This window comes from Paeniglutamicibacter gangotriensis Lz1y, from assembly GCF_000348945.1.
Taxonomy (GTDB): Bacteria; Actinomycetota; Actinomycetes; order Actinomycetales; family Micrococcaceae; genus Paeniglutamicibacter; species Paeniglutamicibacter gangotriensis.
Genome location: NZ_AOCK01000002.1, coordinates 113,743 through 229,085 on the forward strand (window position 1 = coordinate 113,743; position 115,343 = coordinate 229,085).

Below are 115,343 nucleotides of genomic sequence, written 5' to 3' on the forward strand. Positions count from 1 at the left end.
GAGCTCGAAGGCAAGAACGTTTCTCAGATGCATCTGAAACTGGTGGAGTTGCCGCTGGCCGAACGCCGGGCGTGGTTTGTTGAACCGGACACCGTGATCCTCAGCCAGGAGCTGATGCGCGATGAAACGCTCTTTCGCAGTTACCTGGCCCCGATCATCGATCTGCTGACCTAGGCTCCACCGAGGGTGATCACGACGTACCCGTCGGTGGTCGCTGCGGGCACCCAACCGGCATCGGACCGGTTCCACACCAGCCCGGCGTAGGAGACCGACTCGCTGCCGTGCTGGGCCGCGGTGGCCACTGCCCACTGGGCCACGGCCCAGCCCGCTTTTCCGCTCACCTTGATCCGCACCCGGTTGTCTTCCAGCACCTCCGCCTGCTGACCCGTGGTTGCGGTGAAATCGGCGGCCAGGGCCTTGGCTGACCCGGGTTTGTCGCTTTGCCGCAGGGTGCAATTCAGCGTCGAGGGGGAGGCACCGGTCAGCGGGGAGGCGAACGCGGCAGCCTTCTCCTCGTGCTTGGCGTAGGCCTGCGGGTAGGCGGAACGCTGGACCTTCTGGGCGGCATCGGTCAACGCCATGGACCCATAGTCGAAGGTCTCAAGTTCCTGGAAAAAGCGGTCCGCGGCGTAGTGTGCGTCCATCACCTGCTCCTGGGTTCCCCAACCCATGGACGGGCGCTGCTGGAAGAGCCCGCGCGAATCGGGTCCGGCGTTATCTCCGTAGTCGATATTGGTGAGCTTTGATTCCTGCATCGCGGTCGCGATCCCGATGGTGGCAGCGCGCGTGGGCTGCCCGCGCCGGGTAGCGGTTGCGGCGATTACCGCGGCGTTGGCGGCCTGGTCGGGGGACAGGGTGTGCAGCGTCCCACCCACCAGTGCCGTGCATTTTGGTGTCACCGTGACCTGGTTCAGCCCGATGACGTGGATGGCGGCATAGAGTCCGCCGCCCACCAGCCCCATGGCCAGCAGGATCGCCAACAGTGTCCGTCCCACGCGGCGCGGACGCCGATGCCGGTGGTGCCTTTGCCTGCCCTCGGCCGTGCCCATGGCGAGCACACGGTGGTGCGGGTCAATTGGCATGTAGGACACTATTCAGTTCGACGTGTTGTCCGGCGCGCGGCAGTGCCTCGACGGTGCCGGTGATCGAGTTGCGGCGGAAGAGCAGATTCGGGACCCCGGAGAGCTCCACGGCCTTGACCACTTCGGTCCCCAACTGGACCCGGGTCCCGGCCGTGACATACAGCCCGGCCTCCACCACGCAGTCGTCCCCGATGGAGATCCCCACCCCCGAGTTGGCGCCCAACAGCACCCGCTTGCCCACTCCGATCCGTTGCTTGCCGCCGCCCGAGAGCGTACCCATGATCGAGGCGCCGCCGCCGACGTCGGAGCCATCGTCCACCACGACCGAGGCAGAGATCCGTCCCTCGACCATCGAGGTGCCCAGGGTGCCGGCGTTGAAGTTCACAAATCCCTCGTGCATGACGGTGGTGCCCGGAGCCAGATGGGCGCCGAGGCGGACCCGTCCGCCCTCGGCGATCCGCACCCCTGAAGGCACGACGTAGTCAAGCATCCGGGGGAACTTGTCCACCCCGTACACCGTCAAGGTGCCGCGGGAGCGCAGGCGCATCCGGGTCTTCTCAAAGCCGGCCACGGCGCAGGGACCGAAGCTGGTCCAGACGACGTTTTCCAGGAGGCCGAAGGCCCCCTCGAGGTTGACGTTGTTGGGGGTGACCAGGCGGTGGGAGAGCAGGTGCAGGCGCAGCCAGACATCGGGGGCATCTGCAGGAGCCACATCCAAGTTGATTTCCAGGGCGATGACTTTTTGGCTGGTGCCGCGCGCCTCATCTTCGCTGGCGACAGCCCGGAGATCCCTGGCGACCTGCGCGGCATCTTCCAACACGCCCATGACGGGATCCGGGAACCAAACATCCAGCACGGTGCCGTCCGGCCCATAGGTGGCTAGGCCGTGTGCGGAGGCAATCCGCAGGTCGTCATGTGCGACCTGGGTCAGTCGGGTATCTACCGGAGTCATGAACCAATCCTAGCGCGGTGACGGGGACTAACCTTGAATGGTGTCCAACGAACCCAGCCCCGAATCCACCGCCGCCCCTCAGGCTCTCCACGATCTGGACCTCACCGGCGACGTCGCCGATCTGACGGCCGCCCTGATGGACATCGAATCCGTCTCCGGCCAGGAGAGGGCACTGGCCGATACCCTCGAGGTAGCCCTGCGCCGCCTGGGGCATCTTCAGGTGCACCGCGACGGTGATGCGCTGGTCGCCAGGACCCTGTTGGGCCGCCCGGAGCGGGTGGTGCTGGCCGGGCACCTGGACACCGTCCCGCTGCCCACCACACCCGGAGCCCGCGGCACCGTGCCGGCCACGTGGGATGGTGCAACGCTCTATGGGCGCGGCGCCACGGACATGAAGGGCGGGGTGGCGGTGCAGCTGGCGCTTGCCGCCACGCTGCCGGACCCCAACCGCGATGTGACCTTCATCTTCTATGACCACGAAGAAGTCGAGGGCTCCAAATCCGGGCTCGGACGGCTGGCGCGCAACAGCCCGGAGCTGCTGGAAGGCGACTTCGCGATCCTGTTGGAGCCCACCAACGGCACGGTGGAGGGCGGATGCAACGGCACCAGCCGCTACAAGGTGCGCACCCGCGGCGTCGCGGCGCACTCGGCCCGAGCCTGGATGGGGGTCAACGCCATCCACGCGGCAGCACCCATCCTGGCGATCTTGGCCGATTACACCCCGGCGAGCGTTGACGTGGACGGACTGTCCTACCGTGAATCGCTCAACGCGGTGCGCATCAACGGCGGCATCGCCGGAAACGTGATCCCCGATGACTGCGAGGTCGAGGTCAACTACCGCTTCGCCCCGGACAAGGACCTGGCCGCGGCCCAAGCCCACGTTTTTGAACTCTTCCAGGGGTTCGAGATCGAGCGCACCGACGGAGCACCGGGGGCCAGACCCGGCCTGCAGCACCCCGCCGCGGCCTCCTTCGTGGCGGCCGTCGGACGCACACCGATGCCGAAGTTCGGCTGGACCGATGTCTCGCGCTTCTCCGCACTGGGGATCCCGGCGGTGAACTTCGGTCCGGGCGATGCGCTGCTGGCCCACTCCGATGACGAGCACGTCACCCGCGCGGCCATCCACGACTGCCTGGCCGCGTTGCGCCGCTGGCTCGGCGGGGCTCCGCAGGACACCGCCGAGCCAGCCGGGCGCTGAGACCGGCACGGCCCCGGATCCACGAGCAGAAAAAATCCGGCCCGCAGCCGGCCTCGTGAGATACGAAGCCGGCTGCGAGCCGGAGGGCAGGCTGCTGGATGGAAATCCGCGCCGAGGAAGCACCCTACGTGGTGGAGCCTCCGGGCAGCTTGGTGTTCACATCAGCGACCATGACGGGCACCGCCGGGTCCTCCGGTTCGGCCGCGCTGATGCCCCTGCTGCTGAGTCGGCGGGAAACCACCTCGGCCAACTTCGAAAGCGCGAAGTTGATCAGGATGAAGATGACCGCCGCCACCACAATGGCCTGCAGGACGTTGGAGTTGCCGGTGCCAATAAGCTTGGCGTTGAAGAGCAACTCGTTGTAGTTGATGATGTAGCCCAGAGCGGAGTCCTTCAGGATGACCACGAACTGGCCGATCAAGGCCGGCAGCATCGCGATCAGTGCCTGCGGGATCTCAATGCTGCGCAACGACTGCCCGCGGGTCAGGCCGATGGCGGTGCCTGCCTCGCGCTGGCCCTTGGGAAGGCCGAAGACGCCCGAGCGGATCAGCTCGGCAACCACCGAACCGTTGTAGAGGGTCAAACCCACCACGACGGCCACGAAGGGGGAATCTGCGGGCGGCACCAGACCGCTGCGCGCCAGGATGATCCAGAGGAAGATCATCATCAACAGCACCGGAACGGCGCGGAAGAACTCGACCACGATCGAACTGATCCAGTTGATCACCTTGTTGGTCGACAGCCGACCGATGCCGAAGATGAAGCCGAAGAGCATCGAGGTGACGATGGCAACTGCTGCTGCCTTCAGCGTGTTGAGCAGGCCCGGGAGCAGGTAGTTCTCCCAGATCGAGCCCTTGCCGAAGACCACCCATTTCTCGGGAGCCAGCTGGCCAGCCTCGTTCATCACCGCGTACAGGTAATAGACCAGGGCCAAGGCCAGGATCACACCGATGATGTTGACGATCAGGACGTTGCGGCGGGCCTTGGGACCCGGAGCATCGAAGAGTACGGATTCCGAGACTTTCATCGTGCCACCGCCAACTTCTTGGAAAGGTAGGTCGTCAGCACGCCCACCGGGATCACAACGATCACGAAGAGCACGGCAATGGTGAAGAAGATCAGGATGCCGACGTCTGATCGGATCTCCAGCATTTCTTTCATCACACCGGAAATTTCAGTCACCGAACCGGCGACCGCGACCGTGGTGTTCTTGATCAAGGCGATCAAGACGTTGCCCAACGGGGCAATGGCGCCGCGGAAGGCCTGGGGCAGGATGACCAGCCATGCGGCCGGCAGGAAGCTCAAGCCGATGGCTCGTGCTGCCTCGGCTTGGCCCAGCGGAACGGTATTGACTCCCGAACGGATCGCTTCGCAAACGAAGGCCGCATGATAAATCGACAGCCCGAGGATGGCGATTTGGAAGAAGTTCAGGTCGAAGTCTGAATTGAACTGGACTTGGAACACTCCGAAGAGCACCAGTACGCCGAACGCCATGATGATGGTCAGCGGGGTATTGCGGAAGATGTTCACGTAGGCGGTCCCGAAAGCACGGAAGCTTGGCACCGGCGAAATGCGCATCAAAGCCAGGATCGTGCCCAGGACCAGCGACGCTAGGGCTGCCCAGAAGGTGAGTTGAAGGTTGCCCCAAAACGCGGACAACATCTTCTCGCCGTATTGGTCCCATAGTGAAAGGTAGCCTTGCACGGCTTACTCCTTTGGGGTGCGGTTGGAAAGGGACTCATCCGGTGCGGGTTGCACGCCGGATGAGTCCCGGAAAAAATCAGTCAACGACTATGCGCAGGGCGCAGGCGTCGGCGGGTTCAGCTTGGCATTCGGGGTGTAGCCGGTGCCTTCGGTGTTGGCCTTGAGGGACTTCTCCCACTCGCCGGAATCGATCATCTTGGTGATGGCCGTGTTCACGTCCTCGCAGGTGGTGTTTTCCTTGTTCAGACCGACGCCGTACAGCTCCTCGGTGAAGGTGTTGCCAACGACCTTGAACTTGCCCTTGTTGGCTTCGGTAGCTGCCAGACCGGCCAAGATGATGTCATCGGTGGTGACTGCGTCGATGCCACCGGTTTCAAGGAGACCGAGGCAGTCGGCGTAGCCGCCCTGCTCTACGAGGGCTACACCTGGGTAGGTGTCGGAGACCTTCTTGGCCGAGGTGGAACCGGTGACCGAGCAAAGCTTCTTGCCCTTGAGGGTGTCCGGGCCGGTGATCGAGGAGTCGTCGGTGCGGACCAACAGATCCTGGCCTGCGACAAAGTATGGCCCGGCAAAGGCCACACGCTCCTTGCGGCTGTCGGTGATCGAGTAGGTTGCCAGGATCATGTCGACCTGATTGGTTTCCAACAAGGTTTCGCGGTTAGCCGACGGGGCGGAAACCCACTCGATCTTGTCTTCCGCGAAACCAAGCTCGTTGGCAACGTACTTAGCAACATCAACATCGAAGCCGGTGAACTTGTCGCCGTCCTTGAAGCCAAGGCCGGGCTGATCGAACTTGATGCCGATCTTGACGGTGTCGCCAGCGCCGGCTTCGTCGCCGGAACCACCACAGCCGGTCAGTGCCAGCGCCGCGGCTGCTGCCATAGCGGCTACTGCTGAAATGCGGGACTTACGCATCGTTTCTCCTTGTTGTATCCGAGGACGAGAGCGAGTTTTCGCGTCCTTCGAGTCAAAATGATTCAGTTGTTGGTTGGTCAGTTCGTGATGAGCTTGCCGAGGAAATCCTTGGCACGAGCGCTCGTCGGGTTGGTGAAGAACTGCTCGGGGGTTGCTTCTTCGACGATCTGGCCGTCGGCCATGAAGATCACGCGGTCAGCAGCCTTGCGGGCGAAACCCATCTCGTGGGTCACCACGATCATGGTCATGCCTTCCTTGGCCAGGCCGATCATGGTGTCAAGGACCTCATTGATCATTTCCGGATCAAGTGCAGAGGTCGGCTCGTCAAAGAGCATCACCTTGGGGCGCATGGCCAGCGCGCGGGCAATGGCCACACGCTGCTGCTGTCCGCCGGAGAGCTGCGCAGGCAGCTTGTCCTTTTGGTTGGCAACTCCAACCCGTTCCAGCAAGGACATGGCGAGCTTGTCGGCTTCGGCCTTCTTCATGCCTTTGGCCTTGATCGGACCGAGGGTGACATTTTCCAAAATCGTCTTGTGTGCAAAAAGATTGAATGACTGGAAGACCATGCCGACATCGGCACGGAGCTTAGCCAAGGCCTTGCCTTCTTCGGGCAGGACCTTTCCATCGATCTCGATGGAACCGTCATCAATGGTTTCCAACCGGTTGATAGTCCGGCACAAGGTCGATTTGCCCGAGCCGGATGGGCCCAAGACAACAACAACCTCACCCTTGGTGACTTCAAGATTGATGTTCTGTAGAACATGCAAAGGGCCATAGTGCTTATTAACGGCAGAAAGCTTGACGATTGGAGTCAAGTCCGCCATAGCGCTAGTCGAGTGGGAATCAGTGCTCATGACATGAACCCTATCCGAAGTGACCCTCTTCACGCCCGTTATTAGGGGGGCGATGCCAAATCTTGTCCAAACTCGGTCGCGACAAGGGTCGTGTCGGTCAGGACAGCCGATACAGTGGTGGGCATGCAGCGCCAGAACCAGCAAGCGAAAAACTTCGATTCACTGCCCGACCCGGCACGCCGAAAGGGCTCGGTCGTCCTGCGACGCGGGCAGGCCCAAACGGAACAGTCGGACAGTTATCTGCTCGACACGCGGGAGGACCAGGACTTCACGCACACGGACCCGTGGCGGGTCCTGCGCATCCAGGCCGAATTTGTTGAGGGATTTGGGGCGCTGGCAGGCCTGGGTCCTGCAATCAGCGTGTTTGGATCTGCCCGGACCAGCCGCGGATCCGAACGCTATCTGCAAGCGGAGAAGATCGGCGAGCTGATTGCTTCAGCCGGTGTTGCCGTGATTACCGGTGGCGGGCCAGGAGCCATGGAAGCTGCGAACAAGGGAGCAGTTTCCGCCGGCGGGGTCTCCGTGGGCTTGGGCATTGAGCTTCCTTTTGAAACGGGGCTCAACGAATGGGTAGACCTCGGTATTAACTTCCGCTACTTCTTTGCCAGGAAGACGATGTTTGTAAAGTACTCGCAGGGTTTCATCGTGTTGCCCGGCGGATACGGAACATTGGATGAACTCTTTGAGGCATTAACGCTCGTGCAGACCGAAAAGGTCACGGGATTCCCCATTGTTTTGGTAGGCACAAGCTACTGGCTTCCGCTATTGGAATGGTTGAGAAACACCGTTGCCGAAGAAGGTGCCATTTCGGTTGCCGATCTCGACCTGATTCAACTCACCGATGATATCGAAGAAGCCGTGGATATCGTGGTCAATTCGGCCCGTCCAAATGGTTTTATTGTGGAGAAATAGGGTCCTCGCGTCCCCGTCCCTGCATCGAAGGAGTATCGATTGGTCTACATGTTATTGGTTATCGCCATCATCATATTGGGCACAGCGGTGTGTCTAGGTGTGGGTACCAGGCGTAACCGCGACGTGCAGGAAGGCCGCCGATTCGAGCCCTTCCGCGGGCCCATCCAGGGCCTGGTCGAACCCGTTGCCAGCCTGCCTCCGGTACTACTTCCCGAAGACCCCGGTGCCGCCGATATCGAGTCGGTTCAGTTTTCACTGGGCCTGAGGGGATACCGCTGCGACCAGGTCGATGAAGTTCTCGATGTCCTTTCGGCCGAGATTTCCAGGTTGCATGAGGTCATCGCGGCACACGGAAAAGAAGCTGTGATTAGCAACACGAGCGTTTCTTCGGAATAATAGAAGATAGCAAGTTGAAAGCGGAAACCCAATCGTGGGATCCGCGGATTAACTCACCATCGGGTGAAGGCCTACAGGTCCTTCATCTCAAATGAAAGGGAACAGCGCTCATGGCTGCGATGAAACCACGTACCGGGGACGGTCCCATGGAGGTCACCAAGGAAGGCCGTAGCCTAATCATGCGCGTACCGATTGACGGTGGCGGACGACTGGTTGTTGAGCTCAACGCGGACGAAGCCGCTGAGCTGCGTGAATGCTTGGTAGGTGCCACCGAGTAGCGCTCGTGCTCTAAATACTGAGGGGCGGGCACCTGGCCGGGTGCCCGCCCCTCAGTATGTCATGGGCCAGCGGATAACCGGCGAAACTAGCTCACCCGAGCAGCGAGATGCAGGCCGAGTCCGGTGGGCACAATGGTGCTGACAAAGCGTTCGTCATCGCGCAGCATCCTGTTGGCGTTTCGAGTGGCCACGGTGCTTGTCTGGCGCAGCGCCGGCTTGGGCACGCGGTGCTGGTCAAAAGCATCGTGCATGACCACCAGGCCGCCGATTCGCACTAGACGGATGGCCTGAGTGGTGTATTCCAGCAGATGCGCTTTATCGGCGTCGATGAAGACCAAATCGTAGGCCCCATCGGTCAGCCTCGGCAGCACCGTCTGGGCGCGGCCGGAAATGGCTCGGGTCCGCGAGGAATCAAAGCCAGCATCATGGAATGCTTCTCGGGCGGCCGCCAAGTGGTCGACATCGATGTCGATGGTTGTCAGAGCCGCATGTTTGCCGGCACCGCGCAGCAAGCAGGTTCCAGAGATGCCAACCCCGGTGCCGATTTCCACCAGGTTTCGTGCCCCGGAGATGGCGGCAAGCACGGTAAGGAAACCCCCTGTAGCTACCCCGACCGATTCGACGCCCAGCTCGCGGCCGCGTTCGCGGGCACGCTCGAGCACAGCATCCTCTGTGGCCTGAGCCTGTGCGTATGTCCAGCTGCTGAATATGTCCAGGTTCATGGGAGTGGGGCAGATCCTTTACGGTGTGAAGTGTCGTCGGTGCGGAAAATGCTCCGACGGTGCGGCGGGGCATGACCCTCGGCTGGGAAGCCGTTCGAATCATCTTATCCCCGCTCTGGACGCCGGCGGTTGGAAGCCAATCAAAGTCGCGGCACAGCCTGCTTTCAGCTTCCGCTCAGGAGGCTGCGCAAGACTTGTTGTCGTGAACGCATTGAAGATGTCTTTGACCAGCGAGGTACGCTCCCGCGAGGAGCCTGCCGAGCTGACGGTTCCCACGTGGGACGAAATCGTCAGGGACCATTCGCCACGGGTCTACCGTCTGGCCTACCGGCTGACCGGAAACCGTCAGGACGCCGAGGACTTGGCCCAGGAGACTTTCGTTCGGGTCTTCCGTTCGCTGCACACCTTCACCCCCGGAACCATCGGCGGCTGGCTGCATCGCATCACCACCAACCTCTTCTTGGATCAGGCCCGCCGGAAATCTAAGATTCGCTTTGACGGACTGACCGAAGACGCCGAAGCTAAGATCCCAGGAACCGCCCCGGGCCCGGAACGTAGCTTCGAATACAACAACCTCGATCTCGACGTGCAGGCCGCACTGGATGCGTTGGCCCCGGATTTCCGTGCCGCGGTGGTGCTGTGCGACCTCGAGGGGCTCTCTTACGAAGAAGTCGCCGAAGCACTGAACGTCAAGCTCGGAACCGTTCGCTCACGCATTCACCGCGGACGTGGGATGCTGCGTGAAAAGCTACCGCACCGCAATCCAGCTGTTCGAGCCCCGGCAACGATGTCGTTGCCGAAGATTCGGCGGACGATCCCAGGGGTGCGCTAAGGCATGGATCGTTATGGACGCTGGATCGATGACTACGCGGCGGGGCGTGTGCGCGGACGACGGGCGCGGGCCATTGCACGACATGTGGGGCACTGTGCCGAATGCTCGAGCGCATTAGCCCGGAAAATGCCCGAGACTTCCTCTGAACAGCTGGTCGCGCCACCGGTGCAGTTGAGCGCACAGACACTCTTGGGAGCCCGGTATTCGTTGCCTCCGGAGAACGAATCCAGTCGACGACACTCCATCGCCTTTGTGCCGATCACGGTCTTGGCCATGGTCTTCGCGCTGGTTGCCGCCATGGCCGCAACATCGTGGGTTCTTGGTGCCCCGGCGGCCCAGGGCGCCCCGGAGCAGGACCCCGCCGCGTCATGGAGCGCCGAGGCCCAAAGCCTTGATGCAGAGGCCATCACCCGCTTGCGTCAGGACGGCTGGACCTGCCCGGTCATCGAAACCGCGGGATTCACTCTGGCTTCTGCTTCCGGCGTGCTGGAAAGCGGCGAGGCAACAGCCACGCTGGTGCTCAGCGATGGCAAGCACCGTATCGAACTGGCTGAGACCCGGATGGTATCCGGAGCACCCACTCCGGCGATGCATAAATCCGTGGCCGCGCAGACGAGCACCGATCCGTCCTCGGGCATGCTCACCGAGCTGGGCCATCGGCTGGGTGCCAAGGCGGCAGCTGCTGTCAGTTATGGCGACGGCACCGCGACCCTGAACCTTGAAGAAGTGAAGTACGAAATCACCACGGACCTTTCCAAGTCCGATGTGGAGGGCATCCTGCAACGGCTCGTCGTCTCCGAGCACACTCGCGTCGGGTCCATGGACCAGCAGAGCACCGAGAACATTTCCGAACGTCTGCTGCGGGGCTTCTCCAGGCTCATGGTTTTGGACTTCAAGTAGGAACTGGCCTTGGCAAAGCACGAAAGCAGGTAGTCTACAAGAGTGTTTTTGGGAATCAATGGCAGTGAATTCATAGTGCTCGCGGTGCTGGCAGTGGTTATTCTGGGACCCGAAAAACTCCCCGAATACGCCGCACAGCTGGCGCGGCTGGTCAAGGAACTGCGACGCATGGCCACCGGCGCGAAGGAACAACTGCGCGAGGAAGTCGGAGACGATATCGCCGACATGGACTGGCGCAAACTCGACCCACGCCAATATGACCCGCGCAAGATCATCAAGGACGCGTTGCTCGACGACTTTGAGGACGCGGTATCCGCGGCGAAAGAAGCCCCCGCCATTTCGCACAAGCCGGTGGCGCTAGTCCGCACTGTGCCGCTGGCCGCACATGAGCCGGCACCGTTTGACAGCGAAGCGACCTAAAGAGCACCCCATTGATTTGCTTCTGGCTCCTGCAGGGCCAGCTGAGAAGGGCGGCATCCCCGATAGTCGAGGATGCCGCCCTTGCTCTGTCCTGTGGATCATGCCGTGGCGGGGTCCAGCGGGCCCGTGGGGCTCATCGCGCGCTATCGGGGGGTGACGCCCAGCTTCATCCCTGCCAGGCCGCGTGGGCGGTGCGTAAGCGCGCGGGCCATCGCAACGATTGAGGTGGCGGCGAGGGACGAGGGATGCGAGAGCACCAACGGCACCCCGGCATCTCCGCCGGAGCGCAACCACGGATCCAGGGGCACCTGCCCCAGCAACGGGACCTTGGTACCCAGCACCAGTTCCAGGCGCCCGGCCAGCTCGGCGCCACCGCCGGAACCGAAGACCTCCAGGGTGGAACCGTCAGGCATCACCATGGCGCTCATGTTCTCGATGACACCCACAACCTTTTGACCGGTCTGCACCGCGACGGACCCGGCACGCTCGGCGACCTGCGCCGCGGCGGCCTGCGGGGTCGTCACCACCACCAATTCGGAGCCGGGCAAAAGCTGCGAGACGGAGATGGCGATGTCGCCGGTGCCCGGGGGCAGGTCCAGCAGCAACACATCCAAGTCCCCGAAGTGCACATCGGTGAGGAACTGCTCCAAGGCCCGGTGCAGCATCGGTCCGCGCCAGATGACCGGCTTGTTGTCCGGAACGAACATGCCGATGGAAATGACCTTCACCCCGTGGGCCACCGGCGGCAGGATCATCTCATCCACGCGGGTGGGCCTGGCCTCGGGGATGCCCAGCAGCCCGGGGATCGAGAAGCCGTGCACATCGGCGTCGATGAGTCCCACGCGCAGCCCGTCGGCGGCCATCGCGCAGGCCAAGTTGGCGGTCAGCGTGGACTTGCCGACCCCGCCCTTGCCGGAAGCGATGGCGATGACACGGGTCAGTGAGGCCGGATCGGAGAACGGGATGCTTCGGGAGACCAAGGATTCGCGCAGTTCGGCCCGCTGTTCGGGACTCATCACGCCCAGGGTGAGGTCCACCTCGCGGACCCCGGGCAGCGTGGACAGTGCCGCGGTGACGTCGGCTTCGATGGTCGAGCGCATCGGGCAGGCGGCGATGGTCAGCAATACCTTCACTTGCGCGGTGCCGTCGGTGAGGAAGGCGGATTCGACCATCCCCAGCTCGGTGATGGGTCGGCGCAGTTCGGGGTCTTGGACGGTGGCTAGTGCTTCAAGGAGCCGAGGCTCGAGGGTCATGGTCTCTCATTCTTCTCGGCACGCGGTTCGCGGCGCCGTGCCGGTGGCAGTTGGGGGATCAGCCCGGTGTTGGTGTTGCTGCGGTCCTTGCGCTTCGGAGTCTTGGCACGCAGCCGCAGTTCCTCCCCGTCGGAGGTCTCCAACAGGTCTTCGAGGGCGGAGCGCAGTTCGGAGCGCACATAGTCGCGGGTTGCCACGTCGCGTAGGGCGATGCGCAGCGCGGCAAGTTCACGGGTGAGGTATTCGGTGTCGGAGAGGTTTCGCTCGGCCCGCCCGCGGTCTTCGGAAAGCGAGACCCTGTCCCTGTCATCTTGCCGGTTCTGGGCCAGCAGCAGTAGCGGAGCGGCGTAGGAGGCCTGCAGCGAGAGCATCAGGGTCAGCGCGGTGAAGCCCAGCGCGGCGGAGTCGAAGCGCCAGGCCTCCGGTGCGAAGATGTTCCAGATCAGCCAGAACACGCAAAAGATCGTCATGTAGAACAGGAACTGCGGGGTTCCCATGAAGCGGGCGAATTTCTCGGTGCTCGATCCGAACGCGTCGGGGTTCGGCGTGACTCGCGGGAAGAACCGGGCCCGAGCGGACATGGGGGTGTCAAGGCCGCTGGACGCTTGGCGCTTTTCAGCCATGGGATGCTCCCTTCGCTGGTGGTTTGGTGGTGTCGACGGGGCCCCAGGCGGTCACGGGCGGTTCGGCGGCGTGCCGTGGTTCGAGGTCCGGGGACTCGGGAGGATCATCGTGGGTGCGCCAGTCATCGGGCAACAAATGGTCCAGGACGTCATCGACGGTGACGGCTCCCACGAGCCGCCCGGCGTCGTTGACCACCGCCACCGAGGTGAGGTTGTAGCTGGCCAGCGTACGGGCCACCTCGGCAACCTGTGCCATGTCGTCGAGGGGCTCGACATCGGAGTCCAGGATATTGCCCAAGGGCTCTGGCGGCGGGGTGCGCAGCAGGGCCTGAATGTGCACTACTCCCAGGTAGCGTCCGGTGGGTGCTTCCAGCGGGGGACGGGTGACAAAGACGGTGGAGGCCAGTGCGGGGGACAATTCCTCGCGGCGCACCGCGGCCAAGGCCTCGGCGACGGTGGCTTCGGGGGAGAGGATCACCGGGACCGGGGTCATCATGGAGCCGGCGGTGCCCTCGGCGTATTCCAGCAAGCGACGCACATCGCGTGCATCCTCGGGCTCCATCAATTCCAGCAACGCATGCTTGGTGTCCTCGGAAAGCTCGGAGAGCAGGTCGGCCGCGTCATCCGGATCCATTTCTTCGAGCACGTCCGCGGCGCGTTCCATATCCAGGGCGGAGAGGATCTGCACCTGTTCGGCGTCGGGCATCTCCTGGAGGACGTCGGCCAGCCGGTCATCCTGCAGTTCGGAAGCAACCTCGACGCGGCGCTTGTGGTTCATCTCGTGCAGCGCGTCGGCGAAGTCGGCCGGCTTCATCTCGTCGTGGGCGGCGACGTAGGTGCTGGCGGCCTGCGGCTCGTGCAGCGCGGTGTGCACGATCGAGTCCCAGGACACCAGCAGGCGTTCTCCGCGGGCCCGGCGCAGCCCCAATAAACCGGCTGGTTCCCCGCGGCGGACGTAATAGTCGGAGATGATCCAGTCGCCGTTGCGTTCACGAGCCAGACCGATGTCCTCGACCACCGCGTTGCCGCTGCCATCGGCGAAGACCACACGCCTGTCGAAGAGCTCGGCCGCAACCAGGATCTCGGCGCCACGCTGGATGAACCGGCGCATGTTCACCAAGCCGGTGCAAATGATCTGTCCCGACTCCATGGCCTGGATCCGGGTCATCGGAACAAACACCCGACGCTTTCCGGGCACCTCGACGACCACGCCGACACATTGGGCGGGTTTGGTGGCCAGCCGGGAGATGACCACGACGTCGCGCAGCCGGCCCAGCCGGTCGCCCAGGGGATCAAAGACGTCCAGGCCCAGAAGCCGTGCGATGAAGACCTTCGTTGATTTGCTGCTCACGCTCTCTAGGCTACTGCCTGCACATGGGCTGAAGCTGGTTTCGACTATGTGTTGAGCGCTACGCTTTGTCACAGCAGAATGTGGGCAACGCGCTTTCACCTTCAGCGATCAAGCCCGTCTAACTCGACGCGCAGCGTGCACAATGGATATATGTCTTCCCCACTTGGTGCTTCCCCATCCAACCAGAACTCATTGGGCCTGCCGCGCGGTGAGCTTTTGGGCCGCTACGGTACCTACTTGGATGCCCAAAAAGTGGTGGATTACCTCGCGGACAATGACTTCCCCGTCTCCCACCTGACCATCGTGGGCAATGACCTCAAATCGGTGGAGCGTGTCACAGCAAAGCTGAGCTATCCGAAGGTCGCCGGTGCAGGCGCCGCACAGGGCGCGATGTTCGGTGTCTTCGTCGGCCTGGTGCTGACCATCTTCAGCCCCGGGACCAACCCGGTGGCGCAGATTCTGTCCTCGATCGGGATCGGCATGGCCATTTGGATGCTGGTCGGTGTGGTCAGCTACTCGTTCCGCCGAGGTAAGCGCGACTTCGCCTCGCAGTCCCAGGTACTGGCCACCAGCTACGACGTCGTGGTGGCGTTCTCCCACGCGCATGCAGCACGAGCGATGGCCGCAAAGCTGCCGATGAGCCAGCGGGCTGCGGATGCCGGAGTCGGCACCCACCACACTCACAACCAACCCCAGCCCCCGCCGCCGGCCCAACCACAGATCCCGGCTCAGTCGGATGCCCCTACCCCACCCGCAGCGGCATCCGCGCCGACCACGGGAAGCTACTCCGACCTGCCCGACGGACGCCCGCAATTCGGCATTCGGATCCAAGATACCCCGCCGGCGGCTGCCCCGGAGCCCGAGGCCTCAGCGGCTGCGGCCCCGACAGAAGGAACCGAAGCGGATCCTTCGACAACGCAAGAAGTCAGAGCCGCGGCTTCGGTGCCCGAGGCCCGCGCGGATGAAGATCCCATGCCTCAGTCGCCGGTATCGGGTGCCGACGCCCAAACAGGATCAGACGATCCCGGCAACGACAGCGCGCCGGAGCACAGCAGCCGCCCATAGCAACCGCAGGTTGGTGAGGCACCGACCCTGCGATGGCAACACAAAAGGCTGGCCCTCATCCCCACGGATGAAGGCCAGCCTTTTTGTGTTGCTCCCGCCGATCACCACGAGTGGTCGGCGGGTTGCTGCCGTGGACTAGGCCTTGCGAACCTCTGCCATCCACGCCTCGACGTGTTCGGGCTTGCGGGGCAGTGCGGCCGAGAGGTTCACGCAACCATCCGCGGTGACCAACACGTCGTCTTCGATGCGCACACCGATGCCGCGGTATTCCTCGGGCACTGCCAGATCCTCGTTCTTGAAGTAGAGGCCCGGTTCGATGGTGAACACCATGCCCTCTTCCAAGATGCCATCGAGGTACAGCTCGGCCTTGGCCTGTGCGCAGTCGTGCACGTCAAGGCCCAAGTGGTGGCTGGTGCCGTGCGGCATCCAGCGGCGGTGCTGCTGGCCCTCGGGGGACAAAGCCTCCTCCAGCGACACCGGCAGCAGACCCCAAGCATCCAGGTTTTCTGCCAGCACCGTGACCGCGGCGGTGTGCAAGTCGCGGAACTTGGACCCCGGCTTGGCGACGGCGAAGGCTGCATCGGCGGCATCGAGCACCGCCTGGTAGATCTTGCGCTGCACCTCGGTGTACGTGCCGTTCACCGGCAGGGTGCGGGTGATGTCGGCGGTGTACAGCGATTCGGCCTCGACGCCGGCATCAAGCAGCAGCAGGTCTCCGTCGTTGACCTTGCCGTTGTTGTTGATCCAGTGCAGCACCGTCGCATTGTTTCCCGAGGCGGCGATGGTGTCGTAGCCAAGGTCGTTGCCCTCTTCACGGGCACGGGCGAAGAATGCGCCTTCAACCACTCGCTCGCCGCGATCGTGGGTCAGGGCGCGATCGAGCGACTTGACCACGTCGTGGAATCCGTTGACGGTGGCAGCCACCGACTTTTTCATCTCCTCGATTTCCCAAGCGTCCTTGACCAGACGGATCTCGGACAGCGCCTCGGTCAGTTCCCCGTCCAAGGAGTCAGGTGCTTCCAGGTCCACGCCGGTGTTGATGCGCGAGGTGTCCACCAGTGCGTCGCAGTTCATGTCGACGTCGCGCAGCAGTCGGATGCGCATGCCGCCGAACTCCACCGCGCCCGCATCGGTGGTAATAGCGAATTCGAGACCGGTGAGGTCGGCCGTGACGAGGCCCAGCCGGGATTGCAACAGTGCGAGGGTCGGACGCGGGCCGATCCAGAACTCGCCGGAACGAGCGCTGGAGTAGAACTCTTCCGAATCTCGGCCGGCCATTGGGGCGAAGAACAAGGTTGAGTTGTGGTTCGAACCGTTCTCTCCGGTTCCTTCCGCCACGGGTTCCATGATCAACACGGCATCAGGTTCGTGGTCGAGTCCCAGCCCGGTGAGGTGAGAGAAGCCCGAGTGCGGCCGGAAGCGGTAGTCGGTGTCGTTGGAGCGGACCTTGTGTGGTCCGGCCGGGATGACGAGGCGCTCGCCGGGGAAACGGGTGGAGATCGCGGTGCGGCGCTTGGCCGCATACGGTGCGACGTCGTCCGCGCCCGGGAGCGTTGAAGTGTCGGGGGCCCACGAGGAGGCCATGAAGGATTTGAATGCCGCGGAGCTCGGTCGCTGTGAACGGTTGTTCACGCGCTCTTCGAGGGGCTGGTCGCTGCCTGTGGTGGTGGTTGCATCAGTGCTCATGGTCCAATCGTCTCAAAGCCCGGGCACATACACCAAGACGCCCTGGCTGCGGTGGTGCCCCGGCACCACCGGACTTCTGCAGACCGGGCTGTACAAAGATCACCAAGACTGGGCGTCATCCTGCCGACGTGCCGCAACTGGTCCGTTGGGCTCCAGTGGCACACGACACCGCGGCGGTGGCAGCTCATGCAAGGCGGAACGGGCTACGCTGAAGAATATGCGGATCGACCTTCATGCTCATTCACATGTTTCAGACGGGACGGAGCCTCCCGCAGTGCTGGTTGCCTCAGCCAAGGAAGCCGGTTTGGACGTTGTCGCTCTGACTGACCACGACCAAACTGCCGGCTGGCAGGATGCAGGCCGTGCTGCCCTTGAACTTGGCATCGGACTTGTCCCGGGGATGGAAATTTCCTGTCAGACCGACACGGGTATCAGCGTCCACTTGCTCAGTTATCTCCACGACCCAACGTATCCGGCGCTGGTGGATGAAATCGGCAAGGCCAGGGACGCCCGGATCACCCGTGCGCGACGCATGGTGGAGCTGTTGGCAGAGGACTATCCGGTGGACTGGGACATGATTTCCCGACACACCTCGCCCGGTGCAACCATCGGGCGTCCACACATTGCCGACGCCTTGGTGACAGCGGGGGTCGTGCGGACGCGAACAGAAGCATTCGCGCACGTATTGACGGCCCGCTCGCGCTACTACGTCGGCCACTATTCAATGGACCCGGTGACCGCCGTCAAACTCGTACGTGAGGCTGGCGGGGTCCCGGTCTTCGCCCACCCCGTGGCCTCGGCACGTGGCCGGGTAGTCACCGAGGAGACCTTTGAAGAAATGATCGGCGCCGGACTGCTGGGCTTGGAAATCAACCACCGGGATAATCCCGAGGACGGACGCGTCTACCTTCGTTCGTTGGCTCGAAAACACGACTTGATTGTCACAGGATCATCGGACTACCACGGTGCCGGCAAACCAAATCGACTGGGTGAAAACACCACCACGGTAGAAATGCTTCGGCGGATTCTGGACGCAGGTTCGGGGTCGGATCCTGTTGGGATGTCCGAGCATATATAGGCCACCAACCCACGTGCGCCGCCGACACCCCTGCAGGGGATGCCGGCGGCGTTTTTTTCTGAAGAACATGTATTGGGCAGCTCGGAGTGCAGTTGGGTGAAGGAACCTGGATCATTTACGCAAAGCTGGAGGCGTTGATACCAGCCTCAATTGAATGACTTAAAAATGTCGTTAAAAAATTTGCATAACGATAAATGGATCTACAATCCAGACGTGGATGACCGGCCGATAGACTGTTTATTCGGGTGCGGAATTTCGGGCGAAGGTACCGTGCTGATATCGCTGTGGCGGGTGGGAAGCTCTGGTACCTGCTACGATCGTTCTAGTTGCTTCGCTTTTAGAAATGTTTTTGTTGAGCTAAGTTCCAACTTTTCACGGAGCAACTCGCAGCAACGAAGGTATGATTTCCACCTTCGTTTCGGACGAAAATTGGTGACGTGCATTGGTGAGGATAACCTCCCTGCGGCCCTGGTTCGATGTGTAATCACCCCGGCAAAGCGTCCGGGTGCTTGTTGCGCGCTCAGAATGTGTCCACGCCGGATACCTGCTCGACTTCTGTATGAAGAGGTCGATTAATTGTGCCCACGATGGCCAGCGCGCACGTGTTTTAGGACTGTTGCCGGCGGCATTCCTTATGAAGAGAGGATGGATATGGATCTCGAAAACGGGGAATTTCAGCTTCTCGCAGGATCAGTTGTCCTGGGGTTGTTGGTTCTGTTTTACGGGGGGACATTTGTTATGTCTCTTTTTATTGGCAAAAAGAAAGAAAACGCTGACGGGTATATGACCGCCGGAAACAAAGTTGGTTTCGGTGTCTCCGCAGCAAGCATGACAGCAACATGGATCTGGGCATCTTCGATGTATGCCTCGGCGACGTCTGGCTACACCTATGGCATTTCCGGGCCGATTCACTACGGTCTTTGGGGTGCGTTGATGATTCTGTTCATCTACCCCTTCGGCCGTCGAATCCGTGCGGTTGCACCAAAGGCACACACCCTCGCCGAAGTTATGTATGCCCGTCATGGACGCTCCAGCCAGCTCATGCTGGCCGGTTCCAATATTCTCGGCAGCGTTATTTCACTGACCTCCAACTTCATCGCGGGTGGCGCTCTTATCGCTCTGCTCTCGCCATTCAGCTTCGGCCAAGGCATCGTCGCCGTGGCCGCAGGTACGCTGCTCTACACTTTGTGGTCCGGCTTCCGGGCCTCGGTGCTCACCGACTTTGCCCAAGTAGTGGCGATGCTCGGTGCCGTGGCAATCATCCTTCCGGTGGTCTTCGTTGCCGCCGGCGGACCGGGACTCTTTGAATCCGGCGCCTCCAACCTCACCCCGCAACAGAGCAACTTCTTCTCGTCCGAAGCGTTTATGAACCAGGGTGCCCCGTACATTGCTGCCGTCCTGGCCTACGCCATCGGCAACCAGACGATCGCCCAGCGACTCTTCGCCGTGCGTGAGGACCTGATCAAGCCGACGTTCATCACCGCGACCGTCGGCTACGGTGCCACGATCATCGGCATCGGCATGCTCGGGGTCATCGCCCTGTACGCAGGCATCACCCCGCTCGATGGAGACACCAACAACCTGATCCCGCAAATGGCTGCAACCTACCTGGGCCCGATCCTGTTGTGCCTGTTCTTCATCATGATCCTGGGTTCGCTGTCCTCCACTGCGGATTCGGACCTGTCGGCACTTTCATCGATCGCGATGGCCGACCTCTACGGCCAGTCGGTGGGCAAGGCGAACGCCAAGCCCAAGACAATGCTGCTGGTTGGTCGCATCAGCATGATCATCGCCACCGGCGCTGGGTTGTTCTTTGCCAGTGGGAAGATGAACATCCTGGACCTATTGGTCTTTGTCGGTGCGCTTTGGGGCGCGCTGGTGTTCCCGGTCATTGCAAGCTTCTACTGGAAGAAGGTCACGAATATGGCCTTCACCGTCTCGGTGTTGGTCGCATTGGCCATATTCATTCCGGTGCGATTCGAATGGATCTCGATGGGCGGCCTGACCGGCTACCTCGTGGATATCCTTTCCATCGTGGGCGTCGGCGTGGTCTTGGGCCTGATGACGTTTGGATTCTTCGGACTCAAGATTGCCCGGATCATCGGCATCGTGGCCATCGTTGCTGTGGCTCCGTTCGCTTTTGGCACGCTTCACGAATATGAAGTGCTCAGTGGCTCGCTGGTCGCCTACTCCGTCTCGACCGTGATCTGCTACTTCATGTCGGTGCGTTCGAAGCAGAACTTTGACTTCAGCACCATCAAGGATCGCGTCGGTGACTTCGACCCGGTTGAAAAGCTTACGCATGGTGGCGACGCCGTCGCCTCCAACAAGTAGAGACAACTACAGAGGAGACTGACATGGATATATTTTGGTTGACCGTATACGTTTTGGTCTGGCCAGTGCTCGTCGCCGGAACACTCTTTGTGATCGTGCGTGCGTTCTACCGTGAATGGCGCCAGGCGCGCGCCGAAGGCCGCGGAATGGTTTAGGCGCAGGGGTCTCCGGCCGCTCCAACGAGCGCTCCCGACGAGTCCCCATCGCCATAAGGCCCGGTGCCCACCAAGAAGTTTCTGGAGGGGCACCGGGCCTCTCCACGTCCCACGGCGTGTCCGTCCGTGTACTGCTTGCCTGAGACGGCGGGATCCGGAGCCAGCGCAGTCAGTGCACGCCCATCATTATTGCTTCGCACCGGTGCTACCGGTGCTGCGGCATGAAAACAAGCCCCGTCCCAGCTCGATTTTTCGAGGAGGGACGGGGCTTGTTTATGGACCGGTAGGAACTCCGGGGTGGGCTATGGGGCGTCCGGAGACACGAGGACGGTGGCTCCGGGGATGCGTTTGGACATCACCGAGATCGACTGGGGATTTTCATCCACACAGACGAAGCGGCGGCCCAGCGCACCGGCCACGGCACCGGTGGTCCCGGAACCTGCAAAGAAGTCCAACACCCAGTCGCCTTCACGGGAGCTGGCGTTGATGATCCGGCGCAAGATTCCCTCGGGCTTCTGCGTCGGATACCCCGTCTTCTCTTTGCCAGTGGGCGAAACGATGGTGTGCCACCAGACATCGGTGGGCAGTTTGCCGCGCGCACGCTTTTCGGCGGTGACCAGGCCGGGGGCCATATAGGGCTCACGATCCACTTCGGCATTGTCGAAGTGGTAGGTCTTGGGGTTCTTGACGTACACCAAGATGTTGTCGTGCTTGGCCGGCCAGCGGGACTTCGCCCGTGCTCCGTAGTCGTAAGCCCAAATGATCTCGTTCAGGAAGGACTCCCGGCCGAAGATCGCATCGAGCATCACCTTGGCGTAGTGCACCTCGCGGTAGTCCAAGTGCACATACAGGGTTCCGTCGTCGGCCAACAGGCGCCAAGCTTCGCGCAATCGCGGCTCCAGGAACGACCAGTAGTCATCGAAGGCGTCGTCGTAGCTGTGCAGGTCCCCGCGCAGGGTCGCATAGCTCCGGCCTTGGAACCCGATCCTGTCGCCCTCACCGGCAGCCGTGCGGACCGACGTCATGACCTGGCGCTTTTGCGTGCGCCCGGTATTGAACGGCGGATCCACGTAGATCAGGGTGAAAGACTCATCGGGCAGCGTTGGCAGGAAAGTGGCGTTCTCCGCATAGACAATCAAGTCCGGCCCGTCCAGTGCCCACGCGGTGACCGGGGGGCCGGCCACCGCGTGGGCAGCAGGATCAATGGTGGCGGCATCCTGGTCCCGGAGCGTTTCAGCGGGCGGGACGAGGAGTGGAGCCACTGAGGGATTGCTTTGGCTCACTTATTTACTCGGCGTCTTTAGGGGCGATGACTTCACCGTTGCGGCGACGGGTACGGCTGCGGTTGCGGTTGCGTGCAGCGCGTTCGGCGCGGTCGGCGGCGGGAGCGGTCTGCTCGCCGGTCTCGGCCGCGGGGGCCTCGGTCCGGGCAGGCTCGCGGCGGCGTTCACCTTCGCGAGCCGGGCGGTCCGAACGGCCGCGGGAATGACCGTGGCGTCCACCGCGCTCACCGCCACGCTCTGAGCCACGTTCGCCTCGGCGCCCACCGTCGGAGGAACGTGTAGCGGGCTTCTTGCCGGTCTCCCCAAGGTCCTCAAGCTTTTCGCCGGCCAAGCCTTCGAGCTTGCGCGCGTGGCGGGGCAGACGGCCCTTGGTACCGACCGGGATGTTGAGATCGGTGAAGAGGTGCGGCGAGGAAGAGTAAGTTTCCACCGGGTCGTTGACGTTCAGGCCCAGGGCCTTGTTGATCAAACCCCAGCGCGGGACGTCTTCCCAGTCCACGAAGGTCACGGCGGTGCCCTTGTTGCCGGCACGGCCGGTGCGACCCACGCGGTGCAAGTAGGTCTTCTCGTCTTCCGGGCACTGGAGGTTGATCACGTGGGTGACATCGTCCACGTCGATGCCGCGGGCCGCGACGTCGGTGGCGACCAGCACGTCGACCTTGTTGTTGCGGAAGGCGCGCAGCGCCTGCTCGCGGGCACCCTGGCCCAGGTCTCCGTGCATGGCGCCGGCGGCGAATCCGCGATCGATCAGCTCGTCGGTCAGTTTGGCTGCCGAACGCTTGGTCTTGGTGAAGATGATGGTGCGGCCGCGGCCTTCGGACTGCAGGATGCGGGCGACAACTTCGTCCTTATCCAGCTGGTGGGCGCGGTAGACGACCTGACGAATGTCCTTCTTGGTGATTGAATCGTCGTCCGGGTCAGCGGCGCGGATGTGCGTCGGCTTGGTCATGTAGCGACGGGCCATGGCGATGACCGGGCCTGGCATGGTGGCCGAAAAGAGCATGGTCTGGCGGATGGCGGGGGTCGCGGCAAGCAGCGTCTCGACGTCGGGCAGGAAGCCGAGGTCAAGCATCTCATCGGCCTCGTCGAGGATCACGATGCGTACGTTCTTCAGGTTCAGGTGGCGCTGGCGGTGCAGGTCGATCAGGCGCCCGGGGGTACCCACGACGATCTCGACACCGTTGTTCAGCTGCTCGATCTGCGGCTCATAGGCACGTCCGCCGTAGATGGTGGCGATGCGGGCGTTGCGCTTGGTGGCGGCCTTGGCGATGTCGGTGGCGACCTGAACTGCGAGTTCGCGGGTCGGGGCCACGATCAGTGCCTGCGGGGCGCCGGGGACCGGGAGCTTGTCGTAACCCTCGTCGGCGGGGCCGATCACGCGCTGCAGCGCGGGGATGCCGAAACCGAAGGTCTTGCCGGTGCCGGTCTTGGCCTGGCCGATGATGTCGTGCCCGCCCAGGGCGACCGGAAGGGTCATCGACTGGATCGGGAAGGGGTGGGTGATGCCGGCGTCCGTCAAGGATTCGACGATATCGGCGCGCACGCCGAAATCTGCGAAGGTCAGCTGCGGGAGCTCGTGCGGGGTTTCATCGGTGGACAGGAAATCTTCGATGTCCACTGCTTCAGACGCCGAATCGGCGGTGAGCTGGTGTTCTGCATTCAACACAGGGGGGTTCTCATTCGTTTAGGCACCAGGCCTGGGGTGCTCGACGACCGTCCCGTGAAAAAGGGAAAAAGGGTCGGAGGTCCACCACATTCGGGGTGCTTCCAGCGGAGCCGATCGCAGGCTTAGCTAGTGGTCAAGCGATCTGACCACCTGGGGGCGCGGAAGTCGCTGGGTAATCCCGCAGGAGATTCTTTTCAAGGTACGCGACCGGGCATCCTTGTATACCGTTCAAGCATATCGTGCCGGCAGGGATAACCGGGCATTTGCCGGGTATGGTATCCGGGCGCCGGAGGACGCGGGCAGCCCGGATGCCGCCGAGGCGTCAGGGTCCGACGATGCGGAAGAGCACCTTGCGGCTGGCCAGGTCGGCCTGGACCAATTCGACCTGAACGTGTTGGCCGGCCTCGGCGCTGCCCTCAAAGCGCGCCATGACCGCGGGGGATTCGACCTGCAAGGTGCCTCGGGGCTTGCCCTTGCCATTCTCCGACTCGGAAGCTGACAACGTGACAGCGCTGAAACGTTCGCCCACGCGGTGCGCCAATGACGCTGCCTCCACGGTGTCGATGGCCGCGCGTTCGATCTGGTTCACCAGGCGGTTTGACCCGTTCATCAGATCGGGCAGCGTGGGCAGAACCTGGCGCACCTCGACGGGTACCTCCTGACCGGCGCTGGCGTAGGAGCAGACCAGTAGCGCAAAGCGGTCCACCAGGCGGCGCAAGGGTGCGGTGGTGTGGGCATAGGGAGCGGCGATCGCGGCCTGGACCAGGTCCTCGGGCAGCTCGCCGTCGAAAGCCAGATACGTGGCCCCGCGAAACAGGCTGGTGGCTTGGTGCATCAGGGCCAGCTGGCGCGGGTCACTCAGCTCCAGCGAACGGAGGAACTCCCCGTAGGGCTGATCCGCAGACCAACTGGTGCCCAGCGCGAGAGCCTGGAGCCGGAAGACGTCGATGTCTTTTTGGGCCGGGGGCGGCATGGTGCGCAGCAGCCCGACCTTGGCCTGGATCATGATGTTCGCCGCCTCCATCCCGGTCATCAACGAGATCTGCGCGTTCCAGTCCTCGACGGGAAGCGGGGCATCGGCCACCAGCGTGTAGGTCCCTTCCACACATTCAACTTCCTGGGAGGGAATGCGCAGGGAGGCTCCGCCGCGGGCACGTTCGAGCTCGATGCGCTTGAGTCCGACCTCGCGCAGCAACAGCATCATCTCGGTGGCCGTCCCGGAATCCAAGGATTCTTGGACACCGACGTAGCTCAGCTTCTCCCTGCTCCGGACCATCGCACGCTCCAGGACGGTGTTGCTGACGGCGCCGGTGGCATCGAGCGTGAAAGAGAACAGGTAGGCGCTGCGATCCTGTCCGGGCAGCAGTGAACCGGCATCCTCGCTGATCGATTCGGGATGCAAGGAAATCCTGCGATGCGGCAGGTAAACGGTTTGACCACGTAGCTGGCTCTCGGCATCCAAGGAGCCACCCAAGGCCACGAACCCCGGGACATCGGCGATCGCGTAATGCACCAGATAGCCCTGTGCGGTGCGGGAGAGGTGGACCGCCTGGTCGAGGTCGGTGGAGGTGGCTGGGTCAATAGTGACAAGCTCGATGTCTCGCTTGTCGATGGGCGGAAGCTCAAATTCGGCGATGGCCCGCTCGGCCTCGGCCAAGACCTCCGGCGGGAATTCGATGCGCACTTCGAACTCGATCTCCAGCGCCTCGAGCGCTGCGGCCAGGGCGGTGCTATGGGCTTCGGGCGTCAAGGCGATGTTTTGGTGGCTCACCACGCCAGCATAACCACGATGCCACCGACCGACATCCGATGTGCCGCGCGTGTTGGGCCCCGAGTACGCTGAACTCATGACCAAAACACCTTTGACCTTTGGTTCGGCAGCAGCCGCCGAAGACGCGGAGCTCGCCCTGCTGGGCCTGATCGCCTATCAGGAACTGACGGCCTTCGAACATTTATCTTCCGATGCGCGGCTCTCTCCGACGCTAGTTGACCGTGAAACCCTAGGCAGGCTCGCCGTGACGGAATTCGCGCACTACGAGAAGGTCCGTGAGCTTATCGCAGATCGCGGGCTCGACGCCCAGGAAGTCATCGAGCCGTTCATGGCCGCGATCGATGAGATGCACAAGCGCACCAAGCCGGGGGACTGGTACGAATCGCTGACCAAGGCCTACGTGATCGACGGGGTGGCTGCCGACTTCTACGCGCTGATTGCCTCCGGTCTGGAACCGGGCGTGAGTGCGTTGGTGCGGGAGGTCAAGACCTCGGCATCGAACACCGACTGGTTGCGCGAGCGCTTGCAGCTGGCGATCTTCGACCATCCCGAGCGCGGCTCCCGTCTGGCCCTGTGGGGACGGCGGTTATTGGGCGAGGCGCTGACCCAGGCCAAGGACATCGGCGAGCGATACGACTATTGGGGTGCGTTGGAGACCGCGGAAGCAGATGATCGCGGCCAGGAAATGACGCGGCTCTTTGCCGTGCTGGTGGCGAACCATTCACGGCGTATGCGCCAGCTGGGCATGACCGCCTGAGCCCCTGGCCCGACAGCCTCGACCAGAATGCACAGCAACAGCACGGCACCACAATGTGTGGGTCCGTGCCCACAGAAACGAGAACCACCATGGCCCTTGAGAAAGACTCACCGAACCGCATCCTGACCGATTACGAGGTCGCCCGGGCGCTGAAGGAACTGCCCTCGTGGCGCGAACGCGACGGTGCGTTGGTCTGTGCCTGGGCCTTTGCCGACACCCGGGACGCCATCGACTTCCTGGCACTGGTTGCCGAGGCCGCCGAGCATCAGGGCCACCACCCCGATGTCGACTGGCGTGCCACCACCATCTTCCTGCGCAGCACCTCCCACGATGTAGGGGATGAAATCACGCTGCGCGATGTGGCCCTGGCGACGCTACTTGAATTTGCTGCCACCGACTCCGGGGCAGTCGCCGTGCCGAACCGCCACCAAGATCTGCGCCTGGGTTTTGAGACCGGCGACCCTGAACGGCTGAGCGAATTCTGGGCCGGCGCCATGGGATACAGCGTCGGTCGCGACGAAGACCTGGTGGACCCCGAGGGACGAAACCCGCGAATCAGGATCAGCTCTGCCGGAAATCCTCAGGAGCACGGCATCCACATCGAACGGCTCATAGCCCACAGCTCGCTCGAGGACGCCCGGCAGAAACTGGAGCAGGCGCAGACCTCGGGTGCACCGGTGCACGGACCCAGTGGAATCCGCTACACAGATGCCGACGGCAACCGGCTGTACCTGGACACTGAGTACCGCGAGGAAACTCCGGAGTTCCAGTAGAGAGTTCCTCTCCACCGAGGACCTATGACGAAGGGAAGGGTACGGACACCAAAGCGTCCGTACCCTTCCCCTTCTCCCGCGGGTGAAAAACCCTTTAGTGGGCAAACCCTACGCGGCGGGGTTCTTCGACGCCGATTTCGACATACGCGATGCCGGCGACGGGCACCAGCATGAGGCGGCCCTTGGAGTCGGTGAGGCGAAGCTCTCCGCCTGCAGCCAAGGCGTCGGAGACGCGCTTGGCCAACTCCTCGGCGTTCTCGGCGGATTCGATTACGATCTCGCGGGCAACATTCTGAATTCCAATGCGAACGTCCATGGTGGCCTTCCTGGTTTGTTGCAAGTGCCGGAGCCCGGTGGCGCCGACCAACATCTGCTTTGAATTTACGTCAGGATTCCTTGGGGAAACGACCGATTCCGCGCCAAGCTAAACGTGACACCAAATCACTGGCTTCCTCCAACGGCACCTCATCGGCAAAATCCACCCAATACCGGGCCGAGACCTGGGCCATCCCCGCCATCGCCCGACCCATCAATAGCGCCTGGGTGGGGGACAACTTCGTGTCCTCGGCGACCACGTCGGCAATGTATCCGGCGAACTTCGCATTAAACGCCTCGATCCGCGCGCCGATCTCCGGATCGTTGAGCAGATCGGACTCGAAGATCAGCCTGAAGGCCTGCGATTCCCTCGAGATGTACTCGTAGTAGGCGCGAATTGTGGCGCTGACGCGTCGCTTGTTGTCGGTGGTGGAATTGATCGCTTCCTGCAACAGATCACTGAATTCCTCCATGTGTGCATCAAGCAATGCTCCGTAAAGCTCCCGCTTGCCGGGGAAATGCTGGTAGAGCACCGGTTTGGACACCTCGGCGACCTCAGCGATCTCGTCCATCGAGGCACCATGGAAACCATGGGCGACAAACACCTGGTGGGCGGCGTTCAGCAGCTGGCGGCGGCGGGCCTCGCGCGGCATCCGCTGGGTACGGCCACCGCGGCTCGGAAGAATTGTCACATCGGCCCTTTCGCGGAAATCTTGACGCCCGCGCTCAAAGCGGAGGACATTTCGCATAAGTCTACTCTTCGGTAACGACAGTGGCCGGACCCGCACCGACGCGTCGCACAAGGACTATGGTGAATACATGGTTTCCAGCATCAGCCCCACGCCCCTGACGGGGACCTCCGACATCGGCCGCCTGGGCGCTCTGGTCCCGCCCGGGGACGAGCTGTTACCCGAGGAATTGCTGCGTTACTCGCGGCAGATCATCATCCCGGAGATCGGGGTGATCGGGCAGCGACGGCTGAAGAACGCGCGGGTGCTGGTCATCGGGGCCGGCGGATTGGGCGCCCCGGCACTGCTCTACCTCGCCGCTGCGGGGGTAGGGACGCTGGGGATCATCGACGACGACGTCGTGGACCTGGGGAACCTGCAACGCCAAGTCATCCACACCGTGAACACCGTGGGGCAGCTGAAGACCGAATCGGCCGCCGCACGCATCAAGGACCTGAACCCGCTGGTCACCGTGCGGCTGCACCATGAACGGTTGGATACGCACAACGCCGTCGAACTCTTCGGCGAATACGATCTCATCCTGGACGGCACCGACAACTTCGCCACCCGCTACCTGGTCAACGACGCCGCGGCGCTCGCATCCAAACCCTACGTGTGGGGTTCGATCCTGCGCTTCGACGGGCAGGTCACGGTCTTCTGGGACGCGCACGGGCCCAACTACCGCGACCTGTATCCCACTCCGCCGCCGCCGGGCACGGTTCCCTCCTGCGCCGAGGGAGGGGTCTTCGGGGTGCTGTGCTCGCAGATCGGATCGGTCATGGTGGCAGAGGCGATCAAACTGATCACCGGGGTAGGGCGCACACTGCTGGGCCGCCTGTTGATCCTTGACTCGCTGGAGATGACCTGGCGCGAGGTCTCGCTGCGTGAAGATCCCGCGGTGGCGCCGATTACCGCCCTGCTGCCCAGCTATGACGACTTTTGCTCGGCCCCTTCGCTGGATGCCGCCGGGATCTCGCTGATGGCCAGGCACAGCATCGACGCGCGGGAACTTGCGGCGCTGCTGATCCGGCGTGAGCAGGGCAGCGAGGATTTCCTCCTGATCGATGTCAGGGAGCCAGGGGAGGCCGAGATCGTCGCGATCCCCGGTTCCGTGCTGGCCCCGCGCGGTGCCATCCTGGGCGGCGAGATCGAATTGCCGCGGGACCGGGACCTGGTGCTGCATTGCAAATCCGGCGGACGCTCGGGCGAAGTGCTGCGCTACCTGTTGGAGCACGACTATGCGCGTGTGCACCATGTTTCCGGCGGGATCCTGGACTGGATCAGGGACGTGGACCCCACGCTGCCGGAGTACTAGAACCCGCAGCGCCACAGCAGCACCGCAGCGGCTGGATGCCCGTCGATGGTGCCCCTTCTTTCGTGGCGTCGTTGTGGTGCTGCGCTCAGGCGGAGCGGCTGACCGAATCGGTGCCAGCGCCCTGGGCGCCGGTAACCGGGCAGCTGGCCTGGTTCTTCATGGACGGAGCCACAGGAACCGCGACCTCCAGACCATAGAGAGTCTCGAGCGCCCCGATGTATTCATCGGCACGGCCCTCGGAGGCCAGCTCGCGGGCACGGACCGTGGGCACGTGCAACAGCTGGCGCATCATCCGGCGCATCGCGAACTCGACCTCTTCGGCCGCGGCGGTGCAACCGTGCTGGGCCCGGACCTTCTCGACCTCGGCCTCGAGCACCTGCTGGGTGTGTCGACGCAGGGCAACGATGGCGGCATCGGCGGCACGCTCGCGCTGTTCGGCCGCGAAAGCCTGCGTGGCGCCAAGGACGATGCCCCGGGCCTCGCGCAGCGACTGCGCTTGTTCGTCGGGGGCGGCCATGCGTACCGACTCCAGGTCGATCAAATCCACCCCTTCAAGGGCGCCAAGCGCCGGGTCGAAGTCGTGGGTCAGGGCCAAATCGACGGCGATCAGCGGGCGGCCGCCGCGATCAAGAGCGGCAATGTCGGCTGCCATCAGCCGGTGATCCGAGCCGCTGCAGCCGATGATGATGTCGGCGCTCTCCAACGCCGCCTCCAAAGTCGACTCATCCAGAGCGGCGCCGCCGCGACTGGCAACAAAGGCCTCGGAGCGTCCGGAGGCGGAAAAGACCGAAACGTTGTGGGCGGCGCGGTCGCGCAGCAGCGCCATGGTGGCCCCGGCGTAAGCGCCGGTGCCGAAGATGACGATGTTCTTGGTTTTCCAGTCCCGCTCGCGGCTGAGATCCGTGGCCAGGTCCAAGGCGACGGACACCACCGAGAGCCCGCGGGATCCCAGCGAGGTGCGCGAGCCGACGTCCTTGGCGGTGCGTGAGGCGGCCTGGAAGAGCCGGACCAGGGAACCTGTTGCGGTCCCGGCGGCCTGGGCTTCGTTCAGTGCTCGGCGCACTTGACCGGCGATTTCGCGTTCCCCGATCACCGCCGAGTCCAGTCCGGCACCGACGGAGAACAGGTGCTCGATGGCCTCGGTCTCGGACTTGGAGACCAGTGCGGTGGAGATGGTTGACTCGTCGAGCCCGGTGCTGTCGGCGATCTGGCTGATCACCTCCGAACGCGCTGCAGAGAGGTCCTCCAGTTGCGGGACCTCACAATAAATTTCATAGCGGTTGCAGGTGGCCAAAGTCACGGCACCGGCGATCGGGCTGGCCGAAGCGAGCACAACGGAAGCGACCTGGGAGGCGTCGGCACTGATCTTTGCCACGGTCTCGAGGTCGATGTCTGAATGAGAGGCAACGAGAGAAAGTAAAACCACAATGCTACCCATGGTAGCGCTTCTACCGACTGTAGAGCTTCAGGTGTGACCGGATCGGCAGAATACGGGGCTCGATGTGTTCGCCGGGGGCGTGAGGATTACGGTTCGGGCACAAATGTTGGCAGAATCAATGACATGACGTTGAGCCAGAACCACCCATTGATGGACGGTCGTACCGCCAATTCACCTCTGATTTCCGCTTACCGCGGCCAGCAGCCCACTCGCAGACCCGTATGGTTCATGCGCCAGGCCGGCCGGTCGCTGCCCGAATACCGCAAGTTGCGCGTCGGCACCGAGATGCTCGAATCGTGCCTGCGCCCCGAGATGGCCTCGGAAATCACCTTGCAGCCGGTACGCCGCCACGACGTGGATGCCGCAATTTTCTTCTCCGACATCGTGATCCCGCTGAAGCTCGCGGGCATCGATGTGGACATCGTTCCGGGGGTCGGCCCGGTGCTGGGCACCCCGGTGCGCACCGCCGCCGACGTGCGCGCACTGCCGAAGATGACCGATGCCGCACTGGATCCCATCCGTGAGGCCGTCGCGATGACCGTTGAGCAGCTGGGCAACACCCCGCTGATCGGCTTCGCCGGTGCCCCGTTCACGGTTGCCGCCTACATGGTGGAGGGACGCCCGTCCCGCGACCACATGGGCCCGCGCACCATGATGCACGCAGAACCGGGTGTCTGGGAGGAACTGGCCAATTGGGCCGCCGACGCCTCGGGCGAATTCCTGCGCGCGCAGATCGAGGCCGGAGCCTCCGCCGGACAGCTCTTCGACTCCTGGGCTGGCTCGCTCTCGCTGGCCGACTACACCAACCACGTCGCACCGGCCTCGGCTCGCGCCCTGGACCATGTGCGCGACACCGGCGTGCCGCTGGTCCACTTCGGTACCGGCACCTCGGAACTCCTGGGAGCCATGCGCAACGTGGGCGTCGATGTCATGGGCGTCGACTACCGACTGCCGTTGGATGAGGCGAACCGCCGTCTGGGCGGAGATATCCCGCTGCAGGGCAACATCGACCCGGCACTGCTTTCGGCCCCGTGGGAGGTGCTGGAGGCCCATGTGCGTGAGGTACTGGCCGCTGGCGACAGTGCGATCTCGCACGTGGTGAACCTGGGACATGGTGTCCCTCCGGAGACGGACCCCGAGGTCCTCACTCGCGTGGTTGAACTGATCCACTCGATCCCCGTCGCCGGGCGTTAAGCTAGATAGATAAGTTATGTGCGCCGGACGCGGTGTGCGCGGGGAGTCATTTTCCCCGCGGCACCTGCGCACCGCGTCCCGCGCAGCAACCTCAGATATTCGCTTTGACCCGAAAAGAGTTGATGGTGCCACACGTCGAAGAGCAGCCACGCCGCGGCCGAGCCCGCGAAACCGGCGAGGACCGGGCCGTGCCCGATTCCCAGGCTGCCTCAGACCCGAGGACCGGCGACGAACGCGCCTCGAGCTCGGCACCCGAGGTAACACCGGCTTCCGTGGCCGAAACATTGCAGGCCGAGGCCGGGGACCAGCCGGCCGAAGTGCCCGAGCCAGAGCAGGAAAAACCCGCAGCCAAGGCCCGGCGCAGCCCGGTGGCCTCCAACGCCGCCGCCCATGCCATGCGCCTGCTCAATCGCGCCCGCGGAACCGAAGCTGCAGCCCCGGTGGCTGCCCCTGAATCTTTGACCGACCACGTACCTGCACCCGAGCAGGAAGTGGCTCCCGAGGCCGCTTCGGCTGGCACGGAGTCCGGCCAGGAGCAATCGGGTGCAGCTAGCCCGGTAGCCGAAAAGACTGAAGCACAAAGGCCTGCTGCCAGGACCCGGCGCACACCCGTGGCCTCCAACGCCGCTGCCCACGCTATGCGCCTGCTCAACCTTGCCCGCGGCGCCGAGAGCACAGCACCGGATAAGGCACCGAGCGGACCGCTGGCCGTGGTGATCGGTGGCGGCATCTCCGGGCTCGTCGCAGCCCGCGAACTGGCCATCAGCGGGCACCGCGTGCAACTCCACGAGGCCTCGGCTACCTTCGGCGGCTGCGTGCAACTCCACGAGGTCGCCGGGCTCCGGCTCGATGCCGGTGCCGAATCCTTCGCCACACGCTCCACCGCGGTCGCCGACCTGCTCGGTGAACTGGGACTGGGCCAGGACATCATCACCCCGCAGCCCGGGGGAGCCTGGCTCTACCTCAAGCGCGGGACCGAACACGGTGCCCAACCTTTGCCGGCCACCGGGATCCTGGGTATCCCCGGGGATCCGTGGGCCGAAGAAGTCCGCAGTGCCGTGGGCCGTGCCGGGGCGCTGCGCGCCGCCGCCGACCTGATCACCCCGGTGTCCAAGAAGCTCGTGGAGGGGCAAATGTCCCTCGGTGCGCTGGTCCGTTCCCGCATGGGAAGCGCCGTGCTGCAAAACCTTGTCACCCCGGTGGTCTCCGGGGTGCACTCGGCTGACCCCGATACCTTGGACGTGGACGCCATCGCCCCGGGCCTGCGCGCCGCGGTGCTCAAGCACGGTTCACTGGCCCGCGCGGTCGCCTCCATGCGTGCCGCGGCCCCGGCAGGATCCGCCGTGGCCTCGGTGAAAGGCGGGATGAACAAGCTGGTCTCCGCACTGGTCGCGGATCTGCTCGAGGCCGGCGTCGAACTCTTCGCCAACAGCCTCGTGGCGGGGCTCGAACCTCACGAGGAAGCCACGGGTTTCCTCGTGAGGCTGGCCCCCGCCGAACCTACAGCCGAGGCGGAGCCCGAGCACGGCAGGAACGCGAAGGCGGACAAGGCTGCCAAGGCAGCAAAGCAACAGCTCGCGCCCGGCCCGCATGAAGTGCACGCCGACCGCGTGGTGCTGGCCACCGGCGGGGGACCAGCGATTGACCTGCTGGCCGGGATCGATGCTGCATTCGAACCGCACCGCCCGTCGAGCGGGGCCGGAATCGCCCTGGTCACGCTCGTGATCGATAAGCCCGAGCTCGATGATGCACCACGTGGCACCGGACTGCTGGTAGCGCCCAGCGTCGAGAATGTTGGTGCCAAGGCCCTGACCCATGCGACGGCCAAGTGGCAGTGGCTGGGCGATGCCTCGGGCCCCGGATCGCACGTGCTGCGGCTGTCCTACGGCAGGCTCAACGACGTCGCTTCCGCCCTGGTTAATGCCGACGATAACTCGCTGCGCAGTTCCGCCTTGAAGGACGCCTCGTTGCTGCTGGGCCTGGACATCACTTCCGGGGATGTGTTGGGCTTCGACGTGGTGCGCTACTCCGGCGCGCTGCCCTTCGCCACCACCGGGCACGCCAAACGCGTGGCGGAAATCCGCGCGTTGGCCGACACCCACCCGGGCCTTGACCTGGTCGGGGCATGGTTGGCCGGCACGGGACTTGCCGCGGTGATCGCCGATACCCGCAAACGGTTGCGCATCACCGCCAGCTAGGTTCGGACCACCGGGCAGCCTAGGGCCGGATCGGCCGGAGACGCCGCAGGGGGGTTCGTGACACAAATTTTTGAATACTTCAGCAACACACGCTTCGCCCACCGGCGCGGCACCGCAAAGAAAGCAGGAGATCAACCCCATGAGTGCAGTGGAATCCAACTCACCCGTCATCCGCGACCGCGAGGCGGCCGGTGCCGATGCAACGATGTTCTACACCCTGTGGACCGTCTTCAAGCGCGACTCCGATCTGGACCGCAGCGAGGGCGTCGAGGCATTCGACGCGCTCATCGCCGAGCTGGCCGCCGAGGGCGTGACGCTACGCGGCACCTACGACGTCTCCGCGATGCGTGAAGACGCCGACGTGATGACCTGGGTCCACGGGCCCACCGCCGAATCCCTGCAGGCCGCGGTGCGCAAGATCCGCCGCTCCTACCTCTTCGCCGAAACCACCATCGTGTACTCCACCATGGCCGTGCACCGCGAAGCCGAATTCTCCAAGGACCACTCCCCGGCCTTCGCCCGCGGCGTGGCCCCCAGCACCTGGATGACCGTCTACCCGTTTGTGCGCTCCACCGACTGGTACCTGCTGGACCCGGCAGAACGCGGCAAGATGCTGCGCGACCACGGCGTGCTGGGCCGCGACTTCCCCAACGTGCTGGCCAACACCGTGGCGGCCTTCGCCTTCGGTGACTACGAGTGGCAGATCTGCCTCGAGGCCCCCGCAATGATCGATTTGGTCGACATGATGCGCCACCTGCGTTACACCGAAGCCCGCAACCACGTGCGCGAAGAAATCCCGTTCTACACCGGACGGCGCATCTCCACCGCCGAGGTTGCCGAGGTCCTGCGATGAGCCAGAGCTTTGATCCTCGCACCGGCTACGACGAGAACGGCGTGATGGCCCCCAAGGCCTACGACGCGATCCTGCTGGCCTCCTTCGGTGGTCCGGAGGGCCAGGATGACGTCATCCCGTTCCTGCGTAACGTCACGAAGGGTCGCGGCATCCCGGACGAGCGCCTCGAAGAGGTTGCGACCCACTACCGGGCCAACGGCGGCATTTCCCCGATCAACGCGCAGAACCGCGCGTTGAAGGCGGCCCTCGAGGCCGAGCTTGCCGCCCGGGACATCAACGTGCCCCTCTACTGGGGCAACCGCAACTGGGCGCCCTACGTCGCGGAAACGATCACCGAGATCCACGCGGCGGGGCACCGCACGGTGCTGATGCTCTCCACCAGTGCATACTCCGGCTATTCCTCCTGCCGCCAGTACCGGGAGGACCTGGGCGTAGCCCTGCGCGAGACCGGTCTGGAGGGCAAGCTCGAGGTCGACAAGGTGCGTCAGTACTTTGACACCCCCGCGTTCGTGAACCCCTTTGTGGAGGGACTGCGCGATTCGCTGGCCAACGTCCGGGCGCAGCTGGCAGAGGCCGGCAACCCCGACGGAGAGATCAAGATCGTCTTCGTGACGCACTCGATCCCGACCTCGGACGCCGAGGCCGCAGGCCCGCGCGACCTGGTCGCGGAGCTCAAAACGGATCTCTACTCGACCCAGCACCTGGCCGTCGCCGACGCCATCCTGGCCGAGGTGCCCCAGGCCGCCGGCCTTGAACACTCCCTGGTCTTCCAGTCCCGCTCCGGCTCCCCGCACGTGCCGTGGCTGGAACCCGACATCAACGATGCCCTGGCCCAGTACAAGGCCGACGGCGTCGCCGGGGTCGTGGTGGTGCCCATCGGCTTCGTCTCGGACCACATGGAGGTCCTCTGGGACCTGGACACCGAAGCCAAGGACAGCTGCGCCGAGCTCGGCTTGGCCTTCCACCGCGTGCCGACCCCCGGCACACACACCGACTTTGTCTCCGGCATGGTCGATCTGCTGGCCGAACGCCTGGCCGGGTCCGACGGAAACGCGCTGAAGGCCGGCCGCGCCTCGGTGGCCGCGCTAGGGCCCTGGTTCGACGTGTGCCGACCGAATTGCTGTGCCAAGGTGATGCGCGACGGCACCGTCAAGCCCACCATCGCGGCCGTCGACTCCGAGGTCGGGGTGCCGGAGGCATGAGCGGCTCACGCTTTACCCTCGGCACCCGCGGCTCCGCCCTGGCCACCACCCAGACCGGGCACGTGGCCGCGGAGTTGAACCGGCTCTCCGGCGTCGAGTACGACACCGTGCTGGTGAAGACCGAGGGGGATGTGACCAGCGGTCCGCTCTCGCAACTCGGCGGCACCGGCGTGTTCGCCGCGGCCCTGCGTCAGGCGCTCTACGAGGGCACCTGCGACATGGCTGTGCACTCACTCAAGGACCTGCCCACCACGCAGCCCGAGGGATTGGTGATCGCCGCGACCCCGGTGCGCGCCGATGTGCGCGACGCCCTGTGCTCCCGCGACGGGCTCTTCCTGGCCGAACTGCCCGAGGGCGCCTCGGTGGGCACCGGCTCCCCGCGGCGTGCCGCGCAGTTGCTGGCCTTCCGGCCTGACCTTAGAATCGTGGATATCCGTGGCAACGTCGGCACCCGGCTGGGTCGGGTCAAGGGCTCCCCGGTGCAGAAGGACGACGGAGGAGTGGGACGCACCGCCCAGGGCGACCTGGACGCGGTGGTGCTGGCTGCCGCCGGCTTGGAACGCCTGGGCCTTGAATCGCACATCACCGAGTACCTGGACCCGGACATCATGCTTCCGGCGCCCGGCCAGGGATCGCTGGCCGTGGAGGTTCGGACCGGCGGCAGCGGCCACAGCGCTGTCGACGCGGCACTGGAGACGATGGATGACACCGACACGCGCCTGGCGATCACCGCCGAACGTGCGCTGCTGGCCCGCCTTGAGGCTGGCTGCGCGGCACCGGTGGGTGCGCTGGCACTGGTGCAAGGCGATGAGCTGGTGCTGGACTCGGTGGCCTGCAAACCCGACGGCTCCGACACCATGCGCCGCTCGGCGCGGACCTCGACGCTGACCATCGACGGGGCCTGGGCCCTGGGCGTCACGCTGGCCGAGCAATTGCTGGCCGAGGGCGCGGCCGAGCTGGCAGGGCTGTAGGAACCATGTCGAATCCCGGGGTGTTGGCGGGGCGCACCGCCCTGCTGCTGCGCAGTGCCGACCGTGCCGCGGCAACGGTGAGCGTGCTGGCAGCACGCGGCGCACGCACGGCGGTGTGCCGGCTCATCGATTTTGAGCTGCCCTCCGACACCACGGAGCTCGACGCGCACCTGGTACGGCTGCTCGACGGGGCTTATGACTGGTGCGTGTTCACCTCCGTGAACACGCTCACCGCGCTGTGCCTCCGGGCCGCGGCACTGGATGTCGAATTGCGCATCCCTTCCGGCACCCGGGTCGCGGTGGTCGGCGAGGCCACCGCCGATGCCGTGCGTGCCCTCGGGGCGCACATTGACTTCATGCCCGCCACCGACCACTCGGCCCGCGGCATGCTCGCCGACTGGCAGGATTTGCGCACCTCACAGGCCTCGGTGTTCGCCCCGCAGGCGGACATCGCCTCGGCCACACTGCGCGACGGATTCGCCGCCCACGGCTGGCAGGCGGACATCGTCATCGCCTACAACACCGTGACCGCCCCGGCGGATCGGGCACGTGCCCTGCATAATGCACCCGCCGGCGGCTCGGTGGCCCTGCCCGTCGGCGGATACCTGCTGGAAGTTCCGCAACTTTCAGAAGCCTTGGCCGGCATAGACGCGGTCATGTTCTCCTCGCCAAGCACCGTGGACACGTTTCTGGCGCTGCTCCCGGACCCCGCAACATTCCGGTCGGGGGACCAAGCGCTGATCGCCATTGGGGACAGCACCGCCAAGCGGCTGCGCCAGCACGGGCTGGAACCGGCGGGAATCGCCGCCCTGCCCACCCCCGAGGGCCTGGCCACGGCCTGGGAGGGTGCCATTGGCGCAACCTCCACGGCCCGCGCCGCGGCACCCACAACAACACCGCACCCCTAGCCATCAACTCCCAGCTCACAAGGAGCGAAGAATGACATTCCCCTCCCGCAGGCCACGTCGCCTGCGCACCACCCCCGCCATGCGTCGGCTCACCGCCGAGCTAGTATTGGCCCCCCAACAGCTGATCCTGCCCGCTTTTGTGCGCGAGGGACTCACCGAACCAAACCCGATCACCTCGATGCCCGGGGTCGTGCAACACACCATGGACAGCCTCAAGGCCGCCGCAGCACAGGCAGTCGAGCTGGGCCTGGGCGGCATCATGCTCTTCGGTATCCCCGAGACCCGCGACGCCACCGGCAGCGCCGGAGTCGACCCGGCCGGCATCCTGAACCTGGGCATCGAGGCGGTGCGCGCCGAGGTCGGCGACGAATTGGTGATCATGTCCGATGTCTGCCTCGATGAATTCACCGACCACGGCCACTGCGGCGTGCTCGATGCGGCTGGCAACGTGGACAACGACGCGACCCTGGAAATCTACGGTCGGCTCGCCGTGGCACAGGCCAACGCCGGAGCGCACCTCGTCGCCCCCTCGGGCATGATGGACGGCCAGGTTGCCGTCATCCGCCAGGCCCTGGACGAAGCAGGCCACCAAGAGGTCTCGATCCTGGCCTACGCCGCCAAGTACGCCTCCGCCTTCTACGGCCCGTTCCGCGAGGCGGTGGATTCCCAGCTCACCGGGGACCGCCGTACCTACCAAATGGATGCCGCCAATCGCCGCGAGGCGCTGATCGAGGTCGAGCTCGATCTGGCCGAAGGCGCCGACATGGTCATGGTCAAGCCGGCCATGAGCTACCTGGATGTGCTGGCAGACGTTGCGGCGATGTCCCCGGTCCCGGTCTCCGCCTACCAGATCTCCGGCGAGTACGCGATGATCGAGGCCGCTGCAGCCAACGGCTGGATCGATCGCCGTGCCGCCATCGAAGAATCCGTGCTGAGCATCCGCCGTGCCGGCGCAGACACCGTGTTGACCTACTGGGCGGCCGAAATCGGCCAGTGGATGAAAGAAGGAAAATCATGACCAGCTCCGCAGAACTCTTCGCCACCGCCCAGCAGCTCATGCCCGGCGGGGTGAACTCCCCGGTGCGGGCCTTCGGCTCGGTCGGAGGGGTGCCCCCGTTCATGGTCAGCGCCAAGGGTGCTTACCTGAGCGACGCCGATGGGAATGACTACGTTGACCTGGTCTGCTCCTGGGGCCCGGCGCTGTTGGGCCACGCCCACCCGGCCATCCAAGACGCGGTGCACTCTGCGGTTGACCGCGGCCTGTCCTTCGGTGCTTCCACCCCGGATGAGGGCAAGCTGGCCCGCCTGGTCATGGATCGCTTCGGCGGCGTGGAGCGCATGCGCATGGTCTCCACCGGCACCGAGGCCACCATGACCGCGGTGCGTCTGGCCCGCGGCTACACCGGCAGGGACCTGATCGTGAAGTTCGCCGGCTGCTACCACGGCCACCTCGATTCCCTGCTGGCCGCCGCCGGTTCGGGCCTGGCCACCCTGGCCTTGCCCGGTTCCGCAGGAGTCACCGCGGCCACCGCCGCAGAGACGCTGGTATTGGCCTACAACGACCGTGAGGCAATTACCGCAGCGTTCGCTGAACACGGGGACAAGATCGCCGCAGTCATCACCGAATCCGCTCCCTGCAACATGGGGGTCGTGACCCCTGAGGACGGCTTCAACAAGTTCCTGGCCGAGACCACTACCGCCAACGGCGCCCTGCTGATCCTCGACGAAGTTCTCACCGGGTTCCGTGCCTCCGATGCCGGCTACTGGGGCCTGACCGGCCGCACCGAGGGCTGGACCCCGGACCTGTACACATTCGGCAAGGTCATCGGCGGTGGCTTGCCCACTGCTGCCCTGGGTGGACGTGCCGAGGTCATGGACTACCTGTCGCCGCTGGGCCCGGTCTACCAGGCCGGTACGCTCTCGGGAAACCCTGTTGCCATGGCGGCTGGCATCGCCCAGCTGACCCATGCCACACCCGAGGTCTACGCGCACATCGACGCGAAGTCCCTGGAACTGCAAGGCGCACTCACCGAAGCCCTGACCGAAGCCGGCGTCGATCACTCGATTCAGCGTGCGGGTAACTTGTTCTCGGTTGCCTTCGGCACCTCGGAAACCGGCGTTCACAACTATGCCGAGGCGCAGGCCCAAGAGGCCTACCGCTACGCGCCGTTCTTCCACTCGATGCTCTCCTCGGGCATTTACCTGCCGCCGAGCGTCTTCGAGGCGTGGTTCCTCTCCTCGGCCCACGATGATGAAGCCATGAACAAGATCTTTGACGCGCTCCCGGCCGCGGCGAGCGCCGCGGCTTCGGCTGTTCCCGCCGTCTAGCTCGACAGGGTTGTAAAAGCCCCCGGAGGCTGTCTCATCAATCGCTTGATGCAGCAGCTTTCGGGGGTATTTTTATGTGTTTGGGCCGCTCGTGCTGCCGGAGAGATGAAATTGGGTGAGCTCTAGACCACTTTCTGCTCCGGTGCATCCGTCTGGCGCAGCCGCGTGGGGGAACACGACGTCGAAACGAATGGTGCCTGCAGAAGGCGATAAAAGGTCACGTCAGAGATTGATTGGTTGATGTTATTTGGTGTGGGGGGCAAGATCCCGGAGTCCGGCTGCTGGGATGCATCCGGGGACACGTGGTTCACCAAGGCGTATAAGCAACACGGCTAGGCTTGTTCGGTTAGTTTTCGCGTTTCATTGCCGCCGAGGAATTCAGTGAGCCTTTTTCGTACCAAACCCGTGGAGAGCTTCCTGGCTGACGCCGCGGAACCCGGCCGCCAGCTCAAGCGGACCCTGAACACCTGGGATCTGATGATCATGGGCGTCGCCGTATCGGTGGGCGCCGGAATCTTCTCCGTGGGGGCGCGGGCCGCAGCAAACTTCTCCGGACCGGCAGTCACGCTTTCATTTGTGATAGCCGCGCTGACCTGCGCGATGGCCATCATGTGCTACGCGGAATTCGCGACGGCGATCCCCGTCGCCGGCTCGGCCTATGTGTTTTCCTACGCCACCATGGGCGAGTTTGTTGCGTGGATCATTGGTTGGAACCTGATTCTCGAACTCTTCACCGCAGCAGCGGTGATCGCCAAGTATTGGGGTATTTACCTCACCGAAGTTTTCCAGCTCGTGGGAGTACACCTTTCACCCACCATTGACCTAGGCATCGTCACCATGAGCTGGGGACCATTGCTGATCGTTGCGCTGTTCACGCTGCTGCTCGTGATGGGCACCAAGCTGTCAGCCACGGTCGGGAATGTATTCACCATCATCAAGATCGCCGTGGTGCTCTTCGTGATCATCGCCGGCCTGTTCTACCTCAAGGCGGAGAACTTCACTCCGTTCATCCCCGAAGCGGTTCCGGCCTCGGGGGATGGCACCACCGAGGTGCTCAAACAGTCGCTCTTCGCCTTTGCCACCGGGGCTGCCCCGGCACAATACGGCATGATGGGCGTGCTGGCCGGCGCGGCCTTGGTGTTCTTCGCGTTCGTCGGCTTCGATGTGGTGGCAACAAGCGCCGAAGAGGTCAAGAACCCGAACAAGACGCTGCCCCGCGGCATTTTCGCCGGCCTTGCCCTGACCACTTTGCTCTACGTCGGTGTTTCCTTCGCGCTGACCGGCATGGTCTCCTACAAGGACCTGGCAGCCGTGGAAACCCCGACGCTGGCCACGGCGTTCTCGTTGGTGGGCAACGAAGGGGCAGCCTCGGTCATTGCCGTCGGCTCGCTCATCGGCCTGACCACCGTGGTTATGGTGCTGCTCATGGGGCTCTCACGCGTCGTGCTTGCCATCAGCCGTGACGGGCTGTTGCCCTACGGTCTGTCCAAGACCAGCGCCAAGCGCGGCACCCCGGTGCGCATCACCGTCATCTGCGGTTCGCTGGTGGCCCTGGTGGCCGGCTTCACCCGTGTGGATGTGCTCGAAGAAATGATCAACATCGGTACGCTGTCGGCCTTCGTGATGGTCAGCCTGGGCATCATCGTGCTGCGCCGCAAGCGCCCGGACCTCAAGCCCGCCTTCCGGGTTCCGTTCGGTCCGGTCATCCCGATCGTCTCGGCACTGCTGTGCACCTACCTGATGGTCAACCTTGCCGTCGAAACCTGGATCTACTTTGTTGTGTGGTTGGTTCTCGGCGTGGGCATCTACTTCGGGTACGGACGCAGCCACTCCCGCTTGAACCAGAAGTTTGCGCCACAGATGGCGGCGAGGCAGAAACCGGCCGAGGCCGAACGCCTCAACGTCACCTAACCCAGAGGCTCCGTTGCTGGAGCCGCACCGTGGGTTCAGTGTTGCTTCATCCGTGCGTAGGACTCCAGTGCCGCGGCACGCGAGATTTTTAGATCCACCACGGGCTCCGGAGATGGCATCGGGGCAAAGCGGGATACGTATGATCCGCGAGGGTCGAACTTCTTGGCTTGCAGCTCGGGGTTGAAGACCCTGAAAAACGGCGAAGCGTCTGCTCCGCATCCGGCGACCCATTGCCAATTGGCGGGGTTGGACGCGGCATCGGCATCCACCAACGTGTCCCAGAACCATTCCTCGCCGATCCGCCAATGGATTCCGAGGTTCTTGACCAGGAAGCTTGCGGTGACCATGCGCACCCGATTGTGCATCCAACCGGTCTGCCAAAGCTGCTGCATTCCCGCATCGACCATCCCGAAGCCGGTCTCGCCACCACGCCAAGCCGCTAGCTCCTGGACCAGGTGCTCTTCGGAAGCATCGTGATCGGGGGCTTGCACGGGCCATGCCCAGTCGAAGACGTCGAATTCGGGGCGAAGGTTCCGGGTCGGCAAAGCCGGGTGGTGGTAGAGCAGGTTCCAGCAGAAGTCCCGCCACACCAGCTGGCGCATCATCGCACGTGCTCCCTCGGCCTGCTCGGGATGGGCCGAGATGGTGGCACTGAGTGACTCCCAGACCTGCACCGGGCTCAAGTGGCCCCATCGCAGGGCGGGGGAAAGTCGAGAGGTTCCGTCTAGATCCGGGCGGTTGCGCCCCTCGCCGTAGTCCCCGGCGACCTCTTCCAAAACCCTCTGAAGACGCTCGTGAGCACCGCGCTCACCGGGTGTCCACGCCTGAGCCAGACCGCGGGACCAGTCTGGCTTGGACGGCAACAGCCTCCACTGGGCCAGGTTGTCCCCGGCATGCTGTTTTGCCGGGGGAGGGGGAGGGAGCTGTGCGGAGGGTTCTCCAAGTGCCGGACGCAGTTGAAGGCGTTGCACGGCGTTGTAGAAAGGGGTGAAGACCTTGAATGGCCTGCCGTCCTGGGTCTGCGGGACCCAGGGTTCGTGAAGCAGTGATCCGGAATGGCTGTGCGCAGTGGCTCCGGCCGCTTGCACCAGTTCCTTGACGGTGGTGTCCACCGTGCGTTCGGGCCCGCCATAGCGCCGGTTCCAGTGCACCTCCGAGGCCCCTTCGGCCTTCATCACCCCTGGCAGGATGATGGCCGCCGGACCGCGGTGCAGTTGCAGTGGGACGCCGATCGAATCCAGGTCCCGGGAGAGGGCTTCAAGGCCGTGGTGCAACCACCAGCGGGCTGCGCCTCCCAGCTGTCGTATACCCGTCGATTCCTCGTCGAGGATGAACAGTGCCGTGACCTGGCCACTCGCCATGGCGGCCTCCAGTGCGGGATTGTCGGCCAGACGAAGGTCGTCGCGGAACCACATCAAGGTGGTGGGCTGTTGGCTCACTGTCGTGCCTTTCGATGTACTGGTGGTTTGCTGTCCTAGCGGACGAACGCGTACCAAATCAGGATCATGGTGATGAAGAACCCGGTGACGTAGTTAAGCCAGAGAAACCTGACCCACCCGGTATGGGCACGTTCTGAATCGACGTCGTTGAGATTGGCGTAGGGCAGCACGTTGGCCACATAGGGCAGGGCCAGCAAACCGGCCAACGGGCCGGGCCACTCGGTGGCCAGCAACAGCACCCCGGCGGCCAGATATGCAAGCGCCGCGCCGCGCACCGTCCACTTGGCTCCCAGTACGGTCCCGATGGAACCCAGGGAAGCGGCACGGTCTGGAACGATGTCCTGCACGGCGCCGAAGGCGTGGGAGGCCATTCCCCAGAGGAAGAAGGCCAGAAGCAAGGCCAGCAGCGGTGCGTTGAATTGCGCCCCGGCCAGGACCATCCCATAGACGGCCGGGGAAACAAAGTGCGTGCTGGAGGTCAGCGAATCAACGAAGGGTCGTTCCTTGAATCGCAGTTTCGGAGCGCTGTAGGCCAAGACCGCGAGCATCGAGACCAGCAGCACCAGGTTGGCCTCCCACGAACCGGCGATGCCCAGCACCACGAGGAACGGGACGGTGGCCACGAGGCAGGCTATGAGGATCCCACGGTGCCGGCTGCGTTCAACCAGGGCTCCCTCGGCCCCGCCCTTGCGGGGGTTCAAGAGGTCGGATTCGTAGTCGAAGACATCGTTGATCCCGTACATCGCCAGATTGTAGGGGATCAGGAAGAAGATCGTTCCCACGATCCAGAGCCAATCGATGACACCGGTGGTCAGCAGGTATGCGGAGGCAAAGGGAAACGCGGTGTTGACCCATGAGATGGGCCGGCTGGTCATGAAGAGCTCATGGATCATTCTTGTTCCTCCAAGATCGGGGAGAGTCCCCCGCAAAGCCACCACAGGGCGGGAACGAAGAGCACTGCGGCAAGCGGATAGGTGAAGTCCTCGATTGGTGCCAAGCCCAGATGCACACCGAGCAGCGTTTCACTTTCGTAGTCAAAGAGTCCCGAATAGATCATCAGGTTATCGAACACGGCCGTCAGTCCGAACAAGATGGCCACGGAGACACCGAGGGCCGGCAGGACGGCGCGCAGCCGGATCCGGCGTAGGCGCACGGCCAGCAGGAAAAGGGCCAACGAACCGAGAAGGAAGCAAATGGAAAGCGTTGCGAAACTCATCGGGCCTCGACCTTTCCGGCGGCTTTGGCCCGGTGTCTACGCCAAGCCAGGTATCCAGTGACCAGCACCATCGTCTGGTAGCACAGGAAGAACAGGAAGAAGGCTTCCTCAAGTGGCAACTGGTCCCCGAGCATGATGCCCGTCATCAGCGTTGAATCTCGGTGCAGGAATATTCCTTGGTCGATCGCGATGATGTCCCAGAGCAGAAACATGCCGGTTCCGCCCAACAGTGAAACCGATGCAGCCAGCGGGGAAGCAAAAATGACAAGCCGAAACTTCGCGTCAAGCAAAACCATGCAGGCAATGAGCGTGAGCAGTATGGCGAGATAGATCATGAACGTCCTGCCGGCTCGTTGCCGTTGGGACCCATGGACACGGCGTCCAAGTCGAACGGGCCGGGATCCTTGATACCGTTGACGGCCTTGGCGATGATCTCGGCACTGATCAAGCACATGGGAATGCCGATGCCAGGTCGCACGGAACTGCCGGCGTAGTAAAGCCCGGTGACCTTGGCATTCTTGTTGGCGGGACGGAAAAAGGCGCTTTGGGCCAGCGTGTGGGCCAGGCCCAAGGCACCGCCCTGCCAGGCGTTGACGTTTTCCACGAAATCCCCGGGACCATAGCTCTGGCGCACCACGACGCGCTCGGCCAGGTCCGTGACCCCGCTCCAGCGGGCGATTTGTGCCAGGGCTGCATCGGCGACCGCCTCGACGGCCTTGCTTCCGGTGCCGTCCGCTCCTCCCTTGCCCCACTGCGGCAGCGCCGGGGAGGGGACAAGAACAAAGAGGTTCTCGTGCTCGGCCGGTGCGACGGAGGGGTCCGTGGCGCTGGGCATGCACACGTAGATGCTGGTTTCTTTGGCCAGTTCCTCGCCGCGGTGGATGCGGGAGAAGTTATCATCCCAGTCACGGGTGAAGAACAGATTGTGGTGGCTAAGTTCTGGCAGCTTTCCGCGGATGCCCAGACACAGCAAAACGGCGCTGGGACCTGGATCCCGGCGTTTCCACGCCGCTTCGGAGGAGGCTCGCAGGGCAGGGGGAAGCAATGTGGTTTCCACATGATGCAGGTCCGCGGCTCCAACGACGATTCCTGCCTGCCGCCGCTGGGTCTTGTGCTGCGCGTCCAGCCATCGGACCCCGCTGACGCGTGCCTCCTTGCCGGTGCCCAGTGTCTCGATGGCGTCCACCGTGGCACCGGTGATGATCTCCACGCCGGTTTCCCTACATAGCGCGACCATGGCATCGACCAGCGCCATGAATCCCCCCATCGGGTATTTGACGCCCTGGGTCAAATCCAGGTGGCTCATCAGGTGATAGAGCGCCGGGGTGCGCTTGGGGCTGGAGCCCAGGAAGACCGCGGGGTAGCCCAAGATCTGGCGTAAACGGGGGTCGGTGAAACGCTTGGCCACGAATGAATCCAGGGAACCGGTGAGCAGCGGAGCCAATTGCGGCAGCAAACTCAAGGTTGTCGGATTCATGAACGGCTTCGGAGAGGCGAAGTCGTCGTAGAGGAAGTTTTCCAGGGACAGCTCGTAGCTGGTTTTCGCCTTGGCGAGGTAGGCCTCCAAGGCCTCTCCGGCGCCGGGCTGGATCGACTCGAAGGCAGCGGCCGCTCCGTCTCCGGTGGGCATGTCCAGTGGTTTTGGGTGGCCCTCGAACCAGGTGCGGTAGCCCACGGCCAGGTCGGCCAACTCCAGCTTCTGATCGGTGGATGTTCCCATGAGCTCGAACCAGTGCTCGATGACTTCTGGCATCAAGTACCAGGAGGGACCGGTGTCGAAGTTGAACCCGTCCCGATGCAGGCGTCCGGCCCTGCCCCCGAGTTCATCCTGCTTTTCGAGCAACGTCACGCGGTGTCCGGATCGGGCCAACAGGCCGGCGGTGGCCAGTCCGGAAAATCCGCCGCCAATGACCACGATGTCTGCAGGGGACTGGACGGGGTGTTCTTTCGGGCTCATGCTGCGGCCTTTCGTCGGTATCCCCAACTGGAGCGCAAGGCGATCAAGGCCTTGCGTCTATTGGGTACGGATATCCGCCTGCGCAAAAGCTCGCTGGCGGGAGTGCTGTCCAGTTCATCGACCAGTGCCTCGAAGAGTCCGTGCGCGGTGCCTACCGCATGGGCGGCTCGAGGGGCCAGATGGCGTATGCCGATGGCCGCCATTTCCAGGTCGGCACGGATCTCGGTGACCAATTGGTCCTTGTGCTTGTCGCTGAAGGCTTTCGGGTCCAGCCCGGGAAAATAGCTGCGGCCCAGTTCGCTGGTGTCCTCGGCAAGGTCGCGCAGGAAGTTGACCTTCTGGAAAGCGGCGCCCAGGTGCCGGGCGGCGGAATCGAGGTCGCAGTCATGGCCCGAGGGTGCATGGGGCATCTTGCGAAAGACCTCCAGGCACATCAGGCCGACCACCTCGGCGGAACCGTAGATGTAGTCCTCAAGCGTTGCGGCGTCATGGGTGTCCACCGACAGGTCGCTGCGCATCGAAGCGAAGAACGGGCGCGTGAGAGTGGTGCCGATGCCTTGGCTGCGCGCTGTGCAGGCAAAGGCATGGACTATGAGGTTGGTGCTGTATCCGGTGCGCAGCGCGGCTTCGGTCTCTTCCTCCAGGCGTTGCAGGGCCTCGGCAACGGCCGCGGGTCCGAGTCCTGCCTCGCTTGCCACCCCGTCGACGACTTCGTCCGCCAATCTCACCAGCGCATAGATGTTGGAGATGTGCAGGCGCGTGGCACGATCCAGCATCCTGCAGGCCAGGGAAAAGGATGTTGAGTATTGGGTGATGACCACCCGTGAGCTGCGTGAGGCGGCAGCGGTGTAACGCTCAAGTGCAGTGGGTTCCATGGGCTAGGCCCCTCTGCGCAAGATCAGCGAGGCGAAACCCTCGATCGATTCCGTTGCCCGCGGGGGCAGGCGCATGCCCAAGGCTGCCTGGGTGGCGGAATTGCACAATTCGTCGGCAAGTTGCCTGGCCAAGGATTCGGCCCCCGTGTGTTCCAGGCTCTGGCGCACCGTGTCGATATCGACGCGTTGTTCACGGAAGAGCTGAAGGTTTGCGGAGAAGGCCGGGGTCGTGGAAGCCAAGGCCGTGAGGATGGTGCTCTTGCCCTCGCGCAGGTCCGATTCAATGGACTTGCCGGTGACCCCTGGATCCCCGAAGGTCCCCAACACGTCGTCTATCAGTTGGTAGGCGACGCCGAGCTGGCTTCCTATGCCTCCGATCGCGGCGGCCTGTTCGAGGCTGGCGCCAGCGAGTAGCGCACCGGTTTCCAACGGCACTTGGAAGGAATATCCGGCGGTCTTGAGTTCTTCCATGCGCAGGACCTCTTGGACCTTCGCCGGGGAATCGTTCAGGGAGTAGAGAAGGTCCTCGAGTTCGCCGGCTCCGGCATGGTGGATACAGCGCTGGAAGGAGTCGATGATGGCCTCTGCGGAGGCGCACGACGAGGCAGCGGTGACGCTCAGCCTGATCGCGGTGCTCAGCAATAAATCCCCGGCGATCACGGCCGCAGAATGGCCTGCATGCTCGGCATCGCGCATGTTCCTGCCCATGGCCAGGGCTTCGTCCCGGTAGAGGGCGGATAGCGTGGGTTTCCCGCGCCGCACGAAGTCCCTGTCGATCATGTCGTCATGCATCAGCAGGGATCCGTGCAGCAGCTCGAATGCGCATCCCAGTAGCACGGCGTTGCGGGTGTCGGTGCCGCCGAAGGCCTCGAAGCCCAGCATCACCAGCTGCGGGCGGGTCAGTTTTCCGCCACCCAAGGCTGAACCGATGCGTTCCCACATGATTCCGGTCGCAGGGGAATACCCAGTTGCTGACTCCTGCTGCCGGGAGATGATTGCTTGGAGTTCGTTGCGCACCGCCACCGTGGTCTCTGGTGGCTGTGCCCCGGCAGGGACTCCGTGACCCTGCGTCGCGCTCCGGGTTGGCTGGCTCATGATCGTGGGCTCCGGTTAGTGGTGTCTGGGGATTGCAGGAAATCGTCAATCAGGGAGTTCATTGCCTCAAGCGTGGCTTCAAGATAACGTACCACTGCGGCTTGTTCATGGCGTCCGAACCCGCCAATGACGCGTTCGGCGTCGTTGAAAAGGGGGCGAAGTGCCGCCAGGACTTGTTGCACGGCTGCCGGACTCGCGGAAATCAGCTGGCTTCGCCGGTCGCTGGGGTGGGGGTTTCGCTCCACATGCCCGCGCTCACTCATCCGGTCAATGACTGCCGTGGTAGCTGCCGTGGAAATCTGCAACCGGGCGGCCAGCCCACTGGGTGTCAAGTTGTGGGCGCGTATCAAATGCTGCAGAGCCTGCAGGTCGGTTTCATTGGTGTTGAGGTAGCGGCACAAGGCGCGCTCCAAGACACCATTTTGAACCAAGACCTCCGACAGCAGCTTTGAGGCGGGATGAACGGCTGAAACATCCTCCGGGGTAAGGCCCATTGCTTTATCTCCACAGGTTGATTACTAGCTTATCTAGCTACATCATTGATTAACAGGATAGTGTTTGTCGAGTGGAGGAGCAATTTCCGCCACTGAAATACTCCAGAATCCCAGGAGGAACCCCTGATGGACACCAATGTCAACGTCGGCCCAACCGTACCGATCCTGACAACAGCAGCGGTGCTGGCGGCCATCGTCGGCGCTTTCTATGGCAGTGGAGCCGCAGGAGGAACGCCGGTCCAAGACGCGGCCCAAGGCCGGTTGGGCGCCGACAGCACGCTCTTGGCTCCCGGAAGCGGAGCTTTTTCGATCTGGAGCTTGGTCTACGCGGGATTGGCGGTCTACGCGATCTGGCAGCTGACCCGCAAGGCCAGACAATCACCTACCCAGCGCCGTCTGCGCCCGCTGGCAGCGGTTTCGGCAATCCTCAATGCCCTGTGGCTTGGTGTGGTGCAACTGAACTGGCTGGGCTTCAGCGTGGTCGTCATACTGGTGCTACTGCTGGTGCTGATCCGCATGTTCATGCTCATGGTCAAAAACCCCATGGAATCAGCAGCGGAACGCTGGATCATGTGGGCGACTTTTGGCCCTTACCTGGGCTGGGTCAGCGTGGCGGCGGTGGCCAACATCGCCGCATGGCTGGCATCCCTGGGCCTGGGGCGTGATGCACCGTGGATCGAAACCGCTGCGATTGCCATGTGTGTGGTTGCGGCACTTATCGGCGCCGGCACTGTGGTGTATTCCCGTGGCCACGTCTCGGTCGCCCTGGCCATGATCTGGGGCATAGCCTGGATCGGCGTCGGACGCAGTGATGGCGGCTTGACCACTGCAACCGTCGCGCTCGGCGCTTTTGTCTCCGCCGGGATCCTGCTTGTCTTTGCCGCAGCGGCCGCCTGGCGTCTGCGATCCGCGGAACCAACCACTAAGAGAACGACGGTTCACCCATGAGCGTCATAGCAGTCACCGGCGCCACCGGATACATCGGAGGCAGATTGGTCCCGATCTTGTTGGCCCAGGGGCACAAGATCCGGGTGATGACCCGGCGGGCCAGTGCCCTTCGCGATGTTCCGTGGCGGTCGGAAGTCGAGGTCGTCGAAGGTGACCTGACTGACCACCGAGCAGCACGTGAGTTATGCGAAGGCGTGGATGTCCTCTACTACCTTGTTCACTCCATGGGCGGACGATCGGATTTCGTCTCGGTGGAGGAGAAGTGCGCCAACACCATCGTTGAGGCGGCCAAGGGAGAGGAAGTCAAACGGTTGGTGTATCTTTCGGGTCTGCACCCGGAGGGGGAGCTGAGCCGACATCTGACCTCACGGGTCAGGGTGGGCAAGATCCTGGAGCGCAGCGGCATCCCGACCCTCACTCTGCAGGCGGGACTCATCATCGGTTCGGGGTCTGCAAGCTTTGAGATGGTCCGACATCTCACCGACGTCCTGCCGGTGATGCCGGCCCCGCGCTGGGTCCTGAACAAAGTCCAACCCATCGCCGTACGTGATGCCCTCCACTACCTGAGCCGCGCCGCGGATCTTCCGTCGGATGTCTGCGGCGCGTATGACATTGGCGGCCCCGATGCCTACTCCTATGCGGACATCATGCGCATCTATGCCGACGCTGCGCAACTGCGCCGTCCGGCCATTTTGTCGTTGCCGGTGCTCACCCCGTGGCTGTCGGCCCAGTGGGTGAACCTGGTAACCCCGATTCCCCGTTCCTTGGCGATCCCGTTGGTGGAATCGTTGCAACATGACTGCGTGGTTCGCAATTCGCATATCGACGAGATCATTGAGCCCCCTGAAGAAGGCCTCATCGACTACCGCCGTTCCGTGGAACTTGCCTTGGCCAAGATGGAGAACGACGAGGTACTGACAACGTGGGCCACCGCCCAGGCACTGGCGTTGCCCGCTGAATCCCTGCCCTCGGACCCGGATTGGGCCGGACGACGGGTTTACACCGATGACCGGGCACGCGAAAGCACCGCATCGCCTGCCTCCTTGTTCACCGTGATCCAGGGGATCGGCGGCAAAACGGGCTATTACTCCTTGCCCGGCATCTGGGCGTTGCGTGGACTGATGGACAAGATGGTCGGCGGAGTGGGATTGCGCCGCGGTCGGCGCAGCCCCACCACCCTGGCTCTGGGTGACCCGTTGGACTGGTGGCGTGTGGAAGCTCTGGTGCCCGATGAACTGTTGCGGTTGCGTGCCGAAATGCGGGTGCCCGGGCGGGCCTGGCTCGAGCTCTCGGTTGAACCCAAAGACGGTGGGGGAAGTCACTACCGCCAGCGCGCCGTGTTCTTCCCTCGTGGTCTGGCCGGATGCCTCTACTGGTTCTCGATCCTGCCGTTCCACGGCATCATCTTCTCCTCCATGGCCAAGCGGATCACCAGCGCAGCCGAGAGCCTCGAGGAGGAAAAGTCAGAACGCTGAAGCGCCGGGAGCCTGTCATGGATCCACGCAGTGCTGCGCAGCAAATGGGAAGACCACAACGTGTCGCCGCCCCCGCCAACTACGCTACCCACGGGAAGCCTGCCGCCTAAAGAGAATAAGGAAAGACCATGGAAGTTCTAGTCATCGGTGCGGGGCTGGCGGGCTTGTACGCAGCCGGACTCGCCCTCCGGCAGGGGCACGAGGTCACGATATTGGAGTCCTCCGAACGGCTCGGCGGACGCGTCCGCACCGAGGTGGTTGACGGATTTCTCTGTGATCGCGGTTTCCAGCTTGTGAATCCGGGCTACCCCGAGGTCAAGCGCGCACTGGAGCTTGTGGCATTGGATTTGCACGCATCGGGACGAGGCGTCGCTGTCCGTAATGACCGAGGCATTGTTGTGCTGGCCGACCCCTTGCGCCATCCTTCCCGGATCCCGGAATTGTTCGGTGGAACCCTTGCTTTGGCCGATCTTCGCGCCATGGTTCGGTGGATCCGTCTGGCGCGCGACGGATCACGCACCTTGCGCCAGAGCACTAACGGCGCCGGGTTTTCGGACCCCGCAGGCAAGGTCGTTCAGCGTTTCTTCGCCGGGGTGGTGGGGGACACGGAGCTGGAAATCTCTGCCCCCTTCGCCCTAAAACTCGCCGGTTACTTCGCCAAGGCGATCCCTTCACTGCCGGCACAGGGAATGGGCGCGATAGCTCACCAGCTGGCCGAACCCGTGGAGCACCGCATCCGGTTCTCCACGGGCGTCGAGTCACTGAGCACTAAGGATGGTCGTGTCACGGTGCACTGCACCTCCGGGGAACGGCTGAGCGCCGATCGGGTGGTGGTAGCTGCCGGACCACGGGCCAGCGCGAGACTGACCGGACAGCCGGAACCTGCCATGAACTCGATCACGACGTGGTGGTTCGCAGCGACCAAGCGCCCAAGTGGATCGGTCTTCTTGCACGTTGACGTGCGCGAAGGCGCCAGGCTCGTCCACGCCTCGGTCATCTCGAACATCTGTCCCTCATACGCTCCGGCAGGCCGCCATCTGGTGCAAGCCACAGCTGTGGGCGAACACGGTGTGGACGATGTCGACGCCTTGGCCCAAGCCGCCGACATCCTAGGAGTGGAAAACCCCGATTGGCAGTTGCTGGTGCGCCACGACATCCCCGATGCACTGCCGGCGATCAAACCAGGGCACTGCCCTTTGTCCAGCACATTGTCCGGTGTCATCATTGCCGGTGACACGGCGGAAGCATCCATCCAAGGTGCCTTGGCCAGCGGCGCTGCTGCGGCTGCGGCACTTGGTGCTGAGCGAAGCGCAGGAAGCAGGCCCGGATCTGTCAATGACACCTTCACCGTAGAGCTGAGGATGCCAGGCAACGCACAGGACCTCTGGAAAAAACTGATCGATCTGGATGCCCACACCGCAGCAATCCCGTTCACCACGGTGTCGCCCGCGGCAAGCCACATGCATGAAGGCCTGGAATTTGTTGGCCTGACACGTGTAGGAGCAATGAGAATGACGGACCGCATGATGGTGCGACAGGCAGATCCCCCGGGGCCAGGAACCCTCGGCAATCTGGCGGTGTCGAAGTTCGGACCAGTGGCGGGGGAAGTGCACGCCACTGTTGAGCAAGCAGGCACCTACGTGGTGGTCACTTGGTCCCAGAGCCTGCGACCTGCGTGGCTTCCACGTCGGTTAAGGCCCCTTGGCGCCGTGATTGCCCAAGCGGGCTACCGCATCGCCCTGCGCAAATTGCTCGCGTCAAGATGATCTGAAAGGAAACCATCAATCCCTGGTGCTCAGCGCTGCGCAGCCCTACGGTGGTAGCCGTGTCGAAGGTCGTTTTCCGGTCACCGTAATTGCTCCGGCGCGTGAGTTCGCCCCGGGGTTGTGTTCCTGATCCACCCAAGCATCGAGACACCATGGAGCTTCTCTGCCCGGGAGCAGACTTGGGAAAGGGCGGACCTGTCTGACACCGGGGGGGGGCAAGGTGTTTACGAACTCCGCTGGTAGGTGGCGATTTGAAACCAGCGTTGTTCGTTTTCCGCTACGCTTCCCTCACGGCTCACGGCTCACGGCTCATGGCTCATGGCTCATGGCTCATGGCTCATGGCTCATGGTAGGTCAGGTGTCTTCCGATCGGCCATGTCATCAATGCTTGTTTCAAGGTCAAACGCGGTTTCGGCGAGGAAGCGAATGACGGTTTCCCGCTCTGAGTCACTCAGTCGCACAGCAGCACCGAAACGAGCGGCGTGATGACGTCCGACGTGATCCCGGGCGGCACTATGCGTCTCGTTGGTGACTTGGACGCAGAGTGACCGCCGGTCGGCGGGATTGACGGTGCGGAGCACGTGTCCGGCCTTTTCCATCTTGTCAATCATTTTGGTCACCGAGGCCGTGCTGATCTTCAAATGCTTGGCCAGCATGCTTGGCGTGACGGACGAACCGGTGTTTTTTGCAGAAATCAGGAGACGGACCGCGCGCATGTCGGTCTCGTTGAGCTTCATGAATTGTTGGGACGCGCGGGAGATCTTTCGTTCGACCGCGCGCAACCTGCCCATCTCTGACATGATGCGATCGATCTGCTTCAGTGCCGATTCGTCAACCCCGGACCTGTCGATCAACTCGCTGCGGGGGTCGCTTGAATCGAGGTTGTAGATCGTTGGAAGTTCTTCGTTTTCCAGTGGGCGCACCCCTCTCCGGTCAAGATGTCGTAATCGGTCTTCCCATGTTACGACCGTTGCCTCGGTGAACAGGCATCGGAGTGTTTTCCTTACCGCGACGGCGCCGGGATGAAGGGCAGTGTTGGTACGCCCCACGGAGAAGTGCGGTGCATGGACCCTGACAGGGACAGGCATGCACCGCACTTGGAATCCCGCGCTAACGGAAAATTGGCCGAAACGCCACGGCCGTCTGGCCGTAGTGTCTAGAAGGCCGGAATGACGCTTCCGTCGGTCCAGGTCTTCTTGATGTAGTCGCTGACCTCGGCAGAATGCAGCAGCTCCTCGAGCTTGGCGATGGCCGGGGTTTCTTCGCCTTCACGCCAGGTGAGGAAGTTGGCGTTGGGGTTGTCGATTGCTGATTCTTGGGCTACGACCTCGTCCAGGTTCAGTTTCGCCTGGGCGATGTAGTTGCCGTTGATGACTGAAAGACCGATGCTCGGATCCTCGGCGTAGAACTTGGGAACCTGTTCGGAGTTGACTTCCTTGAACGTCAGCTTCTTCGGGTTCTTGGCATCATCGCCTTCAAGGGTCAGTGCCGAGTCGGTGTCCTCGAGGCCGGTGAGCACGCCGGCGGTTTCCAGGACGCGCAGGCCGCGCAGCTGGTTCACCGGGTCGTTGTTCAACAGCACGATGGAGCCCTCGGTGACCTCGGCGATGTCCGTGAACTTCTTGGAGAAGACGGTCAGCGGCTCGACGTGGATGCCCACGCCGTGCTCGAACTTGTATCCCTTGGTCTCGACCTGGTCAGCGAGGTATGCCTCGGTCTGGAAGTAGTTCGCATCGAGGGTCTTGTCGGCCAGTGCGATGTTCGGCGTCTGGTAGTCGTCGATTTCGGTAATTTCCAGGTCGATGCCCGCATCCTTGGCCAGGTTCTCATCGATGTACTGGAGGATCTGGGCATGCGGGATCGGGCTGGAGCCGACCTTCACAATGGTCGGGTTGGCTGGGTCGAGTGTTGCTTCCGCGCTGGGGGTGGTGGCAGTGCCGCCTCCGCAAGCCGTCAGTGCGAACAGCGTGGCGACACCGGTCAGGGCAAGTGCGAGTTTCTTACGCATGGGATGCGCTTCCTTTTCATCAAGTTCCGGTGTCGGCGACACCGGATAACAAACGCAGCTAGCGGCAACTGGCTGCGCGCCGGCGGGATGAACCGTCGGAATTCTGTGGAGCTCGGGGTGGTGCCCCGGGCGGTTTAGCGGTGGTCCACCAGGCGGGCGAACCAGTCTCCGAGGATCTGGACCAGCTGGACCAGGATCACCATGATCACGATGGTCACGATCATGACCGTTCCGTCGTAGCGCTGGAAACCGTAGTTGTAGGCCAATCGGCCCAGTCCTCCGCCGCCGACGAGTCCCGCCATGGCGGAGTACCCGATGAGCGTGACGATAGTCGTCGTGGTTGCCGCGATGATGCCCGGCAGTGCCTCGGGGACCAACACCTTGCGAGTAACCTGCATCTTTGTTGAGCCCATGACCAAGGCCGCATCGATCTTTCCGGTGGAGACATCACGCAGCGCGGATTCCACTAAGCGGGCGAAGAACGGGATGGTGCCAATGGTCAGTGATACCGAGGCTGCGACCGGGCCCAGGGAGACGCCGACTAGCAGCGTTGCGAAGGGAATCAGCGAAAGCATCAGGATAGCGAAGGGGATCGAACGGGTGATGTTGGTGATGATGCTAGAGAGCACGAAATTCAACCAAGGGATCGGGGTCAACCCACCCTTAGCGGTGTTCAACAGCAGAATTCCCAACGGAAGACCGACCAGGACCGTGAAGAAACCGGAGATGCCGGTCATCTGCAGGGTCTCGAGAAACGCGGGGAGCATGGCCTTGGTGATGCCGGGGTTGGTGACTAGATCGTTGAAGAAGTCCATGGCCTACTTAGCCTCCTTGGGCGTCACAGCAACACCGTTGGCGAGCAGGTGGTTGGTGATAGCGGTAATGTCCGCCCCTTCCGGAAGCGCGATGCGCAGGTGCGCGAACTGGTGTTCGCCCAGTTGCTCGACGGAACCTGCAATCACGTTCACATCCACATCGAAGGTTCGGGCGATCGAGGAGATTACCGGATCTGCGGCTTGGTTCCCTGAGTACAGTAGATCCAGGACCACGCCAGCGGGAAGATCTGCCGGCAATTTTCCGGGCATCGGCAGCAATGCTTGGGAGAGGCGTCCGGTCGGGTTAGCGACGACCGTTTCGATGTCACCGTGCTCGACGATGCGGCCTGCTTCAAGAAGTGAAACGGAATCGCAGGCCTGCTTCACGACGTTCATTTCGTGGGTGATGATCAAGACCGTGAGGTTCAATCGGTCACGCACTGATTTGATCAATGCGAGGATCTCGTCGGTGGTCTTGGGGTCCAATGCGCTGGTCGGCTCGTCGCAGAGCAGCACATCGGGATCCGAGGACAATGCGCGGGCAATACCGACGCGCTGGCGTTGGCCACCGGAAAGCTGGGCCGGGTATGCATCGGCGAACTGAGTCAATCCGACGAGCTCCAGCAGGGCCGTGACCTTCTCGGCGATTCGGGCCTTGGGTGTGCCGATCAGTTCGAGTGGGAAGGCGACGTTTTGCGCAGTGGTGCGCGAATCCATCAGGTTGGCATGTTGGAAGACCATGCCGATGCGGCGACGTGCGGTGCGCAGGTCTGCATCGGAGACGTTGGCCAGTTCCTTATTGTTGACGGCAACCGAGCCGGAGGTGGGGCGGTCAAGCAACGTCAAGCAGCGGACAAGGGTTGACTTACCGGCGCCGGAGTGGCCGATGATGCCGTGGATTCGGCCGGCATCGACGTGCAAGGAGACGCCATCAAGGGCGACGACGGTGCGTTCGCCCTGCTGGTAGACCTTGCGCAGGTCAGTGACTGTGATCAAAGGGGGGGTGTCCTTAGCAATCAAAAAGAAAAGGGGTACTGAATATTCAATCACTGTCGAACGATTGCGGCGCAATCGTGGTGGACTGCTGCCGTTCATTGAATCGGACCGACGGTTAAGCGAGAATAGCAATCTGTTTGTTTCGTGAAGAGGGGAAAGGCCGAAGATCACGATGAATTGGTTGGCCTGAGGGGTGCGGTGGGGTTGCTCGAACCTAGGGTGAAACGTCTCACGTGGCGCCCGGAGCGGGGTTTCGGAGTGGGAAATGTGTCGTTGTATTGCGGGCAGCTAGGTGCCTCGGGACCGGGGCACGCGGCCGCGATTCGTGGCTACACCACGGTTCCAAGCGTTCTTCGGCGCACCGTCCGAAAACGCGGAAGGGACCCTGGGTGTTCAGGGGTCCCTTCGAAGCTGTGTGGTTAGGGGCTATTAGGCCTTGACCGGCCACTGGCCGTCAACAACGGCTTCTGGATTCTTGCGCCGGAAGTATTCCTGCAGGCTGGCTGCCTGTTCCGCCGCCCATTTGACCTGCTGCGTATGCAACTCGGCGGGGTCGGTCTGAAGTGCCGAGTACTTTGCCGCCTGTGCGTCGGCAATACCGATGGTGGCTGCGGCATCGGCCGTGGACGTATGCGCATTGAGCAACTGCACACCGTAGAACTCGCTCATCACCGAGAGATTCCGCTTGCCGCGGCGATACTTGTCGACCTGCTTGTCCAAGATGTACGGGTCAATGACCGGTGCCGGCGCGATCACTGCCAATCCGTGGCGCTTGGCCTCGCGATCGAGCACCGTGAAGTCGTAGGCGGCATTGAACGCCATGACCGGCATGGTCTGGAACAAATCTGCTAGGAACGCGGAGATCTCGGCGACCGCTGTGGCCGCGTCCATGCCTTCGGCCTGGGCCTTGTCCGTGGTGACCCCGTGGATGGCCGAAGCCTCTTCCGGGATAGCCACACCGGGATCGACCAGCCACTCCTTGGTCTGGAGGATTTCTGAACGCCCGTTGACCACGACGATGGAGGCGGTGACGATGCGCGCATCGAGCGGGTCACGCCCGGTGGTCTCGAGGTCGAACGCGGCGCGGGGGAGTGTATGCCAAGAAGTCATGGGACCAACGCTACCGGGAACCGGAGACACTTTGCCCCTCCGCATCGCCGGTTGCGGAGGAACACACCGACCCAGGCCCGATAATGGATGAAGGTCGGTGCAAAATGGCGAAGGAGAATGTGGTGAAAGAGGCAGGTGGCGGGCCGGTTCCAGGAGAAACGGAACCCCCACGGAACGTCCCGGCGGACGGTGCCCAGTGGGAGTACGACGAGGCGGTCTTCGCCGTCGTGGCCATGATCCCGTCCGGCAAGGTCCTGTCCTACGGTGACATCGCTGAACTGCTGGGTGCAGGCGGCCCGCGCCAGGTCGGCAAGGTGATGGGCCGCGGTGGCTCGGAAGTCACCTGGTGGCGAGTGTTGCGTTCCAACGGCACCATGCCCGCAGCGCTTCAGCCGCTTGCCGAGCCACACTGGGCGGATGAGCAGACCCCGCACACCGATACCCGGGTGCAGATGAAACTCGCGCGCTGGATCCCCACCGAGGCCGACCACGCGTGCATCGACAAGGTGGCCGCGGCGCTGCCGATTCCTAAACGTCACCCGCGAATGATCTGATGGAGCACATGGACACCCGCAATTCCGCCCCGGACACCGCCGCGCATCAGCAGGATGCGGCCGCGCCCGCCGCAGGCACCTTCGTCGAGGACGCGAGGCAGCAAGAAGCCCTGGATTTGGAAGCGGGCCACGGGCCGGTGCTGGTCCTTGGAGGGCCTGGAACCGGCAAGACCACGACGCTGCTACGGGTGCTGGCACGCCGGCTGGATGCCGGGCTGGATCCGCAGCAGGTGCTGGTGCTTTCGCCCACCCGTGTCTCCGCCGCTTCGCTGCGCGATGATCTGTCCGAGAGCACCGACAAGACGTTCTCCGAGCCAGCTGTGCGCACCTGGTCCGCCTACGCCTTCGACCTGATTCGCCGTGCCCGGCTCGACGGGTTGCTGCCAGCCCTGGCGCGACCGCCGCGGTTGCTCTCCGGACCCGAGCAGGACACCCTCATCGGGCATCTGTTGGAGGGCCACGCCCAAGAAATCACCCCCGGTCCGGGATGGCCGGAATCCCTTGCTGAGGCCATCGGCACCCGCGGATTCCGCAAGGAGCTGCGTGAGCTCTTCGACAGGATCTCCGAGCACGGGCTGTATGCCGGCGAACTGCAAGACCTTGGTGAGGAGCTGAACCGTCCCGAGTGGGTGGCCGCGGCACGCTTCTACCAGGAGTACCGGGACCTGTTGGATCTGGGCAGTGCAGAAGCCTTCGACCCCGCCGGGCTGCTGGCCGCTGCGGCAACCATCCTGGAGGACAACCCACGGTTCCTGGCCACCGAACACGACCGCTTGCAGCTGGTCATGGTCGATGACCTGCAAGAAGCCAACCCCGCCCAGCAACGCCTGCTGGGGCTGCTCGCCCGCGGACGAGACCTGGTGGCCTTCGCGGTGCCCGACAATGTGGTCCAGGGATTCCGTGGGGCACGGCCCGACATGCTCGGTGAGTTCGAATCGCGCCTGGGCACCTTGAAGGCACCCGCCCGAATCCTGGAACTGCACCACTCCTACCGACTGAACCCGGAGCTTGCCACCGCGTGGGGCAGAATCGCCCGTCGCATCCCCGTGGCAGCCGGAGGTGCCGGCCGGATCCTGGTGTTCGAGCAGGGTGCAGATGCTGCCCCGGAAGCATCCCGTAATTCCCCTGCCGCCTCCGCGCTGCCGGACGATCCGGAGGCGCCGGAAATCGGTGACGGGGAAGCCACAGAGCTCGACGGTGCACCGGCGACGGTGCCGGGCAGCCTCGAAGTGTTGTTAGTTGATTCGCCGATCCACGAGGAGCGTCTGGTGGCCCAGCGGATCCTGGAAGAACACCTCATCGGGCGCCGCCCGCTTGAAGACATGGCGGTGGTGTTGCGCAACGGCTCGCAGGTTCGCTCCATGGCCAAGTATCTGGCCGGGGCAGGCATTGCGGTGAACACTCCGCCGGCGGAAACCCCGCTGCGCGAGGAACCGGCGGTGCGCCCGCTGCTTGATTTGATGACCCTGGCGCTGGATCCCGAGGCGCAGCAGGACCCGCTGCTGCTCCAGGAATTGCTGATGTCCAGGTACGCGACGGCCTCGGCCCTCGATGTGCGTAGGCTGCGCCAGGGTTTGCGCCGCCATGAGGTGGGATTGGGTGGAAACCGTTCCAGCGCCGAACTACTCGCCGGGATGCTCGATGAGCTTGAGCTGTTGGAAACCATGGGCCGCGAGGCCGCCGGAGCCAGGCGCCTGGCCCGGATGTACCAGGCCCTGCGTGCCGAACTTGCGGCCGGCACCGGCAACGCCGAAACCGCGTTGTGGTCCCTCTGGGCAGCCAGTGGGATGGCCGAAAAATGGACGACCACCGCATTGGCCGGCGGCATCCTGGGAACCCGAGCGGACCATGATCTGGATGCGATGCTGGCGATCTTCCAGTCCGCCGAACGCTTCGTGGACCAGCTGCCCGGTTCCTCCGTGGCCCAGTTTGTCGAGCACGTGCTGGGCCAGGAACTGCCCATGGACACCCTGGCCAGTCGCGGCGGGTCCCGCCCCTCGGTGCAGGTGCTGACCACCGCTGCTGCGGCCGGACGCGAATGGGATCTGGTGCTGATCCCGGGCATGCAGGAGGGTATCTGGCCCAACATCAAATTGCGCGGCGAGCTGCTCGGGGGAGGGGCGCTGAGCGATGTGATCGAACACGGCCCGGCGATCCTGCCGGTGCGCAACATCGCCGCACTGATCCGCGAAACCCGGGCCGATGAACTGCGCACCTTCGCCAACGCGGTCTCCCGGGCGCGCAGCAAGGTCATCGCGATCGCCGTGGCCTCCGAAGACACCTCCCCCTCCTCGTTTCTGGACATCGTGGACCCGGCAGGAGCCGTGGCCGGCCGGCGGACCGTCTTTGTCCCGCGTCCGCGGGCGCTGGGCGCACTGGTGGCCGAACTGCGCCAGGCCGCCGAGGCCACCGCACTGGATGCGGACCGTGAGGACCTGCACCGCGATGCCACCGACGTGTTGGGGGCGTTGGTCGCTGCCCCGCACGCGGTCCGCGGCGCCCACCCATCAAGCTGGTGGGGATTGGCCGAGCCCACCTCCAGTGGTCCGGTGGTCCCGGCCGGGGAACCGGTGAAGGTTTCGCCCTCGAAGGTCGAAGCGGTGATGAACTCCCCACTGAACTGGTTTGTGCAGGCCGTCGGCGGGGAAGCTGCCACCGACTTCGCCCGCTCCCTGGGTACCCTGGTGCACTCGATCGCCGAGGAACACCCGGAGGCCGGCGGTTCCGAGTACCTGGCGGTCCTCGAGAAACGCTGGGGCGAACTGGAGATGCCTCAGAACTGGGAGGGGGCACGGGACCGTGAACGCGCCGAATCGATGCTCCAGAAGCTGGCCCAATACAACGTGATGATGCGTACCGAAAAGCGCCGGCTTATCGGCCGGGAAATCCCCTTCGAGGTCCTGATCCCCGCACCCGGAAGCACTGCGGTGTCAGAAGCGGCCGCGGGCTCGGACCCCGAGACCTTGCCCGATGCCCGTGCCCCGCGCGCGGCCCTGCTGCGCGGGGTCGTGGACCGGGTCGAGGCCGATGAATCCTCCAACCCCTGGGTGGTGGACCTGAAGACCGGAAAATCGCAGCCCAGCGGCAAGGACGTGGAAAAACACCCGCAACTGGGCGCCTACCAGGCAGCGGTCATCAACGGGGCGCTCGCCGGGCACACGGGGGAGGAACTGACCCGGACGCCGGCCGGGGCCTCCCTGGTGCAACTTGGCACCACCACCAAATCCCCGCGCGAACAAGCCCAGCCGGCCATCACAGACGAGGATTGGGCCACGCCCATGGTGCTGGCCGCCGCGCAATTGATGGGCGACGCGGACTTCCTCTCCCGCCATGACCCGGCCCGCGGAGGCCGACGCGGCAGCAATTGCCGGTTGCCGGGTATCTGTCCATTGTGTTCCGAAGGAAGGCAGGTCACCGAGCCATGAGCCGGAGTGAAGAAAGAACCCACACCGCACCCGGAGCCGAATCCGAGGCGCCGCCTCCGGCGCCGCGGGTGTATTCGCCCGAAGAACTGGCAGGGATCCTGGGCCAGCACCTACCCACCGCAGAACAATCAGCGATCATCTCCTCCCCGCTGGAACCCTTGCTGGTCATTGCCGGGGCCGGATCGGGGAAAACCGCCACGATGGCCGATCGGGTCATCTGGCTGGTCGCCAACCAAAAGGTGCGCCCCGAGGAAATCCTGGGCGTGACCTTCACCCGCAAGGCCGCAGGCGAGCTGGCCCAGCGGATCCGCGGGCAGCTGGAGAAACTGGCCCGCTCCGGGCTGCTGGAACTCGACGAGGAGGGGCTGCTGGATCCCACGGTCTCCACCTACCACTCCTACGCCAACACGCTGGTGAAGGAACACGGGCTGCGCATCGGGGTGGAATCCGATACCGCGCTGTTGGGTACCGCGCAGGCCTGGCAGGTAGCCGCAGCCGTCGTCGAAGGCTATTCCGGGGACTACGAGCACCTGGCCTCCTCCAAGAACACGCTCATCGACGCCGTGGTGACCTTCGCCGGGGAGTGCGCCGAACACCTGGTGGACCCGGTCTACGCCAGGCAGTGGATCGATGAGCTGGTGGGCCGGCTTCAGGCCCTGCCCTACCGCATCGATAAGCAGGCCGCGCCCTCGGTGGAGGCGCGCAAACTGCTGGATAAGTTGCGCACCCGCGCCACCATCGCCGAACTCGCGGTGGACTACGCCCACGCCAAGGCCGCCCGCGGTGCCCTGGACTACGGGGACCTGGTGGCCTTGGCAGCCCGCATTGCCCGGCAGATCCCCGAGGCAGCACATAGTGAACGCGCACGCTTCAAGGTGGTGCTGCTCGACGAGTTCCAGGACACCTCGCACGCCCAGATGGTGCTCTTTTCCTGCATCTTCGGCGAAGGGCATGCCTTGACCGCGGTGGGGGATCCCAACCAGTCCATCTACGGTTTCCGCGGGGCTTCGGCCGGGCAGCTCTTCCGCTTCCCAACAGAATTCCCTGCACTCATCGACGGTGCCCCGGCCCAAGACAAGACCTCCACTGCTGCGCCGGAAACCTCCGGCACCGGCCCGGGCCGGCTGCGCCCCGCCTCGGTGGCGTACCTGTCCACCGCGTGGCGCAACTCCGTGAACGTGCTGGCAGCTGCCAACGCCGTCTCGGCGAAGCTGAACTCGGTTTCCCCGGAGGGCATCGAGGTGCCCTCGCTCAAACCCAGTGCGTTCGCCGGCACCGGTGCGGTGGAACTGGCCCGCTATGCCACCGGCGGCGCGGAGGCTGCGGCGCTGGCCGCCCGCTTCGCCCAGGAGCGTTCTTCCTTCGCCGCCGCACACGGGCGCAACCCCACCATGGCGGTGCTCTGCCGCACTCGCTCGGGGTTGATGCCTGTGGCTCGCGGGCTGGAAGACGCTGGCATTCCCTACGAAGTTCTGGGCCTGGGCGGGCTGCTGGGCATGCCCGAGGTCGCTGACATCGTGGCCACGCTTAACGTGCTGGTGGATCCCAACCGCTCCGACCACCTGGTGCGGTTGTTGGCCGGAGCCAGATGGCGCATCGGCCCGGCGGACCTGATGGCCTTCGCCGATTGGTCGCGTTTCCTGGCCCGCCGCCGCGAATTCGCGCTCAAGGACGGGGTCACCCAGTCCCTCGACACCCCCGAAAGCGCCGAGGAAGTCACCCGTGGTGAAGCTCGGGCCGAGCTGAACGATGCCGCGAGCCTGGTGGAGGCGCTGGATTACCTGCCGCATCCGGACTGGGTTTCCGGTGACGGGCGCGCGCTGAGCGACGAAGCCAGAACTCGGCTGACCAAGCTGCGCGATGAACTGCGCTACCTGCGGGGTTTCATCGACGACGACTTGGAGACGTTGCTGCGCGAAACCGAGCGCACCATGGGGCTGGACCTTGAGGTGGCCGCCAAGCCCGGGGTCGGGATCCATGAGGCCCGGCGCCACCTGGATGCCTTCGCCGACATCGCCCAGGACTACGCCGCCACCTCCACCCGCGTGGATTTAGCCGGGTTCCTGACCTGGTTGGAGGCAGCTGCCGAGAAGGAGGGCGGGCTGCCGATCGTGCCCGGGGAATCGAACCCGGAGGCGGTGCAGTTGCTGACCATCCACGCCTCCAAGGGCCTGGAATGGGATGTGGTTGCGGTGACCGGTATGAACGCCGGGATCTTCCCCAGCGCGAATGACTCGCGCTGGACCAGCGGGGACTCGGCACTGCCCTGGCCGCTGCGCGGGGACAGGCATGACTTGCCGCAATGGGACACCGAGCAGGAATCGCTTTTTGACGTGGTCAAGGCCGAAGGTTTTTTCAAGTCCGAGGTACTGGCGCACGCCGAGCTGGAGGAACGGCGTCTGGCCTACGTGGCCCTGACCCGGGCCAAGACGTTGTTGGTCTGCTCGGCCACCGCCTGGACCGGGACGCGCACCAAGCTGACCGACCCGTCAGGATTCCTGTTGGACATGCTTCCGCTGACCGAACTTGCCCAGCCCGCCGCGGAAACCAGCAGCTGGGTCCAGGACGACGAGGCCCCCGAAGCCAACCCGTTCCGCGAGCAACCCCTGGAGGCTCGCTGGCCCTATGACCCCTTGGAGGGCCCGGTGATTACCGGCGGCGGGGTCCAACGCCCGCGACCGGCGGGCCGTCGCGCCAAGCTGGAAGCCGCGAGCGCCGCAGTGCTGAAGGCCGCACGGATCGCCGCGGAGTCTGACGATGCTGAGGCAGCGTTTGCTCCCGCCGGAGACGAGGACCCGGTGCAGAGTTCGGCGCGGACCGAAATCGGGGAAGGCTGGTTCCACGAGGCCCGGATCCTGTTGGCACGCAAGGATCAAGAAGCTGCCGATGAGCGCCGGACCGGGGTGCCGAAGCACGTGCGCGCCTCGGTGTTCGTGGATCTGGCCACCGATGCCGCGGCGGTGCTGGCAGAGCTGCGCCGCCCGGTTCCGCGTCGTCCCGGTACTGCCGCCCGCCGTGGCACCGCGTTCCACGCCTGGCTGGAGGAGTACTTCGATTCCACCGGGATGCTGGAACTGGGCGAGTACATGGAGGCTGCCGACGCGTACATCGACGACGCCTTGGACCTGGAGGAGATGAAGCGCGCGTTCCTTCAATCCGAGTGGGCCAACCGCCAGCCGGCCTTCGTGGAGGCCGCCATCGAGACACGGATCGGCCCGGTGTCGGTACGCGGACGCATCGATGCGATCTTCCAGGAGCCCGACGGCGCCTGGCTGCTGGTGGACTGGAAAACCGGCCGGGTTCCGCGTGGTGAGGAACTGCGGATCAAGGCGCTGCAACTGGCGGTGTACCGGTTGGGCTGGGCCCGCCTGCGCGGCATCGAGGTCTCCGAGGTCTGTGCGGCGTTTTACTATGTAGGCACCGGCACCACCATCAGGCCGCACGACCTGGCCGACGAGGCGGAACTGGAGAACCTGATCAGCGAATCGATGGACGCGCTGAACGCCTAGGTCTTCGGCTCAGGAACGGGCTCTTCGACGCGTAGAAGCAATCCACGCCAAGAGGCGCCGCCCCCCGCTCGGGGACGGCGCCTCGTGGTACGTGCGCAGGGCCGGGCTCCGGCTACTGCGGATCCAGTTTCTGGATCGGGATCGCGTTGGTCTCGGGTTCAGCAGCGCTGGCCTTCTTGGGTGCGTCCGGGGCCGCGGTACCAGGGGACTTGGCTGCCTCTTCGGGCTTGGTCGGCTTCGCCGGTGATGGGGCGGCAGGCTTGGGCGCTTCGGCGGGCGTGGCCGGCTCCGCCGGTGACGGGGCGGCAGGCTTGGGCGCTTCGGCTGGTTTCACTGGAGCCTTGGCCGGAACCGGCGGGGTAGCCCGAGGCCCCGAAGCCGCGCTTACCGGAGCGGGCACGACCTTTATGGCCGAGGTCTCTGCCTCAACCGGAGCAGCTGTGGAGGCTTCGTCCTGGCTCTCGTCGACGTCCTCGTCGTTCTCTTCGTTGCGAGCGGCCGAGGGTACCGCGAAAGTCACGGGAGTCGCAGGAGAAACCTTTGGGGATGGCGCGGGTGTGGCCTCAGGTTCGGGGCGCGGGGCACGCGGCGGTTCCACCACGGAGATCGGCTGGCCGCCGTACTCGGCAATATCCGAATCCAGTTCTTCGAGCATCACCTTCGCCTCGGTGATGCGTGCGGCATCGCCCGAGGCAATGGCCTTTACCAGCCACTGGGCCAGCGCGAACTCCGCGGCCAGAGCGGCACGGCGCATGATGTGTGGATCGGCGCGATCTCCGCGGACCGCGACATAGCTTTCGAAAGCGGCTTCGGCAAAGGACTGCTCGTGGACAGCGGCCAGCCAAGCAAAGTCGTCGGCCGGATCCCCGACCTGCAGGTCGGTCCAGCCGTTGACGGCAACAACTTTGGCATCGGCGATGAGCAACTGGTCCTCGTGCAGGTCACCGTGGATCGCCGTGGCGTTGAAGCGCCACAGGGCCACATCCTCCAGCGCATGTTCCCAGCGGCGCAGCAGGCGGGAGGGGATCATGCCGGTGGTTGCCGCTGCGTCCAGCTCGTTGAGTCGGCGCTGGCGAACCTGCTCGGCGGTGTAGGCGGGAAGATCGGCGCGGTCGATGGCCGAGGAGGGCATCGAGTGGATTGCGGCCATTACCGACCCCAGGTCCTTGGCGCAGCGCGAACCCAAGCCGACCAGGTCTTCTAGCGAGTATTGCTTGCCTGGCAGATGGTTGTAGACGAAGGTGCGCAGCGGACCCTGACGTACGGTTCCTGCCACCGATGGCAGCGCGAAGGGCAGCGAGGCACGGATGCCGGCGGAGAAGGCACGCAGCGCGGCAAGTTCAGTTTCCAGACGCATACTGGCGTCTTCATGCAGTGGGGAGCGCACACGCCAACGATTCCCGGAGGCATCAACAATGAGCACCGAATCGAAGTCGTTGCCGTCGTCCGGCAACGTGGCCACGCCCGTGGGCGCCAAACCGGGGACCGCGGCGGTGGCGATGGCAGCAAGTTCCATGGGAGAGCGTTTCACATCATCCACCGTAGACCGCCGTCGTGCCTCAGTCCTGCCGTGCGGCGGCGAGTCGCACGATTTGCGGGCATTTGGCAGATACCCGCAGTCTTTCCCCGCCGCCCGCCTGAGATTGCGAAAAAAACCGTGCGGGGCCCGGGATTACATGCGGTGAGGATCACCTCCGGGGTCTTCGAATATGCGTTGGGGCCGGAGGATCAGTACGGTTAGTCCCATGAGCCATACCGTTTCTTCCCCCGAGCCCAGCCACCCGGCGCTAGGTGCCCTGCCCCTGGCCCGCGCCGCCATCGACCGCCGCTGCGAGCGACGCACCGAAGCGGGCTGGCTCGATGCGCTGCGCACCCGGGAAGACACCCGGCACCTGGTGCTGATCGGCGGGAGGGCACGGGTGCTGGACGGGGCACTGACCCTGCTGCAACACCCCGAGGTGCCCGATGGAGGGGCCACCATCTACCTGGGCTTCGACGGGGAAGCGGAGATCTTGCTGCATTCCTTCCACGAGGCACCCCAAGATGCCGCCGGACCTGTCGCCAGCCACGTCACGCACCCCGGCGAATGGTTGGGACTGCGCGATGTCGCAGCGGGGCTCACCGCACGCGACGCAGGACTCTTCGTGGAGGCCGTGGCCATCGCCAACTGGAACCATGCGATGAACTTCTGCCCCGGCTGCGGCGGCCCCCTCAAGATGCGTGACTCCGGCTGGGTCAAGGTCTGTATAGCCGAGGGCACCGAATACTTCCCGCGTACCGACCCTGCGGTCATCGTGGCCATCACCGACGACGCCGACCGGTTGCTGCTTGGCGCCAACAAGGCCTGGGGCGGCACCCGCTTCTCCACCCTGGCCGGGTTTGTGGAACCCGGTGAATCGCTGGAAGCTGCGGTCGTGCGCGAAGTCGCCGAGGAATCCGGGGTCCAGGTCGCCAACCCGCGCTACATGGGATCGCAGCCCTGGCCGTTCCCGCGTTCGCTGATGCTAGGCTTCACCGCCACCGCCCTGGGCACCGAATTGGTGCCCGACGGCCAAGAAATCATCGACCTGCGCTGGTTCACCCGTGAGGAACTGGCCGACCAGGTGCGTTCCGGTGCCATTGCGGTGCCCTCCGGGGTCTCGATCGCCAGTGCGCTGATCGAACATTGGTTTGGTGGCGTCCTGCCCGAGCCCGAACACCTGGAAAACTAGACCATGACAGAAACCGACGCACCCGGCGCCATGGAAGAACGGATCCTGGGCGGACTGGACGACGAACAACGCCAGGTTGCCACCACGCTGAGCGGACCGCTCTGTGTGCTGGCCGGTGCCGGCACCGGCAAGACCCGTGCCATCACCCACCGCATCGCCTACGGTGTGCACACCGGGGTCTACAAACCCTCCTCGATGCTCGCGGTGACCTTCACCGCTCGCGCCGCGGCGGAAATGCGCTCTCGGCTGCGCACCCTGGGGGCCGGCTCCGTGCAGACCCGCACCTTCCACGCCGCGGCGCTGCGCCAGCTGCAATACTTCTGGCCGCAATCCATCGGCGGGAACCTGCCCAACATCGTGGACTACAAGGCCCCGCTGATCACCGAGGCAGCGCGCCGGCTGCGGACCAACGCCGATCGCGCCACGGTGCGTGATCTGGCCAGCGAAATTGAATGGGCGAAGGTCTCGATGCTGACCCCCGAGTCCTATATGGCGGCGGCTGAGGATCGCGGGAACCCCGGGGGGCTGGACACCACCACGGTCTCGCGGATCTTCCAGGCCTACGAGGATGTGAAGACCGATCGGCAGTTCATCGACTTTGAGGACGTGTTGCTGCTGACCGTGGCGATCCTGGAGGACGATGTCCGGGTCGCTGCCTCGGTGCGCGAACAGTATCGCCACTTCGTGGTTGACGAGTACCAGGACGTGTCCCCGCTGCAGCAACGCTTGCTGGATCTGTGGCTCGGCGGGCGCGATGAACTATGCGTGGTGGGCGATTCCTCGCAGACCATCTACTCCTTCACCGGCGCCACCCCGCGGCACCTGCTGGATTTTCCGGCCAAATACGAGCACGCCCCGGTAGTGAAGCTGGTGCGTGACTACCGCTCCACCCCTCAGGTAGTGAACCTGGCCAACCGGGTGCTGGCGGCCCGCCGCCCCGAGGCCGGGGTCCCGGATAAGGACATCGCCTGGCCCACCCCGCTGGAACTGATCGCCCAGCGCGAGAACGGGCCGGAGCCGACCTTCCTCGAAGCCAAGGACGATGAGGCCGAAGCCGCGGAGATCGCGGCACGCATCAAGAAGCTCATTGCCGCAGGAACCCAGCCGGCGGAAATAGCGATCCTCTTCCGCACCAACGGGCAGTCAGCGGCCTACGAGCAGGCGCTGGCCTCGGCCGGAGTGGGTTATCTGCTGCGCGGCGGAGAACGCTTCTTCGCCCGGCGCGAGGTCCGCGACGCGATGCTGCAACTACGCTCGGCCGCCCGCCACGCCACCACCGGGCCCGACGGGGATACCGTGGGGCAGCTGACCCGCGACATCCTGGTCTCGCTGGGCTACAGTGCCACCGCGCCGGCGGCCTCCGGTGCGGTGCGCGAAAAATGGGAGTCACTCTCTGCCCTGGTGGCGCTCGCCGATGAGATGGCCGAGGCCCGTGCCGGAGGCGAAGTCCCCTTCACCCTGCATACCTTCGTGGCCGAGCTCGAGGAGCGCGCCGCCAACCAACATGCCCCGACGTTGCAGGGCGTCACGCTGGCCTCGCTGCACTCGGCCAAGGGCCTGGAATGGGATGCTGTCTTCCTGGTCGGGCTCTCCGAGGGTTTGATGCCGATCTCCTTCGCCGATGATCAGGCCGGCTACGACGAGGAACGCCGGCTGCTGTACGTGGGCATCACCCGTGCGCGCAAGTATCTGGGGCTCTCCTGGTCGTTGGCTCGCACCCCCGGGGGCCGGGCTAACCGACGCCCCTCACGGTTTTTGGATGGGCTGCGCCCGGGCGGGACCACACGGACGGCTTCCGCCGCACCGAAGGCCACGCGACGGCGTCCTGCCGGGCCTCCGGTGTGCCGGGTCTGCGGCACGCTGTTGACCAGCGCCACCGAACGCAAGCTCAGCCGCTGTGGCAATTGTCCGGCAGGGTACGACGAAGAAGTGTTCGAGTCGTTGCGCGCGTGGCGACTGGCCGTCGCCCAGGCCAACTCGCTGCCGGCGTTTGTGATCTTCACCGATGCCACGCTGATGGCCATCGCCGAGGCCAAACCCGCAGGGCTCGATTCGCTGGGCAGGGTCTCCGGGGTGGGCAAGACCAAGTTGGACCGCTACGGGGAAGCTGTGATGGCGATCCTGAACGGCGAAACCCCCAACTAGGCCCGGGCCCACGGCCCACATCCCACGGCCCGCAGGAGGCTTTGCCGAACCCCGCGGGATCCTGCGCGGGGGTCAAGCCGCCACATCATCCAGGCAGGTGCAGCGCGCCCGCGCCTTGGCCGGCACCGAAACGGTGGAGCCGGTGGGCATGTCGCTCACGAACATCGATCCGGCGCAGGAGGGGATGTTGATGCGGTCCAAGACCATCAGCACCTGCACGGCCGCCAATCCCGCGGCCAGGGCCGCCAACGAGGTTTCGGGCCGCAACGCCTGGTCCCTGGCACTTGCCGCGGCCTCACCGAGCATCCGTAGCGTCGGGTCGCATTGCTCCCAGACACACGGTGCGCACATGCTCACCCCCGGAAGACACAACGGTCCTAGATGTAGCCCGGAGTCGGTGAATAACACCGGCAACACCGCATCGTCTTCGGGAAGCGAAGCCAGCGGCGGCAGGACCCCATCGGAAATCACCACCGCCATGTCCAGGGCCGCGGAGCCCGGATCGCGGGACTCGGTCTCGGCGACCTGCAACTGCCGATGGAGCGGGCGCAGAGCCCGGGCCGTGGCATGGGCCCTGCCCGAACCCACCGCGGCGATCCCGGTGGTCCCGGCTCCCAGATCCTGCGCCTCCATGGTGCCAGGATCGATCAGCAGCAGCCCGTGAACCCCGGCTCCGGCCAAGATATGAGCCAGCAGCTGCCCGGTGCGTCCGCAACCGTAGATCGCCACCCGCGCCGCACTGCGGCGTTCCAATACCTCGGTCGCGTCCATTTGGTAGGCGGCGCTCCAGCGGCGGGCATCAGGAAGCAATCGTGCCCCCACTGTTGCGGCCGGCTCCCGGGGTGCGGGGGAGTACAGCAGCACCGGGGCCAGCACCGTGAGGATTTCGCTGCGCCGGTGCTGCTCGGGGGACTGCGGCAGCGTAGGTGGGGTGGGCAGCCCGTTTTCACAGAGCGAAAACACGAAGCGTTTCTCGGCGGCACTGAGCCCGGTGAGCCAGCGAGCCCGCTGCCCGGTTCCGATCTGCACGACACCCTCCATTAGGCTAAGTACCTGTAGCCCCGGATTGATCCTCACGATGTGCCTCCTTGGACGGTCCAATGACCCGCGCCGCGCCTGTGGTGCGCCGGGACCCTTATCTGGGATTCCATGGTGGCACCGTGGCCGTGCCGCCGCAGAGGTTATCCACATCTCGGAGCGGGCAAGTGCCCGCACCAGCGGGCCGCAGCGGATACTCGGGACCGGGACCTCGGAACAGAACACGCCCCCGGAACACCGGTTGGAAAGGACATGCAGATGCACACGCAGCCATCGACGATGGAATATGTGGATACCGAAGGCACCGCCGTGCGCGTGATCCGCTCGGCTAAGCGCAAAAAGACGATCTCGGCGGCCTGGAAGCAGGACACCATGGTGGTTTCCGTCCCCGCCGGGCTGAGCCTGGACGCCGAGCGGATGCTGGTCGATGACATGGTCAAGAAAATTCGGCGCAAGCTAGCCGCCGGAACCGCGGAAGATCCCGATGCCCAGCTGCTGGCCCGCGCGCACTCCATGGACGCTGCGCTCTTTGGCAAGCTGGCCAGGCCGGTGTCGGTGCGCTGGGTCGCGAACCAGAACCGGCGCTGGGGCTCGGCCAGCCTACGTAGCCGCCGGATCCGGCTGTCGCACCGGTTGCGCTCCATGCCGCAGTGGGTGCAGGACTATGTGCTGGCCCACGAGCTCGCCCACCTGGTGGAACCGCTCGACGGCCACGGGCCCCGTTTCAAGGCAGCGTTGGAGCGCTACCCACGCGCCCATGACGCGAAGATCTTCCTCTCCGGTGTCAGCCACGGGATGGCCGCAGCGCGGGCAGGAGATATGGGGTTGGCCCCTGGAATTCCTGGCGCCGCCGGCATTGACCCCGATGACGGGATCGGCGGTGATGGGTTCGACGACGATGATTTCGACAACGAGAACGAGAGCGACAACGACCACAACTGCAACGAGTATGGCGAGGCCACGGTTGGGCCCCCGTCGGGGTCCGCGGAGCCTCACCAGTCAAACGACGCCGGGCAGGGCCGGCTCTTCGGCTGAGGCCCGCCACACCGTGCGGGAGCAAAAAGCGGGTACCGGCACTGTGGCCGATACCCGCTTCCGTTTTGCTGTTTTGTGGACTAGCTCTCCCGCGGCGATCCGCCGGTGGGGCCCTGGTCCTTGTCCCCGGACTCCGCGCCGGAATCATCTGAGGGTGTAGTCGGCCCGTCCTCAGGCTGGCCAGTCTGCCCGGTTTGCTCGGGGTCTGCTGGTGGCTGGTCGAATCCGCCGTCAAGCAGCTTGCTCAGCGCCTCGTCGATGTCGGTCATGTCGGCCTCGGCCAACTGGCGACGCGTGGTGAACCCGGTGGGGTCCATCAGATCTTCCTCGGTGGGCAGCAGGTCGGGGTGTGCCCAGATAGCGTCTCGTCCATCCATGCCGCGTTCGGTCAGCAGGTGGGCCCAGAGTGCCGAGGCCTCACGCAGGCGGCGCGGCCGCAGCTCGAGTCCCACCAGGGAGGCAAAGGCGTTCTCCGCAGGCCCGCCGGTGGCCCGGCGCCGGCGAATGGTTTCGCGCAGCCGCTCGGCCTCGGGCAGGTTGACCGCGGCGCCGGCGACGACCTCGTCGACCCAGCCCTCGATCAGCGCCAGCACCAGCTCCAACTTGGCCAGCGCGGATTCCTGCACGGGGGTGCGCTTGGGCATGAACAGTCCCTCACCCATCAGCGACTGGAAGGACTCGGGGTTGCTCGGGTCGATGTCGCGGACCGCTTCCTCAATGCGTGACATGTCGATGTGGATGCCACGGGCATAGGCCTCCACGGAGGAAATCACGCTCGAGCGCAGCCATGGCACCCGGTTGAACAAGCGGGCGTGGGCGCATTCGCGCAGCGTCGCGTAGAGCAGCACCTCCTGTTCGGGGACCTCCAGGCCCTCGCCGAAGGCGGCAATGTTCGTGGGGACCAGGGCCGGTGCGGAGCCGGCCAGCGGCAGCCCGATGTCGGTGGCGCCCAGCACGTCCTTGGCCAGCCCGCCGACCGCGGTGCCCAGCTGCATGCCGAACATGGTTCCGCCCATGGATTGCAACATGCCCTGCGCGCCGCCCATCATGGGGCGCATCTGCTCGGGGATCTGCTCGGAGAGCGCGGCGGTGATGGCCTTGCCCACTGACTCCGCGACGGGTGTGGTCAGTGATTTCCACACCGGCATGGTCTTTTCGACCCATTCGGCGCGGGAGAAGGCACGGGCCTGACTGCCGTCGGCCTCGAATACCGTGGCGGCATTGAGCCACATCTCGGCCAGCCGTGAGGCGGACGCCACCGCGGCGGCGCGGGATTCGGAGATCGAAGGATCGTCACCGGAAATAGCCTGGCGGGCCGAGTCGGTGGCCATCTTCCAGTTCACCGGGCCACCATCGCCCTGGGACATCGCCGACATCATCGCCTTGGCCTGCGCCATCATCTGCGCCATGGCCTCGGGATTGTTGGACAGGCCCATGGCCTCACCGAGTCCCTCGGGAAGGTTTTTCGGGTCGAATCCGCCCGCCCCGCCAAAGAGCGAGCCGAACATCTCGGAGAACGGATCCTTCGGGTTCTCATCGTCGTTCTCGGAGCCGTCGGGTCGGTTTGAAGGGGGATTTTCAGCCATGGTTCAACGGTACCCCTGCGGTGTCGGATCGGCCCATGATCTGGAATGACAGTTCGCTGTGGGCACATCGGAATTGCCTGTGAACACGGTGCCTGGACCCCGTGCCCCAGCGCAGGCGGTCGCCGGATCCTTGTAGGCTTGAAGCTGCCCGTGGCGTGCGGCCCAGTACCCCAGCGCCGTCGGTCCGAAAGTGAAACTTGAAAGAGGGAACCGTGCCAGCTGCGCCCGAAGGACCCGCCGAGGCGCCAGCTGACGGCATCCACCACTACTTATCCATGTCCGCCGAGCCGGTCCACGGGCAGGCCCGGCCGCCGGGTGGGACCGTGTCCGATAAGGATGCCGGCACCGCGACGTTGCGCGCTAACCGTGCGATCGCCGGCTGGCTGGCGATGGTCTTGATCGTCGCTGCGACGGTGCTGCCCACGCACTTCGTGGTGCAGTCTGCCGGCCCGGCGCTGAACACCATCGGCGAGGTCGAAGGCACCAAATTGCTGGCCATCGACGGGAAAAAGACCTACCCGGTGACCGGGGCGCTGGATATGACCACGATCTACAGCCCCGGCGGCGGGCAGCAGCGGCTGCCCTTCTTCAACGTGCTGTGGGGGTGGATCAACCCCGACCAGGACGTCATCCCGGAGGAGATCGTGGTTCCCCGGGGGATCACCAGCACCGAGAAAAGTGAAGCGAACACCCTGTCGATGGACGACTCGCAGCAGCTGTCCACCGCCGCGGCACTCACCGAGCTGGACATCGATTACAGCAGCCACCTGGGTGTTGCAGGCTTCGCCACCGAGCTTAATGCCGGGGTCCTGAAGACCGGGGACCGGCTCGAGAGCATCAACGGGAAGAAGATCACCGACCTCGAGATGCTCAAGAAGCAGCTCGCCGCCGCCGGCGAGGCGCCGAGCAAGCTCGAGATCCTGCGCGAGGACAAGAAACAGAGCGTCTCGGTCAGCACCGACGCCGGGCCCGAAGGCCAACGCCAGCTGGGCATCCTGCTCTCGGGAAGCTTCGACTTCCCACTGGAGGTGAAGTTCGGTTTGGAGAACGTCGGGGGTCCCAGTGCCGGGATGATGTTCGCCCTGGCGATCGTGGACCTGCTCACCGAGGGATCGATGACCGGGGGCGAGCACTTCGCCGGCACCGGGACCATCACCGCAGACGGCGCCGTGGGGCCCATCGGCGGGATCGCACAGAAACTTGTCGGTGCCAAGGACGAAGGCGCGAAGTACTTCCTGGCCCCGGCCGATAACTGTCCGGATGTGGTCGGTAGGATCCCCGCGGGGCTCGAAGTCCTCAAGGTCTCCACGCTGGCCGAGGCGCGCTCCGTGGTCGAAGGGATCGGCGCTGGTGCGGACCCCGCATCCTTTCCCGGCTGTAGCTGAGCGGTAACTCTTGACGGAGCCCTAGCGCCTGGGGCTCCGACTCCGGGTCCATCACCGCCTCGATACGACGCGCGGTCACAATCTCCTCACATTTTGCCGACATCGGGCCAAGGGTTCTTCCCCGGGGCTCGTGGCAGGGCAGAATAGAGAACAAAGACACATGTGTGATGCGTTTCCTGCGCGTCGAATCGTTCCAACGATGAGGTAAAAATTGAGTTTTGGCACCGGCAGTCCCTTCGGAGGTCCCCCCAAGGGACCTGAAGGACGTCCCGACCCGCAGCCGCGTCCGCAACGGCGTCCATCCCCGCTGATGCCCACGATCATTGTGATCGGCGTGCTGGTTGCGGTCTTCGTCTTCGTCTCCAGCATCTACGCCGATGTGCTCTGGTACAACCAGCTCGGCTTCCAGCGCGTGTTCTGGACCGAGTACCTGTCCAAGGCAGCGATCTTTGTGGTCGCCTTCGTCATCATGGCGCTGGCCATCTGGTTCTCCCTGCGCCTGGCCTACCGTTCGCGGCCGGTCTACGCCCCGGACGGGCACCAACCGGACACCATGTCCAAGTACCAGTCGCAGCTCGAACCGATGCGTCGTCTGCTCATGATCGGTGTCCCGGTGGTCATCGGCATCTTCGCCGCCACCGCCGTGACCTCGCAGTGGAAGGAGGTCCTGCTCTTCTTCAACCAGGTTGATTTCAACAAGGTCGACCCCGAATTTGGCATGGACCTCTCGTTCTACATGTTCTCGCTGCCGTTCATCGGCTTGCTGACCGGGTACCTGATCTCCGTGGTGCTCATTGCCGGGATCGCCGGACTGCTGACCCACTACCTCTACGGCGGAATCCGCATCGAGGAACGCGGCGGAGTGGCCATCGGCAAGCCCGCCCGCATCCACATCGCGGTGGTCGCTGTGGCCTTCCTGCTGCTGCAGGCAGTGAACTTCTGGGTTGATCGCTACTCCACCCTGCTCGCGCAGGACGGTCGCGTGGCAGGTGCCCTGTACACCGACGTGCACGCAGTGATCCCCACCAAGACGATCCTGGCGATCGCCGCGGTGCTGGTCGCCGTGGCCTTCATCGTCGGGGCCATCATGGGCCGCTGGCGCCTGCCGATCATCGGCACCGCGATGCTGTTGGTGACGGTCATCGTCGCCGGTGGCATCTACCCGTTCATCGTGCAGCAGTACCAGGTCGTTCCCTCGGAGAAGACGCTGGAACGCGAATTCATCCAAAAGAACATTGACATGACGCGCGAGGCCTATGGCCTGGACGCTGTCGAGGCGTCGAATTACGACGTCGAGCTGAACCCGCAGAAAAACGCTTTGTCTCAGGACAGTGCGACCACCACCAACATCCGTCTGCTGGACCCGAACCTGGTTGCTGCAGCGTTTGACCAGCTGCAGCAGTTCCGTACCTATTACAAGTTCACCACCACGCTGAACGTGGACCGGTACGAGATCGACGGCAAGACCGAGGACACCGTGATCGGTGTCCGTGAGCTGAATGTGAACCCGAACGACTCCTGGGTCAACCAGCACATCACCTACACCCACGGTTACGGCCTGGTGGCCGCGTACGGCAACCGTGTGGCAGCCGGCGGACGCCCCGACTTCATGCTGTCGGGCATTCCGACCGACGGCGTGCTGGCCAGCGATGACACCTATGAGCCGCGCATCTACTTCGGCGAGCTCTCTCCTGACTACTCCATCGTCGGCGGCCCCGAGGATTGGGAGCCGCGCGAGCTTGACCGCCCGGCCTCCGGTTCGGGCAGCGAAGACACCCGCAACACCTTTGACGGTGACGGCGGACCGGCAGTGGGCAACTTCTTCAACCGTCTGGTGTACTCGCTGAAGTTCGCCTCCACGGACCTGTTGCTTTCGGATGCGATCAACGACGACTCGCAGATCCTCTACGACCGCAACCCGAAGCAGCGCGTGGAGAAGGTCGCGCCGTACCTGACCGTTGACTCCAACGCCTACCCGGCGATCGTCGACGGGCGTGTGCAGTGGATCGTTGATGCCTACACGACCTCGAAGAACTACCCGTACTCCAAGCAGCAGGCGCTGGACTCGGCGGTCACCGACTCGCTGACCGGCGGCACTCGTGCGGTAACCCAGACCGGGCAGATCAACTACATCCGCAACTCGGTCAAGGCAACTGTCGACGCGTACGACGGTTCGGTGGTCCTGTACGCATGGGAGCCGGAGGAGCCGCTGCTGCAGGCCTGGCAGAAGGTCTTCCCGACGAACATCAAGTCCTATGAGGACATGTCCGCCGAGCTGATGAGCCACGTGCGCTACCCGGAGGACCTGTTCAAGGTCCAGCGGGAACTACTGGCCCTGTACCACGTGACCGATCCGGGCGGCTTCTACGACGAGAACGATGCCTGGTCGGTTCCTTCCGACCCGACGCAGTCCAACGCCAGCGTTAAGCAGCCTCCGTACTACCTGTCGCTGAAGATGCCGAAGCAGGACAATGAAGCCTTCTCGCTGACCTCCACCTTCATCCCGAAGACCGCCCCGGGCGGTCAGCAGCGCAACGTGCTGTTCGGGTTCCTGGCCGCGGAAGCCGATGCAGGTTCGGAGGCCGGAGTCAAGGCCGAGGGCTATGGCAAGTTGCGGCTGCTGGAGATCCCGCGTGAGCTCTCGGTGCCCGGCCCCGGCCAGGCACAGCAGAACTTCGACTCCAACGCCACGGTCTCCCAGGCGTTGAACCTGCTGCGTCAGGGTGCCTCGGAAGTCAAGAACGGCAACCTGCTTTCGCTGCCGGTCGGCGGCGGTATCCTCTACGTCCAGCCGGTCTACGTGCAGTCCTCCGGACAGACGTCCTACCCGACGCTGCGCAAGGTCCTGGTGGCCTTCGGTGACAAGGTCGGCTTTGCCGACACCCTCGCCGAAGCCCTTGACCAGGTCTTCCAGGGCACAAGTGGCGCCGTCACCAGCGAATCCGATAACGGCGAGGGAACTGCCCCCGCCCCCGGCGAGGAGCCGGAGACGCTCACCGAGGAGCAGCAGCTCACCGATGCCTTGGGCGACGCCAACGCGGCGATCAAGGCAGGACAGGCGGCACTGGCGGAGAACGACTTCGCCACGTACGGCCAGGAGCAGGCCAAGCTGCAGGATGCGCTTGAGCGCGCAACTGATGCGCAGGACGCGCTGACGGGTGCCCCGGCAGCCACCGACGCACCTGACGCTGACGCCCCGGCAACCGACGCCCCGGCAACGGACGCGCCGGAAGCGGAGACCACGGAGCCGTAAGGCACCCGGCTTCCAGCAAGCCCTCCGGTGTCGCCCTGCTGAGCATGTGAGCAGGGCGACACCGGCAGGATTTGCTTAGTGTTCACCTTGTCGGCGATGATTGATATATCGCCGCGGGGTGGAGCAGTTCGGTAGCTCGCCGGGCTCATAACCCGGAGGTCGCAAGTTCAAATCTTGCCCCCGCCACGAAAGAAAGACCCCGACCAGGGAAACCAGGTCGGGGTCTTTCCCTTTGGACCGCCGGCCCGAACGCCCGCCCCCGGGTAGCTTATGCATTTCCCGGGGCAGGGAAGCGGTTGAGTCCCGAGGGCGGGCCGGCCGAAGGTATCGTCAAGCAGATCCGGTAGTGCTGAAAATTCTAGCAAACACGGCTTAAGCCATCACGATGCGTCATCTAGATCACGATCAACGGGCGCTTCCGTGGTCAGTTCCATGGAATGCTGGGGAAAGTTCCATCCGATTAGGCCTCAGGTCAACCCGCTGGTAGTGTTGTGTTTACCGACGCGGGGTGGAGCAGTTCGGTAGCTCGCCGGGCTCATAACCCGGAGGTCGCAAGTTCAAATCTTGCCCCCGCCACAAAAGAAGCGATCCGCGGTCCAGATACTGGGCCGCGGATCGCTTGTTTAACGACGTTTTTGCCGCCACGAGACAACCTGGAACCTCGTATCCTTCGCTGGCTGGGCAGGACCCCGCCCGAGAGGCTACGAGCGGTTCGATGAATTGCACGCCGACCTGATGTTTTACCTTTCGGTAGGGTGGGCGTCATAGACTTGATTGGTAAGTGGTCGGCTTGGCGTATGTCGAGCAATGTCGAGTACATGTGAGGTAAAACCAACGTGCCGAAAGAGCCAGCGTCGAAGAACGGTGTTCCAGTGAAGGGCACCATGGTGCCCGACGCCGGGCGCGACGCGCCTGCCCCGAAGGCGGGTAAGGACGAACGGCCCAACGCAGTCAAGTCACCAACAGTCCCGGGAGCAGACTCTGCCCAGGCACCCGGTAACTCAGTACCCGCCACGGATAACCCCCAGGACGCCGCCGGAAACTCCCCGGAGATGACACCCGGGCAGAAGCAGGAAAAGCCCTCGCCCGGCCAGAATCCTGCGGCCAAAGATTCCCCCAAACCCACACCCGCGCGCGTACAAAAAACCGGCCCAGCGGTTGCCAAGCCCAAGGCGCCGCAGAAATTGGCTGGAAATACTCCTGCCGAGTCCGCGGCCCCGGCTCCTGCCAAGCCCGCGGCCCCGGCTCCTGCCAAGCCCGCGGCACAGCTGGCCACGGCGGGTTCAAACGTGCCGCCAGCACGGCAGAACGCCTCGGCGCCCACCGCCGCACGTCCCGCCGCCACTCAAGCCACGCCAGCCCCGTCCACACCAGAGGTCAGCAAGGACGTAAAGCCCGGGACAGACGCCGTGAGCGCGTCCGCAGCCGGACCCAAGGGCGGCAAACCGCCGGTGAATGCTCAGAAACAAACACCCACGAGCAATCCAGCTCCCACTCGCCGTGCCGCGGGCGCAGCGTCCACGAGCCCCACACAGGCAAAACCAGTGGCTGCTCAGCGCGCCGAACCCGCCGTGAAGAGCGAGAAGGCCCCTGTGGCTGCCTCGCGAGCCAAACAAGCCCCTGCCTCGCCCGGCGGGCTGCCGCCTGCGAACAAGCCTGCGTCCGCGCCCTCGGCTCAAAACGCGTCATCCACGAGCTCCGCACAGCCCGGGTCCTCGACGATGAAGTCTGACGAGCCTGCAGCACAGGCCAAAGAAGCTTCAGCCAAGACCGTTACACCGAAGCAAGAGAACAAGCCGGGTGCTACTGCCGGCGCTAAGCCCGTAACCCCTAGGGCTTCGGCACCTGGTACGGCTGCCGGCACCAGCGACCCGGCTGCAGCCCCGATCGCCGCAACCGCCCCCCAGCCAGCAGCAGGGACCGCGAAGCCAGATACCGTTGCCGGCAGCAAAGACACCGCTGCGTCGGCAAAGCCTGCCGCAAAATCTTCGAAAACCCCCGGCGCACCCGAGAACGGTCGCTTGAATCCCGATGCCACCACCGAACGCTTCGTGGCCAGCTCGAAGGTTCCAGCAGCACCGTCGGCCGCCGCCAGCAAGGAACCAGAGACCGCAGGTTCTGCTCCGGCGGGGGAACTTAAAGAGAAGCCGTTGGATCAGACACCTGAGGCGATTTCTTCCGCATCTGCCCCGGCCTCGCGCACGGGCGGACTCATGATGGCCCTGATGATTGTTTCTTTTGTCCTGGAAGTCGCGCTGATGGGCGCGTTGGGCATCTGGGGCCTGACGATGTTATCGCTGAGTCCAGCAGTGGCGGTGCTACTTGCGGTGCTGCCGGTACTGATCTTCTGGGGCATCTTCATGTCGCCCAAGGCGAAGCTACGTCTGCCCCAGCCCTTCCACGCAGTGGTCGCACACGTGCTCTTTGCCGGTGGCGCCATTTTGCTGGCCATCGCCGGCCAGCCGGTCCTGGCGGTGTGCATGGGCGGGCTCACGGCCATCAGCCTGGCGCTGACCGCTGCGGTTCGCGGGCAGAACGTTGAGGACCGCAAGAAGTCTACGGGCCGTCGAGCCGCACGCTAGGAGAAGCTGCGCAATATCCACCCACCGGTGGCTGAGGCGTGGCCCCGGTAGGGACGCCGCAGCTGCTAGCCTGCGAGCAAAGTGCCGAGGTATCCGGCAGCCAATCCGGCACCGATAGTGAGCCCAATGTAGGACAGTGCCTTGGCCCGGTGCCTGCCGCGCCACAGGGACACCGCGCCAATGATGAATGTACTCATGGTGCTCAGACCCCCGCCCAGCCCAATGATCAACACGGCAACGACCAGAGCCGGACTTTCCTGCAGCGTCGCGAGGTCCATGGAGATCCCGCGCGCGGTTGCCCACGAAGCGACCCAACCCACCAGCAGGCAGGCCAGCGTATTGGCTGCCAAGATGCCCCACGGGAAGGCCGGGGCAGTGGAGCCTGCACGCCGGTGCGCGGCTGCGTTGAAGGTGATGTCCAGTGCGTAACGCAGCACCGCGCCGAAAGCGCCGGCAACCGCCACGGCCAAGACCACACCCAGTGGAGGGATGTTCACGGCCCGCTCCCGGGTTCAGGTCGGTCAGGGTGCTGCCCGGAAGGTCTTCCTCCGTCGCCCAGATGATCAACCAGGGCCATGGCTGCCCAGCCCGCGGCCACGCACAGGCCCAGGGACAACACCACATCAAGCAGTCCCAGACCCCGCTCGGCACCTAAGACAAAAAGAATGAGCGTGGAAAAGGTCGTGAAAGCGCCCAAGAACCCGGTGCCGATGCCGGCGCGTAGCCATTCGGGGGGCCGGCGACTGAGCTTCCAATGGCTGGTCAGGGCTCCCAGTGCCGCGGTCCCGGCCACGTTGATGCCCAGTGTGGTGCTCGGGAAGCCCGGTCCATCGGGAAACCACATGCCCAGACCCACGCGCAGCGCGGCGCCGCAAAATCCGCCCACGGCAACGGCAGCAAAATTTTGGCCCGTGCTGCGGGGCGCTGCGGAGCAATGCACAGGGGAGCCAGCCATCATGTTCTCCGGGGCCGGTCAGGCTTCTGGGGGTACCGGCAGCACCCAGAGCATCGTCGCGTCGATGTCGCTGAGCTGCGGGTGCGGCAACTCGATGGTGGACCCGGGGGCGATGCCCAACTCCGTGCACAACCGCAAGAGCGCCGGATCCTCGTCGCTGATCCGAGAGACCAGCGCGCGGGCCGGTGCCCCGGCGTGCTGAAAACGGTCAAGCCGGATCGCCGGCGGCATGATCAGCGCACCGTCGGGGCCGGGGATTGGGTCGCCGTGCGGATCCGCTCCGGGGTGGCCCAGACGCTCGGACAGGGCTTCGATGAAGCGGCTCGAGACGGTGTGCTCAAGCCGTTCGGCTTCCTCATGCACCTCGTCCCACCCGTAGCCCAGCTCCTTGAGCAGGAAAGTTTCGATGAGCCGGTGGCGGCGCACTACCGACAGCGCGGCCAGACGGCCTGCAGCTGTGAACGTGATGGCCCCGTACGGCGGGTGGACCAACAGGTCCTTGCCGGCAAGCTTGGAGACCATCGAGGTGGCCGATGCCGGGGCGACACCCAGCTGGGTGGCGATGTTTCCGGTGGTGACGGGGTCGTGCTCCCACTCCGTGAGCGCGTAGAGCGCCTTGAGATAGTTCTCCTCGCTGGAGGTCAGCGGTGCCGGGACCACTAGCGGCCGGCGTTCAGGATTTCCAGGGCGGCATCGTGGACCAGGGAGTTGCTGGCCACCGCATTGCCGCCGTCGCAGCCTTCGACGCCCTCGACCGAGGTGAAGCGTCCGCCGGCCTCGCGGACGATCGGCACCAGCGCGGCCATATCGTAGAGGCTCAGCTCCGGCTCGCAGGCCAGATCCACGGTTCCCTCGGCCACCATGCAATAGGACCAGAAATCCCCGTAGGCGCGGGTGCGCCACAGCGAATCGGTCAGTTCTAAGAAGTTTTCGCGTTGCTGGCGTTCCTTCCATCCGGTGAGGGAGGAGTAGGACATCGAGGCATCGGCGAGCTTGGCCACCGAGGAAACCTGCAGTCGGTGGGCGCTGGCCATGGAGCGGCCCGTGTAGGCGCCCATGTTCTTCGCGGCCCACCAGCGGCGGTTCAGCGCCGGGGCGGAGACCAGCCCGACGACCGGCTCCCCGTTTTCGATCAGCGCGATCAGCGTCGCCCATACCGGGACACCGCGCACAAAGTTCTTGGTCCCGTCGATCGGGTCGATGACCCAGTGTCGGTTGGACTTGCCGGTGGTGCCGAATTCCTCGCCGGTGATCGCATCGCGTGGCCGGGCACGGGAGATGTGCGACCTGATGGCTTCCTCCGCGGCCTTGTCGGCATCCGTGACCGGGGTCAAATCCGGCTTGGTCTCCACGACCAGATCGACAGCGTTGAAGCGCGAGAGCGTCAGGGAGTCGACCGAGTCGGCGATGACGTGGGCCAGGCGCAGGTCATCGTTGTAGGTCATCACGTCGGTGTTCATATGCTTAAACCTATCCCACCGCACCCCGATGCCACGCCAAGATGTCGCAGTGGCGGCGGGGAAACCGCGCGTTGAGAGCAACACGACCCGGGCTCACGGGGCAGGGGAATGCCCTGCGGCAAACCGGTCGACGGCGCGCCTACGGGGCCCCGAGCTCCTTGGCCTCGGCGGTCTCGTCCTGACCGAGCAGGCGGCGGAAGGAATCAAGCCGGGCGATGCCCACCGGACCTGCCTCGCCCGAGGCCACCCAGGCATCCAGCGCGCACTTGGGTTCGGAAGGTTTGTGTGTGCAGCCGCGGGCACAGGCATTGGCGATCGGGACCAGATCGTCGAAGGCGTTGAGGATGTTTTCCGGGTCCACCAGGGCCAGTCCAAAGGACCGGATCCCGGGGGTGTCGATGATCCAGCTGCCGTTCGGGGCATTGTCGATGCGCAGTGCCAGGGCCGACGAGGAGGTGTGGCGTCCGCGCCCGGTGACGGCGTTGACATTGCCGGTGGCGCGTTGCGCGCTGGTGAGCGCGTTGACCAGGGTGGACTTGCCCACCCCGGAGTGCCCGATGACCACCGAAACCCGCCCGGCGAGCATGGTGCGCAGTTCCTCCACGGGGCTGCCGGAGAGAAGCGCGGAGAGCCCGTCGGCGCTGCGTGCATCGATGCCGGTGGCTGTTTCATCGGTGGTGCGGGAAATGATGATGTCGATGTCTAGGTGCCGGTAGTTCTCCAAGAACGGTTCCGGGTCGCGCACATCGGCCTTGGTCACGCACAACAGCGGGCGGATCCCAGCATCGAAGGCCGCCACGATGGCCCGGTCGATGAAGCCGGTGCGTGGCTCCGGGTTCGCCGCCGCCACCACGATGACCAACTGGTCGACGTTGGCCACCACCACACGTTCGACCGGATCTGTGTCATCTGCGCTGCGGCGCAGCAGCGTGCTGCGTTCTTCGATGCGCACCAGCCGAGCCAGGGTGTCCGGCTCCCCGGAGGTGTCGCCCACCAGAGCAACGAAGTCCCCGGGGACCACCGGGTTGCGGCGCAGCTCGCGAGCACGAGCGGCGATCACGATCCGTTCCTGCGCGGTGTCCTCGTCGAGGATCGCGCGGTAGCGTCCGCGGTCCACCGTGATGATCCGCCCGATGAGGGCGTCCTCATAGGCGGGGCGGTCCTTGGTGCGCGGTCGTGAACCCTTTTTGTTGGGGCGGATGCGGACATCCGATTCGTCCCAGTCCCGTGTGTTGCGTGTCATGTGCTTAGGATGCGGCCTTTCCGCTGGCTGCCAGCGTCGTCCAGAGTGCGGGGAAGTGAGGCATGGTCTTGGCAGTGGTCGCGATGTCCACGACCTGCACACCGGGTACGGCCAAACCGATGACCGCGGCGGCGGTCGCCATCCGGTGGTCGGCGTAGGTCTCGAAGACGCCCCCGTGCAGCGGCGCGGGAGTGATCTCCAGCCCGTCGTCCAACTCGGTGACGTTGCCGCCGAGGTTGTTGAACTCCTTGGCCAGGGCCGCGAGCCTGTCGGTTTCGTGCCCACGCAGGTGCGAGATCCCGGTCAACCGCGAAGGGCCGGTGGCCAGTGCGCAGATGGCAGCCAGCGTCGGGGCGAGTTCGGAGGCTTCGGGGTAGTCGATGCCGGAGATCTCCTGCGGGCCGGTGACTTCCAGGGTGCCGTCGTCGTGGTGGGTGATGATGGCGCCCATCCGGGTCAGGATTTCCCGCCACTGGTCGCCGACCTGGGTGGTGGAGGTGGGCCAGTGCGGGATTCGCACGGTGCCCGCAGTGGCCATGGCGGCGGCCAGGAAGGGGCCCGCGTTGGAGAGATCCGGTTCCATGGTGCGCTCGAATGCGCTGATGGTGCCGGGTTCAACCTTCCAGCTGCGTGCGGTGGGGCGGGTGATTTCCACGCCGAGTTCGCGCAGCGTGTCCACGGTCATCTCGATGTGGTCGGGGCTGGCGATGCGACCGTCGGCGGCGATGATCTCCATCCCGTTTTCGGTGCGGGCGGCGACCAACAGCAGCGCGGAAATGAATTGCGAGGAGCCCGAAGCATCCACGGTGATCTTTCCTCCGGCCAACGACCCGCCTCCGTGCACGGTCGCCGGCAGCAGCCCGGCCTCACCATGTTCGGTGATTCCGACGCTCAGGTCGGACAGGGCCGTGAATACCGGTGCCATGGGTCGCAGCCGGGCGTGGGGATCCCCGTCGAAAGCAAAGGACCCGCGGGCCAGCGCGGCCAGCGGTGGTACGAAGCGCATGACTGTTCCGGCCAGGCCGCAGTCGATATCTACGTGGCCCATGTCGGAATCTAGGTCCATCGGGGTAATGCGCAGTTCCATGGTTCCATCGGGTCCCTGGCTGCTTTCGATGCCGGTGCCCAGAGCGCGCAGTGCACCAATCATCAGATCCGAATCGCGGGAGTCCAGGGCATTGGAGATCCTCGAGGGGCCGTCGGCCAGCGCGGCCAGCAGCAGGTAGCGATTCGTCAACGACTTGGACGCCGGCACGATGACGGTTCCGTCAACGGGAAGTGTGGGACAAGGTGCTTCCCACGTGGTGTCCAGGGTGTCTTTGCTGCTCAACGGCTGCCTCCGGGTCTCAGGGTGTGTGCGGCGGGCTCGGCCCGCGCGGGGGATGGGTAGAAAACTGGTCTGGGGCGATGGCGGCGCTGTTGCCGCCGGTGGAACACGTTCTGGACGGCTCCGGTCGGTCTGGGGGTGCAGCTCGGCTGTTCGGCGTGCAGCCGGTTGACGGGCGAGGAAACCTGCCTCCCTTGTGGCCCCAATTCTAGCGCCTGCACGGTGGTTGGCGTGGAATAGAGTCGGCCGGTTGCGTGTTGTTGTTTAGTACGGCGTGGAAAGTGCCGGTGCCCGGGCGTGGTTCGGGCACCGTGAAGCTTCCCGCCGCCAGATACTTAGGGCACGGAGACTAGCGGAGGACTTATGGCAGTACTGCAGGTGGCGGCCCCGGCCGATCCGCGCTTACGCGTAGACTTGGCCGTGATGACCGAGCACACACAGGGCACCGACACTGTTCCGGTAGCCGACGAGACCGAAGCACAACGCCGCGAGCGCTTCGAACGCGATGCGCTGCAATATGTTGACCAGCTCTACTCCGCTGCCATGCGCATGGCGCGGAACCCGGCCGATGCCGAGGATCTGGTCCAAGAGGCTTATACGAAGGCGTATTCCGCCTTCCACCAATACAAGCCCGGGACCAACCTGAAGGCTTGGCTGTACCGGATCCTGACCAACACCTACATCAACCTGTACCGCAAGCGGCAACGTGAGCCGTTGCGTACCGGGAACGACACGGTCGAGGACTGGCAAATGGCCAAGGCCGCCCAGCACACCCCCGCGGGGCTGCGCTCTGCGGAGGTCGAGGCCCTTGATCATCTGCCGGATTCGGATGTGAAGGACGCCCTGCAGTCGATTACCGAGGAATTCCGTTTAGCGGTCTACTTCGTGGATGTCGAGGGCTTCCCGTACAAGGAAGCAGCGGAGATCCTGGGCGTGCCTATCGGCACGGTGATGTCCAGATTGCACCGGGGAAGAAAACAATTGCGAGAATTGCTCGCCGACTACGCGCATGCGCGTGGGATCGGTGCTGCAGCCAAGAGCGGAGGGGCCACGAAGCCCGGAGCGGAGAAGAAGTAATGGGAGATTGCCAGTCACTGGGCGACTGCGACGACAAACGCATCGTGCGCCTCTACGAGTACCTTGACGGAGCGCTATCCCTGCAGGACCTCACGGAGGTCAAGGCCCACTTGGAGCATTGCGCCGAGTGCACCGAGGAATACGACCTGGAGTGCATCATCCGTTCGGTGGTGCGCCGCAGCTGCCAGGAGAATGCCCCGGAGACGCTGAAGTCCAAGATCATCACGCGGATTTCCGAGATTCGCGTGGAAAGTGGTCACGCCTAGGCCCACAAGACCCTAGGCACGCACAAGGGCTGGAGTCCGTTTCATCGTCTGCGACGTTGAAACGGGCTCCAGCCCTTTGTCATCCGTACTTACCTAAGTTCCGGCGTGTTATTCACCGCTGGGAACCCGAAAGAATCCGGTTTAGGTGTTGGGGCGCTTGCCGTGGTTGGCTCCGCCTTTTTTGCGATCCTTACGCTTACGTGAACGCTTGCTCATGTGAGGACTCCTTTGCAATTCCTTGTCCCAAGTTGGACTTTCCCAATTCTTTCATACCCGGGGCTCTTGGCCCAAGGTTTTGGCTACGCCGCGAGGCGAATGTGTCAGCCGGCGCTCGGCTCGGGCAGGCCGAGCCATGAATACCAGCCGCGGTGCAGCACCAACCAGGCCATCAGGCCGTATCCGGCCTGACCGGGCAGTCCGCCGTTGACCGAGAGATCGTTGCGCCACTGGGCGTGATTCTGCAGCGGGGTGAAGGTATCGACGTAGTGGTGCTTGCGGCGCGTGGCCACATCGCCGTAGACGTGCGAGAGCTCGGCCAAGCGGGCGTTGCGTTTGGGATCCAGTCCGGGGGCGGGACCCACGACCAGGGCCTTGATGCTCATCTGCGAGGCGGAATCCAGAATGTTGGCCAGATTCAGCCTCGATCGTGCGGTGGACAGACCCAAATCTAGGTCGCGGTCCGAGAGCGCGATGACCAGACGGTTATCGACGTTCTCGCCGAAACGGCGTTGGGCCTCGTCGAACCAGCGGGTGCTCAGGGCTTCGGACCCCTCACCCGGGGCGGCCAGAGTGTAGCTCTCGATGCGGACCTCGGTGTTGGAGGTGCGTGCCAGCACCCGTCCATACCAGCCCAGGGCCCGCGGGTCGCCGTGACCGGCCAGAAGCTCGTCACCGATTGCGGTAAGTCGAATAGTGCGGTAATCCACGAATGACCTTTCTCAGAGCAAGTACGCACCAACACTAGCAGTCGGTTAAGCGCCCTCGGGGGCGGGACACTGTTGGTGTCCCGCCCCCGAGGGGAATTCATTGGTACCTGGCACCCGAGGGTGCCAAGCGTCCTACGATATTGCTTAGCGCTTGAACACCTCGGTGAGCAAGGTAGCTTGCTCAATCTCGTGGCGCTTGTGCGTACCGGTGGAAGTCGCGGCGGAGGCCGGACGCGAAATCAATCGCACGGTCTTGCCCAACTCTGCCGGCAGGTTCAGGCCGACAAACGGCCACGGACCCTGGTTGGCGGGCTCGTCCTGTGCCCAAACAACCTCAGCGTTCGGGTACTTGGCGATCTCGGCAGCGATCTCGGCGGCGGGCAGCGGGTAGAGCTGCTCGACACGCACAATCGCGGTCTTGGTGTCCTTGGCCTTGGTGCGGGCCGCGGCCAGATCGTAGTACAGGCGCCCGGAGACCAGCGTCACCCGATCGACCTCCGCCGGGTTCAGCCCGGCGGTGTCGGAGATGACTTCCTGGAAGGTTCCGGTGGTGAAGTCTTCCACGGCGGATGCTGCGGCCTTCAGGCGCAGCAGCTGCTTCGGTGTGAAGATGATCAGCGGCTTGCGCGGACGGGCGTAGGCCTGGCGACGCAACAGGTGGAAGTGGTTGGCGCCGGTGGACGGCTGGGCCACTACCATGTTGTTTTCCGCACACATCTGCAGGAAACGCTCGATGCGCGCCGAGGAGTGGTCCGGGCCCTGTCCCTCGTAGCCGTGCGGAAGCATCATGACCAGCGAAGAGCGCTGGCCCCACTTCTGCTCGGCGGAGGAAATGAACTCGTCGATGACGGTCTGGGCGCCGTTGACGAAGTCGCCGAACTGCGCTTCCCAGAGCACCAGGGCGTCCGGACGCTCGACCGAGTAACCGTATTCGAAGCCCAGGGCCGCGTATTCGGACAGCAGCGAGTCGTAGATCCACAGCTTGGCCTGGTCCTCGGCCAAGTTCAGCAGCGGGTACCACTCATCTCCGTTGAGTCGGTCGTGGAAGACCGCGTGGCGTTGCACGAAGGTGCCGCGTCGCGAGTCCTGGCCTGCCAGACGGACCGGCACGCCTTCCATGGACAGGGTGCCCAGGGCAGCAAGTTCGGCCATGCCCCAGTCGATCCCGCCCTCGCGGCTCATCTTCTCGCGGCGCTCCAGGAGCACCTTGAGCTTGGGGTGGACGGTGAAGTCCTCCGGGATGGCCAGGTGGGCGGCGCCGATGTGGGCCAGGGTCTCGGCGGTGATGGCCGTGTCCTTGGGGGCGGCGGAGGAGCTAGCTTCGTCCTCGCGCTGGGCAGCGGGCAGCTCCAGGTCGTGGACCGCCGAGGTGCCGGGGGTGATGACCGGGATCGGGGAGGTCTGTGCCGCGTGGGTCTCGGCGAAGACGCGCTCCAGGCGCTGCTGGTAGTCGCGCAGTGCCTGATCTGCCTCGTCCTGCGTGATGTCGCCGCGTCCGACCAGGGCCTCGGTGTACAGCTTGCGGGTCGAGCGCTTGGCTTCGATGAGGTTGTACATCATCGGCTGAGTCATCGAGGGATCGTCGCCCTCGTTGTGCCCACGGCGGCGGTAGCACACCATGTCGATGACGACGTCCTTGTTGAAGCGCTGGCGGTAGGCGAAGGCCAACTGCGCCACGTGGACCACTGACTCCGGCTCATCGCCGTTGACGTGGAACACCGGTGCCTGGACCTGCTTGGCCACATCGGTGGCGTACACGCTGGAGCGCGAGTCGGTCGGGGCGGTGGTGAAACCGACCTGGTTGTTCACGATCACGTGGATCGTGCCACCGGTCTTGTAGCCCTCGAGCTGGGAGAGCGAAAGGGTCTCGCCGACCACGCCCTGGCCGGCGAAGGCCGCGTCGCCGTGCACCAGGATCGGCAGGACGTTGAAGTCCTTGGATCCGGCGCGGTCCTGCTTGGCGCGGATGATGCCCTCGAGCACCGGGTTGACCGCCTCGAGGTGCGAGGGGTTCGCCGCCAGGTAGACCTTGGTCTCGTTGCCCGAGTCCGAGGTGTAGGAACCTTCGGTGCCCAGGTGGTACTTCACATCGCCCGAACCCTGGACCGAGCCGGTGGGCGCGGTGCCTTCGAATTCGCGGAAGACCTGTGCGTAGGTCTTGCCGGCAATGTTGGTCAGCACGTTGAGCCGGCCACGGTGGGCCATGCCGATGCCGACTTCCTCGATGCCCGAGTCTGCGGCGCCGGAAAGGATGCCGTCAAGCAGCGGAATCAGGGATTCGCCGCCCTCCAGAGAGAAACGCTTCTGTCCGACGAACTTTGTCTGCAAGAAGGTTTCGAAGGCCTCGGCGGAGTTCAGCTTGCCCAGGATGCGGAACTGCTCTTCGCGGGTCGGCTTGGTGTACGGGTGCTCCAACTCGTCCTGGAACCACTTGCGTTCCACCGGATCCTGGATGTGCATGTACTCGATGCCGATGGTGCGGCAGTAAGCGTCGCGCAGCACCCCGAGGATGTCGCGCAGCAGCAGGCGGTCCTTGCCGCCGAAACCGCCGGTGACCCATTCGCGGTCCAGGTCCCACAGCGTCAGGCCGTAGGTCTGGATGTCGAGGTCTGGGTGGCGGCGCTGGACGTATTCCAGCGGGTTGGTGTCGGCCATCAGGTGGCCGCGCACGCGGTAGGAGTGGATCAGCTGCTGGATTCGGGCGATCTTGTTGACCTGCAGGTCGACGTCGACCTGGTTGTCGACTGCCCAGCGGACCGGCTCGTACGGGATGCGCAGTGCTTCGAAGATCTCGTCGTAGAAGCCCTGTTCGCCCAACAGTAGGGACTCGATGAGCTTCAGGAATTCGCCGGAGCCGGCGCCCTGGATGACACGGTGGTCGTAGGTGGAGGTCAGGGTGACGAGCTTGCCCACACCCTGCAGGGCAACGGTGGACTCGGCGGCGCCGCGGAAGGCGGCGGGGTATTCCAGGGCGCCGACGCCCACGATGGTGGCCTGGCCCTTGGACAGACGCGGGACCGAGTGCACGGTACCGATGCCGCCGGGGTTGGTCAACGACACGGTGGTGCCCGCGTAGTCGTCCGCGGTGAGCTTGTTGTTGCGGGCGCGCTTAATCAATTCCTCGTAGGTGTCCCAGAACTCATTGAAGCTCAGGTTCTCTGCGGCCTTGATGTTCGGCACGGCCAGCATGCGCGATCCATCGGGCTTAGGGATATCAATGGCGATACCGAAGTTCACATGCGCCGGGGTGATAGCCATCGGCTTGCCGTCGACCTCGGCGTAGCTGACGTTCTGCGATGGGAAGAGCTTCAGGGCACGGATCACGGCGAAGCCGATGATGTGGGTGAAGGAGATCTTTCCGCCACGGGAGCGCTTGAGGTGGTTGTTGATGACCACGCGGTTGTCGATCAGGGCCTTGGCCGGGACCGCACGGACCGTGGTGGCCGTCGGGACCGTGAGGCTCTGCTCCATGTTGGTGGCAATGGCCTTGGCCGGGCCACGCAACTGGGTGCGCTTCTCTTCGCCCGAGGCCGCATTGGAAGCGGTCTTGGGCAGCTGCGCGGGGATCGGCTGCGACTTAGTCGGCGGGGCCGGGTCAGCCGGGACACGTGGGGCCGCGCCCGCTGCAGCAGACCCAGCGGAAGATTCTGACGATGCCGCCGGCGAACTGCCTGAGACATCGAGGACGCGGGCCTGAGTTGCGGCGCGCGGTGCGGCCGGAGGGGCTGCGGGCGCCGGTGCGGGGTTGGCCGCGACCGGGGCTTCTTCGGCGGGGGGTGCGGCCGCCTGATCCGTTTTGAGGGACGCGAAGATGTCCCACCACTTCTTATCTACCGAGTTCTTGTCCTTGAGGAACTGTTGGTACAGCTCATCGACTAGCCATTCGTTCCCGCCGAACTCTTCCGTGAGTCGGTGGTGCGATTGATCTGGCACGGTATTACGCCTCTTCTCCCTGAATTTCCGTTTGTCCAAGCGCCGCCGTGCGGGTGACCAACACGGGGGCATAGTTCTAGACCTGCCTAATAGTCTAGTGACTAATCTTGTGCGGGTGGGAACCATTGAGCCCGGTATCACATGCGTGGCGCGATGAACGGCACTTTGAGCGACGATCCTCACATCGGCGTTCGTCCTGCTCACAGCAAATTTGCGCGTTGCGCAGGTGCTCCGGTCGGGGGTCGGATACACTGAAAATGTTATGGACAGTCACTCTCTGTGCCGGCCTGTCGTGAAATCACGCGGTGCCGGCCACATATGTTATTGCTCGCCTGGTTCAGCCTCCCTATCGGAGCCTTCTTGTTGGCGGCGCACACACCCTAGCTTTTCGGGCCTCGGTACATCCGGCCCCCGGAAACCCTTCACCGCCGGGGCGGTGAATCACTAGATGGAATGGATGCTGCTGGCCATCGGCCTGCTGCTCATCCTGGGCACCGGTTTTTTTGTTGCCGTTGAATTTTCCCTCGTCGCCCTCGACCAGGCCAACGTGCAACAGGCCGTTGATGCCGGAGATACGAAGGCCATCGCGCTGCTGCACTGCCTCAAATCGCTCTCCACCCAACTTTCCTCGTGTCAATTGGGTATCACCCTCACGACCCTGCTGACCGGCTACGTCATCGAGCCCTCCGTGGGCAAGCTGCTGCAGGGGCCACTGCTGGACCTCGGCTTGGGCGATTCGGCCGTTCCGGTGTCCTTGGTGGTGGCGATGCTGCTGGCGACCTTGCTGTCAATGGTCATCGGCGAACTGGTCCCCAAGAACCTGGCCATCGCCAAGGCCTTCGAGATCGGGCGCGCCGTGGCCCGCCCGCAACTGGTTTTCACCGCCATCTTCAGGCCCGCAATCGTGGTGCTCAACGGATTCTCCAACAAGGTCCTGCACCTGTTCGGTCTGGAGGTCAAGGAGGAGATCTCCGGGGCCAGGTCTCCGGCCGAATTGGTTTCTTTGGTACGCCGCAGTGCCGAAATGGGCACCCTGGACAAGGACGCGGCGCTCTTCGTTGACCGGACCGTGCGCTTTTCTGAGCGCTCGGCCGCCGACGTGATGACCCCGCGCACCCGGATGGAGACCATCGAACACACCGCCCACGTCCAGGAGGTCATCGAGCTGGCCAAGGAATCCGGGTACTCTCGTTTCCCGGTCACCGACGGTTCCTCTGACGAGATCAAGGGCGTCTGCCACGTGAAGACCATCATTGCCATCCCGCGCGACAAGCGTGCCGGCAAGGAAGTTGGCGAGAACAAGACTCCGGTGATCTTTGTGCCCGAAACCGTGCACCTCGACACGCTGCTGGTGCAGTTGCGCGGCGCAAATCTACAGATGGCCATCGTGCTTGACGAATATGGCGGAACCGCCGGAATGGTCACCTTGGAAGACTTGATTGAGGAAATTGTTGGCGAGGTCGCCGACGAACATGACTCCGCGGATCCCGAGGTACGCCAACTGCCCGACGGCTCGTGGATGATCCCGGGCATGTTCCGCCCCGACCAGCTCAACGAACTCATTGGTGAGGTGGAGATCCCGGACGACGCCGCCTATGAGACGGTGGGCGGGTTCGTGATGGCCGAACTGGGCCGGATCGCTTTCTTGGGCGACGTGGTCGATACCGAGGGCGGGGCCTTCACAGTCACCGCGTTGGATAAGCGCCGCGTCGACGAGCTGCACTTTGTGCCGCACCCGCCGCAGCCCACCAAACCCTCCAAGTCCTCCAGTGGTTCGAGCGCCTCGAGCGCTTCGAGTGCTGCCTCGGCGCCCAGTCCCGACGAAGCTACGGGGGCACGGGCATGAACGACTTTTCCGGGCTACTCTGGCTCATCGTGCTGTTGCTGGGCAACGCCTTCTTCGTCGCGGCAGAATTCGCCGTGATGTCGGCGCGCCGCTCACAGATCGAGCCCCTGGCCGATGATGGGGATAAGCGGGCCATCCGTGCGCTGAAGGCCATGGAACAGGTCTCCATCATGCTCGCGGTCTGCCAGCTGGGCATCACCGTGTGCTCGCTGCTGATCCTGAACGTCGCCGAACCGGCCATCCACCACCTCTTCGTGGTTCCGCTGGAACTGCTGGGCCTCTCCGAGGCACTGGCCGGGACCACCGCGTTCCTGCTGGCGCTGCTGATCGTGACCTTCCTGCACGTGACCTTTGGTGAGATGGTCCCCAAGAACGTCTCGGTGTCGAAGGCTGACAAGGCAGTGCTGCTGCTGGCCGGGCCGTTGCTCTGGCTTTCTGTGGTGGTCCACCCGCTGGTGGTTTCGCTGAACTGGATCGCGAACATCTTCCTACACGCCATGAAGGTGGAACCCAAGAACGAGGTGAACTCGGCCTTCACCGCCGCTGAGGTGCAAACGATCATCGCCTCCTCCGCGCACCACGGCACGCTGGAAGCCGCGGACGCGGTGCGGCTGCGCAAGGCACTGGAGTTCTCCAACCTCACCGCCGCCAGTACCATGGTGGCCAGCGACCAGGTTGTCACCCTGGAACGCGGTACCACGGTGCAGGAATACGAGCGGACCGTGGGCCGGACCGGGTTCTCCCGGATCGTGATTGCGACCGAGGGCGAGTTCATGGGCTACTGGCACATGAAGGACGTCATGGCGATCCCCGATGACCGTTACCGCCAGCCGATCTCGGGCATCGAGCTGCGTCCGCTGGGCGTGGTGCCCGAGGGCGCGGAAATCGAAGATGCGATGGAACAGATGCGTGCCGACGGCAAACACCTGGCACGCGTGGTCGATACCTCGGGGAAGACCCTGGGCGTGTTGTTCTTGGAAGACGTGCTCGAGCAACTGGTCGGGGAAATCGACGACCAGAACCAGAAGCGCGGTATTCGCCGGGAAAACCGCAGCGCTCAATAATGCGAATGAATCGCAATTGCGATATCATGGGGGCTGACGAACTTCACCCGAAAGGTTCCGTACGCACCGCATGAGCAAACCACCGCGCAACCGCGCCACCCTGCGCACCCTTGCCGCCGTATCCTCCGTGCTGCTGTTGGCCGCTTGCTCCGCCACGGCGCCGGCAGCGGAAAAAACGCCCGGTTCCGGGGTGCTGCAGGTCGTGGCCTCGACCTCCGTGTATGCGGATGTAGCCCAGGAAATTGGCGGGTCCGCGGTGGAGGTCCGTGCCCTGGTGGAACAGACCTCGCAGGATCCGCACTCCTACGAGGCCACCGCCCGAGACAAGCTCGCGGTCTCCAAGGCCGAGGTCATCATCGCCAACGGCGGGGGATACGACCCCTTCATGGATGCGCTGGCCGGCGGCCTGGATTTGCCCGACGACGCGATCACCCGGGCCGTGGACTTCCAGCAAGAGCACGGCGCCGAGGGTGAATCAGCGGCACAGGATCGAGCCGAAACGAGCGAGCACTCCGAGTCTGAGCACTCCGGACACGACCACTCTGCGGGCAACGAACATGTCTGGTACGACGTGCACACCGTCGGAGCCCTGGCTGCCGGACTAGCCATGGAGTACTCCGAGCTGCGCCCCGAGCACACCGAGCAGTTTGCTGCCGCCGCCGCGGCGTTCCAGAAGCGCATCGACGAGCTGTCGCAGAAAATCGTTAACCTGCAGGGCGTTGCCCGGGGAAAGAAATTTGCGATGACCGAACCGCTGCCCTTCCACCTGCTCACCGATGCCGGGATGCAAGACGGCACCCCCGAAGGCATCAGCGAGGCCATGGAAGCCGGGGAAGATGTGCCGCCGCTGCTGCTCAAGAAGCTCAGCGAGGGACTGGCCGCCGGGGACTACTCCGTGCTGGCCGTGAACACACAAACCACCGGTCCGCAGAGCCAAAAGGTCGCAGAATTGGCTCGCCAGGCCGGGGTCCCGGTGCTGGAAATGACCGAAACCCTGCCCGAGGGGCAGAACTACTTCTCTTGGATGGAATCAAACGTGCAGCAACTCGAGGTGGCCCTTGGCCGCTAGCACCCAGCCCGCACCCACCGCGGCACCCATCCACGCACCCGAACCCGTGGTGAAGCTGCGTAATGCCGCGCTGCGCTTCGGGGACCGACTGCTCTGGGACGGGCTAGACCTGGACATCGCCCCCGGCGAATTTCTTGCGGTACTCGGCCCCAACGGCTCGGGAAAAACCACGATGCTGCGCACCCTGATGGGGCTCCAGGAACTGTCCTCCGGCACCGTAAATGTCGCCGGGAAACCCGCGACCCGCGGCTCGCGCCTAGTCGGCACCATCCCACAGCAACGATCCTTCGACGACAACACTCCGCTGCGTGCCCGCGATCTGGTGGCACTGGGCATCGACGGACATAAATGGGGCATCCGGCTCAAACGCAAGGCCATGCGCAAGCGCGTGGACGAACTACTGGAATTGGTTGGGGCCACCGCCTACGCCGAGAGACCCGTCGGGGTGCTCTCCGGAGGCGAACAACAGCGCTTGCGCGCCGCCCAAGCGTTGGCCGATAACCCGCGTTTGCTGCTCTGCGATGAGCCTCTGCTCTCCTTGGACCTGCACCACCAACAGGCGGTTTCCTCGCTGATCCACCGCCAGGCCTGCGATCACGGGGCGGCAGTGGTCTTCGTGACCCACGAAATCAACCCGATCCTGCAATATGTGGACCGGGTGCTCTATCTGGCCGGCGGGCGCTTCCACGTGGGCACCCCCGAAGAAGTCATGCGCTCCGAGGTGCTCTCCGAGCTCTATGGTTCGCCCATCGAGGTCTTCGAATCCAACGGCCGCATCGTGGTGGTCGGCATGCCCGAAACCGTAAACCACGCCCACCCGCACCAAGGAGCCTAGGACCATGGACCTATCCGAGATCTGGGGCACCGTTTTCAGCTTCGAAGACTATGCAGAGATTTTGCCGCTGGTATCGAACTCACTGGTTGCAGGTGCCCTGCTGGGCCTGGTGGGTGGAATGATCGGCATCTTCGTGATGCTGCGCGACATGGCCTTCGCCGTGCACGGCATCGCCGAGCTTTCCTTCGCCGGTGCAGCCTTCGCCCTGCTGATCGGCTCCAATGTGGTCTTCGGGTCGCTGGTCGGCTCGGTGCTGGCCTCGTTGGTGCTGGGACTGATGGGCGCCGCTGCGAAGGACCGCAACTCGATCATCGGGGTGCTGATGCCCTTCGGGCTGGGCCTAGGGATCTTGTTCCTGGCCCTCTACCAGGGCCGCAGCGCCAACAAGTTTGGCCTGCTCACCGGTCAGATCGTCGCGGTGGACACGGTGCAGCTGGGATTGCTGGCCGTGTGTTCGGTGATTGTGCTGGTGGCCTTGGTGGCCATGTGGCGCCCGCTGACCTTCATCTCTGTGGACCCGGCCGTCGCCGCGGCGCGCGGGGTTCCCGCCGGCCGACTCTCGGTGGCCTTCATGGTGGTCCTGGGCCTGGCGGTGGCCCTGTCGATCCAGGTGGTCGGCGCCCTGTTGGTGCTTTCGCTCTTGATCACCCCAGCGGCCGCTGCCATCCGTGTGGCGACCAACCCGGTAGTGACCGTCGGCCTGTCGGTAGTATTTGCGATGACTTCGGTCGTCGGCGGGATCCTGTTGGCGCTGGCCGGTTCGCTACCGATCAGCCCGTATGTCACCACGATCTCGTTCTTGATTTACCTGGTGTGCCGGCTCATTGCCTGGAGCCGGGATCGGGTGCGGCACTCCGAGACACTCGCGGCGCAGGCCGCCTAAGACCCAGTGCCCCCGGGCGCGCTGCGTTCCTGGGCAACCCCCGGGCGATGGCGCATCTCCGGATGCGTTGGCCCTCAGTATTCGGGGCCGGCGCTGTCCACCCGAAGGGCACCGTAATCCTTGGCGCGAACATCGTCTGTCGAGGCTAACTGTCGATCCCGCTGAGCGTATAGACCCAGCGGGATGCGAGATGTGCGGGGTTAGTGGTTCTCGGTGGCCTTCGCTACCGAACATCCGGGGCACAGCCCGTAGATCTCTACCGTGTGCGTGGGTTCGGTGAAACCGTTTTCTTCGGCCACCCGGGCAGCCCATTTCTCCACCGCCGGGGCCTCTACCTCGACGGCCTTGCCGCAGATCCGGCACACCAAGTGGTGGTGGTGATGTTCGATGACGCACTGACGGTACATCGCCTCGCCCTCGTTGTTACGCAACACATCGACCAGGCCGTCCTCCGCCATGGAGAGCAGCAGCCGGTAGACGGTGGCCAGGGAGACCTTCTCGCCTTCGTCGGCAAGCCAGCGGTGAAGTTCCTGTGCGGTCACGAAGTCATCGACTTGGCCCATCGCCGCGGTGACTGCCAGGCGTTGCTTGGTCACCCGCTGTTCGGTTCCGCGTCGCGTGGTCGCAGGATTCGTCATTTTGTGGAAGCACTCCTTGAAAGATCAGCACAACGTGCCCAAGATTCGGGGGTGGGCATCGGCCGATGTGCGGCTCGGCGCACGCCCGGGTTGCGGACACCTTGAGTTTACCAGCGACAGCGGTGCCCGGGCCGTTGCCCCGTGCCCTGTGCGCGGCCCGCAGAACACTGGTCAGAAGCGAACCTCCATGCCTAGGCTGGGGCCATGGAGATCACCAAGTTCAACCATTCATGCATCCGGGTGCGTAGCGGCGAGCGGGCACTGCTCATCGACCCAGGAACGTTCTCTACGCTGGCCCAGGCTTTCACCGGTGTCGAAGCGGTCTTAGCGACGCACGAACACCCGGACCATCTGGATGTTGCCGCGCTGTTGGTGGCGATGGGCGCCAATCCCGAGCTGGTGTTTTATGGGCCGCCTGCGCGGGCCGCGACGGTGCTCGAAGCCGCCGAATCCTTCGAAGCGGCCGGGACCGGTCGCATCCTTGAGGCGTCCGCGCGGATCCAGGCTGTATCACCGGGCGCGCATTTTGAGGCAGCAGGCCTGGACATCAGCACGCATGGCGGGGCACACGCGGTGATCCACCGCTCGCTGCCGGTGGTGGCTAACCTCGGGTTCTTCATCGGCGGAGAACTTTTCCACCCGGGAGACAGCTACCAGGTGCCCGAGGGCATCGATGTGGCCACCCTGCTGATCCCGGCGCACGCACCCTGGGCGAAGATCGGCGAGAGCCTGGACTTCCTGGAAATGGTCGGTGCACCGCTGAACATCCCCATCCACGACGGGCTGCTCAACGAACGCGGGCTGAGCTTGGTCGACGGGCACCTGACACGGGTCGCCGGCGAACACGGGCTCGAATACCGCCGGATTCCCAACGGTATCCCGGTCGAACTGGATCGCTAGCGCCCGCCAGGTGCGAGCGTTCTACTCCCAGCGACCGGTGGAGAGCAACCGTTCGATGCGCCCCGTGTAAGGTTCAGGGTCGAGTCCGGCCGAGGCCAGCCACACCGGGTCGTAGTACGAGGTCGCGTAACGCTCACCGTTGTCACACAGCAGCGTGACCACCGATCCCTTGTCGCCGGCGGCCAGCATATTCGCCACGATCTGCCACGCCAACCAAAGGTTGGTGCCGGTCGAGGGACCAGCACACAGGTGCGCGAAGTCCTCCAGGTGGCGCATCGCCGCCACCGAGGCGGCATCGGGCACGGTGGCCATGAAATCGATGATGCCCGGAACAAAGCTGGGCTCCGGGCGGGCCCGCCCGATGCCCTCGATGCGGCTGGCCGTTCCGGTGATGGTATTCGCATCGCCCCCGGAAGCCGCTGCCTGCCAGGCCGGCATGAATGCCGAGCCCTCGGGGTCTGCGACAGCCAGACGCGTGGCGTGTCGGTGGTAGCGGGCGTAGCGGCCAATGGTCGCCGAGGTCCCGCCGGTGCCGGCTCCCACCACGACCCAAGCCGGGACGGGGTGCTGCTCCATGGCCAGCTGCTCAAAGATGGACTCGGCGATGTTGTTGTTCCCGCGCCAGTCGGTGGCCCGCTCCGCGTAGGTGAACTGGTCCATGTAGTGCCCGTTGGTGTCTGCGGCGATCCGTTCGGATTCCGCGTACACACTCGAGGGATCGTCCACCAGATGGCAGGTGCCTCCGGTGGCCTCGATCAGCGCGATCTTCTCCGGTGAGGTGCCGGCGGCCATCACCGCAATGAACGGCAAGCCCAGCAGCTTGGCGTAGTAGGCCTCGGAGACGGCGGTGGACCCACTGGAGGCTTCCACGATCGTGGTGCCCTCGGTGATCCACCCGTTGACCAATCCGTAGAGGAACAGCGAGCGAGCCAGGCGGTGTTTGAGGCTGCCGGTGCGGTGGGTTGATTCGTCCTTGAGGTACATATCGATGCCCCACACAGCGGGCAGCTCAAGCTTGTGCAGGTGGGTGTCGGCCGAGCGCATCGACTCGGCCTCGATGGTGCGCACCGCCGCATCGACCCAGGCGCGGGATGAAGAGGGACGGGGTAGCTTGAGCAAAGGCGTTGTATCCACCTCAGCAACACTACAAGAACTTGGCGCGGACAGCTGGGGCCGTACTCACCGGGGATACCCACACGAAGGGCCTCGCGCGCGGCCGCGCGCGAGCAGAGCCGGAGCATGCGAGTGGATCCGCCGGCGGACGTAGGCTGGGAGCATCGAAGGGCCCGCGGGCCGCGGAACCAAGCAGATGAGGATATTTCAGCCCATGGTCGAAGAACACCGGGAATTAATTCAGGTAGAGGAACTTGCTGCACTACTGGGCTCCGGGGCACATACCGTGCTGCTGGATGTGCGCTGGGCCCTGGGAGATCCGCACGGCCGGGAGCACTACGCCGCCGGACACCTCCCCGGAGCCGTGTTCGTGAATATGGAAACCGAGCTCTCAGCCCGGCCGGGCCCGGACACCGGACGCCACCCGTTGCCCACGGCTGAGGACTTCGCTGCCACCGTGCGGGCCTGGGGAATCAACGATGACTCGGAAATAGTGCTCTACGACGACTCCGGGGCATTGGCCGCCGCCCGCGGCTGGTGGTTACTGCGCCACGCCGGATTCCGAGGTGTCCGGGTGCTCGACGGGGGACTAGGTGCCTGGAAGGCTGCGGGCCACCCGCTAGAAACCGGAAACAACATTCCCGTGCCGGGAACAGCCGCCGCCAGCTGGGACCAGATGCCGGTGATCGACATCGAGGAAGCCGCGGCCTTCCCGGCCCGGGGAATCCTGTTGGACTCCCGCGCCGCCGAACGCTACCGCGGGGAGGTAGAACCCATCGACCCGCGCGCCGGGCACATCCCCGGGGCACACAACCGTCCCACCACCGCGAACCTGACTGCCGACGGACACCTGCTGGCACCGGAGGACCTCACCGCGGCACTGGCCGAACTCGGTGTGGAATCAGGGGCGCCGGAGGTAGCGGCGTATTGCGGTTCGGGCGTCACCGCCGCCCACCAGATCCTCGCGCTGGAAACCATCGGAGTTCATGCGGCGCTGTTCCCTGGCTCCTGGTCGCAGTGGAGCTCGGATCCCGCACGCCCGGCGGGAACCGGAGAACAACCATGAGCCACCTGGCCGCAATCGGACCCCGGGACGGTTGGCTCCGGGGTCCGGGAGAGAGGTAGGTTCGAACTATGATGATTGGTCGACCCAAACCCCCACCGTTGAACGCCGCCGCCAAGCTGAATGAACATGCCCGCACCCGTCCGTCCGTGAATCTAGCGCCGGCCGAGGTACCGGCCATCGGCATCGCCGAGCCCGGCGGAAAGCTCGTGCCCCTGGTGATCCACCGCCGCGAACCCGGGCCCCGCGACGTGGTGATCGAAGTGGAATACTGCGGACTGTGCCACTCCGATGTACACGCCGGACGCGGGGAATGGGGAGCCAAGCGCTTGCCGCTGGTGCTGGGCCACGAAATGGTCGGCATCGTCTCGCACACCGGTGCCGAGGTCACGGACATGCCCATCGGCTCGCGCGTGGGCGTGGGCTGCCTGGTTGATTCGTGCCGCGACTGCGAGGCCTGTACGGCGGGCGAAGAACAGTTCTGCACCGCCTCGGTGGCGACCTACGGCGCCCGCGACCCACGCACCGGGGAATACACCCAAGGCGGGTATGCCACCCGCATCGTGGTGGATGCAGGCTACGTGCTGCGGATCCCCGACGCACTTGACCCAGCCGCAGCCGCACCGCTGCTCTGCGCCGGAATCACCGCCTACTCACCGCTGCGCCACCACCAAGTCGGACCCGGCACCCGGGTCGGAGTGCTGGGCCTGGGCGGCCTGGGACATATGGCGGTGAAACTTGCCGCGGCGATGGGCGCCGAAGTGTCGGTACTGACCCGGGGGAGCGCCAAACGCGAGTCCGCACTGCACCTGGGGGCATCGAGCGTGATTGACACCCTGGATGCGGAGCAACTGCACAAGGCAGCCGATTCGCTGGACTTGCTCATCGACACGGTCTCGGCCCCGCACGACATCGGTCTCTACCTCAAAACCCTGCGCCGGGATGGGGCGCTGGTCCAACTGTCGCTGCCCGAGGGACCGATGCCGGCCTTCGACACCCGTGCCCTGGTGTTCAAGCGACTGAGCTACACCGGCTCGTTGATAGGCTCGATTGCAGAAACGCAACAGATGCTCGACTTCTGCGCCGAGAATCAAGTGAAATGCGACATCGAGCTGGTGGGTGCCGAGGGACTCAACGAGGCCTGGGACCGGATGGTCGCTGCCGATGTGAAATACAGGTTTGTACTGGACGCCGCCACCGTGGGGCGCAATGAGACTCAACAACAATCGGAGGGTGCATGAGCACGCTGTTCACCAAAATTATTAACGGTCAGATCCCCGGCCGCTTCGTCTGGAAGGACGAGAGCACCGTCGCCTTCCTGACCATCGGGCCGATCACCCACGGGCACACCCTGGTGGTGCCGCGGGCCGAAGTCGACCACTGGGTTGATGCTCCCGAAGAATTGATGAACCACCTGATGATGGTGGCCAGGCACATCGGCCGGGCGCAGAAGCAGGCGTTCGGTTCCCAACGGGCAGGGCTGATGGTTGCCGGGTTTGAGGTCCCGCACCTGCACGTGCATGTATGGCCGACCAATTCGCTGGCCGACTTCGATCTGGCACGGGCCGATAACGACCCGAACCCCACCACCATGGACGCCAACGCCGAGAAGCTGCGAGCAGCCTTGCGGGCCGATGGCCACGGCGCCCTGGTTCCCGAGGCCTAAGCCTTCACGGCACTTGCTGCCTATGACTGCGGGGCCCTGCACACTCGATCGGTGATCAAGTGTGCCGGGCCCTTGGGTGTTTTCTGCCCGGCTAGTGAACTACCCGGCCGTGGCAGCCGCTTCACGGATGGCTGTGCGGATGCGCTTGGCGGACACCGAATAGGCGGTGCCCAGCTCTTGGGCGAAGAGCGATACCCGGTATTCCTCCAGCATCCATTTCACCGCCGTCAACCCTGCCGGGGTGCGCATCCCGGGCAGTAGCTGGCCCAGGGCTGCGTCGTAGTCGTCTTCCAACGCTTGGATATCGAGGGTCGCGGCATTGTCACGTGCCACGTTCCCGGCGGCAAGCTTTTCCAGCCGCTTTTCGATGGCATTGATGTAGCGCGGCAGCTGGGCCAACTGCGCGTACCCGGTATTGGCCACAAACCCGGGATACACCAGCTGCCCGAGCTGCGTCTTGATGTCGTTCAGCGCATTAACCAGCGCCAACGAGGAAGCGGACTTGATGGCCTTGTTGATCCTCCGGGTCCCGGAGAGCACCTTCTCCACGATTGCGGTGACGGTGAAGACCGTGTCGATCAGTTCGGCGCGCACCGATTCGTAGAGCGCGTCGAAGTCGGCCTTGGCGAAGGGCAGGGTGGCTGGCACCAGCTTGTCCACCGCGGCCATGGTGCAGTCGCCGATCAGCGCCTCGACACTGCCGTGCGGGTTCTGCGTGAAGACCAGTTTTTCCTTGTTATTCAGATGGTCGAGCACGTACCGGGCGGGGGAGGGGACCTTAAGCAGCAGCAACCGGATCACCCCGCTGCGGTGGGCGGCGAGCTGTTCGACGGGGTTGCGGAAGACACTCAGCCGCACCGAGGTACCGGCATCAACCAGCGCCGGGTAGGCGGTGACTTGCTGCCCGGCAACCTCGCTGACCACCTTTTCGCTGATGGTGCCGCTTAGTCCCAGCCCGGTGTCCCAGTCGGTGAGCCCGGCACGTTCCCACACGGTGGTGGCCACCGCCGGGCCGCCGCCGGAGCGTGAACCGGAAGTAGCAGCAGCGGCCGTGGCACCCCGGCCCTTGCTCTTCCCCTTGCCGTTGGCCTGGGTAGTGTTCGTTGCCCCGTCTGAGGGGGCAGAGGTGATGCCGGCGGGAAGCGCAGCACCTGGCTTGATGCCCAGTGAGCGGGCCAACGCCGAACGGTTGGCCGCGGCCAGGGTCTGCTGCAGCATCGCCAGGTCCTGGGACTCGTCGAGCACCTTGGAGGAGGCATCGAGCACCGTGAAGGTGAAGCGCAGGTGTGCCGGCAGCGCCTCCCAGTTCCAGGAACCGGGAGGTACCACCACGCCCTTGAGCCGGCGCAGCACCAGCTCCAGCGAGGCGGCCAGATCGTCGGTCTCCGGGTTGAAATCAGCCTCCAGCGCGGCGACAGCGGCGCGGGCAACATCGGGGGCAGGAACGAAGTTCTTCCGAATGATTTTGGGCAGCGACTTGATTAGCGCGGTGACCAGCTCCACGCGCAGCCCGGGGATGAGCCAGCGGAAGCGCACCGGATCCAACTGGTTCAAGAAGAGCACCGGAACACGTACCGAGACCCCGTCCGATTCCCCGGGGCGGGCCGCCGGGTTGTACTCGTAGACCAGATCAAGATCCAGGGTGCCGTGTCGCCAGGTACGCGGGTAGGCGTCGGTGTCCAACTCGGTGGTGTCGGCCAGCAGCAGGTCCTCGGGGTTGAAGTCCAGCAGCGTCTCGTCCCGGTGCCGGGCCACCTTCCACCACTTATCGAAGTGCCGTTCGGAAAGAACCTCGGGGCCCAGGCGCGCATCGTAGAACTCGAAGAGGTCCTCGTCGGACACGCGCAAGTCGCGACGGCGCATCCGGGTCTCGAGTTCCTCGATGTCTTCGAGCACCCGGCGGTTGCGGGCAAAGAACTTGTGGTGGGTCTTCCAATCGCCTTCCACCAGCGCATGCCGGATGAACAATTCGCGGCACAGCTCCGGATCCACCCTCGAGTACTGGATACGGCGGCGGGCCACGATGGTCAACCCGAAGAGCGTGACCTTCTCATAGCCCATGACCGCCCCGGAGTTCCGCGACCAGTGCGGCTCCGAATAGCTGGACTTCAACAGATCCCCGGCGACTTCCTCAAGCCACTTCGGATCCAGCCGAGCCACGGTGCGGGCCCAGAGCTTAGAGGTCTCCACCAGCTCGGCGGCCATCACCCACTCGGTGTTCTTCCGGGCCAGGGCGGAGCCGGGGAAGACCGAAAATCTGGTGCCGCGCGCGCCGACGTATTCGCGTTTGCGCTCGTCCCAGTACCCCACGTGTCCCAGCAGCCCGGCCAGCAGCGAGACGTGGATGGCCTCCTCGTTGGCCGCGGCGTCCACAGCTTCCGGGGAGATGGTGATGCCCAGGGGCTTGGCCAACTGGCGCAGCTGGGTGAACAGATCCTGCCATTCGCGCACCCGCAGGTAGTTGATGTACTCGCTTTTGCACAGTCGGCGGAACGCTGAAGAAGAGAGTTCCTTCTGCTTTTCCTGGAGGTAACGCCAGAGGTTCAACAGCGAGGAGAAGTCGGACTTCGCATCGGTGAAGCGCTTATGCATCTCTGCGGCACGTTCGCGCTTGCCGGTTTCCTCGCTGGGGCGTTCGCGCGGGTCCTGGATGGACAGTGCTGCGGCCAGCACCATCACTTCCCTGGCGCATCCGCGGTTCCCCGCCTCCACAATCATCCGGCCCAGCCGCACATCCACCGGCAGCTGTGCCAATGACTTGCCGATTGTGGTGATGCCCGCACCGGTGCCCGTTTCCAGGGCGCCGAGTTCGCGCAGCAGCGCCACACCATCGTTGATCGACTTGGTCTCGGGGGGTTGGACGAACGGGAAGTCGGCGACATCGCGCGCCGAGCGAACCACACCCATCGAGCTCATCTGCAAGATCACCGCGGCGAGGTTGGTGCGCAGGATCTCCGGGTCGGTGAATTCTGGCCGAGTTTCGAAGTCCTCCTGCGAGTACAGGCGGATCGCGATGCCATCGGACACGCGCCCGCAACGGCCCGAGCGCTGGTTGGCGCTGGCCTGGGAGACCCGTTCGATGGGCAAGCGCTGGACCTTGGTGCGGTGCGAATAACGTGAGATGCGGGCGGTGCCGGTGTCGATGACGTACTTGATGCCCGGCACCGTCAGCGAGGTCTCGGCGACGTTGGTGGCCAGCACGATGCGCCGGTTGCGCCCCGGCTTGAACACCTGGTGTTGCTCGGCCAGTGACAACCTGGCAAAGAGCGGGAGCACCTCGGTTCCGGCCAGCCGCTTGTTGGTCTGGACCCGGGCACGCAATACCTCGGCGGCGTCACGGATTTCGCGCTCGCCGGGGAAGAAGATCAGGATGTCCCCGGGAGCCTCCTTGGCCAGTTCATCCACTGCCTCGGCGACGGCATCGAGCGGGTCGCGGTCCTCGACCTGCGCGTCGGGGTCCAGCTCGTCTTCGTCCATACCATCGGCCGGGTTCAGCGGGCGGTAGCGGGTTTCGACCGGGAAGGTGCGCCCGGAGACCTCGATGATGGGGGCAGGCACCGGCTCTTGGCCATCGGCCCCGGGGGCAGCGAAGTGCTGGGAGAATCGTTCCGGGTCGATGGTGGCCGAAGTGATGACGATCTTCAAGTCCGGGCGCTGGGGCAGGATGCGGCGCAGGTAGCCCAGCAGGAAGTCGATGTTCAGGCTGCGCTCGTGGGCCTCATCGATGATGATCGCGTTGTATCTCTTGAGCAGCTTGTCGCGCTGGATCTCGGCGAGCAGGATCCCATCGGTCATCACCTTGACTTGGGTGGAGCGTGAGACCTCGCCGGTGAAGCGGACATGGAAGCCGACCTCGGCGCCAATGGTGGTGCCCAGTTCCTCGGCGATGCGTTCGGCCACGGTGCGGGCGGCCAGACGGCGCGGTTGGGTGTGTCCGATCATGCCCTTGTTGCCTAGGCCCAGCTCGAGGAGCATCTTGGGTAGCTGGGTGGTTTTGCCGGATCCTGTTTCGCCGGCGACGATGACCACCTGGTTGTCCTTGATGGCTTTCTTGATGTCGTCGCGGCGGGCGGAAACGGGCAGGGCTTCGGGATAGGAAATCGTCAGGGCCATGATGTCCAAGTCTATGCCAGTAGTAACCGCTTGCTTCGCCCGGCATCGGAGCCGCGCGGGCTTTGCCATGGTGGGGCCCGATATATGCCCGGACGGGGCTTGGGGAGCGCGCCGCGCTGTCAAAACACGGATGTGTCCACGCTACCGTCTGATTCTGCCAACACTTAGATACCGATTGTGTGGATCAAGGGTCGCGTGGATGAAAAATGCACTGGAACGCTCACAAAAGCTGACATATCGTCTTGCAATTCCTTGCAGATGGAAGAATTGTGAGTAGGTTCACATGTAGTATCGAATGAATTCAAGACGAGAACTTCCCGCCGAATGGCCGGGGCTGGGCAAATCCTGAAATGGCCTCCGCGCGGCACTTGATCGCGCACCGGGCATGACACTCGCACGTCGTGAAAGGAACACCATGAAACTCCTCAAATCTGTTCAGCTTGCAGCAGGCGTAGCAACTGCCGCGCTCGTACTGACCGCCTGTGGCGGATCCAGCACACCCGAGGCCAGCGGCGCCGCCGCGGATGATGGTCCGGTGAAGATCGGCATCAACCAGTACCTCACCCACCCATCGTTGGACGCGGTCGCCACCGGGTTCAAGAAGGGCATGGCCGATGCCGGCTACACCGGGGATAAGATCTCCTACGACGAGCAGAACCCGCAGGGTGAAGCGGCAACCAACACCTCCATCGTGGGTAAGTTCGCTTCCGACGACGATTTGGATCTGGTCCTGGCGATCGCCACCCCGGCCGCGCAGGCAGCAGCCCAGTCCATCACCGATATCCCGGTGTTGTTCTCCGCAGTGACCGACCCGGTCGATGCCAAGCTCGTGGCCAGCGAAGAGGCACCCGGCGCAAACGTCACCGGAACCTCGGACAAGAACCCGGTGAAGGAACAGCTGGAGCTGCTCACCCAGATCAAGCCCGATGCCAAGAGCGTGGGCATCGTCTACTCCTCCGGTGAAGCCAACTCCGCCATCCAGGTCCAGTGGGCCAAGGATGCAGCCGAGGAGCTGGGTCTGACCATTGAAGAGAAGGCGATCTCCGCGTCCTCAGAGGTGCAGCAGGCAGCAAACAGCCTGAACGTTGACGCGCTCTACGTCCCGACCGACAACGCCGTGGTTTCCGCGCTTGAAGGCCTCTTGCAGACCGCCCAGCAGAAGAAGATCCCGGTGATCTCCGCTGACGGCGAGTCGGTCAAGCGTGGCGCTACCGCCACCTACGGCATCAACTACGAGAAGCTCGGTGAGCAGACCGCACAGATGGCAGTGAAGATCCTCAAGGGCGAGGCCGAGCCGGCATCGATGCCGGTAGAGACGCTGACCGAGGTCGACCTGTACCTCAACAGCGCTGCCGCTGAGAAGATTGGTCTGGAGTTCCCGGCCGACATGGTCTCCGAAGCAGCAGAGAACTACAAGAAGTAGAAGCGACCGTCACTACGGTCCTCTTTGGTGGCCGGTCGGTCTTGCCGACCGGCCACCATATTTAGTCCAAAACCCAGAACGCTAGGATCCACCCATGATCACCGCGGTTGAACTAGGCCTGATCTACGCGATCATGGCCCTTGGGGTCTACCTGACCTTCCGTATCCTCGACTTCCCCGACCTGACCGTTGATGGAAGCTTCACCACCGGTGCCGCCACGGCATCGATCACCATCGTCAACGGGGTCAACCCCATCTTGGCGACCTTGCTGGCCTTCCTCGTCGGTTCCCTGGCCGGGGTCATTACCGGCCTGCTACACACCAAGGGAAAAATCGACGGGCTGTTGGCTGGCATCCTGACCATGATCGCCCTGTATTCGATCAACCTGCGCATCATGGGCAAGGCCAACGTGTCGCTGCTGGGGGAGAGCACCCTGGTCTCCCCACTGCGCGCCAATCAGCTCTTGGGCACCTGGGCATCGGTCATCCTGATGTTCGCCGGCTGCCTGGTGATGGTGGCACTGATCGTCTGGTTCCTGCGCACCAACGTCGGGCTGGCCATGCGTGCCACCGGCGACAACGAGGAAATGATCCGTTCCTTCGGTGTGAGCACCGACAACCAGAAGATCCTGGGCCTGGCACTGTCCAACGGCATGGTCGCCTTCGCCGGCGCCCTGATTGCCCAGTTCCAGGGCTTCGCCGACGTCGGCATGGGCATCGGCGTGATCCTCATCGGTCTGGCCTCGGTCATCGTCGGACAGGCCATCTTCGGGCAGAAGTTCATCTGGATCGCAGCCCTGGCCGTCGTCTTCGGTTCGGTCGTTTACCGCCTGGTCATCCAGGTTGCGCTCAACGCCGGGCTGGAAGTTACCGACATGAAGCTGATCTCCGCGGTGCTGGTGGTGCTGGCACTGATCCTTCCGCAATGGAAGGGCTTCTCGAAGTTCGCCAACCGCATCCGCATTCGCGGCAAGGATGCCCCGGCCACCGAAGTGAAGGAAGAGGTGGGAACCAATGCTTAAGATCTCCAACCTGAGCAAAACGTTCTTCCCCGGCACGGTCAACGAGCGCAAGGCGCTGCGCGACATCAACTTGGAGTTGATCGAGGGCGAATTCGTCACGGTCATCGGTTCCAACGGCGCCGGGAAATCCACGGTGCTGAATATGGTCGGCGGCAAGTTGCGCCCCGACACCGGCAACGTGGAGATCGCTGGCAAGGGCGTCACCCGGCTCGCGGATCACGCGCGGGCCAGGTTCATCGGCAGGGTCTTCCAGGACCCGATGGCCGGTACCGCACCGAACATGACCATCGAGGAGAACATGTCCCTGGCGCTGGGCCGGGGCACGTTCCGCGGGCTGGGTTCCGGGGTCACCAAGCGTAAGCGCGAAATGTTCGTCTCCGAGCTGCGCTCCTTGGAACTTGGGCTTGAAAACCGGCTCAAGGCCAAGGTCGGACTGCTCTCCGGTGGTCAGCGCCAGGCCCTGAGCCTGCTGATGGCCACCTTCTCGGGACCCAAGATCCTGCTGCTCGATGAGCACACCGCGGCCTTGGATCCGCAGCGTGCCGCACTGGTGGCCAGACTGACCGAAGAGATCGTGCAACGCCACAAGCTGACCACACTGATGGTCACGCACAACATGGAACAGGCCCTGCGCCTGGGCACCCGGCTGATCATGATGCACGATGGTCAGATCATCCTTGATCTGGATTCGGAGCAGAAGGCAAAAATGACGGTTCCTGACCTGCTGCACGAGTTCGAGAAGATCAAGGGCGCGCAGCTCGATGACCGGACCATGCTGCAGTAGCTCGGCCCGCTCTCTGAGCTGTATGGAAAAAGCCACGTAGGAGCCGCACCCCCTGGGGGAGTGCGGCTCCTTCGTCGTCCCGGCGACCAGTGCCAGACGGCCAGCGGCTAGCACCGAATGGTTCGGTGGGCCGGGGGCCAATGCACGTGTTCACGAAGAGGTCACCGAACACGCACTCGAAGTGGTCTGGCGGGAAAAGGACGCAGACAAAAACGTGGAGGTTGGTGCTGGGGCCATGGGTCCGGCGACTGCCACGGAATCATTGCATGAGGCATCGGCGTTTGGCGTCGACTCGGCAACTACACAATCAACTGATTTGCTCTGAAGAGACCAGTAATACCTCAGTTGGTGGGGTGTGCCCCTTTGCTTCAGATAGAAATGTTTCTTGACGTCCCGTACCCGCGAACGATCGACTCGAGCGGCGGACTTACTTCCTGGAAATGCCAAGGATAGTCACTAAAACGGCACCCAGTGAGCAGTGCCAAAGTGCTCATGGAACACCGCCAAATATCGTGTCCAGATTGAGACATGCCCAGTGCCTGATTTATCCACCAAATACTCAATACTTCAATCATGGCCAAGTGACCAAATCGTCCACTTCGCCATGCCAAGCACCTACCTTTGAAGGAACTGACATGGCACATAAACGATTGGGTCGCGCCCTGGGCATGGCCACGGCGGTGGGACTCTTGGCAGGAACGGCCTTCATCTCCCCGGCTAACGCAGCACCGCCGCTGACCAAGGAAATCACCATCTTGAGTGCACCTGCGGTGCAGACGGCCAAGAAGAGTACGCATAACACAACGAGCAAGGCCGAACGCAAACGAGTCGACGGGTTCAAGACCCCCACACCGAAGTGGTTCAACTGCTCACCGCTGGCCCCCGGTGCCCAATGCGCCACGGTGAAACTACCCTTGGATTACGACAACCCACGCGGGGCCAAAACTGAAGTCGCGATGTTGCGGATCAAGGCGAAAAACCAGAAGAAGCGCATTGGAACCCTCTTCGTCAACCCCGGGGGCCCGGGTGGTTCCGGGATACAGATCGCCGCAGCGGCCCCTGACTTCTTGAGCCCCAAGGTGCTCGATCGCTTCGACGTCGTCGGGGTTGATCCACGCGGCACCAACTTCAGCGACAACGTGCGCTGCTGGAAGAATCTCGGCGTCCAAGGAACTGCCTTGGACGGAATGAACGTCCCCTATCCGGACACAGCCAAAGAAACACGCGCCTTCGTCAAATCTTCCAAGGCCTTCGGCAAGGCCTGCTCCACCACCGGTAAGCCCCTCTCTGCCTCGATGTCCACCGCCGAAGTAGCTCGCGACATGGATGTGTTGCGCCGCATGGTGGGGGACAAACAGCTAACCTATCTGGGCTTTTCCTACGGCAGCTACCTGGGCACCGTCTATGCCAACATGTTCCCTGACCGGGTCCGTGCTGTGGCCCTTGACGGAGTACTCGACCCGGTGGCCTGGGCAGGAACCTCCTCCACCACGGGCACTCCGCAGACTCAACGCATCAAATCAGGGGAGGGAGCGGAGAAAGCCATACGGGGGATCTTGAGCCGTTGCAAAAAGGCCGGCAAGGATTACTGCCAGTTGGCTGGCCAGGGCGACCCGGAAAAGCTCTATCGCACGATCATGGCAGAGCTGAAGCGTTCGCCTCTGGTGTTCTCGGATCCTGACTATCCCGAATATGACTACGCGCTAACCGCAGCAGCCCAGACTGCCAGCTTGCTCAGTTACATGTATGACCCGCAGGGATCAACAATGGTGGACGGGGACCTAACCTTTGTGTTGCAGATGCTGCAGGACAGGGCTGCACAGAAGGGCACGACATTCCCGAAGGCCGCAACCAAGACGAAGGCACCCAGCAAGGCCAAGATGACTGTTGCGCGCAAGGCTCTGGCCAAGTCAATGCGTGCCGTCGAAGCGGAGGAAAAGGCTGCTGCCAAGGAAACATCCCGCAAGGCCGCTGCAACAGGGTTCGCGTTCCCCTATGACAACTCGCCCGAGGCTTTCCAGTCGGTGCTGTGCACGGATTCAAGGAATCCTGCCAAGGCGGATAACTGGTCACGTTACGCGGCGACGGCAAGCATTAGTGCGCCGGGCTTCGGTCAGCTGTGGACCTGGGCCTCGGCCCCGTGTGCAAGCACCACGTGGAAGGCCAAGGACGAGGATTCCTACAAGGGGCCGTTCACGCGCCAGACCAAGAACCCGATGTTGGTGGTGGGAAACTACTGGGATCCGGCGACGAACTACTCCGGGGCCCAGAAGGTCGCGACGTTGATGCCCAACAGCAGGCTTCTGAGCAGTAACAGCTGGGGCCACACCGCGTACGGCACCTCGAAGTGCGTCACCGATGCCATGGACCGCTACCTGTTGACCAAGCAAGTGCCAGCAGTCGGGAAGCTCTGTGCCGGAGACGTGCAGCCATTCACCGAAAAGCTCGACGATTTCGGTGACCAGCGTCGCAAGTCGAGCCCGGATCGCCAGCTGCCGCCGGTCGTGCCGCCGCTTCCCGGAGCGCTTCCACGCACCTAAGGTCAGGGACCCTGGCAAACGATACGAAGGACGGAACCGTGATGACGGTTCCGTCCTTCGTATCGTTCATGCAGTGATCCGGAAACGTACTTCTTGAAGGCGCCCTAAGATCCACGCGAATGCGGCACCGGTGGCGAAACGGGCACTTCGCGGCATAACGAACTGCCGTGAGTCGCCCGTTCAAGACGAAAGACACCCTGTTTTGGGGAGATGGAATCCGGCATCCCTGACCAGTGATAGGGCCTAAAGCCACGTGGGCCGCCGATCCCGGAAAAATTACGGAATCAACGGCCTGCTGCTAGTCGATGAAAAATCGAGGCTAGATGGCACGGGCCAGATTGACGCGCAGTGTTCCCCGTCATGACAGGGGGTGGAAGTGCGCTGTCGAGGCACATGAGGGGCACGGCGGTGGCTACTGCAGGGCCGAGGTGAGCCTAGCCAGGTTATCCAGCACCGTGGAGCGCAAGGGCTGCTTCAACCATTCCTCCAGAGTCAACAGTCTGCTGACCTCGCGGTACTCGTCCTCAACCGCACGCATCTGCGCCACAAAGTCGGCATCGCGCACCAACATCGAGACCTCCATGTTCAGCCCGAACGAGCGCATGTCCATGTTGCTTGAGCCGATCAGCGCCGTCTCGTCGTCGATGGTGAAGTGCTTGGCGTGCAGGATGTAGGGGGCCGGGTAGAGGTAGATGTTCACCCCGGCGCGCAGCAGCTGCTCGTAGTAGGAACGCTGTGCGTGATAGACCAGCGCCTGGTCACCGATTTCGGAGACAAACAAATCCACCGGGACCCCGCGGGCCACCGCCGAGGTGACCGCATACATCAGCGACTCGTCGGGCACGAAGTATGGGGAGGTGATCACAATGCGCTTTTGCGCCGCGTGGATCAGCCCCAGGAAGAGGCGCAAGTTGTTTTCGCGTTCGAACCCCGGGCCCGAGGGCACCACCTGGGTGAGCATGGTCCCTTCTTCGGCCTGGTGGTCGATCAACGCGTCGCTCAGACGCGCCAGCGAGGCGTCGTTGGTGACCATTTCTTCCCGGCGAACACCCTCGATGATGACTTCCCCGGTCTCGGAGTACCAGTCGGAGATGAACACAGCATCCAGGGCCGCCACGCCCGGTCCGCGCAACTCTACGACCAGTTCCTTCCACAACAGGCCACGCTTGATGTTCTTGCTCACGTTGTAGTCCCGCGAGATCATATTCAGCGATCCCATGTAGCCCACGGTCCCGTCGATGACCAGGATCTTGCGGTGGTTGCGCAGGTCGGGGCGCTGGAACTTGCCCTTGAGCGGTTGCAACGGGAGCATCAGAGTCCAACTGGCCCCCATGGCTTCCAACCGGTCCTTGGTGTGGGCGTAGTAAGGCTTGCCGCGCGAGGCCCAGTGGTCCATCATCACGTTCACGTGCACCCCGCGGGCAACGGCCCGTTCCAGGGCCGCGAAGAACACCTTGGTG

At 64.2% G+C, this 115,343-nt stretch carries 97 protein-coding genes and 2 tRNA genes (2 of these 99 only partly in view); 53 read left to right on the forward strand and 46 right to left on the reverse strand.

Annotation, left to right across the window (positions count from 1 at the left end):
* On the forward strand, positions 1-174 hold the 3' end of the coding sequence (locus ADIAG_RS03555) for a hypothetical protein (RefSeq protein WP_007269938.1). 426 nt of this gene lie to the left of the window's left edge; 174 of the gene's 600 nt are visible here — the last part of the coding sequence; its start codon lies beyond the left edge, outside the window; its stop codon occupies positions 172-174.
* Here ADIAG_RS03555 and ADIAG_RS03560 read toward each other — a convergent pair.
* Both ADIAG_RS03560 and dapD read right to left on the reverse strand, forming a co-directional pair.
* The gene (locus ADIAG_RS03560) at positions 171-1,082 is read right to left on the reverse strand and encodes a hypothetical protein (protein WP_007269939.1); all 912 of its coding nucleotides are present in this window, start codon (positions 1,080-1,082) and stop codon (positions 171-173) included. The two genes, ADIAG_RS03555 and ADIAG_RS03560, sit on opposite strands and share 4 nt — an antisense overlap.
* Positions 1,072-2,034 (reverse strand): 2,3,4,5-tetrahydropyridine-2,6-dicarboxylate N-succinyltransferase, encoded by a 963-nt coding sequence (gene dapD / locus ADIAG_RS03565; protein WP_007269940.1) that lies wholly within the window; start codon positions 2,032-2,034, stop codon positions 1,072-1,074. Before dapD ends, ADIAG_RS03560 begins: the two co-directional genes overlap by 11 nt.
* Positions 2,035-2,071: 37 nt before the next feature.
* Between dapD and dapE the strand changes: the two genes are divergently transcribed.
* Complete coding sequence (dapE, locus tag ADIAG_RS03570; protein WP_007269941.1) at positions 2,072-3,232, forward strand: succinyl-diaminopimelate desuccinylase; 1,161 nt, start codon at positions 2,072-2,074, stop codon at positions 3,230-3,232.
* Between the two features lie 124 nt (positions 3,233-3,356).
* Here the strand turns inward: dapE and ADIAG_RS03575 are convergent, their stop codons facing one another.
* The 4 genes from ADIAG_RS03575 to ADIAG_RS03590 form a co-directional block, all read right to left on the reverse strand.
* Positions 3,357-4,259: an amino acid ABC transporter permease gene (locus tag ADIAG_RS03575; RefSeq protein WP_007269942.1), complete on the reverse strand. Its 903-nt coding sequence runs from the start codon at positions 4,257-4,259 to the stop codon at positions 3,357-3,359.
* Entirely contained in the window at positions 4,256-4,936 is a 681-nt protein-coding gene (locus tag ADIAG_RS03580; protein WP_007269943.1) for an amino acid ABC transporter permease, read from the reverse strand. The genes ADIAG_RS03575 and ADIAG_RS03580 overlap by 4 nt, the downstream gene beginning before the upstream one ends.
* Before the next feature lie 87 nt (positions 4,937-5,023).
* The gene (locus ADIAG_RS03585; RefSeq protein ID WP_007269944.1) at positions 5,024-5,851 is read right to left on the reverse strand and encodes a glutamate ABC transporter substrate-binding protein; all 828 of its coding nucleotides are present in this window, start codon (positions 5,849-5,851) and stop codon (positions 5,024-5,026) included.
* A gap of 77 nt (positions 5,852-5,928) precedes the next feature.
* Positions 5,929-6,705 carry an amino acid ABC transporter ATP-binding protein gene (locus ADIAG_RS03590; RefSeq protein WP_007269945.1) on the reverse strand — a complete coding sequence of 259 codons (777 nt, stop codon included), beginning with the start codon at positions 6,703-6,705 and terminating at the stop codon, positions 5,929-5,931.
* Between the two features lie 123 nt (positions 6,706-6,828).
* Here ADIAG_RS03590 and ADIAG_RS03595 point away from each other — a divergent pair, with 123 nt between their 5' ends.
* The 3 genes from ADIAG_RS03595 to ADIAG_RS20720 all read left to right on the forward strand — a co-directional run bounded on the left by ADIAG_RS03595 (position 6,829) and on the right by ADIAG_RS20720 (position 8,291).
* Positions 6,829-7,617, forward strand: coding sequence for an LOG family protein (locus ADIAG_RS03595; protein WP_043473428.1), 789 nt, complete (start codon positions 6,829-6,831; stop codon positions 7,615-7,617).
* Between the two features lie 48 nt (positions 7,618-7,665).
* Entirely contained in the window at positions 7,666-8,013 is a 348-nt protein-coding gene (locus ADIAG_RS03600) for a DivIVA domain-containing protein (protein ID WP_007269947.1), read from the forward strand.
* A 110-nt stretch (positions 8,014-8,123) separates the two neighbouring features.
* Positions 8,124-8,291, forward strand: a complete 168-nt coding sequence (locus ADIAG_RS20720; RefSeq protein ID WP_007269948.1) for a DUF3117 domain-containing protein — start codon at positions 8,124-8,126, stop codon at positions 8,289-8,291.
* A gap of 86 nt (positions 8,292-8,377) precedes the next feature.
* On the opposite strand, the gene ADIAG_RS03605 is transcribed toward ADIAG_RS20720, so the two are convergent.
* Positions 8,378-9,013: an O-methyltransferase gene (locus tag ADIAG_RS03605; RefSeq protein WP_007269949.1), complete on the reverse strand. Its 636-nt coding sequence runs from the start codon at positions 9,011-9,013 to the stop codon at positions 8,378-8,380.
* Positions 9,014-9,230: 217 nt separating this feature from the next.
* On the opposite strand from ADIAG_RS03605, the gene sigE reads away from it, so the two are divergent.
* Genes sigE through ADIAG_RS03620 form a run of 3 tightly spaced genes read left to right on the forward strand, consistent with a single transcriptional unit; the run spans position 9,231 to position 11,165 of the window.
* On the forward strand, positions 9,231-9,845 hold the full coding sequence (sigE, locus tag ADIAG_RS03610) for an RNA polymerase sigma factor SigE (protein ID WP_007269950.1): 615 nt from the start codon (positions 9,231-9,233) through the stop codon (positions 9,843-9,845).
* 3 nt (positions 9,846-9,848) lie between these two features.
* A complete protein-coding gene (locus ADIAG_RS03615) occupies positions 9,849-10,745 on the forward strand; it encodes a hypothetical protein (protein ID WP_007269951.1) in 897 nt (298 codons plus the stop codon).
* Positions 10,746-10,787: 42 nt separating this feature from the next.
* Complete coding sequence (locus ADIAG_RS03620; RefSeq protein WP_007269952.1) at positions 10,788-11,165, forward strand: sec-independent translocase; 378 nt, start codon at positions 10,788-10,790, stop codon at positions 11,163-11,165.
* A gap of 143 nt (positions 11,166-11,308) precedes the next feature.
* On the opposite strand, the gene ADIAG_RS03625 is transcribed toward ADIAG_RS03620, so the two are convergent.
* The 3 genes from ADIAG_RS03625 to ADIAG_RS03635 are packed head-to-tail and all read right to left on the reverse strand — an operon-like array spanning position 11,309 to position 14,392.
* Entirely contained in the window at positions 11,309-12,418 is a 1,110-nt protein-coding gene (locus ADIAG_RS03625) for an Mrp/NBP35 family ATP-binding protein (RefSeq protein WP_007269953.1), read from the reverse strand.
* The gene (locus ADIAG_RS03630) at positions 12,415-13,041 is read right to left on the reverse strand and encodes a DUF1003 domain-containing protein (protein WP_007269954.1); all 627 of its coding nucleotides are present in this window, start codon (positions 13,039-13,041) and stop codon (positions 12,415-12,417) included. The genes ADIAG_RS03625 and ADIAG_RS03630 overlap by 4 nt, the downstream gene beginning before the upstream one ends.
* The gene (locus ADIAG_RS03635) at positions 13,034-14,392 is read right to left on the reverse strand and encodes a magnesium transporter MgtE N-terminal domain-containing protein (protein WP_007269955.1); all 1,359 of its coding nucleotides are present in this window, start codon (positions 14,390-14,392) and stop codon (positions 13,034-13,036) included. The genes ADIAG_RS03630 and ADIAG_RS03635 overlap by 8 nt, the downstream gene beginning before the upstream one ends.
* 150 nt (positions 14,393-14,542) lie before the next feature.
* Here ADIAG_RS03635 and ADIAG_RS19910 point away from each other — a divergent pair, with 150 nt between their 5' ends.
* Entirely contained in the window at positions 14,543-15,457 is a 915-nt protein-coding gene (locus ADIAG_RS19910) for a general stress protein (protein WP_007269956.1), read from the forward strand.
* Positions 15,458-15,592: 135 nt separating this feature from the next.
* On the opposite strand, the gene ADIAG_RS03645 is transcribed toward ADIAG_RS19910, so the two are convergent.
* The gene (locus ADIAG_RS03645) at positions 15,593-17,143 is read right to left on the reverse strand and encodes an aminopeptidase P family protein (protein ID WP_007269957.1); all 1,551 of its coding nucleotides are present in this window, start codon (positions 17,141-17,143) and stop codon (positions 15,593-15,595) included.
* A gap of 217 nt (positions 17,144-17,360) precedes the next feature.
* On the opposite strand from ADIAG_RS03645, the gene ADIAG_RS03650 reads away from it, so the two are divergent.
* The 3 genes from ADIAG_RS03650 (at position 17,361) to ADIAG_RS22015 (ending at position 20,710) form a co-directional block, all read left to right on the forward strand.
* Positions 17,361-18,221: a PHP domain-containing protein gene (locus tag ADIAG_RS03650; RefSeq protein WP_043473249.1), complete on the forward strand. Its 861-nt coding sequence runs from the start codon at positions 17,361-17,363 to the stop codon at positions 18,219-18,221.
* Between the two features lie 651 nt (positions 18,222-18,872).
* A complete protein-coding gene (locus ADIAG_RS03655) occupies positions 18,873-20,555 on the forward strand; it encodes a sodium:solute symporter family protein (protein WP_007269959.1) in 1,683 nt (560 codons plus the stop codon).
* A gap of 23 nt (positions 20,556-20,578) precedes the next feature.
* Positions 20,579-20,710: a putative transporter small subunit gene (locus ADIAG_RS22015; RefSeq protein ID WP_007269960.1), complete on the forward strand. Its 132-nt coding sequence runs from the start codon at positions 20,579-20,581 to the stop codon at positions 20,708-20,710.
* Between the two features lie 302 nt (positions 20,711-21,012).
* Here ADIAG_RS22015 and ADIAG_RS03665 read toward each other — a convergent pair whose 3' ends face one another.
* The 3 genes from ADIAG_RS03665 to ADIAG_RS03675 all read right to left on the reverse strand — a co-directional run bounded on the left by ADIAG_RS03665 (position 21,013) and on the right by ADIAG_RS03675 (position 25,430).
* A complete protein-coding gene (locus ADIAG_RS03665; protein WP_407636049.1) occupies positions 21,013-21,864 on the reverse strand; it encodes a DNA-methyltransferase in 852 nt (283 codons plus the stop codon).
* A 133-nt stretch (positions 21,865-21,997) separates the two neighbouring features.
* Positions 21,998-23,659 (reverse strand): DEAD/DEAH box helicase, encoded by a 1,662-nt coding sequence (locus tag ADIAG_RS03670; RefSeq protein WP_007269962.1) that lies wholly within the window; start codon positions 23,657-23,659, stop codon positions 21,998-22,000.
* A 322-nt stretch (positions 23,660-23,981) separates the two neighbouring features.
* Positions 23,982-25,430 carry an RNB domain-containing ribonuclease gene (locus tag ADIAG_RS03675; protein WP_043473442.1) on the reverse strand — a complete coding sequence of 483 codons (1,449 nt, stop codon included), beginning with the start codon at positions 25,428-25,430 and terminating at the stop codon, positions 23,982-23,984.
* Positions 25,431-25,506: 76 nt separating this feature from the next.
* Between ADIAG_RS03675 and ADIAG_RS03680 the strand changes: the two genes are divergently transcribed.
* Positions 25,507-26,187 (forward strand): ferritin-like fold-containing protein, encoded by a 681-nt coding sequence (locus ADIAG_RS03680; RefSeq protein ID WP_152426038.1) that lies wholly within the window; start codon positions 25,507-25,509, stop codon positions 26,185-26,187.
* An 89-nt stretch (positions 26,188-26,276) separates the two neighbouring features.
* Complete coding sequence (locus tag ADIAG_RS19915; protein WP_007269965.1) at positions 26,277-26,960, forward strand: 4a-hydroxytetrahydrobiopterin dehydratase; 684 nt, start codon at positions 26,277-26,279, stop codon at positions 26,958-26,960.
* Positions 26,961-27,054: 94 nt separating this feature from the next.
* On the opposite strand, the gene ADIAG_RS03690 is transcribed toward ADIAG_RS19915, so the two are convergent.
* Both ADIAG_RS03690 and ADIAG_RS03695 read right to left on the reverse strand, forming a co-directional pair.
* Positions 27,055-27,276 (reverse strand): DUF3107 domain-containing protein, encoded by a 222-nt coding sequence (locus ADIAG_RS03690; RefSeq protein WP_007269966.1) that lies wholly within the window; start codon positions 27,274-27,276, stop codon positions 27,055-27,057.
* Positions 27,277-27,346: 70 nt separating this feature from the next.
* Positions 27,347-28,024, reverse strand: a complete 678-nt coding sequence (locus tag ADIAG_RS03695; protein ID WP_007269967.1) for a TetR/AcrR family transcriptional regulator — start codon at positions 28,022-28,024, stop codon at positions 27,347-27,349.
* A 70-nt stretch (positions 28,025-28,094) separates the two neighbouring features.
* On the opposite strand from ADIAG_RS03695, the gene moeB reads away from it, so the two are divergent.
* Positions 28,095-29,318 (forward strand): molybdopterin-synthase adenylyltransferase MoeB, encoded by a 1,224-nt coding sequence (gene moeB / locus ADIAG_RS03700; RefSeq protein ID WP_007269968.1) that lies wholly within the window; start codon positions 28,095-28,097, stop codon positions 29,316-29,318.
* An 85-nt stretch (positions 29,319-29,403) separates the two neighbouring features.
* Here the strand turns inward: moeB and ADIAG_RS03705 are convergent, their stop codons facing one another.
* Entirely contained in the window at positions 29,404-30,744 is a 1,341-nt protein-coding gene (locus ADIAG_RS03705) for a glutamyl-tRNA reductase (RefSeq protein ID WP_043473450.1), read from the reverse strand.
* A 135-nt stretch (positions 30,745-30,879) separates the two neighbouring features.
* Between ADIAG_RS03705 and hemE the strand changes: the two genes are divergently transcribed.
* The 9 genes from hemE to ADIAG_RS03750 all read left to right on the forward strand — a co-directional run bounded on the left by hemE (position 30,880) and on the right by ADIAG_RS03750 (position 42,321).
* Positions 30,880-31,950: a uroporphyrinogen decarboxylase gene (hemE, locus tag ADIAG_RS03710; protein ID WP_007269970.1), complete on the forward strand. Its 1,071-nt coding sequence runs from the start codon at positions 30,880-30,882 to the stop codon at positions 31,948-31,950.
* Between the two features lie 122 nt (positions 31,951-32,072).
* Positions 32,073-34,148 (forward strand): protoporphyrinogen/coproporphyrinogen oxidase, encoded by a 2,076-nt coding sequence (locus ADIAG_RS03715; protein WP_007269971.1) that lies wholly within the window; start codon positions 32,073-32,075, stop codon positions 34,146-34,148.
* A 139-nt stretch (positions 34,149-34,287) separates the two neighbouring features.
* Positions 34,288-35,001, forward strand: a complete 714-nt coding sequence (gene hemQ, locus ADIAG_RS03720; RefSeq protein ID WP_007269972.1) for a hydrogen peroxide-dependent heme synthase — start codon at positions 34,288-34,290, stop codon at positions 34,999-35,001.
* The gene (locus tag ADIAG_RS03725) at positions 34,998-36,203 is read left to right on the forward strand and encodes a ferrochelatase (protein WP_007269973.1); all 1,206 of its coding nucleotides are present in this window, start codon (positions 34,998-35,000) and stop codon (positions 36,201-36,203) included. Before hemQ ends, ADIAG_RS03725 begins: the two co-directional genes overlap by 4 nt.
* Positions 36,200-37,174 carry a hydroxymethylbilane synthase gene (hemC, locus tag ADIAG_RS03730; protein ID WP_007269974.1) on the forward strand — a complete coding sequence of 325 codons (975 nt, stop codon included), beginning with the start codon at positions 36,200-36,202 and terminating at the stop codon, positions 37,172-37,174. Before ADIAG_RS03725 ends, hemC begins: the two co-directional genes overlap by 4 nt.
* Positions 37,175-37,179: 5 nt before the next feature.
* Positions 37,180-38,082, forward strand: coding sequence for a uroporphyrinogen-III synthase (locus tag ADIAG_RS19920; RefSeq protein ID WP_007269975.1), 903 nt, complete (start codon positions 37,180-37,182; stop codon positions 38,080-38,082).
* A 31-nt stretch (positions 38,083-38,113) separates the two neighbouring features.
* A complete protein-coding gene (gene hemB / locus ADIAG_RS03740) occupies positions 38,114-39,100 on the forward strand; it encodes a porphobilinogen synthase (RefSeq protein WP_007269976.1) in 987 nt (328 codons plus the stop codon).
* Complete coding sequence (gene hemL, locus ADIAG_RS03745) at positions 39,097-40,410, forward strand: glutamate-1-semialdehyde 2,1-aminomutase (RefSeq protein ID WP_007269977.1); 1,314 nt, start codon at positions 39,097-39,099, stop codon at positions 40,408-40,410. The genes hemB and hemL overlap by 4 nt, the downstream gene beginning before the upstream one ends.
* Positions 40,411-40,791: 381 nt before the next feature.
* Positions 40,792-42,321 carry an amino acid permease gene (locus ADIAG_RS03750; protein WP_007269979.1) on the forward strand — a complete coding sequence of 510 codons (1,530 nt, stop codon included), beginning with the start codon at positions 40,792-40,794 and terminating at the stop codon, positions 42,319-42,321.
* 35 nt (positions 42,322-42,356) lie between these two features.
* On the opposite strand, the gene ADIAG_RS03755 is transcribed toward ADIAG_RS03750, so the two are convergent.
* The 8 genes from ADIAG_RS03755 to ADIAG_RS03790 are packed head-to-tail and all read right to left on the reverse strand — an operon-like array spanning position 42,357 to position 49,397.
* Positions 42,357-43,760, reverse strand: a complete 1,404-nt coding sequence (locus ADIAG_RS03755) for a cryptochrome/photolyase family protein (RefSeq protein ID WP_007269980.1) — start codon at positions 43,758-43,760, stop codon at positions 42,357-42,359.
* Positions 43,761-43,795: 35 nt separating this feature from the next.
* Positions 43,796-44,653 (reverse strand): prenyltransferase, encoded by an 858-nt coding sequence (locus ADIAG_RS03760; protein WP_007269981.1) that lies wholly within the window; start codon positions 44,651-44,653, stop codon positions 43,796-43,798.
* On the reverse strand, positions 44,650-44,976 hold the full coding sequence (locus tag ADIAG_RS03765; RefSeq protein WP_007269982.1) for a lycopene cyclase domain-containing protein: 327 nt from the start codon (positions 44,974-44,976) through the stop codon (positions 44,650-44,652). Before ADIAG_RS03765 ends, ADIAG_RS03760 begins: the two co-directional genes overlap by 4 nt.
* Positions 44,973-45,311, reverse strand: a complete 339-nt coding sequence (locus ADIAG_RS03770) for a lycopene cyclase domain-containing protein (RefSeq protein WP_007269983.1) — start codon at positions 45,309-45,311, stop codon at positions 44,973-44,975. The genes ADIAG_RS03765 and ADIAG_RS03770 overlap by 4 nt, the downstream gene beginning before the upstream one ends.
* Positions 45,308-46,933 (reverse strand): phytoene desaturase family protein, encoded by a 1,626-nt coding sequence (crtI, locus tag ADIAG_RS03775; protein ID WP_007269984.1) that lies wholly within the window; start codon positions 46,931-46,933, stop codon positions 45,308-45,310. The genes ADIAG_RS03770 and crtI overlap by 4 nt, the downstream gene beginning before the upstream one ends.
* Complete coding sequence (locus ADIAG_RS03780; protein ID WP_007269985.1) at positions 46,930-47,808, reverse strand: phytoene/squalene synthase family protein; 879 nt, start codon at positions 47,806-47,808, stop codon at positions 46,930-46,932. The genes crtI and ADIAG_RS03780 overlap by 4 nt, the downstream gene beginning before the upstream one ends.
* Positions 47,809-47,811: 3 nt before the next feature.
* Entirely contained in the window at positions 47,812-48,903 is a 1,092-nt protein-coding gene (locus ADIAG_RS03785) for a polyprenyl synthetase family protein (RefSeq protein ID WP_007269986.1), read from the reverse strand.
* The gene (locus tag ADIAG_RS03790) at positions 48,900-49,397 is read right to left on the reverse strand and encodes a MarR family winged helix-turn-helix transcriptional regulator (protein WP_007269987.1); all 498 of its coding nucleotides are present in this window, start codon (positions 49,395-49,397) and stop codon (positions 48,900-48,902) included. The genes ADIAG_RS03785 and ADIAG_RS03790 overlap by 4 nt, the downstream gene beginning before the upstream one ends.
* A gap of 126 nt (positions 49,398-49,523) precedes the next feature.
* Between ADIAG_RS03790 and ADIAG_RS03795 the strand changes: the two genes are divergently transcribed.
* The 3 genes from ADIAG_RS03795 to ADIAG_RS03805 all read left to right on the forward strand — a co-directional run bounded on the left by ADIAG_RS03795 (position 49,524) and on the right by ADIAG_RS03805 (position 53,586).
* Positions 49,524-50,345, forward strand: coding sequence for a tryptophan-rich sensory protein (locus ADIAG_RS03795; protein ID WP_007269988.1), 822 nt, complete (start codon positions 49,524-49,526; stop codon positions 50,343-50,345).
* Entirely contained in the window at positions 50,342-51,820 is a 1,479-nt protein-coding gene (locus tag ADIAG_RS03800; protein WP_007269989.1) for an SDR family oxidoreductase, read from the forward strand. Before ADIAG_RS03795 ends, ADIAG_RS03800 begins: the two co-directional genes overlap by 4 nt.
* Positions 51,821-51,948: 128 nt before the next feature.
* Positions 51,949-53,586: an NAD(P)/FAD-dependent oxidoreductase gene (locus ADIAG_RS03805; protein ID WP_007269990.1), complete on the forward strand. Its 1,638-nt coding sequence runs from the start codon at positions 51,949-51,951 to the stop codon at positions 53,584-53,586.
* Positions 53,587-53,930: 344 nt separating this feature from the next.
* Here the strand turns inward: ADIAG_RS03805 and ADIAG_RS03810 are convergent, their stop codons facing one another.
* From ADIAG_RS03810 to ADIAG_RS03830, 5 genes are all read right to left on the reverse strand, one after another.
* Positions 53,931-54,635: a MarR family winged helix-turn-helix transcriptional regulator gene (locus tag ADIAG_RS03810; RefSeq protein WP_235045823.1), complete on the reverse strand. Its 705-nt coding sequence runs from the start codon at positions 54,633-54,635 to the stop codon at positions 53,931-53,933.
* Positions 54,636-54,742: 107 nt separating this feature from the next.
* Positions 54,743-55,594, reverse strand: coding sequence for a MetQ/NlpA family ABC transporter substrate-binding protein (locus ADIAG_RS03815; RefSeq protein ID WP_007269992.1), 852 nt, complete (start codon positions 55,592-55,594; stop codon positions 54,743-54,745).
* 134 nt (positions 55,595-55,728) lie between these two features.
* Complete coding sequence (locus ADIAG_RS03820) at positions 55,729-56,409, reverse strand: methionine ABC transporter permease (protein ID WP_007269993.1); 681 nt, start codon at positions 56,407-56,409, stop codon at positions 55,729-55,731.
* Positions 56,410-56,412: 3 nt separating this feature from the next.
* Complete coding sequence (locus ADIAG_RS03825) at positions 56,413-57,405, reverse strand: methionine ABC transporter ATP-binding protein (RefSeq protein ID WP_043473256.1); 993 nt, start codon at positions 57,403-57,405, stop codon at positions 56,413-56,415.
* Between the two features lie 429 nt (positions 57,406-57,834).
* The gene (locus ADIAG_RS03830; RefSeq protein WP_043473259.1) at positions 57,835-58,515 is read right to left on the reverse strand and encodes a 3'-5' exonuclease; all 681 of its coding nucleotides are present in this window, start codon (positions 58,513-58,515) and stop codon (positions 57,835-57,837) included.
* 104 nt (positions 58,516-58,619) lie between these two features.
* On the opposite strand from ADIAG_RS03830, the gene ADIAG_RS20725 reads away from it, so the two are divergent.
* Genes ADIAG_RS20725 through ADIAG_RS03845 form a run of 3 tightly spaced genes read left to right on the forward strand, consistent with a single transcriptional unit; the run spans position 58,620 to position 66,003 of the window.
* The gene (locus tag ADIAG_RS20725; protein WP_007269996.1) at positions 58,620-59,069 is read left to right on the forward strand and encodes an MGMT family protein; all 450 of its coding nucleotides are present in this window, start codon (positions 58,620-58,622) and stop codon (positions 59,067-59,069) included.
* Positions 59,070-59,077: 8 nt separating this feature from the next.
* A complete protein-coding gene (locus ADIAG_RS03840; protein ID WP_152426039.1) occupies positions 59,078-62,494 on the forward strand; it encodes an ATP-dependent helicase in 3,417 nt (1,138 codons plus the stop codon).
* Complete coding sequence (locus ADIAG_RS03845) at positions 62,491-66,003, forward strand: ATP-dependent helicase (protein ID WP_007269998.1); 3,513 nt, start codon at positions 62,491-62,493, stop codon at positions 66,001-66,003. Before ADIAG_RS03840 ends, ADIAG_RS03845 begins: the two co-directional genes overlap by 4 nt.
* Positions 66,004-66,115: 112 nt before the next feature.
* Here ADIAG_RS03845 and ADIAG_RS03850 read toward each other — a convergent pair whose 3' ends face one another.
* Positions 66,116-67,534, reverse strand: a complete 1,419-nt coding sequence (locus tag ADIAG_RS03850) for a phosphotransferase (protein WP_200859360.1) — start codon at positions 67,532-67,534, stop codon at positions 66,116-66,118.
* 214 nt (positions 67,535-67,748) lie between these two features.
* On the opposite strand from ADIAG_RS03850, the gene nudC reads away from it, so the two are divergent.
* Positions 67,749-68,714, forward strand: coding sequence for an NAD(+) diphosphatase (gene nudC, locus ADIAG_RS03855; RefSeq protein ID WP_007270000.1), 966 nt, complete (start codon positions 67,749-67,751; stop codon positions 68,712-68,714).
* Between the two features lie 3 nt (positions 68,715-68,717).
* Positions 68,718-70,859, forward strand: coding sequence for an ATP-dependent DNA helicase UvrD2 (locus tag ADIAG_RS03860; RefSeq protein ID WP_007270001.1), 2,142 nt, complete (start codon positions 68,718-68,720; stop codon positions 70,857-70,859).
* A gap of 72 nt (positions 70,860-70,931) precedes the next feature.
* On the opposite strand, the gene ADIAG_RS03865 is transcribed toward ADIAG_RS03860, so the two are convergent.
* Positions 70,932-71,888 carry a ThiF family adenylyltransferase gene (locus ADIAG_RS03865; RefSeq protein WP_161623932.1) on the reverse strand — a complete coding sequence of 319 codons (957 nt, stop codon included), beginning with the start codon at positions 71,886-71,888 and terminating at the stop codon, positions 70,932-70,934.
* A 267-nt stretch (positions 71,889-72,155) separates the two neighbouring features.
* On the opposite strand from ADIAG_RS03865, the gene ADIAG_RS03870 reads away from it, so the two are divergent.
* The gene (locus ADIAG_RS03870) at positions 72,156-72,932 is read left to right on the forward strand and encodes a M48 family metallopeptidase (RefSeq protein ID WP_007270003.1); all 777 of its coding nucleotides are present in this window, start codon (positions 72,156-72,158) and stop codon (positions 72,930-72,932) included.
* Between the two features lie 80 nt (positions 72,933-73,012).
* Here the strand turns inward: ADIAG_RS03870 and ADIAG_RS03875 are convergent, their stop codons facing one another.
* Positions 73,013-74,518: a zinc-dependent metalloprotease gene (locus tag ADIAG_RS03875; RefSeq protein ID WP_007270004.1), complete on the reverse strand. Its 1,506-nt coding sequence runs from the start codon at positions 74,516-74,518 to the stop codon at positions 73,013-73,015.
* Positions 74,519-74,730: 212 nt separating this feature from the next.
* Between ADIAG_RS03875 and ADIAG_RS03880 the strand changes: the two genes are divergently transcribed.
* The 5 genes from ADIAG_RS03880 (at position 74,731) to ADIAG_RS21315 (ending at position 81,738) form a co-directional block, all read left to right on the forward strand.
* Positions 74,731-75,903 carry a YlbL family protein gene (locus ADIAG_RS03880; protein ID WP_007270005.1) on the forward strand — a complete coding sequence of 391 codons (1,173 nt, stop codon included), beginning with the start codon at positions 74,731-74,733 and terminating at the stop codon, positions 75,901-75,903.
* A 310-nt stretch (positions 75,904-76,213) separates the two neighbouring features.
* Positions 76,214-79,156 carry a UPF0182 family membrane protein gene (locus ADIAG_RS03885; RefSeq protein ID WP_007270006.1) on the forward strand — a complete coding sequence of 981 codons (2,943 nt, stop codon included), beginning with the start codon at positions 76,214-76,216 and terminating at the stop codon, positions 79,154-79,156.
* Positions 79,157-79,268: 112 nt separating this feature from the next.
* Positions 79,269-79,342: transfer RNA gene (locus tag ADIAG_RS03890), tRNA-Met, on the forward strand.
* 316 nt (positions 79,343-79,658) lie between these two features.
* Positions 79,659-79,732 (forward strand) — tRNA-Met (locus ADIAG_RS03895).
* 296 nt (positions 79,733-80,028) lie between these two features.
* Positions 80,029-81,738, forward strand: coding sequence for a YrdB family protein (locus tag ADIAG_RS21315; protein ID WP_235045824.1), 1,710 nt, complete (start codon positions 80,029-80,031; stop codon positions 81,736-81,738).
* Between the two features lie 65 nt (positions 81,739-81,803).
* Here ADIAG_RS21315 and ADIAG_RS03905 read toward each other — a convergent pair whose 3' ends face one another.
* The 6 genes from ADIAG_RS03905 to aroA form a co-directional block, all read right to left on the reverse strand.
* Positions 81,804-82,235, reverse strand: coding sequence for a fluoride efflux transporter FluC (locus ADIAG_RS03905; protein ID WP_007270008.1), 432 nt, complete (start codon positions 82,233-82,235; stop codon positions 81,804-81,806).
* Positions 82,232-82,624, reverse strand: coding sequence for a fluoride efflux transporter FluC (locus tag ADIAG_RS19925; protein WP_235045825.1), 393 nt, complete (start codon positions 82,622-82,624; stop codon positions 82,232-82,234). The genes ADIAG_RS03905 and ADIAG_RS19925 overlap by 4 nt, the downstream gene beginning before the upstream one ends.
* An 87-nt stretch (positions 82,625-82,711) precedes the next feature.
* Positions 82,712-83,353, reverse strand: coding sequence for a metal-dependent transcriptional regulator (locus tag ADIAG_RS03915; protein WP_007270010.1), 642 nt, complete (start codon positions 83,351-83,353; stop codon positions 82,712-82,714).
* Positions 83,353-84,153, reverse strand: a complete 801-nt coding sequence (gene hisN / locus ADIAG_RS03920) for a histidinol-phosphatase (RefSeq protein WP_007270011.1) — start codon at positions 84,151-84,153, stop codon at positions 83,353-83,355. Before hisN ends, ADIAG_RS03915 begins: the two co-directional genes overlap by 1 nt.
* A 139-nt stretch (positions 84,154-84,292) precedes the next feature.
* Positions 84,293-85,396 (reverse strand): ribosome small subunit-dependent GTPase A, encoded by a 1,104-nt coding sequence (gene rsgA, locus ADIAG_RS03925; RefSeq protein ID WP_007270012.1) that lies wholly within the window; start codon positions 85,394-85,396, stop codon positions 84,293-84,295.
* Between the two features lie 4 nt (positions 85,397-85,400).
* Entirely contained in the window at positions 85,401-86,726 is a 1,326-nt protein-coding gene (gene aroA, locus ADIAG_RS03930; protein WP_007270013.1) for a 3-phosphoshikimate 1-carboxyvinyltransferase, read from the reverse strand.
* A 360-nt stretch (positions 86,727-87,086) separates the two neighbouring features.
* Between aroA and ADIAG_RS03935 the strand changes: the two genes are divergently transcribed.
* Together ADIAG_RS03935 and rsrA are read left to right on the forward strand one after the other, a co-directional pair.
* Positions 87,087-87,800, forward strand: a complete 714-nt coding sequence (locus ADIAG_RS03935; protein ID WP_007270014.1) for a sigma-70 family RNA polymerase sigma factor — start codon at positions 87,087-87,089, stop codon at positions 87,798-87,800.
* Positions 87,800-88,066 (forward strand): mycothiol system anti-sigma-R factor, encoded by a 267-nt coding sequence (rsrA, locus tag ADIAG_RS03940; RefSeq protein ID WP_007270015.1) that lies wholly within the window; start codon positions 87,800-87,802, stop codon positions 88,064-88,066. Before ADIAG_RS03935 ends, rsrA begins: the two co-directional genes overlap by 1 nt.
* 141 nt (positions 88,067-88,207) lie before the next feature.
* Here the strand turns inward: rsrA and ADIAG_RS22615 are convergent, their stop codons facing one another.
* The 3 genes from ADIAG_RS22615 to ADIAG_RS03950 form a co-directional block, all read right to left on the reverse strand.
* Entirely contained in the window at positions 88,208-88,282 is a 75-nt protein-coding gene (locus ADIAG_RS22615; RefSeq protein WP_394366956.1) for a 50S ribosomal protein bL37, read from the reverse strand.
* 104 nt (positions 88,283-88,386) lie between these two features.
* Positions 88,387-88,992 (reverse strand): GDSL-type esterase/lipase family protein, encoded by a 606-nt coding sequence (locus ADIAG_RS03945; protein ID WP_007270016.1) that lies wholly within the window; start codon positions 88,990-88,992, stop codon positions 88,387-88,389.
* Positions 88,993-89,136: 144 nt separating this feature from the next.
* Positions 89,137-92,925 carry a multifunctional oxoglutarate decarboxylase/oxoglutarate dehydrogenase thiamine pyrophosphate-binding subunit/dihydrolipoyllysine-residue succinyltransferase subunit gene (locus ADIAG_RS03950; RefSeq protein ID WP_007270017.1) on the reverse strand — a complete coding sequence of 1,263 codons (3,789 nt, stop codon included), beginning with the start codon at positions 92,923-92,925 and terminating at the stop codon, positions 89,137-89,139.
* Positions 92,926-93,373: 448 nt separating this feature from the next.
* Here ADIAG_RS03950 and ADIAG_RS03955 point away from each other — a divergent pair, with 448 nt between their 5' ends.
* From ADIAG_RS03955 to ADIAG_RS03975, 5 genes are all read left to right on the forward strand, one after another.
* Positions 93,374-94,771 (forward strand): hemolysin family protein, encoded by a 1,398-nt coding sequence (locus ADIAG_RS03955; RefSeq protein WP_083873903.1) that lies wholly within the window; start codon positions 93,374-93,376, stop codon positions 94,769-94,771.
* Positions 94,768-95,835 carry a hemolysin family protein gene (locus ADIAG_RS03960; RefSeq protein ID WP_007270019.1) on the forward strand — a complete coding sequence of 356 codons (1,068 nt, stop codon included), beginning with the start codon at positions 94,768-94,770 and terminating at the stop codon, positions 95,833-95,835. The genes ADIAG_RS03955 and ADIAG_RS03960 overlap by 4 nt, the downstream gene beginning before the upstream one ends.
* A 70-nt stretch (positions 95,836-95,905) precedes the next feature.
* Positions 95,906-96,904 carry a metal ABC transporter solute-binding protein, Zn/Mn family gene (locus ADIAG_RS03965; RefSeq protein WP_007270020.1) on the forward strand — a complete coding sequence of 333 codons (999 nt, stop codon included), beginning with the start codon at positions 95,906-95,908 and terminating at the stop codon, positions 96,902-96,904.
* The gene (locus ADIAG_RS03970; RefSeq protein ID WP_007270021.1) at positions 96,894-97,739 is read left to right on the forward strand and encodes a metal ABC transporter ATP-binding protein; all 846 of its coding nucleotides are present in this window, start codon (positions 96,894-96,896) and stop codon (positions 97,737-97,739) included. Before ADIAG_RS03965 ends, ADIAG_RS03970 begins: the two co-directional genes overlap by 11 nt.
* A gap of 4 nt (positions 97,740-97,743) precedes the next feature.
* Positions 97,744-98,622, forward strand: a complete 879-nt coding sequence (locus ADIAG_RS03975) for a metal ABC transporter permease (protein WP_007270022.1) — start codon at positions 97,744-97,746, stop codon at positions 98,620-98,622.
* Positions 98,623-98,822: 200 nt separating this feature from the next.
* Here the strand turns inward: ADIAG_RS03975 and ADIAG_RS03980 are convergent, their stop codons facing one another.
* Positions 98,823-99,260, reverse strand: coding sequence for a Fur family transcriptional regulator (locus ADIAG_RS03980; protein ID WP_007270023.1), 438 nt, complete (start codon positions 99,258-99,260; stop codon positions 98,823-98,825).
* Between the two features lie 204 nt (positions 99,261-99,464).
* Here ADIAG_RS03980 and ADIAG_RS03985 point away from each other — a divergent pair, with 204 nt between their 5' ends.
* A complete protein-coding gene (locus ADIAG_RS03985; RefSeq protein ID WP_007270024.1) occupies positions 99,465-100,160 on the forward strand; it encodes an MBL fold metallo-hydrolase in 696 nt (231 codons plus the stop codon).
* Positions 100,161-100,181: 21 nt separating this feature from the next.
* Here the strand turns inward: ADIAG_RS03985 and ADIAG_RS03990 are convergent, their stop codons facing one another.
* The gene (locus ADIAG_RS03990) at positions 100,182-101,204 is read right to left on the reverse strand and encodes a PLP-dependent cysteine synthase family protein (RefSeq protein WP_007270025.1); all 1,023 of its coding nucleotides are present in this window, start codon (positions 101,202-101,204) and stop codon (positions 100,182-100,184) included.
* A gap of 283 nt (positions 101,205-101,487) precedes the next feature.
* On the opposite strand from ADIAG_RS03990, the gene ADIAG_RS03995 reads away from it, so the two are divergent.
* From ADIAG_RS03995 to ADIAG_RS04005, 3 genes are all read left to right on the forward strand, one after another.
* Positions 101,488-102,339 carry a sulfurtransferase gene (locus ADIAG_RS03995; RefSeq protein ID WP_007270026.1) on the forward strand — a complete coding sequence of 284 codons (852 nt, stop codon included), beginning with the start codon at positions 101,488-101,490 and terminating at the stop codon, positions 102,337-102,339.
* 68 nt (positions 102,340-102,407) lie between these two features.
* On the forward strand, positions 102,408-103,577 hold the full coding sequence (locus ADIAG_RS04000) for an NAD(P)-dependent alcohol dehydrogenase (RefSeq protein WP_007270027.1): 1,170 nt from the start codon (positions 102,408-102,410) through the stop codon (positions 103,575-103,577).
* The gene (locus ADIAG_RS04005) at positions 103,574-104,002 is read left to right on the forward strand and encodes an HIT family protein (RefSeq protein WP_007270028.1); all 429 of its coding nucleotides are present in this window, start codon (positions 103,574-103,576) and stop codon (positions 104,000-104,002) included. Before ADIAG_RS04000 ends, ADIAG_RS04005 begins: the two co-directional genes overlap by 4 nt.
* Before the next feature lie 99 nt (positions 104,003-104,101).
* Here the strand turns inward: ADIAG_RS04005 and hrpA are convergent, their stop codons facing one another.
* A complete protein-coding gene (gene hrpA / locus ADIAG_RS04010; RefSeq protein ID WP_007270029.1) occupies positions 104,102-108,115 on the reverse strand; it encodes an ATP-dependent RNA helicase HrpA in 4,014 nt (1,337 codons plus the stop codon).
* 415 nt (positions 108,116-108,530) lie between these two features.
* On the opposite strand from hrpA, the gene ADIAG_RS04015 reads away from it, so the two are divergent.
* The 4 genes from ADIAG_RS04015 (at position 108,531) to ADIAG_RS04030 (ending at position 113,883) form a co-directional block, all read left to right on the forward strand.
* Positions 108,531-109,538, forward strand: a complete 1,008-nt coding sequence (locus ADIAG_RS04015) for an ABC transporter substrate-binding protein (RefSeq protein WP_007270030.1) — start codon at positions 108,531-108,533, stop codon at positions 109,536-109,538.
* Positions 109,539-109,632: 94 nt separating this feature from the next.
* Complete coding sequence (locus ADIAG_RS04020) at positions 109,633-110,559, forward strand: ABC transporter permease (protein WP_007270031.1); 927 nt, start codon at positions 109,633-109,635, stop codon at positions 110,557-110,559.
* A complete protein-coding gene (locus ADIAG_RS04025; protein ID WP_007270032.1) occupies positions 110,552-111,343 on the forward strand; it encodes an ABC transporter ATP-binding protein in 792 nt (263 codons plus the stop codon). Before ADIAG_RS04020 ends, ADIAG_RS04025 begins: the two co-directional genes overlap by 8 nt.
* A 635-nt stretch (positions 111,344-111,978) precedes the next feature.
* Positions 111,979-113,883: an alpha/beta hydrolase gene (locus ADIAG_RS04030; RefSeq protein ID WP_007270033.1), complete on the forward strand. Its 1,905-nt coding sequence runs from the start codon at positions 111,979-111,981 to the stop codon at positions 113,881-113,883.
* A gap of 412 nt (positions 113,884-114,295) precedes the next feature.
* Here the strand turns inward: ADIAG_RS04030 and cls are convergent, their stop codons facing one another.
* A protein-coding gene (gene cls, locus ADIAG_RS04035) for a cardiolipin synthase (RefSeq protein WP_007270034.1) crosses the window boundary here: on the reverse strand, positions 114,296-115,343 show its 3' portion. Its footprint extends 461 nt past the window's final position; only the last 1,048 of its 1,509 coding nucleotides appear in the window; its start codon lies off the right edge, out of view — the gene reads right to left on this strand; the stop codon is at positions 114,296-114,298.

Coding starts and splice junctions, on each gene's coding strand:
- crtI (WP_007269984.1), bottom strand. CDS start 46,933: ATGAGCCCGAAAGAACACCCCGTCCAGTCCCCTGCAGACATCGTGGTC.
- ADIAG_RS03585 (WP_007269944.1), bottom strand. CDS start 5,851: ATGCGTAAGTCCCGCATTTCAGCAGTAGCCGCTATGGCAGCAGCCGCG.
- ADIAG_RS03630 (WP_007269954.1), bottom strand. CDS start 13,041: ATGGCTGAAAAGCGCCAAGCGTCCAGCGGCCTTGACACCCCCATGTCC.
- ADIAG_RS03600 (WP_007269947.1), top strand. CDS start 7,666: ATGTTATTGGTTATCGCCATCATCATATTGGGCACAGCGGTGTGTCTA.
- ADIAG_RS19915 (WP_007269965.1), top strand. CDS start 26,277: ATGGCCCTTGAGAAAGACTCACCGAACCGCATCCTGACCGATTACGAG.
- dapD (WP_007269940.1), bottom strand. CDS start 2,034: ATGACTCCGGTAGATACCCGACTGACCCAGGTCGCACATGACGACCTG.
- ADIAG_RS03770 (WP_007269983.1), bottom strand. CDS start 45,311: ATGATCTATCTCGCCATACTGCTCACGCTCATTGCCTGCATGGTTTTG.
- ADIAG_RS03875 (WP_007270004.1), bottom strand. CDS start 74,518: ATGGCTGAAAATCCCCCTTCAAACCGACCCGACGGCTCCGAGAACGAC.
- ADIAG_RS03805 (WP_007269990.1), top strand. CDS start 51,949: ATGGAAGTTCTAGTCATCGGTGCGGGGCTGGCGGGCTTGTACGCAGCC.
- rsrA (WP_007270015.1), top strand. CDS start 87,800: ATGGGAGATTGCCAGTCACTGGGCGACTGCGACGACAAACGCATCGTG.
- hemE (WP_007269970.1), top strand. CDS start 30,880: ATGACGTTGAGCCAGAACCACCCATTGATGGACGGTCGTACCGCCAAT.
- hemC (WP_007269974.1), top strand. CDS start 36,200: ATGAGCGGCTCACGCTTTACCCTCGGCACCCGCGGCTCCGCCCTGGCC.
- ADIAG_RS04030 (WP_007270033.1), top strand. CDS start 111,979: ATGGCACATAAACGATTGGGTCGCGCCCTGGGCATGGCCACGGCGGTG.
- ADIAG_RS03980 (WP_007270023.1), bottom strand. CDS start 99,260: ATGACGAATCCTGCGACCACGCGACGCGGAACCGAACAGCGGGTGACC.
- ADIAG_RS22015 (WP_007269960.1), top strand. CDS start 20,579: ATGGATATATTTTGGTTGACCGTATACGTTTTGGTCTGGCCAGTGCTC.
- hisN (WP_007270011.1), bottom strand. CDS start 84,153: ATGAACACCGACGTGATGACCTACAACGATGACCTGCGCCTGGCCCAC.
- ADIAG_RS03680 (WP_152426038.1), top strand. CDS start 25,507: ATGACCAAAACACCTTTGACCTTTGGTTCGGCAGCAGCCGCCGAAGAC.
- ADIAG_RS03695 (WP_007269967.1), bottom strand. CDS start 28,024: ATGCGAAATGTCCTCCGCTTTGAGCGCGGGCGTCAAGATTTCCGCGAA.
- ADIAG_RS19910 (WP_007269956.1), top strand. CDS start 14,543: ATGTCTTCCCCACTTGGTGCTTCCCCATCCAACCAGAACTCATTGGGC.
- ADIAG_RS03595 (WP_043473428.1), top strand. CDS start 6,829: ATGCAGCGCCAGAACCAGCAAGCGAAAAACTTCGATTCACTGCCCGAC.
- ADIAG_RS04005 (WP_007270028.1), top strand. CDS start 103,574: ATGAGCACGCTGTTCACCAAAATTATTAACGGTCAGATCCCCGGCCGC.
- ADIAG_RS03860 (WP_007270001.1), top strand. CDS start 68,718: ATGACAGAAACCGACGCACCCGGCGCCATGGAAGAACGGATCCTGGGC.
- ADIAG_RS03725 (WP_007269973.1), top strand. CDS start 34,998: ATGAGCCAGAGCTTTGATCCTCGCACCGGCTACGACGAGAACGGCGTG.
- ADIAG_RS03785 (WP_007269986.1), bottom strand. CDS start 48,903: ATGAGCCAGCCAACCCGGAGCGCGACGCAGGGTCACGGAGTCCCTGCC.
- nudC (WP_007270000.1), top strand. CDS start 67,749: ATGAGCCATACCGTTTCTTCCCCCGAGCCCAGCCACCCGGCGCTAGGT.
- dapE (WP_007269941.1), top strand. CDS start 2,072: ATGGTGTCCAACGAACCCAGCCCCGAATCCACCGCCGCCCCTCAGGCT.
- ADIAG_RS03845 (WP_007269998.1), top strand. CDS start 62,491: ATGAGCCGGAGTGAAGAAAGAACCCACACCGCACCCGGAGCCGAATCC.
- ADIAG_RS20720 (WP_007269948.1), top strand. CDS start 8,124: ATGGCTGCGATGAAACCACGTACCGGGGACGGTCCCATGGAGGTCACC.
- ADIAG_RS03590 (WP_007269945.1), bottom strand. CDS start 6,705: ATGAGCACTGATTCCCACTCGACTAGCGCTATGGCGGACTTGACTCCA.
- ADIAG_RS19920 (WP_007269975.1), top strand. CDS start 37,180: ATGTCGAATCCCGGGGTGTTGGCGGGGCGCACCGCCCTGCTGCTGCGC.
- ADIAG_RS03765 (WP_007269982.1), bottom strand. CDS start 44,976: ATGAGTTTCGCAACGCTTTCCATTTGCTTCCTTCTCGGTTCGTTGGCC.
- rsgA (WP_007270012.1), bottom strand. CDS start 85,396: ATGACACGCAACACACGGGACTGGGACGAATCGGATGTCCGCATCCGC.
- ADIAG_RS03840 (WP_152426039.1), top strand. CDS start 59,078: ATGGACACCCGCAATTCCGCCCCGGACACCGCCGCGCATCAGCAGGAT.
- moeB (WP_007269968.1), top strand. CDS start 28,095: ATGGTTTCCAGCATCAGCCCCACGCCCCTGACGGGGACCTCCGACATC.
- ADIAG_RS03955 (WP_083873903.1), top strand. CDS start 93,374: ATGGAATGGATGCTGCTGGCCATCGGCCTGCTGCTCATCCTGGGCACC.
- ADIAG_RS03605 (WP_007269949.1), bottom strand. CDS start 9,013: ATGAACCTGGACATATTCAGCAGCTGGACATACGCACAGGCTCAGGCC.
- hemL (WP_007269977.1), top strand. CDS start 39,097: ATGACCAGCTCCGCAGAACTCTTCGCCACCGCCCAGCAGCTCATGCCC.
- hemB (WP_007269976.1), top strand. CDS start 38,114: ATGACATTCCCCTCCCGCAGGCCACGTCGCCTGCGCACCACCCCCGCC.
- hrpA (WP_007270029.1), bottom strand. CDS start 108,115: ATGGCCCTGACGATTTCCTATCCCGAAGCCCTGCCCGTTTCCGCCCGC.
- ADIAG_RS03975 (WP_007270022.1), top strand. CDS start 97,744: ATGGACCTATCCGAGATCTGGGGCACCGTTTTCAGCTTCGAAGACTAT.
- ADIAG_RS03990 (WP_007270025.1), bottom strand. CDS start 101,204: ATGCGCTCGGCCGACACCCACCTGCACAAGCTTGAGCTGCCCGCTGTG.
- ADIAG_RS03960 (WP_007270019.1), top strand. CDS start 94,768: ATGAACGACTTTTCCGGGCTACTCTGGCTCATCGTGCTGTTGCTGGGC.
- ADIAG_RS04020 (WP_007270031.1), top strand. CDS start 109,633: ATGATCACCGCGGTTGAACTAGGCCTGATCTACGCGATCATGGCCCTT.
- ADIAG_RS03760 (WP_007269981.1), bottom strand. CDS start 44,653: ATGATCCATGAGCTCTTCATGACCAGCCGGCCCATCTCATGGGTCAAC.
- hemQ (WP_007269972.1), top strand. CDS start 34,288: ATGAGTGCAGTGGAATCCAACTCACCCGTCATCCGCGACCGCGAGGCG.
- ADIAG_RS03995 (WP_007270026.1), top strand. CDS start 101,488: ATGGTCGAAGAACACCGGGAATTAATTCAGGTAGAGGAACTTGCTGCA.
- ADIAG_RS03870 (WP_007270003.1), top strand. CDS start 72,156: ATGCACACGCAGCCATCGACGATGGAATATGTGGATACCGAAGGCACC.
- ADIAG_RS03790 (WP_007269987.1), bottom strand. CDS start 49,397: ATGGGCCTTACCCCGGAGGATGTTTCAGCCGTTCATCCCGCCTCAAAG.
- ADIAG_RS03645 (WP_007269957.1), bottom strand. CDS start 17,143: ATGAGCACTGATGCAACCACCACCACAGGCAGCGACCAGCCCCTCGAA.
- ADIAG_RS03615 (WP_007269951.1), top strand. CDS start 9,849: ATGGATCGTTATGGACGCTGGATCGATGACTACGCGGCGGGGCGTGTG.
- ADIAG_RS03815 (WP_007269992.1), bottom strand. CDS start 55,594: ATGCGTAAGAAACTCGCACTTGCCCTGACCGGTGTCGCCACGCTGTTC.
- ADIAG_RS03575 (WP_007269942.1), bottom strand. CDS start 4,259: ATGAAAGTCTCGGAATCCGTACTCTTCGATGCTCCGGGTCCCAAGGCC.
- ADIAG_RS04000 (WP_007270027.1), top strand. CDS start 102,408: ATGATGATTGGTCGACCCAAACCCCCACCGTTGAACGCCGCCGCCAAG.
- ADIAG_RS03625 (WP_007269953.1), bottom strand. CDS start 12,418: ATGACCCTCGAGCCTCGGCTCCTTGAAGCACTAGCCACCGTCCAAGAC.
- ADIAG_RS03690 (WP_007269966.1), bottom strand. CDS start 27,276: ATGGACGTTCGCATTGGAATTCAGAATGTTGCCCGCGAGATCGTAATC.
- ADIAG_RS03655 (WP_007269959.1), top strand. CDS start 18,873: ATGGATCTCGAAAACGGGGAATTTCAGCTTCTCGCAGGATCAGTTGTC.
- ADIAG_RS03985 (WP_007270024.1), top strand. CDS start 99,465: ATGGAGATCACCAAGTTCAACCATTCATGCATCCGGGTGCGTAGCGGC.
- ADIAG_RS20725 (WP_007269996.1), top strand. CDS start 58,620: ATGGCGAAGGAGAATGTGGTGAAAGAGGCAGGTGGCGGGCCGGTTCCA.
- sigE (WP_007269950.1), top strand. CDS start 9,231: ATGTCTTTGACCAGCGAGGTACGCTCCCGCGAGGAGCCTGCCGAGCTG.
- ADIAG_RS03560 (WP_007269939.1), bottom strand. CDS start 1,082: ATGCCAATTGACCCGCACCACCGTGTGCTCGCCATGGGCACGGCCGAG.
- ADIAG_RS03715 (WP_007269971.1), top strand. CDS start 32,073: ATGGTGCCACACGTCGAAGAGCAGCCACGCCGCGGCCGAGCCCGCGAA.
- ADIAG_RS03885 (WP_007270006.1), top strand. CDS start 76,214: ATGCCCACGATCATTGTGATCGGCGTGCTGGTTGCGGTCTTCGTCTTC.
- ADIAG_RS04015 (WP_007270030.1), top strand. CDS start 108,531: ATGAAACTCCTCAAATCTGTTCAGCTTGCAGCAGGCGTAGCAACTGCC.
- ADIAG_RS03935 (WP_007270014.1), top strand. CDS start 87,087: ATGGCAGTACTGCAGGTGGCGGCCCCGGCCGATCCGCGCTTACGCGTA.
- ADIAG_RS03800 (WP_007269989.1), top strand. CDS start 50,342: ATGAGCGTCATAGCAGTCACCGGCGCCACCGGATACATCGGAGGCAGA.
- ADIAG_RS03780 (WP_007269985.1), bottom strand. CDS start 47,808: ATGGAACCCACTGCACTTGAGCGTTACACCGCTGCCGCCTCACGCAGC.
- ADIAG_RS03830 (WP_043473259.1), bottom strand. CDS start 58,515: ATGACTTCTTGGCATACACTCCCCCGCGCCGCGTTCGACCTCGAGACC.
- ADIAG_RS03795 (WP_007269988.1), top strand. CDS start 49,524: ATGGACACCAATGTCAACGTCGGCCCAACCGTACCGATCCTGACAACA.
- ADIAG_RS04025 (WP_007270032.1), top strand. CDS start 110,552: ATGCTTAAGATCTCCAACCTGAGCAAAACGTTCTTCCCCGGCACGGTC.
- ADIAG_RS03820 (WP_007269993.1), bottom strand. CDS start 56,409: ATGGACTTCTTCAACGATCTAGTCACCAACCCCGGCATCACCAAGGCC.
- ADIAG_RS03650 (WP_043473249.1), top strand. CDS start 17,361: ATGCGGATCGACCTTCATGCTCATTCACATGTTTCAGACGGGACGGAG.
- ADIAG_RS03965 (WP_007270020.1), top strand. CDS start 95,906: ATGAGCAAACCACCGCGCAACCGCGCCACCCTGCGCACCCTTGCCGCC.